A 108,562-nucleotide genomic window follows, 5' to 3' on the forward strand; every position below is an offset into this window, starting at 1 on the left:
CTTTTTATGGTATAATAAGAGCAGTGAAAAAGGAGCAGAAAACATATGGCTGGCAATTCAAAAGATTCAAAAATCCTTGCGTACAAGGACATGATCAACCAACTGAATAAGACGATTTCCACACAGACAGAACTGATCCAGTCTTTACAAAAAACATTGGAAGCAGACCGGCTGGAAAAAGAAAACCTTCGTCAGCAGATTGAATATCTCACGAAGAAACTTTTTGGTACTTCCAGTGAAAAACGGAAAGATATCGATGGCCAGTTGAATCTTTTTGATGAAGCCGAGCAGGAAGCAGACCCAACATGGGAACAGGAACTTCCTGATGACATCACTGTTCCGGAACATAAGAGAAAAGCAAGACGGACACATGCTGATCTCTTTAAAAATGTTCCTTCCTGCGACGAGATCATTTCTCTTCCGGAGGAGGAGCGAAACTGTCCAACCTGCGGAACGCAGATGGAATGTATTGGGAAAGAATTCGTCCGCCATGAATTTCGTTTTACCCCTGCCAAGGGAAAAGTAGTAAATATCTATCGTGAAACCTATAAATGCCCGGAGTGTGCCATATCAGAGGAACATCCGGATGATCAGACATTTGTCAAAGCCCCTGTTCAGGAACCATTGATCCCGGAAAGTTATGCATCGGAATACGTTGTCGGATGGGCAATGCACCAGAAGTACCAGAATGGTCTGCCGTTAAACAGGCGGGAAGAGGACTGGAAGCAACTGGGTGTCCCATTAAGCCGGGCTACGCTTGCTAACTGGATCATTTACTGTGCCGAGAATTATCTCCGTCATGTTTATGATTATTTTCACCGTCAGTTACGGATGCGTAAATATCTGATGGCAGATGAAACCCGGGTTCAGGTACTGAATGAGCCGGAGCGTAATCCTGAAACGGATTCCTGGATGTGGCTCTTCCGCAGTGGAGAAGATGGACTTCCGCCGATCCTGCTCTACCATTACACAGAGACAAGGGCAAAGTTCCATGCAGCATCTTTCCTACAGGGGTTCAGCGGATATCTGGAGACGGATGGATACCAGGGTTATAATAATCTGCCGGACATCAAACGCTGCTCTTGCTGGGCACATGTGAGACGTTACTTCACAGATGCCATACCGAAAGGGAAAGAGTATGATTACAGCCTTCCGGCAGTGCAGGGAGTACAGTTCTGTTCCAAGCTGTTTGATTGTGAGCGGTACTCAAAAGCAAAAAATCACACTGCGGAGCAGAGAAAACAATTTCGTCTTGAAAAGGAGAAGCCAATACTGGAGGCATTCTGGAATTGGCTGGATCAACAGCGCCCAAACAAAGGAACCCGTTTGGCGAAAGCGGTAAACTATGCCCAAAATCGGAAAGACACCCTGATGACTTATCTGGAAGACGGTCATTGCAGTTTGTCCAATAATCTTAGCGAGAATGCAATCAGGCCATTCACTGTCGGCCGGAAGAACTGGCTGTTCAGTGCCAGTCCGAAAGGAGCTGCCTCCAGTGCTATTGTGTATACAATGGTCGAGATGGCAAAAGCGAATGATCTGAATACCTATAAATATCTGACATATCTCTTATCACAGCGGCCAGACGATAAAATGTCAGATGAACAGTTGGAACAGCTTGCCCCATGGAGCGAGACTGCGAAAACGAACTGTCAAAACTAAAATAGAGTAAAACGCTTGCATCTATCATTTTGGTGCAAGCGTAATTCATGAGTAACGTAGCAATATTTTGCGCTTACGAAGAACTTGTACAGCAACTAAAAGCATTGTTAGAGATAACATTGAAATTTGAAGATGTATATAGAACAGAATATGTATTGAATCGCCAGGAAATCAGTGTTTTGACAGAAATAGCACTTATTTATTGGGGGAAAAAAGATTATCAAATGGCGTTGGAAATCTATCACTTTATAGACGACAGATATAGTGATAGCTGTATAAAGCCAGTATTTCATATGTTAGATTGGAATATGAATATAGCGAATTATGCAAGAGCACTGGATGAATTAAAATATTTTAAGGAGGCTATGTGCACATGTCAAAAAGCTGTTCAGCAGATGCTGTATGCAGGCAAGGGTGCATCTTTAGGATATTGCTTGATGATTCAGGCGTGCATTATGGAAGAAGAAGGAAAAGAAGTATGTAAAAAATATTTTAAACAAAACTTGAATCTGCTCAAGCTGTATAAAATGGATGCAGATTACAAGGTAATGAAAAATTATGTAGAGGAAAGAAATTTGTTAAATTAATGATCATTATCATTTGGAGGGAGTGGAGCTGAAGTTGTTGAAAATGGTGGAAATTTGGGTGCAGGAATAGTAATAGTTATATGAGAAAATATTAGGAAGATAAGTAATAATTTTTTGAATGTTTTTTTCATAGAAGATCTCGCTTTCGTTAAGTAAAATAATATATCTATAAAATATATGAAAAAAAATAAAAAGTTTATGATGTTAGATGGTTTTTTTATTTTCATTTAACATCATAAACTTTTTGGGCTTTTAAGTAAAGAAATGTGAAAAACTGAATCCAGGCTTTAAATGAGCCTAGGCTAACAGGCAAAATGAAGGAAGGAGAAAAGTCCAATGCAGAAGAGAATTAATAGCAGTGATTAATTTTGCAAATCGAAAGAGAGGGAGTTATTTATGCAAGAAAGATTGAAAAATGCGTTAACAGCAATCGGCTTCTGTATGTTAGCTTTGGTGATGACTAGTGTATTTGCTACAACAGTAAAAGCAGAAACAAATGCAGAATTAAAAAACAGAGTGTATGAAGAGGTTTTAAACAATCACATCACGAATGAAAGTGACGTAATTAAGGTTGCAATTGAACAATATCAGGAAAAACAGATGAAGACCCGCGCCATTGATGCAAAGCCGGATGATTATTTGTCAATCACACAGGTAGTGGATGAAAATGGCAGCGAGCAGGATATTATTTCAACGGGTTTGTTGATTGTAGACGAGCATCAGCAAAGAGTAGCAATCACTGATATTGTAAGCAATACGGGGCAGCTTAGCCAGTACAGCATTTATGCAACCATGAAAGTATCCGTGACAAATGACCGTCAGGCATTAAAGGTACGAATTAATTGGTTTGAAACAACACTGAACTACGGAACCTCTATGAAAGCAAGTAGTTTAATGCAGACATCCAAATATTCACCAGAGGTGGGATTCCAGTATGATGATATTACAAAAACAATTTCAAATCCTGCTGGAGGAACCCCATATCACTATACTCCAAATAATACGCAGATGATTACATATTCGACTTTAGAGTGTGGACGGTCCTGTCGTTCGTATATTAAAGCTGGAACCTCAAGTTTGAATATTGCTTATTGTGTTATATCTTCAGCCCCGGGAGGCCGCTGGGAGAGAGCTTAAGCAAAACTCGATTATCAGAACAAGCGAACTAATTGAAAATAGACGCTCCCCTTGCGTTATAGATACTGGGGGAGCGTTTTTTAATAGCGGTAGAGAATTTCTATAAGGGATGTTGTTGCTTTTTCTTTGATTTAAATCGAATGCATAAGAAAAATGTAAGAAAATTTTCACCAAACGTCATAGATTTTCAGAAGAATATATGGTAGTATAGGGCTAACAAAAAAAGTATGTGAAAAAAATAACAAAACGGAAAGGAGATGCAGGTGTATGAATAAAAAATTAGCAGGTATTTTTGCAATATGCGCTCTGTTGCTGACTGGATGTCAGGGAGCGAAAGAGAGCAGCAAGGAAATTACGCCGCCGGATACCGGATGGGGAAAAACAGTGGATGAAGTGCTTGCCGACTGGAATTTAGATCGGGATCAGGTGGAAATTTTCTCTGAGACCGAAAGTGCAGCCGCGATCGCAGTAGATACAGAAGCCACTGTTTTCGGCGAGAAAACTTCCAGAGTCATGTTTCAGTTTATCAACCTCGATCAGACCGGAGCGACGGGAAAACCGGTATTGTGCGAAGTAGACATCACCTACCCGGATGATGCCGATATGGATACCGTGAAAAAAGAAATGGAAAAATCCTACGGAAGTTCCAAAGACTCCATTACCCGCTACGAACTGTACCAGTCGCTGGGCGACGATCAGCTCCCGGAATACACTTACAAAAAAGCAGATCAGCTTGCCGTCTGGTCCGGCGAGAGCCTGAAAGATGCGATTCCTTCCGATAAGAGCACCGAATACGAAACCGCCTGGGAAGCATACCAGCCTGGCCTTACCACCGACAACTGGGAGAACTACACCGAACAGGCAAGCATGGCAACCGCCGTATGCGCATCCGGCGCAGAAGCATTTCCAATGTTTGAAAAAAACGGTGTCAGCCTCGAAGCTTATCCGGGACTGGTATATGAGCAGGTGAAAAAGTAATATGAAATGTAACTATTCAGAGCCATGCGAAATGGAAGAAAATCGTGAATCATGCTTGCATGAATGAACGGTTTTCTGGAATTTCATATGGCGAGAAGCAACATCGAGATGCAGCGCAAGCGGAATCGAGATGGGGTTCTGAATAGTTACTATGAAATAAGAAAGTCATAAACTCCCGGCAGTGCCGGGAGTTTTTCCGTGCATAGGGAGAAGGAAAAGAGTGTGTCCCGGAAAAATTCATGATATACTGAAAAGAGAAAATTCAACTTTTGGAAGGTTCCCGGAATGTCTGTTTTGGAAGAGAGGTGATTTCCTTGAAACGTATGAAAAAGAGAAAAATCACTGTGTTAGCTGGAGTGATCCTTTGCGTGATTGCAGGATGTCTGGTAAAAAGAATGACGGCGGTGTATACACAGAAAGAAAATCCCATTGGTCCTGAGCGGGGTACGACAGATGTTTTCCTGACGGCAGCAGATTTCATCTCAGAAAAATCGGATCAGGAACTGCTGCAGGAAATCGAAACCTTTGATACGGACAAAGCCGAGATGATTTATCTTTATATCCCGGAAGACACCGGAGCCGGAATGTCCTTTGCGATCACGCGCGAGGATCATCCGGAGGAGATGGACGAAATTCTCTCGACCATTTACGGAGAAAAAATTTCCTGCCAGAAGCCAAAACAGGTATTCAACATGACAGAGAGGATTTTGTATGATTATAACTGGTATGTTCTGATCTACGATCATGAGATGAATCAGATGGCGCTTGTATTTCTGTATTCCGATGATGTGATTGTATACAATGGTCATGTACTTCAGACAACAGAAACGTATGATGAAAGCATTCGCCCGTGTATTTTAAAACTGAAAGAGGAGAATCAGGAAAAACTGAAAAGCGGAGAGGCAACACAAAGAAGGGTTGCGATTCCATAGAAAAATAGAGAAAAGCGTGCCTGGAGAACAGACACGCTTTTTAACGTCATGCAGAATGAAAAAGTCTGATGAATATTTGGAAGTACGATTTTAATTTGCACAATTCCGCTCACACAGGAACGCCAGCCCTTTCAGCAGAAGGTTCGGGTCATAGATATGAGGATGTAAAACGAGCGGTTCGACGAAGCGTGCCGCGCCGCCGGTGAGGATGAGGGTGGCGGGGGAGCCGAGTTCGGCTTCGATGCGCTGGACCATTCCGTCGAGCATCGCGGCCATGCCGACGATGGTGCCGGAGAGAATGCATTCTTCGGTGTTTCTGCCAATGATGCGTTTCGGGATCTGGAGGTCGAGCCGCGGGAGCTGGGCGGTCCGCTCGGAGAGGGCGCCAAGTCCCATATCGAGTCCCGGTGCGATGGCGCCGCCGCAGAAGACGCTGTTTTCCCGGATGACATTGAAGGTCGTCGCTGTTCCAAGATCCACGGTGATGACCGGCAGCGGATAATGTGCGGCGGCCCAGGCTGCATCAACGAGGCGGTCGCGGCCTACTTTTTCCGGTTCCGGGATGGAAAATGTCATGCCGAGATCACTTTCGGATGTGACGAGCAGCGGTTCTGTGCCGAACAGATTACGGACACATTCCTGCAGAAGCGTCAGAACCGACGGAACAACGCTGGAAATGATGACGCCCCGAAAGTCGGACGGGGAAAGATTCTTGTCTTCAAAAAGCTGCTCGATCGCAGATTCATACTGGCTGGCAGACCAGGTGTGGTTGATGTCAATCCGGGCTGTGAATTCGAGGGAATACGCTTGCTGCGGTGCGATCCGGACGCCGCCGAGCGTAACGGTTGTGTTCCCGATATCAATGGCTAAAATCATAAAAATACCTCGCGATTATTTTAAAAGTAGAGCTCTTTTGTACTTTTATTATAAAGCCTTTTTGCATCAATGGCAAACAGGATTGGTTGTAATCTGTTTTTCTGTCTGCTATACTAAAACTATCATAGGAAAAAAGTTGCTTCGAGGCAGCAGAACGGAGTTACAATGGAAAATCTTGACGGAAAATGTGTTGTACTTGGTGTGACAGGCGGAATTGCCGCCTATAAAATGGCAAATGTGGCGAGCGGTCTTCGGAAAGCCGGAGCAGACGTGCATGTCATCATGACCGAAAACGCGACGCAGTTCATCACCCCGCTGACGTTCGAGACGCTGACCAACAACCGCTGCGTGGTCGATACGTTTGCGCGTGATTTTAAATATGAGGTGACGCATATTTCGCTGGCAAAAGCGGCGGATCTGATTATGATTGCCCCGGCTACCGCCAATGTGATTGCAAAAATGGCACACGGCATTGCAGATGATATGCTGACAACGGTGGTGCTCGCAGCGAAGTGCAAAAAGCTGGTCTCTCCGGCGATGAATACGGCGATGCTGGAAAATCCGATTACGCAGGATAATCTGGCGACGCTGAAAAAATACGGTTTCGGCATCATCGAGCCGACCGTGGGAATGCTGGCGTGCAAGGACGTCGGAAAAGGAAAACTGCCGGACCCGGAGGTGCTGCTCGATTATATCGCGATGGAGCTTGCCCGCGAAAAGACGCTCGCTGGTGTGCGTGTCACCGTGACTGCAGGCCCGACGCAGGAATCCCTCGATCCGGTGCGGTATCTGACGAACCATAGCAGCGGCCGCATGGGATACGCGATTGCGCGGGAGGCGATGCTCCGCGGCGCGCAGGTAACGCTGATTTCCGGCCCGGTTTCATTAGCCCCGGTTCCAGGCGTTGCGATGCGACCGGTGACGACGGCGAAGGACATGCTGGAGGCGGTGCGGGAGACATTGCCGGAGACAGACATTCTGATCAAGGCGGCCGCAGTTGCCGATTACCGGCCTGCGACAGTGGCGGATCAGAAGATCAAAAAGCAAGACGGCGACATGAGTATTCCGCTGGAGCGCACCGATGATATTCTGGGATGGGTGGAAAAGAACCGTCATCCGGGTCTGTTTGTGTGCGGATTTTCGATGGAAACGGAGAATATGGTGGAAAACTCGCGCGCGAAGCTGGAGAAGAAGCATCTCGACATGATCGCGGCGAACAATCTGAAGACGGAGGGCGCCGGCTTCGGTGTGGCGACGAATGTGGTGACGCTGATCACGAAGGACGGCATCAAGGAGCTTCCGCTGATGGGAAAAGACGAAGTGGCTGGCTGCCTGCTGGACGAGATTGCGGCACGGCGGTGATCTTATCGGAATCCGGCATATTTTTTCGTTTCCTGGTTGACGCGGGAAAAATGAATGCGTTATAATAAGCACAGGCGCAGCGGCGCACTTTACTTTTACGAAAACAACGAACGATAGGATAGATAAATGTGGAAACGGAAACAGGGGAAGGCTATGCAGAGCTTTCTTCCGTTTCTGTTTCGTTTTTTTAAGGAGAAATTCGGATATGATATTTGAAACACATGCACATTATGACGATGAGAAATTTGATGAAGACCGCGCAGAGCTGCTTTCCTCGATGCAGGAAAACGGGATCGGGCGTATCATCAATGTCTCGGCAAATCTGGAATCACTGGAAAATACAAGAAAACTGATGGAAGCGTATCCGTTCATCTACGGCGCGTTCGGCCTTCACCCGGATGAGGTGGGCGATCTGAACGAGGACGTGATGGCGCGGATGCGGGAACTCTGCCGCATGGAAAAGGCGGTCGCGGTCGGTGAGATTGGCCTTGACTATTACTGGGACAAGGAGAATCATGAGAAGCAGGAATACTGGTTCCGCCGTCAGATTGCGCTTGCTCGGGAAGAAAAACTTCCGATGATTATTCACAGCAGGGCGGCGGCGGCCGATACGCTCCGCGTCATGAAAGAAGAAAAATCGGAGGAGATCGGCGGCGTCATTCATTGTTTTTCCTACTCTGTGGAGATGGCAGAGGAATACCTGAAAATGGGATTTTATCTTGGCATTGGCGGCGTGGTGACGTTCAAAAATGTAAAGAAGATCAAAGAAGTGGTTCAGATGGCTCCGATGGAGCGCATTCTGCTGGAAACAGACAGTCCGTATCTGGCACCGGTTCCGTACCGGGGAAAACGAAATTCATCTCTGTATCTGCCGTACGTTGTGCAGGAGATCGCAGAACTCAAGGGAATTTCGGAAGAAGAAGTCATTGAGACGACAGAAAAAAATGCGGTCAGACTGTTTCGAGCAGAGGAATAGGAAGCGATACCAGAGGTGTTTCTTCTGTTTTATTTGTTCGGATCAATTCCGTCTGGCCGGACAAATTGAATAGGAGAAAGCGAAAATGGTTGATAAAACAATGATGGGCGACAAATGCGCCGAGCTGGTGCGCGCCGCGATGATCGGTGCGCTCGCAGTGACACTGGGAAACCCGACAGCCGTTTATGCAGCAGAAGAGGAAACGGCCGATCCGGGACAGATTGGAATTGAGATTGCAGGGGAAGCAGCCGTTGGGGCTGCTTCTTTTTGCGTGGAGGAAGATGCGGCGGAGGAGGCACCTGCGGAAGCGGAAGAGGTGACAGAACCGGAAGGTACGCAGAATGATGAGATGGAAGAGGAAAGTGGATCCGAGGGAAAAGAAGATGAGACAGTCCCGGAGGAACCGGAACCGCAGGAGCCTGACGGCGGAGAGAATGCAGGAATGACGGAACCGGGAAAAACGGGCGAGACAGAACCAGAGGGGCCGGAAAATGCAGAACCGGGAGAGGCAGGCGAGACAGAGCCAGAGGAGCCGGAAAATCCAGAACCGGGAGATCAGGGAGACATGCCGGAAACACCGGGAAACAGTGAAATGGATGGATCGTGGCCGGGCGAAGGGGAAGATATTTCCAACGATCCATGGCCGGGGCAGGAAGAAATCGGCGGCGGAGATGGGGAGCAGATGGACCGCCGGAGGAAGAAAACGGATCTGCAGGAAGTGATGATGCAACTGGTGGGGACAAGACGGCAGAAGTCTCTTCGGATTCTGATTTATCACAGTCTGCGGAACCGCCAGCCGCTGAGGCTGAACCCGTCTTTTCGGCAGAGCAGGAAGCTGAGCGTACGCGGGAAAGCTACAGTGAGTGGCAGGCGGCAGAAGCTGAAAAAGTCACGATTTCCCGTATGCCGTGGCTGTTTCATACGGTTGAAAAAACATATGCTATCGCCGATGTGAATTCCTGGCTTCACGTCCGCGAAGGAAAAGGCACAAATCAGAAAATCGTCGGAATCCTGCCGAAGGGAAGCCTCTGTTATATTTTAGCGGATGCGGATTCTGACTGGGTTTATGTGGAATCCGGCGATGTCCGTGGATTTGTCTGCGCGCGGTATCTCCTGCGCGGAGAAGAGGCTGAAAAAGAGGTAAACCGTTGGCAGGAGGAAAGTTTTCCCATGGCGGAAATGTGGGTGAAGCCATGGAATAATAAGGCGTACACCTATACATATGCAACGACGAGAACACTTCTTTCTTCTGACGAAGCGCGCGGCGAGGTCCTGCAGTACGCGAAAAAATTCCTGGGAAATCCGTACGTCTGGGGCGGGACGAGTCTTACAAACGGCTGCGACTGTTCCGGCTTTGCCCAGCAGATTTTTGCTAATTTCGGGTATACCCTTCCGAGAACCTCACGCCAGCAGGCGAAAGCTGGAACACGCATTCCGGTGCAGGAGGCAAAGCCTGGTGACCTGCTGTTTTACCAGCGGGAGAGCGGGTTTATTTACCATGTCATGATTTATCTCGGTGATGGAAAAGTAATCCACGCTGGAAGCGAGGCGACGGGGATTCTGATTTCAGATTTTAACTATGAGAAATCGACAGAATTTGCTGTGCGGGTGATTTCGGAGGAAATACGTGAGAGCAAAGTAGAAACGGGAGATGTGGATAATGGGAGAAAAGAAGGAAACTCTGTGGATAACCAGACAACAGAAAACGGGAATGGTGGAAAACAGAAGGCGGGAGCAGAAAATGTGCAGAATACAAGTGCAGAAAACAGTACCGCAGGTGATCGGTTGGAAAGCGCTTCGGGAAAATATCTCGGCAATTTTAAACTGACCGCTTACTGCAACTGCGCCGTTTGCTGTGGCCGCTGGGCGGGCGGCCCGACCGCATCCGGAAAAATGCCGGTGCAGGGCCGGACCATTGCAACCGGCGTTCTGCCGTTTGGAACGAAGCTGAATATCGGCGGAAAAATTTACACGGTCGAGGACCGCGGCACGCCGTACGGCCACATTGATATCTATATGGAACGCCATGCAGACGCAGAGGAGTTCGGCGTGCGCTACGCGGATGTATATCAGTCAGAAGAAATCTGATAAAATTTGCCGATCACGGCGGCATGTGCATCCGTGCCGTGGCCGATATACGGAGTCCTTGCAATCGGGAGATCCGGTCCGGCCGCCTGGCGGACAAGCTGCGGCATATCCGGCGTCAGCTGGTCGCGTTCCATCTGGGAAAATGTTCCGAGGAGAATACCATTGATCTGTTCAAAGGCATGCATCATTTTCAGCTGGGACAGAAACGTAACCATCTGCGGAACGCCGCCGCCCATGGCTTCGAGGAGCAGGATTTTTCCGCGGAAATCCGGCTGAAAATCCGTTCCGGCGAGCTTCAGAAAACAGCGGATATTTCCGCCGATCATCACACCTTCCATGTGATCGCCCTGCAGAAATGTGCAAGGGAGGTCGAAGAGGCTGGGAGACTGCCCGGAAAAAGCGTTTTGGAACAGAGTGATCTGTTCGGCGCTGTGGTCGTACAGCAGATTTCGAACCTGATACAGCATCGACTCATTTCCAGTCGCAGTCGTGACAGCATTGACAATCGTTGTGAGATCACTGTATCCCCAGAAGCGCTTGCCGGAGGCGGCGATGACAGAAAAATCCAGATACGGCAGAACTTCATTCGCCATATCGCCGCCGGAAACATCAAAAATATCCGTGATTTCTGGGTCACAGTAAAGGTTCATCAATGTATCCGCCCGCTCCGCGCCCGTGCCGGAAAAGCCGGAACCGTTGTCGAAGAGGCAGGGGCTTAAAACAGGATCGAAGCCCAGCTTCCGCAGAATCTGACAGAGACGCGCCAGATCGGCGGAAAAGGAAGGATGCATGGGGTTGGAGCAGGCGGTAATACCAATTTTATGAGACATAAAGATTCCTTTCTCGGAGTAAAACAAGGAAAAATCTGCATTTTCGTGGCACACCGGTACAGCTTTTTCTTTGAATTTGCAAAGCAGATTTAGAGATCGCCGGTGTTTGCAGAATGCCGTTTTGGACAAAAATTATAAAGCTTTGAGGTCATCAATCAGTGTCTGCACTTCCTCTTCCGTCGTTGCCCAGCTGGTGCAGAACCGCGCAATATTTCCGCCGTCCGCGGATTTCCCCATTGGCTCGAAAATATAGCGTTTTTCTAGGGTTTCCTTCTGCGCATCGGTGAGAATCACAAACTGCTGATTCGTAAAACTCTCCACCCAGAATGGAATCCCCTGCGCCGCAAATGCTTTGCGGAGTTTCATGGCAAGTTCATCGGCGCGGCGTGTCGCAGTAAAATAAAGATCATGCCCCAGCAGGCAGTGGAACTGCAGTCCGAGCAGCCATCCCTTTGCGAGAACAGCGCCGTTCTGTTTCATGTAGGCTTTGAACCGCTTTTTCAGCGAGTCAGCTGTAAGCACAACGGCCTCACCAAACAGCGCACCGCATTTCGTTCCGCCGAAATAGAAAACATCTGTGAGAGCAGCGAGATCCTCGAGAGAAACATCATTCTTTTCTGATCCAAGCCCGTATCCAAGCCGTGCCCCGTCCACAAACAGATACATATCATACTTCCGGCAGACCTCGTGAATCTTCGTCAGCTCCTGCAGCGAATACAGCGTTCCCTGCTCAGTCGGAAATGAAAGATATACCATCTTCGGCTCCGTCAGATACTCCGGCTCACCGCCTTCATAATAAGCCGCCGCACACGCCGCAATCTGTTCCGCCGAAATTTTACCATCCGTATTCGGCAGCTCCAGAATCTTATGCCCGGTATTTTCAATCGAAGCCGCCTCATGGCAGTTAATATGTCCAGTATCCGCCGCAATCACACTCTGCACCGGCGAAAGCGCTGCCGCCGTCACAATAAAATTCGCCTGCGTCGCCCCCGGAAAAAAATGAACCGCCGCATCCGCACAACGAATCTTCTCCCGAATCAGCTCCGCAGCCTTCTCACACCATTCATCTTCGCCATATCCGCCATAACTGTTCCCGTTAATCGAAGCCAGTGCCTCCAGAATTTCCGGGTGTGCACCGTGATTGTAGTCATTATTAAATCGTATCATCAGTTTACGTTCTCCTTAATTTGAATTTGAAAAATGCTGTTTCCATTATACGACATCCGAAGGAAAACAGCAATTGGAGAACAAAAAGAGAAAATGCAAAAAATGCAGAAGGAGGATTATCTGCATCGTACAATATTGGAGCAAGATATTTTATCCGTGAAATTTTAAAACCCTTACCGGCAACGGAAAGGTCTTTGCTGGAGGCAAAAGTTCCTGCAGTAAAGAGTAGAACCTCATGTGTTTATGCGGATTTGAGAGACTTAATTTCAGAAATGGAACTGCGAAAAGCAGCATAAACACAGGCAGATATACTGTGGACTACCTGTTATGTGGAGACCTGCCGTATCCGGCATGGAAGAAGCGCGTATCCGCGCAAGATCTAAGAAACAGGCGTATCCGCCGATATTTTGTCTGCCGCCTAAAGCGGTTTGAAGCACGTGACTTTAGTCATGTGAGGTTCAGTTCGTATAAAAACAGTATCGGAAAATAAGAAAAGAACCGACAGAGAAATCTGAGAACTAAACTAAAGATTTCCCCGCCGGTTCTTTTTCTATGCATCTATTTTCATCCATTATATATTTCGCATTGACTTTTTATATACCGATTGGTATAATGATAACAGAAACACACATAAGAAACCTGCAAAATCCAACAAAATTCGTCAAAATTGCCAAAAACTCACGCAATTCGACCATCACACACAAAAGCAGACTTCTTAAATACAAAATCAACAAAAGCATTTTAAACCAAAACAAATGCCAACTCACACGTAACAAACAACCACCCAAACACACCGCGGCCAGGCGAACTCCAGAGAGCGTCCCTTCCGCAACAAAGAGGATTCAAAATGGACAATCGTCAGCTAATCATGAACTCAGCTCTGACCCTCTTCTACGAAAGCGGGTACGACGCCGTCGGTGTTCAGCAGATCGTAGACTCCGCCGGAGTATCCAAACCAACCCTGTACTATTACTTCGGCAGCAAACAAGGCCTCCTCGAAGCCCTGCTAAACGAGCACTTTCAGCCTATGGAACAAAAACTCATCGAAGCCTCCGAAACCGGGAAAAACATCCCCGAAAAACTGTACCGCATCGCGCGTGCCTTCTTCAACGGAGCCTCCGAAGACCCGAAATTCCATATGCTGATGATGGCACTGTTCTATTCCGGAAGAAAAAGCGAAGGCTTCCGCACCGTATACCCCATGATTGACCGGTTCTATCACCTGTGCGTCGACGTCTTCGACAACGCCAGCGCCGAACTCGGCAACATGAACGGCCGTCAGGAACAATTCGCCGTAGGCTTCTCCGGAATCCTGATGCACTACCTGATGATGACAGCAGGAGATCAATCCGATCTTTCCAACCTCGTCGTCCGGGACGAAGAAGTCTACCGTCTGGTACACCAGTTCATGTATGGAATTTACTCATAACCCAAAAACAAGGAGGACAAACAAAATGGCACCATGGTATGAAGAGGCAGAATTTTATCACATCTATCCGATCGGACTGACCGGCGCGCGAGAAAAAATGAATCGGAAGAAACCGTACACCGCTTTTCCACACTGGAACAGTGGCTTCCGCACATCGCAGATCTCGGTTGTACCGCAATCTATATCGGCCCCTTGTTTGAATCAACCACACATGGATACGACACAAAAGATTACAAACAGGTAGACCGCCGCTTAGGCGACAACGCGGACTTTGCCGCATACGTAAAAAAAGCCCACGAACTCGGCATCAAAGTCGTCGTAGACGGTGTCTTCAACCACACCGGCCGCGAATTCTTTGCCTTCCGCGACATTCAGGAAAAAAGAGAACAGTCCCCGTACTGCGGATGGTACAAAGGAATCTGGTTCGGCGGAAACACCTGCTATAACGACGGATTCTCCTACGAAGCATGGAGAAACTGCTTCGAACTCGTCAACCTGAATCTCCAGAACCAGCAGGTCCGCGACTATCTCCTTGATGTCATCGACTTCTGGATCGACGAATTCGACATCGACGGCATCCGTCTCGACTGCGCCGACTGCCTGGATTTCGGCTTCATGGAGCAGATGCGCGCACGCACATCCGCCAAAAAACAGGACTTCTGGCTGATGGGCGAAGTCATCCACGGCGACTATGCGCGCTACATCGGAGACGGCCAGCATCTGCTGCACAGTGTCACAAACTACGAGCTTCACAAAGGACTTTATTCGGGACATAACGATTATAACTACTTCGAAATTGCACATACGATCCGCCGCGAATTTGACGAAAACGGCGGCATTTACAAAGGAAAGAAACTGTACAGCTTCGTTGACAATCACGACGTAGACCGTCTGGCCAGCAAGCTGAACGTAAAAGAAAACATGATTCCAATTTATGCGCTGCTGTACTTCCTGCCGGGCATCCCGTCCATCTATTACGGATCGGAATTCGGCATCGAGGGAAGAAAAGAAGGCGGAAACGACGATCCGCTGCGTCCGGCGCTGAATCTGGAAGAACTGGAGAAAAATCCGCCGGCAGAAAAACTTCCGGCATGGATCAAAACATTATCAGACGTCAGAAAAAAACATCCTGCAGCACGAACGGGAAGATACCGCGAACTCATGCTGACCAACCGCCAGTATGCCTTTGCACGCCTGGATGAGACAGACGCTCTGATCACAGCAGTAAATAATGATGAAAACCAGAGTGCGGGAGTCTGGATTCCTGCATCTTGCGACGGAACATGGAAAAACGCGGTAACCGGAGAAGCCATTTCTCCAGAAAATGGAAAACTTTTTGTTGAAGTACCTCCGTGCGGCTGTGTTCTGATTGAAAAAGAAGCATAAAGGGGATTTTTTCTATGAAGGAAACTGCGAAAACAACGGCAAAAACAACAGCGAAAACCAGAAAAGCGCCAAAAAAACCGGCGGGCTATCAGCCAAGATTTTCTGAACTGGATCAGTACTTATTTGGCCAGGCAACCCATTACGATATTTTCCGGAAAATGGGTGCGCACCTGGACAAAAAAGACGGCAAAGTAGGAGCCTGGTTCACCGTATGGGCTCCGCATGCGGCGGAAGTATCTGTCATCGGCGAATTCAACGGCTGGGATGCCCATGCCAATGTGATGCGGAAAGTCGGCGAGAACGGCGTTTATGAAGTGTTCGTTCCGGGCGTGACCGAGGGAATGATGTATAAATATTACATCCGCACACCGGACGGAAGAGAACTGTACAAAGCAGATCCATACGCATTTACATCCGAAAAACGGCCGGGTACCGCGTCAAAAGTAGCGGAAATCGAAGGCTACCGCTGGGGTGACAGCGAATGGCTGACGAACCGCAAAAAATTTGACGTTCAGAAATCCGCGCTCTCTATCTACGAAGTGCACCCGGGCTCCTGGATGAAACATCCATGGTCCGAATCCAACCCGGACGGATTTTACAATTACGTTCAGTTCGCACATTCGCTTGCCGATTACGTAAAAAAAATGGGCTATACCCACGTAGAGCTGATGGGAATTGCAGAGCATCCGTTTGACGGTTCCTGGGGCTATCAGGTAACGGGCTATTACGCACCGACCTCCCGCTACGGAACACCGAAAGAGTTTAAATATCTTGTTGATTATCTGCATAAAAATAAAATCGGTGTTATTCTGGACTGGGTACCGGCACATTTCCCGAAAGATGCGCACGGCCTTGCTGATTTTGATGGCCAGCCGTTGTATGAGTACGCCGACCCGAGAAAGGGCGAGCACCCGGAGTGGGGAACGAAGATCTTTGATTACGGAAAAAATGAAGTGAAAAACTTTATGCTGGCAAATGCGCTTTATTGGGTAGAAGAGTACCACGTAGACGGTCTCCGTGTCGATGCTGTTGCTTCGATGCTGTATCTCGACTACGGAAAAGAGCCGGGCCAGTGGGTGCCGAACAAGAACGGCGGAAATGAAAATCTCGAAGCCGTCGAGTTCTTCAAACACCTGAATACCCTGGTGCGCGGACGAAACAAAGGTGTCATCATGATTGCCGAGGAGTCCACAACGTGGCCGAAGGTAACGGGAAGCGTAGAGGACGGCGGCCTGCATTTCTCCTACAAATGGAACATGGGATGGATGCATGACTTCCTCGATTACATGAAGCTCGATCCATACTTCCGCAAATACAACCATAACAAGATGACCTTCGGCATGACCTATGCATTTTCCGAGAACTACATTCTGGTGCTCTCGCACGATGAGGTTGTCCACTTGAAATGCTCGATGATCAATAAAATGCCGGGCGATCTGAAGGAAAAATTCCAGAACCTGATGGTAGGCTATGCTTTCATGTTCGGGCACCCGGGCAAAAAACTTCTGTTCATGGGACAGGATTTCGGACAGCTCCGCGAGTGGAGCGAGGAACGCGAGATCGACTGGTTCCTGCTGGCAGATGAGGGGCATCAGCATCTGCAGACCTTCTTTAGTGACCTGCTGAAAATGTACCGCAAGTACCCGGCACTCTACGCGAACGACTGCGGCTACGAAGGCTTCCAGTGGATCAATGCCAACGACGGCGACCGCAGCATTTACAGCTTCGTCCGCTGGTCACCGACAGGCAAGAACAATCTGCTGTTTGTCTGCAACTTCACACCAGTCGAGAGACCGGACTACATGTGCGGCGTACCGCGCAAAAAACAGTACCGCCTGGTACTCGACAGCTCCGACGTCAAATACGGCGGCCCGACCGAAAAACGCCAGGTAGCCTACCGTGCCAAAGAGGGAGAATGCGATGGCCAGCCATATCGGATTGCATATGCACTTCCGGCGTATGGTGTGGCGGTGTTCAGCTTCTAAAATAAGATAGCTACTAATTTTCATTAATATCATGACCGGCAGAGAATGAAAGAGATTTCATAAATCTGTCGGTCATTGTGTTTTGCGTTCGAAGGAAAAGAGGTGCTGATTGAATGAAGAACGAAAGAAAAGAGCCGATACAGATTCCGCACATCCAGACAATCAACGATCACATTTCCTATCTTACACCGACAGAACATCCACTTTCGGCAAATGTTGTGATCATCGAGGGTGATGCATTTTTCTGGGTATATGACGTGGGAAATCATCCTGCGGTTTCAGAAATTCTGCAGGAAAAGTCAGAACAGACAGGAAAAAAAATTCGGGTGATTTTATCCCATTTTCATCCCGACCATATTGGGAATCTGTCGGAGATTTCGTGCGAAGCGGTTTACCAGGGGAAAAATACGTTTCGTTATACAAAAACAGGAACTGTGATAGAAGAAGATACGTGGTTTCAGGACGGTGACGTGCGGTTACATTTATTTCCGATTCCATCGAGTCATGCCAAAGGATCGCTTGCATTGGAAGTGGATGAGACGTGGTGCTTTCTCGGGGATGCGGCATATGCGACGCAGAAAAACGGACAGACCGTTTATAATGCCGAGCGCCTGCTGGCAGAAATCCGAGTTCTGAAAAACGTGCGTGCGCCGTATTTTCTCCTGAGCCACAGCGAACCGTTTCAGCAGAACCAAGAGGATGTGCTGGAATGGATGGAAGCGATTTATGAGAAACGGAAACGAGATGAATCATATATAAAAACACCCCAGCGCGTATGACAGGGAGTCCTTCGAGGCTGAATCAGGTATGCCACTTCGGCAATTCACTTTCTTTCACTGGAACTGATTCAAGATCCATATTTGACCAATATGAGCCGATATCTGAACTTGTGAAGTATTCAAAATTGCCCGTGGAAGATTTCAGCTTTCCGTTCTTGACTCCATTGCAGACATAAACCAGTTCGTAGTTTGTCCCATCCGAAAGGTTAAATCGAAAACTGGTCACATCTGCTCCTGTGATTTCCTCGACTTGTTTGTCTGTCAATGATAAGTTTTCAAACATATGATACAAGTCTGTTATATCAGTTTTTGCAACGACTATTTTCTTTTCTGCTGATACCGGTGCTCCCGCATAGTGGTACATTTCGATATTTTCAACATCTCCAACTTCAAAAGGAAAGTCGATATGGACCGTTTCTTTGCTACAGCCGACCAGTACCATCATTAAAATCAGAAAGGATATCAAATTTGTCGCTTTTTTCATATCATTGCACTCCTCGTCATGTTTTTGACAGGTCAAGAGTTCAAAAATCCTCTTGCAAGCGAGCTTGCATTAGCTTTTTGAGCCTGGTATCATGATGATTTGAGTATATCATAGTTTAACCGAATCAAACAAGTCCCCTGCTTCCATTGCGCGAAGCAATAAGCAGGGGGTTGGGACTTACTTGATTCGGTTAAAAAAACAAGGGAGATGAAAAAATGAATGAAATTATAGCTTTACAGAAATATGAAAACGAAGCACAACTTGCAAAAGAGCTGATTCGAGGCTTTTGGCTGGCTCATGGTGATTATGTTATAACCGACGAAGAGGCCGCGGAGAATCTTGCTGCCTGGACAGACAAAGGGCATGTGTTTTATTTTATCTTAAAAGAAGAGATCCCCATTGGATTTGTGCATCTCGGAAGCCGCGGGGCGGAAGTTGACTGGATCGAAGATCTTTTCGTACTTCCGGAATACCAGGGAAATGGATACGGAAGTCATGCGATTGCGCTGGTCGAAGCGAGATAAAAAAGTATTCTGAATCTGTCTATCTTGAGGTAGCTGCGCGAAATTTTGGAGCGATGAAACTCTATCATAGATTGGGATATCATTGCCTGAACACTGTGACGTTACGCAAAGATTTTCAACCGGAGAATTTTGAAGTGATTCGCAGCGAAGAGCTTTTGGGGTATCCGTTGGAAGTTAAGAAGTATATTAAGTAGAATCTCACGCCGATTTGCGCAGCAAATCCAGACCTCCCCACCGCCCGCCTCAATGTCAGCCCGGAAGTGCACCTGTGTCGTCTGGGACTGTGCCCCAGGGCACAGTCCCAGGCGGCGCAGGTGCACTTCCGGGTGTCCGTTTTTTAAACAACCGCAACCCCCGCCATCCCCAGTACCGCCGCAATCGCAAACAGCACCAGCAGATGCACCGGATAAAACGCATAAAACGGATACTTCAGATTCAATCCTCGTTTTCCGTTATAAAAATGCACCGGGATCATCGCCAGAAAACAGGTGATTTCATTCAGGCTCAGCAGCGTAAGTACGGCGCAGCCAATTCCAATACAATACATCTTATTGTTACGCAGGTTATACATCAGAACAATCGTCAGAATTCCCATCGCACTGTAATCGGTTTTCAGCAGTGTAGCAACAGTGCATGCCGCTACGATCACCAGCAGTTTTCCAATGGAAACTTTCCAGTTGGCTCCCCGCCAGTTTGTACCGTCCTGATGCGTTTTTTCATCAATCTTCTGCAGGAAAATCATCATCACAAGGCCGATAAACAGAGTGAAAAATACATTCTGATAATTCAGATAAAACGGTTTTCCCGCAAATGCAAGGTCAAACGGAACTTCTGAAACCAGTGCGAAAATACCAAGATTCAGAGCATACTTTTTCACATCATGTGTATGTAGAAATCCCTCAATTAACAGAAAACAGAAAATTGGAAAACTGATTCGTCCGATGGCACGCATAATCATGTCCGCGTAATAAATCACAGCTGTGTTTCCTGTGGAGAGAAATGATGCGCCTCCGTCCGAAGCGTTCACCGCATCCAGAAGACCACGGGAAATCAGGATTCGGTCGAAAAGTACAGCTGCAGTGTGGTCGATCAGCATACAGACCATCGCAATGATTTTCAAGGTACTGCCGGGAATTTTACCGGCGCTTTTTACGGGTTTCGCAGTAGTAGCTGCCATATAAAACATCCTTTCTGGAACGCAAACGAAAGGCAGACTGTGCAAGCCGTCTGCGGATCAGGTTCCTGTAACGACAAACAGCAGAAAATCCTGCTGTTTTGCCAGAGTTGTAATACTATGATTATACGTTCTGAGGAGGTTAATGTCAAAGAAAAAACAGTTCTGAAATAACGCAGAGTATGGTAGAATCTGCCAGTCGGGTAAATGAAAATAGAAAGCGTCTCCGGGCTCATCCCAAAACGAACGGGGCAGCGTACTAATTCGTAAACCAGAATTGGTACGCTGCCCCGTATTTTAAAATACATCCAGGTCTTTTCCGTTCACGACATATCCGTCATACCCTGCATCCCGGATTTCATCCAAGATCGCGGCATCGCGCCATGCCATCTCGGCGGCAAGGTTTTTGTGGTTATCCTGTACATTCATATGGTAAATCCGGTGATACGTAACGAGCAGCTTCGGATTTGCCTTTTTTGCAACACCGGCAAGATCCGTGCTTAACGTATGCACTTCCCGGTGGTATTTCTGCCATTTTGGTTCGCGGCAGGAAATTCCGGCGGCGTATTCCACTTCGTGCAGCAGGATATCACAGCCTTTCGCTTTTTCTGCCACGAGATCCAGCGGAGCGGTATCGCCGGTGATGACGATCGTGCGGTCCGGTGTGGTGAATTTATAGCCGTAGCATTCCAGTGTTCCGTGGCTGACCGGAAAAGCCTCCACCGTAACCAGGTCATCCCGGTAGATAATGCCGGATTCAATTTCTGTTACCTCAACGCGGTAGCCGGATTCGTTTGCTTTTTCGAAACCGTGAATTCGGAAATCAATGTCGGTTTCATAGGCCTGTAAGATATGATCGGTCATGTGCTGTAAGCCCTTTGGCCCGAAAACTTTCAATGGAACCGGGCGCTCCAGCACCCACGGAGTAAAAATCAGATCCGGGTATCCTGCGGTATGGTCTGTGTGAAGGTGCGTACAGAAGGCAACGGTCAGAAGATCCGGCCGCAGGGCATCTACGCCGTTAAAATAGGCGGCTGAGGCCTGGCGGACAACGCCAGGGCCAAAATCTACCAGATAAGCACGGTCACCGACCACGACAGCGGAGGAAGGTCCGTTGGCATTCGGACACGCATTTGGTGTGCCGGTTCCGAGAAGAACAAGTTTTGTCTGCATTCTTTCTCTTTTCCTTTTCTTTTTTGTTTCTGTTTCTGTTTATGATTTTCTGTTACGATTTCTGCTTTTGCCTTATTTCTCTTCTTTTGATTCATTGTTTTGGGTTTCCGGAAGATGCTTAATGGAAATTCCGGTAAATCCGTAGAAAATACTGAAAACCGGGGTCAGGTAAAGCAGGAATAAGTACGGGAAAAATGCCGACCATGCAACACCAAGTGTGCCGGCCATGTATACGCCGTAGCCATGCCATGGAATCATAGGACCAGCCATAGTTCCGGAGTCTTCGAGGCAGCGGGAAAGAATTTCCGGTGCAACCTTGCGCTCTTGAAAGACAGGTGCCATCAGACGGCCGGTCAGAACGTGTGCCATCGGCTGGGAGCAGCTGATGAGGCTGGTCACGTAACCGACAATCATCGTTGCCAGGATCATACTTCCATCGCTATTGATTCTCTTTACAATCGCCTGAAGAATGTGATCCAGTACACCGAGTTTTTCCAGCATGCCGCCCATGCCGACAGCAAAGCAGATAATGGCTACGTACTGGAGCATGCTTCCCATGCCGCCGCGGTTTAAGATGGATTGTAATACCGGTTCTTCGATTGTGGTTGTGTAACCGTTGTAAGCTGTGCGGATGATGCCCTGCAGAGTATCGTGCTGCACAAAATAGGAAACAAATCCGGCAGCGAAGCTGGAAAGACCAAGTGCAGAGATCGCATTTACTTTGCAGAGGAGCAATACAATAATCAGGATGGCAGGGATCATGGTAATCCATCCGAGCTGGAATTCACCGTTTAAAGCATCGATGTAAACGGTAATGCTTCCCTCGGTATAGCTTCCGCTGGTCTGCTGGAAACCGAGAATAGTAAAAAGAATTAAGGTAATTACATACGTTGGAAGGGTGGTCCAGAGCATCGAGCGGATATGATCGCCAAGTTTGGCATCTGCAACGGCCGGAGCAAGGTTTGTGGTATCGGAAAGAGGACTTAATTTGTCACCGAACATGGCACCGCAGATGACAGCACCGGCTACCATGCCAGGATGGATACCCATGGCGTTTCCGATCGCCATCATGGCAACACCTGCGCTTCCGACGGAACCATAGGAAGTACCGGTTACAATACTCAAAATGGAGCAGAACAGCAGCGTCAGAGGCAGCAGCCAGGACGGGTTAATCATTTTTAAGCCCCAGGAAATGATGGTGGCAATGGTGCCACTCTGCAGCCAGGTGCCGATCATGACACCGATGGCCATCAGAAGGCAGAGCGTCGGGACGACCATACGGATGGCATCGTATGCGCCGGCAACAATGTTGGCGTAAGAAATACCGAAAATCTTACAAAACAGATAGATAAAAATCCAGCTTGCAAACAGGCCGATCATAGGACCGCCGGTTTTCAGGCGGATACAGACTGCGACGGATACGATGATCAGCAGCAGCAAAAGCAGTGACTGTGGCAGATTGAGTTTTTTTTCTTTCGTTCCACTCATAAAAAAATCCCCCATTCATAGGTAAAATGATTTGCCCATTCAACGCGTTAAAGTAGAAAAGACATGTAATATATTATAATGGTGAAATGCAGAAAAAGCAAGGGAAATTCTCTTGATTTTTTGTTCTATGGTTGCTATAATAAGCGTGAGTGTGGGGCGGAGGATAAACTTCGGCCCTTTTGCAGCTAACTATAAACGGAATCAACAAGATAAAGAGGTTAAATCAATGACAAGAATAGACATTATTTCAGGTTTCCTGGGCGCAGGAAAAACAACCCTGATCAAAAAACTCCTCGGAGACGCACTGAAAGGCCAGCAGGTTGTCCTGATCGAGAACGAATTCGGTGAAATCGGAATCGACGGAGGCTTCTTAAAAGATGCCGGTATCGAAATCCGTGAAATGAACTCCGGCTGCATCTGCTGCTCTCTTGTGGGAGACTTCGGCGCAGCATTAAAAGATGTTATCACCAAATATCACCCGGACCGCATCATCATCGAGCCGTCCGGCGTAGGTAAACTCTCCGACGTCATCAAGGCTGTAGACGGTGTAGAAAAAGAAGCAGGCGTAGCCCTGAATTCCGCAACAACCGTAGTCGACGTTATGAAATGCAAAATGTATCTCAGAAACTTCGGCGAATTCTTCGAGAATCAGGTAAAGAGCGCAGGAACCATCATCCTGAGCCGTACCGATAAAGCCGATACGGAAAAAGTAGAGGCAGCAGTAAAGATGCTCCGCGAACTGAATCCGGAAGCACACATTATTACCACACCGGTTGAAGTACTGGGTGGTAAGAAAGTACTCGATACGATGGAAGGTGCCATCATCAACCTTGCGCAGGTAGAAGAGGAAGAGCATCATCACCATCATCATGACCACGACGAGTGCTGCTGCGGCCATGACCACGATGAGGAGCATGAGCACCATCATCACGATCATGATGAGGACGAACATGAACATCATCACCACGACCATGACGGCGAGTGCTGCTGCGGCCACGATCACGACGAGGAGCATGAGCATCATCACCACGACCATGATGACGAGTGCTGTTGCGGCCATGATCACGACCATGAGCATCATCATCACCACGATGACGAGTGCGGCTGCGGTCATGATCATCATCACCATCATCACGCAGACGAAGTTTTCACAAGCTGGGGTCAGGAGACTGTGAAGACCTTCACCAAAGAGCAGATTGAAGGCATCTTAAAGAAACTTTCCGAGGATACCGCTTATGGTATGGTTCTTCGGGCCAAAGGTATGGTAGCAGGCGCCGATGGACAGTGGATCTATTTCGATATGGTTCCGGAAGAGTACGAAGTACGTGACGGAGCACCGGAATTCACCGGAAGAATCTGTGTCATCGGTTCCAAATTAGCAGAAGATAAGCTGGCAGAGCTGTTCGGACTGTAAAAATACAAAGTAGCTGCGAAAATTACGGTCCGCAGGGTACCTGTGAACTGTAGTGAAGCTGCCGCATCAGAAACAAAATCCGATGTGGCAGCTTTTTTCTTGATTTAGAGACAAAGCAAAAGGCACGTCCGGAATCTCAGCCGCAAAAGCAAGTGCAGAAAGATTCCGGGAGTACGTCAAAGACAACGGAGGTACAAAATGTACGAAGAAGACGAAGTAGAAATTCCGATTTATCTCATAACAGGATTTCTGGAGAGTGGAAAAACCTCTTTTATCAATTTTACCGTAGCACAGGACTATTTCCAGATCGACGGACCGACCCTTCTGATCACAACCGAAGAAGGTGAAGTAGAGTACGACGAAAAAGAACTGCTCAAACACAACACCGTCCTGGAAATCGTAGAAGGACCAGAGCAGTTTACCCTGGATTACCTGAAAAAACTGAACCGCAAATACCGCCCGGAGCGAATCATTCTCGAATACAACCCGCTCTGGAGCGTAAAAAAACTCGAAGAAATGGAACTGCCGCGCGGTTGGGGCATCGTACAGGAGATCGTGACCGTCGACGCAAGCTGCTTCCAGATCTATATGCAGAACATGAAATCCGTCTTCATGGAGATGGCAAAAAATGCCGATATGGTCATGTTCAACCGCTGCCGTCCGGAAGATCCGCTTCCATCCTTCCGCCGCAGCATCAAAGTAGTCAACCAGGCGTGCGACGTTCTGTTTGAGAATGAAGAAGGCGAAATTGACAACATTTTTGAGGATCAGATGCCGTTTGATACCGATGCCGATGTGATCGAGATTGATGACGCCGATTACGGAATCTGGTATGTCGATATGGGCGACAACCCGGAGCGCTACGAGGGCAAAACCGTTCATTTCCGAGGCATGGTATTAAAGAGCAAAGACGTCGGAGCTGATTTCTTTGTCCCGGGTCGTATGGCAATGACCTGCTGTGCAGACGATACTTCCTTTATCGGTTACGTCTGCAAATGCGCAAGCGCCAAATCTCTCGTGATGGGTTCCTGGGTTGACGTGATTGCAACGGTAAAATGGGGCTATATGAAGGTTTACGATGGCGAAGGCCCGGTTCTGTATGCAAAAGAAATCAAACCGGCCAAGAAACCGGAGAGCGAACTGGTATACTTTAACTAAACATTGCCGAAGCATTTCAGCGAATAAAAGAGCAGGAAAAAGGCTGCTCTTTTGTTCGTGTTCTTTCTTTATGACAGATGGAAAAACAATATATCATTTTTCGGTGCGGCGAAGCAGCTATTCGGTTATGCGCAAGTAGCGAAGTGGATGGAGAATATCCGTTTTGACCGTGATGTGAACAAAAACTGCGCCGGAAAATGGTCTGATGACAGGAGAATTTATGTATATTATAGTAGGTCTGGGAAATCCAACGCGCCAGTACGAAGGGACGAAGCACAATGTCGGATTTGATACCATCGATTATCTGATCGATGAATATCAGATCCCTTCCTCCGGTACAGGCCACAAGGCTCTGTTCGGAAAAGGCATGATCGCAGGTCAGAAGGTTATCGTTGCAAAGCCGATGACGTATATGAATCTGAGCGGTGAGTCTGTGCGGGAGCTGGTGAACTATTACAAAGTGGATCCGGAGAGCGAGCTGATCGTGGTTTACGATGATATCAGCCTGGCGCCGGGACAGATCCGTATCCGCAAAAAAGGAAGCGCGGGCGGCCACAATGGCATCAAAAACATCATCGCTAATCTTGGCACCGACCGCTTTATGCGTGTGAAGGTCGGCGTCGGTGAGAAACCGAAAAACTGGGATCTGGCGGACTACGTGTTAAGTCCGTTTACGAAAGACGAACGTCCCCTTGTAAATCTGGCGATCGAGCATGCGGCAAAAGCAATTGAGCAGATGCTGAACGGGGATGTGGACGCAGCTATGAATGAGTATAACCGCAAATCTGCAAACCCGGCAGAGTAAGGAAAATGAAAGCGTTATTAGAACCGATCAAAGAAATTGCCCGTTTTGACGAGCTGTTCCGTGATCTGAAAAAAGGAACCGCAGGTGTGACGGTGATCTCGGGCTGTCTGGAAAGCCAGAAAGCCCACATGATTGCAGGTCTCTCCGAGGATGCCCCGGTGCGGCTTCTGATCGCGGAAAATGAATTAAAAGCAAAAGAATTATATGAGGATTACCGGCTGTACGATGCGGAGACGCTGTATTATCCGGCGAAGGACCTGATTTTCTATCAGGCAGACATTCACGGAAATCTGCTGATCCGGCAGCGGCTTCAGGTGATCCAGGCACTTCTTGAGCGGAAGGAAGTTACCATCATCACCAGTGTAGGGGGATGTATGGACTTTCTTCTGCCTCTTGGCGTGTTCGAAAAACATTGCATCCATCTGCGCAATGACAGCGAACTCGATCTGGATAAAATAAGAAAAGAGCTGGTGCGGCTCGGCTATGAGAGTACCTTTCAGGTGGAGTCGACCGGTCAGTTTTCCGTCCGCGGCGGCATTCTCGATATTTATCCGCTGACGGAACAGAACCCGATCCGGATTGAGCTCTGGGGCGATGAGATAGATTCCATCCGAAGCTTCGATGCGGAGAGCCAGCGGTCGATTGAAAACCTCGAGGAAATCACAATCTATCCGGCATCGGAGCTGATTTTAACAGAGGATACGATTGCGCGCGGCGTAAAAGCTATAAAAAAAGAGGCGAAAGCGCAAAGCACAAAATTCCGCGACAAAATGATGACAGAGGAAGCGGCAAGGATCCGCCGTGCAGCAGAGGAAATCTGCGACCGGATCGGAGAAGGCGAAATTCTGCAGGGAGCGGAGCAGTATCTTCATTATTTTTATCCGGAGACCGTCTCGTTTCTTGAGTATCTGCCGGAGAACAGCCGCATTTTCCTCGATGAGCCGAACCGCATCATCGAGTGTGCCGATGCGCTGGAAGCAGAATTTCAGGAGAGCGTGAGCCACCGTCTCGAAAAGGGATACCTCCTGCCGGGACAGGCGAAGCTGATGTGCAGTACGGCGGAGCTTGTGGCAAAACTGAACCGCCGCGGCTGTGTTGCCGTATCGCTGATGGAGCCGCAGAAGGGCGAGTGGAACATCCGCGATGAGTTCAGTGTGACGGTGAAATCGGTCAATTCGTATAACAATCAGTTCCCGCTTCTGGTAAAAGATCTGAAATCCTGGAAAAAAGCGGGTTACCGTATTGTACTGGCGAGTCCGTCGCGGACGAGGGCGCAGCATCTGGCGGAGGACCTGCAGAATGAGGAGATTCCGGCCTTCTACAGCGAGAATGAGGAGCGTGTTCTGAAACCGGGCGAGGTCATGCTGATCCACGGCGCGGCCCGCAGAGGCTTTGAATATCCGATGCAGAAATTTGTGCTGATCACAGAGACGGATATTTTTGGAAAAGAGAAGAAGAAAAACCGGAAGAAATCGGAGTATTCCGGTCAGAAAATCCAGAATTTTGCGGATCTATCGATCGGTGACTATGTCGTGCACGAGAGCCACGGTCTTGGTATTTACCGCGGTATCGAAAAAATTGAGATGGACCGCGTAACGCGTGATTACATGAAAATCGAGTATGCGGGCGGATCGAACCTCTATGTGCTGGCCACCCAGCTCGATACGCTGCAGAAGTATGCGTCCGGCGAAGCTGCAAAGGTGCCGAAGCTGAATAAAATCGGCGGTCAGGAATGGAATAAGACGAAAACACGGGTTCGCCATGCGGTAAAAAATATCGCACAGGATCTCGTGAAGCTGTATGCCGAGCGGCAGGCGTCATCCGGCTATCAGTTCGGAAAGGATACGATCTGGCAGAAGGAATTTGAGGAACTGTTTCCGTTTGAGGAGACGGACGATCAGCTTGCGGCGATCGAGGCGACAAAGGCGGACATGGAGAGCAAAAAGATCATGGACCGCCTGATCTGCGGCGATGTCGGATACGGCAAAACCGAGGTTGCAATCCGTGCAGCGTTCAAGGCAGTACAGGAGAGCAAACAGGTCGTCTACCTCGTTCCGACCACCATTCTGGCACAGCAGCATTACAATACGTTCGTTGAGCGCATGAAGGACTTTCCGGTGCGCGTTGATCTTCTGTGCCGGTTCCGCACGCCGGCAGAGCAGAAAAAAACGCTGGAGGATCTGAAAAAAGGACTCGTGGATATTGTCATCGGAACACACCGCGTTCTGTCGAAGGACGTAAAGTTCAAAGATCTTGGCCTTCTGATTGTCGATGAGGAGCAGCGGTTCGGCGTGACGCATAAAGAAAAAATCAAACAGCTGCAAAAAAATGTGGATGTTCTGACACTGACGGCGACGCCGATTCCACGTACCATGCACATGAGCCTGATCGGCATCCGGGATATGAGTGTGCTCGAGGAAGCACCGCAGGATCGACAGCCGATCCAGACCTTTGTCTGTGAATACAATGAAGAAATGGTTCGCGAGGCGATTAACCGTGAACTTGCGCGGGGCGGGCAGGTTTACTATGTCTATAACCGTGTCCAGTCGATTGCGGATATGGCGAACACGATCCAGAAGCTCGTGCCGGATGCAAATGTAGGCTTTGCGCACGGACAGATGAAAGAGCGTGAGCTGGAAAAGATCATGTACGGCTTTATCAACGGAGAGATCGATGTGCTCGTGTCAACAACGATCATTGAGACAGGACTCGATATTTCGAATGTCAATACCATGATTATCCATGATTCCGACCAGATGGGACTGTCACAGCTCTATCAGCTCCGCGGCCGCGTCGGACGGTCGAATCGGACTTCCTACGCATTTCTGATGTACCGCAGAAACAAGATGTTGAAGGAAGTGGCGGAGAAGCGTCTCCATGCGATCCGTGAATTTACGGAGATGGGAAGCGGCTTTAAAATTGCAATGCGTGATCTTGAGATCCGAGGCGCCGGAAATCTGCTGGGCGCAGAGCAGTCGGGCCATATGGAATCGGTTGGATACGATCTCTATTGTAAAATGCTCGCAGAGGCGGTTAAAGAGGCGAAGGGCATCGCACCGGCAGAAGCGTTCGAGACAACGATTGATCTGAATGTCAGTGCCTATATTCCGGACAGCTACATCAGCAACGAGTCTCTGAAGCTTGACACCTATAAGCGAATTGCGGCGATTGAAAATAAGGAAGAGTATGAGGACATGACGGAGGAGCTGACCGACCGCTTCGGGGAACCGCCGAAAAATGTACAGAATCTTCTGGCTGTTGCAGAACTGAAAGCGCTGGCGCACTGTGCGTATGTGACGGAGCTGAAACAGATGGGCGATTCGGTACGAGTCACCTTACAGCAGCATGCAAAAATCGATGTGGCGCGGATTCCGGAGCTGCTGCAGAAATACCGAGACGAACTGAAATTCCAGATGGAGTCGCTGGCGTTTGTCTACACGCCGCGGCGGAGAAATTCAAAGGAAAAGATCGATCTGCTGGAGAAGAGCCATGCACTGGTGGAAGATCTGCTGCAGATCACACAGGAGTGAAATACTCGCATAACCACAAAATCGTGTGAAAAAGGCGTGAACAGGGAAGAAAAAAGTTGCCCTGTATCAACAAAAAGGGTATAATAGGAAAAGCGTTTATAAAAATCGATGCAGGACCGGAAATTCGAACGTGTAAAAAGAAAAACTCTTTTTGAGCATACATTTCGCCCTGCATGAGGAGGAAGTAATGAAAAATTTAAAAGCAAAAGCAGTCTGCGTTATGCTGAGTGCTTCGATGGCAGCGATGGGACTGACTGGCTGCGGTTCCGACAATGTGGACGGAACAAAAACGGCAGTTACTGTAAATGACGAGTCGATTACACTCGGACAGGCAAATTTCATGCTGAGATATCAGCAGGCAACCATGTACAATTATTATTCCAAGATGTACTCTATGTACGGAATGCAGATGCCGTCTGAGATGTACGACAAGGAAGGCGACGATGGAAAGACTACCGGGGAAACGTTCAAGGAGCAGTCTCTTGATACGATCGAAAAAGAGCTTCTGATGCGGCAGCACGCAGAGGAATACGGAATTTCCCTGACAGACGAGGAAAAACAGCAGGCGAAAGAGGCTGCACAGGCATTCGCAGATAAGAACGGTGACGATGTGATGAAAAAGCTGCACGCAACCGTTGAGGACATCCAGGATGCACTGGAGCTGTATGTTATTCAAACCAAAATTTATGATCCGATCATCGCAGATGTAGATACCGAGGTATCCGATGAAGAGGCAAAGCAGACCTCCATCAGCTACATCACGGTATCCACAGCAGGAACCGAGAAGGATGACGATGGAAAAACGATTGATTTGACGGACGAGGAAAAAGCGGCAAAGAAAGAAATCGCACAGAGATTCCTGGATCTCTTAAAAGAGTCTGAGGATCCTGCAGCCGCATCGTTTACCGATCTGCGCAAGGAGCTGAACGATCAGTTAAATGCGGAGAATACCGCAGATTCCACCGATTCTGCCGACAGCTCCGATGAGAGCAGCTCTTCTTCCGATGCTTCCGACACAAGCGCATCCGACGCTTCAAGCGCGAGCACATCGAGCAGTTCCGCCAGCGATTCCTCCTCTGAGGTTTCTTATCTGACCTCTTCCGAGACATCCTTTGGAACCGGATCGGAGAAAGACGATGACGATACCTGTTCTCTTGGAGATAAAGTAGCGGAAGAAGCAGCAAAGCTGAAGGATGGCGAGTATTATGACGGTGTCATCGAAGGCGACGATGCATATTATGTGATCCGTGTAGATAAAGCATTCGACGAGGATAAAACCGAGTCCAGAAGACAGACTATCATTTCCAACCGCAAATCGGATAAGTACAACGATACACTGGATGGATGGGTAAAGGAGAGCGATATCAAGGTCGCATCCAACTGGAAAAAACTTGAAGTAACGGACGCAGATCTGTATACGATGACAGTTGACAGCGCTTCTACAGATTCCACAGATGGAACCACAACCGACAGTACAACAACGGACAGTACCGCAACGGACAGTACAACGTCTGACAGCACGACATCAGGCAGTACCGAAACGACATCGACAAGCAGCACAGGCACTGCTTCAACGTCTTCAAGCACTGCGGAATAAAAGCATACGATACAGGACAAACGGCAGCCGGATCCGGGAGAGGGGTCCGGCTGCTGTTTGTGTCTGAAAATATTTTTGAACAAAAAAAAGAAAATAATAGGGAATTTGTAGAGTAAATTGACAATAGTAAGAAGTTCATTTAAAATGAAATTACAACCAGAGTGTATCTCGCAAATTGCGGAAATAATTTTTCAGACACGCTCTAATGTTCAGGCGAAAACGATGTACCAGGAAAGAAGGTGGAGAAATGAAGAAGGCAGTAATTTCCGTACTTGTCGGTACAGCAGTATTGGCTTTCGTTGCGTGTGGAAAAAATGCTGCAACGGAAAACAGTTCCGATTCGGGTGTTTCAACGGTATCGGCATCCTCGCAGGTGGAAAATGGACAGAAAGCAACCCGTGTGAACCAGGGAACAAATTTGTCTCCGGGGTCACCGAAGAATATCCCGTCCGGTGGGGGGAACAGCTCGGGCAGGACACATCATTCGGAGACGCATCATTCGGAGACACATCATTCAGACGCGCATCATGATTGAGAATGTCGGGGTTTGCTGAACATTCATGAACAGAAACAGACGAAGGGGTATCCAAAACGGATACCTCTTTTTTTACTTGTCGGGAAAACAATACAATGCTATACTGAACATGAATTTGACGCGAAAAGCGCGGCAGGTTCAGAAAAAACAGCCGGGATTTGTCAGTATACGCGGACATGTGCTGCAGGTAACTCGGGCAGAATGGAGAAAAGAAAATGACAAGAGAAGAATTTGAACAGCTTGCCGGAGCAGGTGTCATTTTATTGGATGGCGCAACCGGATCAAATCTGACAAAAGCGGGAATGCCAAAAGGAGTCAGTACAGAGCTTTGGGTTCTGGAGCACCCTGATATTCTGGCAAATTTACAGAAGGCTTACGTGGAGGCGGGAAGCCAGATTGTCTATGCGCCGACCTTTGGTGCAAACAGATTGAAATTAGCGGATTATGGAAGAGAAAACGAGGTGGAGGAGCTGAACGCACGCCTGGTGGATATCTCGAAAAAAGCGCTTGCCGGAACGGGTGCGCTGATCGCGGGAGATTTTTCCACACCGGGAAAAATGCTGCAGCCAAAAGGCGATCTCTCTTATGAAGAGCTGCTGGAATCCTACACAGAGCAGGTAACAGCGGTAGCAAATGCAGGCGTTGATCTTCTGGTAGCGGAGACGATGCTGAGCGTAGACGAAACGTGTGTCTTTATGGATGCTGCACTTTCTGTCTGCGATCTGCCGATTATGTGTTCTCTGACGCTGGAAGCAGACGGTTCTGCCCTGTTCGGCGGAAACGCTGTGGAAGCAGTTGAGACACTGCAGGAAATGGGAGCATCCGCCGTAGGACTGAACTGCTCGGTCGGACCGGATCAGCTTGAGGCAGTCGTAAATTCCATGAAAAAAGTGGCAAGAGTACCGGTTATCGTAAAACCGAATGCCGGCCTGCCGAAAATCACGCCGACCGGTGAGGCAATCTACAGCATGGATGCGCCGACGTTTGCAAGATATATGAACATTCTGGTAGACGCGGGTGCAGGCATTGTCGGCGGCTGCTGCGGAACAACACCGGAGTATATTCGTCTGGTGAAAGAAATGCTGGATGCGAGAAAGTAAATCAAAGGTTACAATTTGCAGAAAACTGTGAGATGTAATGAATTCCCCTGTTGCGGACAAAATCTGTACAGGGGAATTTTTTTGCGTTACCGGAAACTTCGTTGAATTTTCCGATAAAGTAAAAAGCCCTCCGGGCAGGATTCTTTCTTACAGAGAGCAAGACAAAACAGGTTTCAACGATCTGGTCTGATGGACAGCCCGGGTAGAGAAAAAAGATAGGAAGTCTGGAAAAAAGACATGGAATTGTGGAGAAAAGTCTGGTAGAATACGTGTCGTGTGGAAAACTTTCCGTAAGAAAGGATGATGAAGGATGTATCAGAATTATATTTTTGATTTATATGGAACTCTGGTAGATATACATACGAATGAAAAGAAAGCGTATCTCTGGAAAAAAATGAGCCTGTTCTTCGGCATGAAAGGGGCCGCCTATGAGCCGAAAGAACTCCGGATGGCGTATGAGACAAAAATCAAAGAGCAGGAAGCTGCGCTTAAAATGGAATGCCGCGGCAGCCATGTACCGGAAATCGACATTGCGGATGTGTTCCGGCAGCTGTTTGAGGATCAGGCTGTTTCGGTAACGGAAAAAGAAATTGCAGATCTGGCGAAAATGTTCCGTGCGATTTCGATAGAAGAACTGAAACTGTTCCCCGGCGTGCCGGAAATGCTGCAGCGTTTAAAGACGCAGGAAAGAAGGTTTTTCTGCTGTCCAACGCACAGGCGCTTTTCACCGCGCCGGAAATTTCCCTGCTCGGCCTTACGAAATACTTTGACGGAATCCTGCTCTCATCGGATGCCGGTGTGAAAAAGCCGGATCCGGCGTTTTATGAGATGCTGCTGAAGCAGTATCACCTCGATCCGGCAGAATGCCTGATGACAGGAAATGACGACATCGCTGACTGCCACGGTGCAGCCTCTGCCGGAATCGCAAGCTGTTACGTGGCAACGCGCCAGTCACCGAAAATCAATGGTCCGCTGCCGGAAAACTGTGAGAAGATCGCGGCGATTGCAGAGTTGTTCTGATTAAAGAGCATTCAGCAGCACTCCTGAAAAAATAATGCGAAAAAAGGGGCTGTCGCACTACGTTCATTTTCTTAGTGCAACAGTCCCTTTTGCTTATGTCCGGAAAGGAATCCTTCAGTTTTTCCGCATTCCTTTATCCCATCGGAATTTCCGATAGCAGGCATAAATCAGAACACTGCATACCAGCCATCCCGCCGGATAACCAAGTGCAATCGGAATGATGGAATCAAATATATGAGACATCACAAACAGGTAAATCTGGCGGAACACGACGAAGCTTCCGAGCATTACGATCATTGGTGTTCTGGTGTCTCCTGCGCCACGCAGGACGTTAGAATAAACCTGGTTGACGCAGCAGAGAATGTAGAACGGGGAGAGGAGATACAGGAACAGGGTTCCGTAACGAATCACAGCTGCCTCCTGGTTAAACAGATAGACCATTTGCGGAGCGAAAATCAGCAGAGGAATCATCATCACAATGGTTACAAGCTCAGCAAGCAGGAATGCGGTTGTAGCACCCTTCTTTGCACGGTCAATGTAGCTGGCACCGACGTTCTGTCCGGTGAAGGTGGTCGAAGCAAGACCAACACTCATCATCGGCAGCATCATAAACTGGTCGATTTTCATGCAGGCACTCCAGCCTGCCATAACATCCGAGCCGAATACATTGATATAGGACTGCACGAAAACGTTGGAAACGGAAGTCACCATCTGCTGGATCGCTGCCGGCAGTCCGACGCAGACGATGCGGTACAGCAAAGACCAGTCCATGCAGAGCTTTTTCCAACAGATGCGGTATGGGCCGTCTGTTGTGGTCAGCACATACAGCGTCAGAACCGCCGAAAGGCACTGTGCAATAACGGTTGCAAGCGCCACACCCTCGATTCCCATGCCGAAGGAAACGACAAACAAAAGATCGAGCACGGTATTGACAACAGCGGAAAAAATCAGGAAATACAGCGGATGGCGGGAATCGCCGACAGCGCGGAGAACGCCGGAGCCCATGTTGTAGAACATCAGACCGGCAACACCGCCAAAGTAAATTTTAAGATACGTTGCTGACTCGCGGATGACGTCGTTCGGCGTACTCATCATGCGGAGCATGTACGGTGTAATGAAGATGCCGAGAATAGTAAAGACAATAGAGAGAAAAAATGTCATCACCAGTGTCGTGCTGACGGTGCGGCTGACCTTTTCATCCGCCTTTGCGCCATAATACTGAGAGATAATGACACCGGCACCGGTGGAAAGTCCCATGAAAAAGCCGATCAGAGAATTGATGATCGGACCGACGGAGCCGACGGCGGCGAGTGCTTCCTTGCCGACAAAGTTGCCGACAACGATGCTGTCAACGGTGTTGTAAAGCTGCTGGAAGAGATTTCCGGCCATCAGCGGAAGCGAGAAGAGAAGAAGCTGTTTCCAGATAGAGCCCTGGGTCATATCGCGGGCTTTGCTCTTTTGTACTGTTTTCGTCATAGTAGTCCCCTTTTTTACGTTGATTTTACCTTCTTTTTTATTGTAGCACTTTGAAGTTGTGATGGAAATATCAGTTTTTGACGCGATTTTCGGACTTTATTGATATAAACAGCCGAAAATAAAAGTGAAAAGAATTGTTTCTGAAAAAATTGTCTGGTATAATAAGGAGCAGATGCGTAAATGCAAAAACAACAGATGCTTCAAAGACCGGTGCAAAAACGGAAAGATCAGGGGGATTTTGCGGTGGTTTTTTGGAAACTGCGCGTCACAGAACAGGATAGAAAGAAGGTAACTGAAATATGGGAGATTATTTTGTATGCAGTAAAACAGATCCGGTAGTAGAGACAAAGGCGGGAAAGGTACGTGGCTTCCGCCTGAATACGACATACGCGTTTCATGGAATCCATTACGCCGAGGCGGACCGTTTCCAGATGCCGCAGCCGGTGAAACCGTGGAAAGGAATCAAAAATGCGCTGGCGTACGGCTATGTATGTCCGCTTTTAAAGCAGGACGAGCCGAACATGGAGGTGCTGGTACCGCATCGTTACTGGCCGCAGGACGAGCATTGCCAGAACCTGAATGTCTGGACACAGAGTCTTGATCCGGGTGCGAAAAAGCCGGTCATGGTATGGCTCCACGGCGGCGGCTTCAGCGCCGGCTCTGCGATTGAGCATGTGGCATATGAGGGGGATCACTTAAGCGAGTTCGGTGATGTCGTTGTTGTTTCCGTGAACCATCGGCTGAATATCCTCGGTTATCTCGATCTCTCGCCGTTTGGCGAAAAATACAAAAATTCTGCGAATGCAGGAAACGCAGATATGGTAGCTGCATTGCAGTGGGTACATGACAATATCGCGGCATTCGGCGGAGACCCGGAGAATGTTACGATTTTCGGTCAGTCCGGCGGCGGTATGAAGGTGGCAACGCTGATGAATACGCCGGCAGCAGACGGCCTGTTCCAGAAGGGTATCATCGAGAGCGGTGTTTATGAGGCAAAGGTTTATCAGAAAGAGGACGGAGACGGCACCGCGATTGTGAAGGCTCTGTTAAAAGAACTGAATCTGGACGAGTCCGAGGTGGAGAAGCTTGAGACGATCCCGTATTATGAGCTGTCAAATGCGTACAATAAAGTTGAGGCAGAGGTTGCTGCGAAAGGCTGCTATATCGGACAGGGACCGATGGAGAATGGCTGGTTCCACGGAAATCCGATCAAGTGCGGATTTACGGATCACGCTAAAACGATTCCTGTGCTGGCAGGAACCAACATCGGTGAGTTTGATTTTGGACCGGTTGTGCCGGGAAAACATGAGATGAACCGTGAGGAACAGATTGCGTTCCTGACGAGAAAATATGGCGATGCAACGCCGGAGCTGATTTCTCTTTTTGAAAAAGCATATCCGGACAAAACAATTGTGGATCTGTGGTCTGTGGATACGTTCTTCCGTCCGGAAACGATCGAATTCATTCGTCAGAAATCGGAGTTTACAGAAGCGCCGACTTATTCCTATCAGTTTACCTATGAATTCCCGATCGATGGCGGAAAAGCCGCATGGCATTGTGCCGAGATTCCGTTCGTATTCCATAACATCGACCGCATCGCCGTATGCAATGTCCCGGGCGAAACAGACCGTCTGCAGGAGCGTATGGCCACCGCCTGGATCAACTTTGCCCGCTACGGAAGCCCGGAAACCCCATCCCTCCCGAACTGGCCGGCATGCACCCCAGGGGATGAAGCAACCATGATTTTCGACAGAACCTGTGAAATTCGCCGCAACTTCGATCACGAGCTGGTGAAAAAATTGGTGGAAACCGAGTATAACCCGATGACACCGGTTGTGGAAGACGAGGAAGAGGACGCGTTCTTTATTCATTAATTAATTGACTCATAGCAATCCCAGAAAAAACAGCCAGAATGTTTTGCCTCAGTTAAAAACATTCTGGCATTTTTCAACTTATGCTAAATTGAACTTAAGGCAAGAATATCGTATGATAGAGGTAGAAAGAGAAAGGCGCAGGTGGAATATGGGAGTTTATCTGAATCCGGGAAATGAAAAATTTGCAAAAGCGGTTCAGTCCGAAATTTATGTGGATAAAACAGGGCTGATCGAGTATACCAATCAGGTGATTAATACTGTGCAGAGATATGTCTGTGTCAGCCGTCCGCGGCGCTTTGGAAAATCTATGACGGCGGATATGCTGACGGCTTATTATGGGAAGGAATGCGATTCCAGAGAACTTTTTTCTGGATTGAAAATTTCTCAAAATGCTGTATTTGCACAGCACTTAAATCAATATCCTACGATTTTTTTGAATATGCAGGAATTTCTGAGCCGGAGCAAGGAAATTGGCCAGGTGATTGACCGTGTTCGAAGAATGCTGCTGCGGGAACTGAAAAACAGTTATCCGGACGTGGACTACTTTGACGATACGGATCTGGTAGAATCGCTGCAGGATATTTATGCGGCAACAAAACAGTCGTTTGTCATTATCATTGATGAATGGGACTGTGTTTTCCGGGAATATCAGCAGGATAAAAAAGCACAGGAAGAGTATCTTGATTTCCTGCGGGATTTTCTGAAAGATAAGGTTTACGTAGCACTTGCCTATCTGACGGGTATTCTGCCGATCAAAAAATATGGAACCCATTCTGCACTGAATATGTTTGATGAATTTACAATGCTTGATCCAGGGCCGCTCGCAGAATATGTAGGATTTACGGAGCAGGAAGTAGAAGAACTCTGCGGCCGGTATCAGATGGATCTGGCAGAAATTAAAAACTGGTATGACGGCTATTCGTTCCCGGGAGAAAGTTCGGTTTACAGCCCGCGTTCGGTTGTCAATGCCATGCGATTCCGGAAAATCGGCAATTACTGGAATCAGACAGAAACATTTGAAGCACTACAGTGGTATATTGATCTGAATTTTGACGGCCTGCGGGATGACGTACTGCAGATGATGGCAGGGAAAAAGATTCCGGTGAACACGGGCAGTTTTACGAATGATATGACAACTTTCCGGACAGAGGATGATGTGCTGACACTGCTGATTCATCTTGGATATCTTGGTTATGAGGAACAGAATAAATATGTTTTTATTCCGAATGCCGAGGTACAGTCAGAATATGCCAGTGCGGTAACCGTTTCCCAATGGGGAGATATTTCAAAGGCACTGAAAAATTCCGCAGATCTTCTGCAGGCTGTGTGGGAAAAACAGGAAACACAGGTAGCAGAGGGAATTCGGCTGGCACATTTTGAAACGTCACAGCTTCAGTACAATGATGAAAATGCGTTGAGCTATACGATTTCACTGGCGCTGTATGCAGCACGGAATTTTTACACGGTTTACCGTGAACTGCCTGGGGGAAAAGGGTTTGCGGATCTTGTTTTCGTACCAAGAAAAAGATACCAGGACAAACCGGCGCTGGTTGTAGAACTGAAATGGGACAAAACAGCAGAGGGTGCGCTTGCGCAGATTAAGGACAAAGAATATTGCAGAAGTCTGGAAGAATATCAGGGAAACTTGCTTCTGGTAGGAATTAATTATAATAAAAAGACAAAAGAACATGTTTGCAGAATTGAGGAATATCAGAAGTAAAAGGGAGAGGAGGTATTATGAATATTGAAAATCGTAATATTCGTTTTACTTCAACGGTAATTTGCAGGATCTTTTTGGGGATTTACTTGAAGATTTGCTGGTGGGAGAGAATCAGATTCTTGAGGGAAAGACGACAAGGTGGGAAGATGAGCAGAAAAACAGTCAGATCCTGTCTTTCCCGGACACGGATACATCGGAAGAGCGCGTTATTTTTCTGGGACTGGGAAATCTGGCTCACAAACAGATCGTAAAGGGTATTTTATTTCTGGCAGTAGAAATTGCGTATCTCCTGTTTATGATCGAAGGCGGTATCAACAATCTCTATCATCTCATCACCCTGGGCGGCCGTGCGCAGGAAGAGGTGTGGAACGAGGCCAAGGGTATTTATGAATATACCGGCGGCGATATGACAATTCTGTTCCTGCTCTACGGAGTAGCAACGATTTTTATTACGGTTCTCTTCTTTATGATCTGGCGTGTCAATATGAAGAGTGCTTATGAGGTAGAGTGTCGCGCAAAGGAAGGGAAACATATCAACACCATCAAAGAGGATCTGGAAGCACTCGTTGACAAAAGACTGCACTGGACCCTGCTGACACTTCCGATTCTCGGTATTGTGATTTTCACAATCCTTCCACTGGTCTTTATGATCTGTATGGCTTTCACCAGCTACAGTAAAGTCGGCGACCATCTGACGATTTTCCACTGGGTTGGACTGAAAAATTTCAGTACGGTTCTTGGCATGGGCAACTCGATCGGCAAGACATTCTGGTCTGTTCTTGGATGGACCCTGATCTGGGCTGTGCTCGCTACCTTCCTGAACTATATTCTTGGTATGATTCTTGCGATTGTCATCAATCGTAAAACAACCCGCATCAAGGGATTCTGGAGATTCTGTTTTATGCTTTCCGCTGCAATTCCGCAGTTCGTTTCTCTTCTTCTGATGCGTACGATGTTAAAGGACAACGGCCTGATCAACAACCTCTTGGTTCAGGCCGGTCTGATCAGCAGTCCGCTTCCGTTCCTGACAAATGCGACCTGGGCGAGAGCAACGGTTGTTATCATCAACCTCTGGGTTGGTATTCCGTTTACCATGATGCAGGTTACCGGTATCTTACAGAACATTCCGGGTGAGCTTTACGAGGCAGCCCGTGTTGATGGCGCAGGTCCTGTGACAATTTTCTTTAAGATTACGCTGCCGTATATGCTGTTTGTCACGACTCCGTATCTGATTACGACGTTTACGGGTAATATCAACAACTTCAACGTTATTTATCTGCTGACTGCAGGAGCACCGGTTCCGGTCGGAGCAACCGCCGGAAAGACGGACCTTCTGGTTACCTGGCTGTACAAGCTGACGGTTGACTTACAGTACTTTAACGTTGGTGCGGTTGTCGGTATTCTTACCTTTGTCATTCTGGCTGTGGTTTCACTGATTACGTACCGGAATACTGGTTCTTACAAGAACGAGGAGGGATTCCAATAATGAATAACAAAGAGAAAAAAACACACTCCATGAAAGCGCGTGGAATGATTTCCGATGTGATTGTACATGTGGTTCTGGCACTGCTTGCGATTGTGTGGGTGATTCCGGTTCTGTGGATTGCACTCTTAAGCTTCAGTACACAGAAGGGATCTTATGTTACCAGCTTTTTCCCAAAGGGATATACGCTTCATAACTATGTGCGTCTGTTTACGGATACGCAGGTTTTAGACTTCCCGCAGATGTTTAAGAATACGTTTATCATTGCTGTGTTCAGCTGTCTGATCTCTACGATATTCGTGCTTTCGGTTTCTTACTGTATGTCGAGAATGCGTTTTAAAATCCGTAAGACTTACATGAACATTGCGATGATCTTAGGTCTGTTCCCGGCATTTATGTCGATGGTTGCTGTCTACTATATCTTAAAGGCAGTTGGTCTTTCGGAGGGATCGATGATCCGTGTGGCATTGATTCTGGTGTACTCGGGCGGTTCCGGAGCGGGATTCCTGCTTGCAAAGGGATTTTTTGATACGGTTCCGAAGGCACTGGATGAGGCGGCTTATCTGGATGGAGCAACGAGATTCCAGGTATTTACGAAGGTGACAATTCCACTGAGTAAGCCGATTATTGTGTACACGACTTTGAGTGCATTTCTGGGACCGTGGCTGGACTTTATTTTCGCAAAGGTTATCTGCAGAGCGAATGCAAAGTATTATACGGTTGCACTGGGTCTGTGGAAGATGCTGGAGAAGGAGTATATCGACAGCTGGTATACTTGCTTTGCGGCGGGAGCGGTTTGCATTTCGGTGCCGATTGCGATTTTGTTTGTTGTAATGCAGAGATATTATACAGATGGGCTTTCAGGAGCCGTCAAAGGATGAGTTGTGGAGCAGCCGATGAGGGGTCGGCTGCTCTATTTGTGTGTGGGGGGGGGGAGGGACGGATCTGGCTCCGGCGCCGTGGCACCTGCCGCACAGACGGGCGCGGTGGCATCGGCGGGCGGATGATGACGTGTGGGAGGCGGTGGATTGAGGAACCGAGGCTATTCGACAGGAAATCTGATGATTTCCCGTCTCAGAGCCTCTTGACTTCCGGCCTGGATGGCCGTCCGTCATCCTCACTCCACTGCCTCCCACGCGTGCATCATCCGCATGCCGCCGATGCCAATGCGCCTGTCTGCGCGGCAGGTGCCACGACGCCGGAGCCAGATCCTGGGGTTGGAGGACGGGAGGAGTGGTCTGGATCTGCCCGGAGGCAGATCGGCGTGAGATTGTTGTGTGTGGAAGGGGAGAGTGTGTTGGAGGACGGGGAGAGGGGCTGGATTCGCCTGGAGGGCGAATCGGCGTGAGTTTGTTGACTGGTGCAAAGTTTGGAGATAGAATGAAAAAAATATTTTCGGAGTTTTTTGTGCTTGATTTTATGAGAACAGAAAAGTTTCGGGAAGATATTGTGTGAAATTTGGAGGTTTTTGGGTATGGATAGGATTCGACTGAATGCTTCGGAGTGGATGGATTTCCGGAGTGGAGAAAAGAAGTGTTTTTTGCTGACAAACGGACTGGGAGGTTATTGTTCGCTGACGGTGATGGGGAATGCGGCGAGGAATGATCAGGCGCTGTTAATGGGAGCATTGAAGGCGCCTACGGTGCGGGAGCATCTGATTTCGAATGTCTGGGAGACGTTGGAGGTGGATGGTGAGGAGACGGAGCTGTTTTCACAGGAGTTTGTGAATCGGACGCAGAATGTGGAGGGGTTTCGGTTTCTGGAAGGGTTTGAGATGGGGAGTCTGCCGGTATGGTTTTACCGGGTGAAGGGGGTTGAGATTGAGAAGACGATTGGGATGGTTCAGGGGGAGAATACGGTTCTTGTCCGGTATCGGGTGAGAAGTGGGAAGAAGGGGAGTTTTTCGGTTCGGCCGGTGATGCGGTTTGCGGCGAAGGGGGAGCAGCTGCAGGAGGGGCAGGATTTTGCGGTGGACCGGAAGTGTATTGCGAGCAATGGTGTGATTCTTTCTTATGGGACAAATGGGGAGCTTCAGATGGAGAAGGAGAGGATCTGGAGGGATTTGTTTTTTGAGCAGGATGCGCGGGATGGAAGAGATGGCATCGGAAGTGCTGTCGTGAATCATCGGATTCGGTTTGAGATGACGGGAGACGGCAGGGAGCAGGTCTTTTTTGTTGTGTATAGTCTCGCGGATGATGTGGATAAGTGGGATGAGGAAAGGATTGCGCTGTGGATAGAAGAGGAAGAGAAGCGGCAGGAGATGATTGCGGAAAAGTCCGGGATTTCTGATCCGGTGGGAAAGCGGCTGGCGGTGAGTGCGAGTCAGTATATTACGGAACGTGCATCGACAGGTGGGAAGAGTATTATGGCTGGTTTTCCTTATTTTGCGGACTGGGGGCGGGATACGATGATTTCGCTTCCGGGATGCACGCTGGCACTTGGGGAGTATGAGGCGTGTAAGAGCATTCTTCGGACTTTTATGGCATATACAAAAGAAGGACTGATGCCGAACCTGTTTCCGGAGGGGGATGCGCTTCCGATGTATAATACGGTGGATGCGGCACTTTTGTTTCTGGATGTGGTGTATGAGTATTACCTTGAGACAGGAGATGTGGAGTTTGTACGCGAGGCGTTTCCGGTGATGGAAGATATTGTGTTCTGGTATCAGAAGGGAACGGATTTCCATATTAAAATGGACAGTGACGGGCTGATTATGGCCGGGGGCGGCCTGGAGCAGGTGACGTGGATGGATGTGCGGATTGACAAGGAGCTGCCGACACCGCGTCACGGAAAGCCAGTGGAGATTAATGCATACTGGTATAATGGTCTGAGGATTCTGGAAGAGCTGGCACCGTTTGTCGGAAAGGATGGATCGGTGTATGGGAAGCTTGCGGAGCAGGTGAAGAAGAGTTTTCTCGAAAAGTTCTGGATGGAAGAGGAAGGATATCTGAAGGATGTGCTGAACGGCACGTATGAAGAGAAGCAGTTCCGATGCAATCAGGTCTTTGTGCTGGCGCTTCCGTTTCAGATGGTGAGTCAGAAGCAGGGGCAGCGGATCTTACAGGCGGTCAAAGAAAAGCTGTATACGACAGCAGGACTGCGGTCATTGGAAATGGAGGATCCGGCGTTTCATCCATGGATCGGCGGAAGCCAGCCGGAGCGTGACAGGGCATATCATCAGGGGACAGTCTGGGGATTTCCGCTTGGGGCGTATTTCCGTGCGGTGCTGAACTATTTCCCGAAGGAGGGAAAACAGGAAGTGCGCCGCGGACTGGACCGTCTTGCGAGCTGGATGCAGGAAGGATGTCTGTTTCATCTGGCGGAGATTTATGATGGTGCGGCGCCGGTGATGTCGAAGGGCTGCTATGCGCAGGCGTGGAGTGTCGGAGAGATTCTGCGGGTTTACAAAGAAATGGAGGGAAAGAAGATGAATGCGGTGGTGAAAAGAACGCCGGCGGAGTGGAAAAGCTTTTTTGAATCGGAAGAATTTGTGGAAAACTTTACGTACGAAGGAGATGACCTCGGTGTCTCGGTGAGAAAGAGCAGGGAATGTGATGAAAACTGGCAGATGCCGAAAAAGGATGAGCAGTTTGTGACAGAGTGGAAGCTCTGGGCGCCGACAGCGATGGAGGTTTCGCTGGAGCTGTTTTCCCGCGGCAGCAGCCGTGAGCGCGGGGACCGAAAAATAGCCTCGATTGCGATGACGCGCGGCGAAAAGGGTGTCTGGAGCTGTGCAATGCAGGGAGCCTGGTATGGAACGTATTATACGTATCATATCCTGCACTCGGATGGTGTCTTTGATACGACAGATCCGTACGGCGTGGCTTCCGGTATTGATTCGGAGCGGAGCATGGTGGTGAATCTTGCAGAGACGGACCCGGCAGGCTGGGAGCAGGATGAAAGACCGGAAATCCGGCCGGAGGATCGTTGTGTGTATGAGCTTCATGTGAAAGATTTTTCGAGTGATCCGCATTCCGGTATTTCGGATAAACACCGTGGAAAGTTTCTGGCGTTTACGGAAGAAGGCACGACGCTGAACGGCGACGGGATTCATGCGACGGGGTTCGATTACCTGAAATCGCTTGGCATTTCTCATGTGCATCTGCTTCCTGTTTTCGATTTTGGCAGTGTGCCGGAAGATGATGCGGAAGCGTTCAACTGGGGATATGACCCGGTGCAGTACAATGTGCCGGAGGGATCCTATGCAACCGATCCGTTCCACGGGGAGGTACGTATCCGGGAAATGAAGGAAATGGTTCAGGCGCTGCATAAGGCCGGCATCGGTGTGATTATGGATGTGGTATACAATCATACGTACAATCTCGATTCGCCGCTTCAGAAAACAGTTCCTTATTATTATTACCGTGAATGGGAGGATGGCACGATTTCCAATGGCTCCGACTGTGGAAACGAGACGGCAAGTGAAAGGGAGATGTTCCGCCGCTTTATGGTTCACTCGGTTTGTTACTGGGCGAAGGAATATCATATCGACGGTTTCCGCTTCGATCTGATGGCACTGCATGACACGGAGACCATGAATGCGATCCGCACAGCTCTGAACCGGATGCCGCGCGGCGAGGAGATTCTGGTTTACGGTGAACCGTGGAAAGCAGCGGCAAGCGCAATGCAGGAGGGATATTTTCCGTCGGATAAACAGAATATCGGAAGGCTGATGGATGGCATTTCCATGTTCTGCGACGATACGAGAGATTCGATCAAGGGAAGCGTTTTTATTGCCGCAGAGGGAGGCTATGTCAATGGAAAAGAGCGTCTTTCCGCAGGAATACTTTCTGCGACAGATGGCTGGATGGACGGAAAAGGAGCCTACGAGCCGCGCAATGCGAGCCAGCTGATTCCGTATGTGTCGGCACATGATAATTATACACTGTGGGATAAATTAAAACTGTCCGATCCGAAGCGGAAGGAGGATGCGGAGCCGGATTTTGACAAGATGGATGAGCGGACGCTTTCGATGAACCGTCTGGCGGCGGGCATTGTGATGACCTGCAAGGGAATGCCGTTTTTCCAGGCGGGTGAGGAATTTGCGCGCACGAAGCATGGCGAAGGAAACAGCTTCAAATCGTCGTGGCAGCTCAACAAAATTGACTGGACACGCGCCTTAGAGCAGGAAGAGCTGGTGGACTATTACCGTGGTCTTCTCGCTCTGCGCCGAAAATTTCAGGCATACGGAACGTGCGAGCCGGACTGTAAAAAGACATTTTTCCGTGAAAACCAGATCGCAGGTTACGAACTGGAATACCCGAATGGCCGCGCAGTCTGCGTCTTCTACAATCCATGGGAAAAAGAAGCTTTGCAGAAACTCCCGGAAGGAAACTGGAAACTGCTCTGCGATGGAAAACGCTGTGCAGAGGATGGAGCAGAGATGAAAGAAAGCATGATGCTTCCGGCAAAATCGATGGTTCTGCTGGCGCGGGAGTAAAATTGTAAATTTTGTCCCTTTTTGTCGGAATGCTGTCTGCGGAAACGGGCATCGATCATTCTGCCAGGCGGCGAGCGGGAATCAATTGTTTTTCGTTTAACAGAAAAATGCACTGTGGAATTGTCCGACGACGTTCCACAGTGCATTTTTATGTTTATGTGAGCAATGAGTCAGGATCTGTGCTTACATGAGATCCTGGCGGTATCTAAGAGTTCGGATCATTATTCGTCCACAACTTCCAGTACATCCATCGGGCAGGCTTTCGCGCAGATACCGCAGGCGATACATTTGGAAGCCGGATTTCCCTCGGTTTTTACGATCAGGCCAAATGGACAGGCCTTCGCACAGGCTCCGCATCCCGTACATTTTTTCTTGTTGATCATGTAAACGCCCTTCGGGTTCTGGGTGATGGCGCCTTCCGGACAGGCCTCGGCACATTTACCGCACTGCGGACAGGCGATCGGGCGAACAGCCTTTTTCTCTACGATCTGCAGACATGCCTTGTCCGGATCAAATACCTTATAAAATGCCTCAGAACATGCTCCCACACAGGCAAGACAAGCCATACAGGTACTGCCTTTTTTAACTTTCAGTTTTTTCATTTGTTTTATCCTCCGCTTAAAGTTTGTGTTTTCCTTATTCTACCATTTTTGACATTTTTTCTCAACGATATTTCCGGAATTTGCCATCTTTTTCCTGCTTGCGGTTTTTCTTCCGTTTCGCATGGCTTTGCACAGATACAAAAAATCTTAAGAAAGCAGACGGAAAAAAAGCAGTTTTTCTTCGGAAAATATACAAAAAGAAAAATCGGAAATTTGTTATGATGAAAGAGAAGAATGTACTCTCAAGCATCTCACAAAATCAGAAATGGAAAGATTTTGGGAGTACACAATAAGATCGGGAGGGGGATTTTTCATGATCCGTGAAAGCAATACACTGACATGGCAAGAGACGGCAGAACGAAAAAAGATGATGCGAAGAAGAGAAAGAGCACGGAGACGAAAAAGAAAGGTATGGCGGATCCGCGGGCTGCTATTGCTGTTCGGCTGTCTTCTGTTTTTGGGCGGTGTGCGGCGCTTCCGACAGAATCCGATCCAACGGTATGCGAAAGCAAACGGCATTTCAATGGATCAGTACCCGGAGGAGCTGTTGTCGCTTTACGAGAGAAACAATGAGACGGAGACGTTCGTCGAAGAATATCCGTTGAAAAAAGAGGAGGAGCCGGAGATTGACCTGAGCGACCTGTCATCCGCATCGGAGGTTCCGCTTCTCTTGCAGTGGGATCAGAGATGGGGCTATCACCGATATGCCGGTGAAGTGATGGGATTAAGTGGCTGCGGACCGACAGCACTTTCCATGGTTGCCATTTTCATGACCGGCGATATCACAAAAAATCCGCGCTGGGTCGCCGATTTTGCCTCACAGAACGGCTATGCCGTAGACGGCAGCGGAACCGCCTGGTCTCTGATGCTGGAAGGAGCCCGGCAGATCGGCCTTTCCAGCAAAGAATCCCTGTGGAACGGGAACGGGTGGAAAACAACCTGCAGGCCGGAAACCCCATCATTGCCCTGATGGACCCGGGGAGTTTACCAGCAACGGTCATTTTATCGTTCTTACCGGATTGCAGAATGGCAGACTGAAAATCAACGACCCAAACAGCAGAAAAAATTCCGAAAAAACCTGGGATATCGATCAGGTGCTGGAACAGACAAAAGCGGTATGGGTATATTACAAATAATAAAATAGAAGACATACCCATCAAAGCCTCCGAATACACTGTAAAAACAGCGTCTTCGGAGGCTTTTTGTGAGGGACTATATCGAAGAGCGTGCTGTGGAGACAGCAATTTACATGATTGAGACGAAAGCGACCGTACGGCAGACGGCGAAAAAATTCGGAGTGAGCAAAAGTACCGTGCATAAGGATCTGACATCACGTCTGGTACAAGTGAATCCGGGTCTGGCGGCAGAGGCAAGGAAAATTCTGGATGTGAACAAGTCTGAACGCCACATTCGCGGCGGCATGGCAACGAGAGAAAAATATCTGCATCAGAAGCAGAAGTGAACGAAAGTGAACCAAAGAAGCTCTTTCCTAATTGCCTCAAATAGGGTATGATAGAGAAAGAAAATTACGAAAACAGAGGGAATTTTATGAACGATTATATCCTGGAAGTCTGTGTGGACTCGGCGGAGTCGGCGCTTGCGGCGGCAAAAGGCGGGGCAAGCCGGCTGGAGCTGTGTCAGAATCTGGTGATCGGCGGAACAACGCCGGGTTCGAAGCTGTTTGAGGTGATCCGCAGACAGACAACCATTCCGATTCATGCATTGATCCGCCCGCGGTTCGGGGATTTCTGCTACACCCCATATGAATTAGAAGAAATCCGCGAGGAAGTCGCGATGTACCGCGAACTTGGTGCAGAGGGCGTTGTGGTCGGTGTGCTGAAAGAGGATGGAACGATGAATATGGCGGCAATGGAACAGCTGATGGAGGCAGCCGACGGCATGTCCGTGACGCTGCACCGCGCGTTTGATGTCTGCCGCGATCCCAAAGAAGCGCTTGAGCAGGCGGTATCGCTTGGTATGAACACCATTCTTACCTCCGGTCAGCAGAACAGTGCGGTAAAAGGAGCAGAGCTTCTCGCCGAACTGCAGCGCCAGGCGGCGGGACGCATCCGTATTCAGGCGGGCGGCGGTATCTGCGCGGATGCGATCCGCGAGCTGTATCCGAAAACCGGCGTGACCGCCTACCATATGTCCGGAAAAATCGAACTGGCGAGCCCGATGCAGTACCGGAAAGAAAATGTGAACATGGGACTTCCATCCTTAAGCGAATACACCCTCTACCGCACGGACGTCAAAGCCGTACGCAGCGCGAGAGTGGTACTGGAAGAACTTTAAGAAAATAAAAAAAGAAAAGAAAAGGACATAACATTATTATGAAAGCAAATACCATCAGCGGCCAGCGGCAGTATGCGTTCGTCAGCCAGTTTAACTACATCCGCGAAGCCGGAACGGAAGGCGAAGAAAAAGCAGCCTGCCGGATCGAAAAAGAACTTTCTGAAATCGCAGAAAAATGGGGGCAGGGCGAATTGCAGATCCGCCGCGAGCCGTTCGAGATTGAGACATGGCAGGTTGACGAAGCTGTCTTTACGGTCACAGAGCCATATGAGAAAACATACACCGTCCGCGGCTGCTTCGCGGCAGCCAATACCGCTCCGGAAGGCGTGGAGGCACCATTCCTCTACGTAGAAAACGGCGACCCGGTCAGCCTTTCCCATGCAGAGGGGAAAATCGTCCTGATCAACGGCGGTGCCAATGCAGAAAACTATGAAAAACTGGAAAAAGCAGGAGCCGTCGGATTTCTGATCCTGACCGGAACGCCACTGGACAAAGATGAGGACCGTCTGCCGGACTACCGCACCCTGCGCGGCGTAAAAAATCCGAAACTGCCGTGCGCCGTCATTCATTATCTTGATGCGATGGAACTGGTAGAACGGGGAACGAGCCGTGCACGCCTCGTTTTACAGCAGAAAAAAATCAGGAGAACGTCGAAAAATATCATCCTGCGCATCCCGGGAACCGAGCAGCCAGAGGAAATCCTGACGCTGACGGCTCATTACGATTCCGTTCCGCAGGGACCTGGTGCATACGACAACATGGCGGGCGCAGCGATCATCATGGAGCTGGCACACTACTTCGCCGAAAACCGCCCGAAACGGACACTGGAATGCATCTGGTTCGGCGCGGAGGAGCTGGGTCTCTGCGGAAGCCGGGCGTATGTGAAAGCGCATGAAGCCGAGCTGGCGCAGCACCGCTTCAACATGAACGTCGACCTCGCCGGACAGGCCATCGGCGGAACCGTGCTTGGCGTGGCAGCAACGAAAGAGGCATGCGACGCGATCATGGAGCACTTAAAACAGGCGGACAAAGGCGTATCGCTCATCAACAACATCTGGAGCAGCGATTCCAACACCTTCGCATGGAAGGGCATCCCGGCGATGACGCTGAACCGCGATGGTTTCGGCATGCATACCTGCCACGATACGATCGACTGGATCTCCGCCTGGTCACTGAACCGGAGCGCCGGTGTCCTGGGCGAAATCGCCGAGTATCTGGCGGATGCAGAACCATTTCCATTTGAAAGAGAAATCCCGGCAGACTTTGCGGAGAGATTAAAAGTTTATTTTGGAGAATAAAAAGGAGAGAACATCATGAGCAAAAACCAGTATTAGTCATCATGGCAGCAGGAATGGGAAGCCGTTACGGCGGATTAAAACAGATTGATCCAGTTGACCCGTACGGAAATATGATTATCGACTTTTCCATTTATGATGCAAAACAGGCAGGTTTTGAGAAAGTCATCTTTATCATCAAAAAAGCCATCGACGAGGCATTCCGCGAGGGCATCGGCAAGCGAATTGAGAAATACATGGATGTAGAGTATGTTTACCAGGAACTCGACGTTCTCCCGAAAGGCTACGAAGTGCCGGAAGGCCGCGTCAAACCGTGGGGAACCGGTCATGCGATTCTCTGTGCGGCAGAAGCCATCGACGGCGCACCGTTCGCAGTCATCAATTCCGATGATTATTATGGAAGAACGGCATTCGAGGAGATCTACCGTCAGCTGACAACCGAGCAGGACGGCGCGACCTATCAGTACGCGATGGTTGCCTACGACCTGTACAAAACCCTGACCGACAATGGCCACGTAGCCCGCGGCATCTGCACCGCAGACGACCAGAACCACCTTGTCGGCATTCATGAGCGCACAAGAATCGAAAACCACGGCGGACAGGCCGAATACACCGAGGATGACGGCGCAACCTGGACCGGACTGCCGCAGGGAACCATCGTTTCCATGAACCTCTGGGGCTTCACACCGAGCATTCTGATCGAGCTGAAACGCCGCTTCCTGCCGTTCCTCGAGAATGTATACAAAACCAACCCGTTAAAAGGCGAATACTTCCTGCCGTTCGTTGTCGATGAACTGCTGCAGGAGAAAAAAGCGGAAGTCACCGTACTCCGCTCCTATGATAACTGGTACGGCGTAACGTACAAAGAAGACAAAGAAAATGTCATGGCAGCACTGCAGAAATTAAAAGACGAGGGCCGTTATCCGCAGAAACTGTGGGAAGAATAACAAACGAACGGTACTGGGAAATTTTCTCCATGAGTGCATCTTTCGCAATGAAAAGAAATCCTGTATAATGGATGGAAGGAAATGCAAGGAGAATACCAATGGATACCTTATATATTGTAATACCAGCCTATAATGAGTCGGAAAATATCAAAAGAACGATCGAGGAATGGTGTCCCGTCGTGGAGAAGCATAACGGCGGCGGTGCGTCCCGTCTTGTGATCATCAACGACGGAAGCCGCGACGATACGTATGAAATTGCTTCAGCAGAGTGCGAAACCCACCCGTTGCTCACCGTGCTGACGAAGCCAAACGGCGGCCACGGTTCCACCGTTCTGTACGGCTACCGCTATGCACTTGAAAACGGTGCGGACTATATCTTCCAGACCGATTCCGACGGTCAGACCGATCCGGAGGAGTTCGAAAAGTTCTGGCAGATCCGCGAGGCTACGACGCCATTTTCGGAAACCGCACAAGCCGCGGCGACGGCTTTTCCCGCGCTGTCGTGGAAAAAGTGCTGTGCGCGGTGCTCTGGACCTATTTCCACGTATCCGTGCCGGATGCAAATGCCCCGTTCCGTCTGATGAAAACAGACTACGTGGCCGAGTATCTGCCGCTGATGCCGGAAAACTACAATCTGCCGAACGCACTGCTGACTGCCTTCGGAGCGTATTTTCACCGGAAAATCCGTTTCATCCCGATCAGCTTCAAGCCGCGTCAGGGAGGAACAAATTCCATCAACATCCGTAAAATTGTAAAAATCGGCCGTCAGGCGCTGCACGATTTCTGTGAGATTCAGAAAGCGGCTGCGAAAAAAAGAGGATAAAAAATAATATAAGAGAAGGAACGTATCCCATGTTTCATGAGATACGTTCCTTCTTTTTGTATGCTTATTTTTTATTATGGACCTTATTTTTAATAGAAGCGATGCGATCTTTTCTGATTCATGGAATCCTTTAGTGCCAGAAGTGATTCGATCAGGATCAGAAGCAGGATCACAGCGATCATGACTGCGAGGATCTGATTTGTTCGCTGATGGAACCAGGAGCCGATTCCTGTGTGTGCAGTCTGTGTATTCTCGGTCTGTGCGGCATTTTCAAGAGCTGCAGTTTCCGAAGTAATAATCTGTGCATCCGGGTCTGTTGTTCTGACAGATGGTACAATCTGCGTTGCGGCTGGAAGCTGGCTGGAAGAAGTAACAGCGGATGCGGTAACTTCCGGGTGATGGTGGAAAGATCAACTTCTTCGTCTTCTGTAACAACTGCGCTGGCAATCGGTTCTGCTGCGATCGGTTCGGATGCAGGAACCTGTTCCGGTGCGGTTTTGGATGCAGGAGCTGCGGTTTCCGGAAGAATATTTTCCTGTGCCGGCTGTTCCGAAGCAGATGGCTGTACCACGGTTGGGGTTTCTGCCGGTGCGGATGGCTGTTCCGGAACGGATGGTTCTGGAGCGGCCGGTTCTTCCGGAACTTCCGGTGCAGATGGCTCTTCTGGAAGAGATGGCTCCGGGTCAGTTGCCGGTGTTTCCGGGATTGCGGTACAGTAAACAAGAGAAGTCATCGCCGCCGAAGAATCCGTAATCACAACGGAACCGCCATTGGAAACGGCCTGTCCATTAACATAGAAGGAAATCTGATCCATATCCAGTGTGTAGCCAGGTTCCGTAACCATCGATACGGAGAACGTTCCGTTTACTTCCTCGACCGGTTCGCTGTTCTGATACAGGACATAGGAACCATCATCGGAAAGATATGACATGGTGACCGGCGCATCCATTGTGGAATCCTGAAATGTCAGGGCAGCATCGGTAAAAGCAAGGGCCGCCTGATCGGTGTTCAGATAGAATTCCAGGTCCTGTGCATCGTAATGGGTGAAGTGAATGGTAATTTCACCGGCGTCTGTATTTTCTGCACTTGGAACTGTCTCGGCTGCTGCCGAATACGGAGCGGAAAAAAATAATCCGGCCGCCAGGAGGCCTGCCATTCCGAATCTCAGAATCAAATTTCCTGTGTGTTTTTTCGTTGTCTGTGTGCTGTGTAACATATGACATCCTCCTTTCACCTGATCGGTTTCTAATGTCGGTCTGTTTTATTTTCCTGCGGTAAGTTTCACGTATAAATTGAAAGAAAAATAATTGATAAAATATAAATTTTCTTTCTTTTTAAAGATTATACCATATGTAGAAAGAAATATCATGTAAAAATAAAAAGTTAAAAGAAAATTTGAAAATGCGTCAAAAGTGGAAAAGGTTTGTAATGCATGTCGAAAAATAGAAAAAGAACTGTCACAATTTCTTAAAAAATATTTGCGGAAAAAGAGGGCAGAAAGGGCAGAATGTGAAACAAAAGCAAAATAAAAAGAAGGAAACAAGACACGGAAAAGTATTCCAGGCAGGCCGCATGCAGAAGAAAAAGTGGGAATAAAAACCGATCCAATTCGTCAAAAAAGCGGAAAAGTGGTGAAAAATTGTGGGTTCTATGAAAAAAACGATGGGAAAAGACAGGAATGTTGTCGAAATATTCTAGTTGACAAAAAGATGTAACACTGGTAGAATCGGTTTGTAACAAGTTGTAACAAAAACGTAATAATTGTTCAGGAGGTAAGTATGACATTCAAAAAAAGTTATGTGCCGGGCATCCTGGGGAGCGTGCTCACACTGACTGTCATCATGGCTGCACCCGTAAAAGCAGAGACAAAGGAAGAAACCATTTTAAATAAAACAGACTGGAGCACAATGGCTGCAGCAAACGTAGAAGGATATGTCAACATCCGCAGCGAGGCAAACGCAGATTCCGAGATCGTCGGAGTCTGATGCCGGGCTATGCGGTTACTGTAACAGAAAAAGGAGACGAGTGGAGCAAGATCTCTTCCAATGGTGTAGAAGGCTACATAAAGAATGAATATCTGGTATTTGGGGAAGAGGCAAAAGCACATTACCGCAATATGTGCGGTATCACCGGAGTTGTTCAGGCGGACAGCCTTCGTGTCCGTGAGGCAGCATCCACAGATTCCGCGCAGGTTGGAACACTGACACAGAATGGTGAAGTCAGCATATTCGGCGAAGAGGCTGACTGGTATCAGATCCAGTACAGCGGAAGCAGCGCATACGTTCATGGAGACTATGTGACACTTTCAGAGGAGTTAAAAGGTGCTGTTTCCATGGAGGAATACCAGGCATCACAGGCCTGTGCGGCAAGCAGCGCAGCAGCAGCCTCCACAGCAGGCAGTGCATCGGTAATTTCCGCAGACAGCAATGATGTGGCAATGCTTGCAGCACTGATCGAGTGCGAGGCAGGCGGCGAGAGCTACACAGGAATGGTGGCAGTCGGAGCGGTTGTAGTAAACCGTGTCAACAGCGGTTCCTTCCCGAACAGTGTTTCCGGCGTTATTTATCAGGGTGGACAGTTTACACCGGTTGCGACCGGAACCTTCCAGAGCGTGCTTTCCCGCGGAGCAAGAAGTGACTGTTATGCAGCTGCACAGGCAGCACTTTCCGGCGAGAGCCCGGTTGGCGGATGCCTGTATTTTAACAGCGGCTACGGCAGCGGAATCCAGATCGGATATCAGCATTTTTATTAAAAACAGGCGTGGAACCTTCGCAAGGGGATAGGCGGAGAGAGCATGCATTTCCATAGATTGTGATCGGTTCAAAGTCATGAAAAATGAGATGGAATCGACGGTATAGAAAAAAGAGTAAGTGAACAAGGGGAGACGTTCACTTACTCTTTTTTTACTCTGAAACAAATACTACCGGATAGTCAAAAAGTGCAGACTATCCTTATGGAGTTTTACAGGAAATGTTGTTGGATTTCCAGTTACGGGACATCGTTATTTTCAAAAATTTTCAACAGCTTGGTTTTCTGGTTATCGGCGCGGAAGTCTGCTAATGTCTGACGCAGTGTTGTATGGCGGACGCGGTAGGTATTGGAGAGAAAACAGAAAAAAGTGATTCCCCAAAATACCGGCCAGAGTAACACACATTTATGAAGCTTGGAAAATCGAAGCTTCATCTGAACATGCCCTTCGTGGAACCAGGCACGGACACCGGCGTGCCGGTAAGAGCCGCGGCTTACGATTTTCCGCTCCGTGTCACTGCCAAAGTCGCCGTCTGCGAGAATTTGTTCCAGAAAGGCAGCACAGTCAGCGGCAGAAGAACGGATCTGCGGGTCAATCGAAGCGGAAAGACCGAAATAAAGATGGCAGGATCCGAGAATCAGCTCATAAAGATGAAAAATTTTTGATTCCCGGCACCAGGAGTGGATTTTCTCAAAATCAATCTCAGATGCATACTGCTTCAGATACAAGGTAAAATCGCAGAGCAGACGGCTGCCGAAACCACTGTAGAGATAGTGTTTGAGCATATGGTGCAGCATATAAAATACATTTTCCGTGGGCGGAAGAACAGGATAGGTTTGACCGTAAAGTTCCACGAAAGACGGCTTCAGATGATCCGGGGAGAAGATCTCATCTATCAGCTCGTTGGCACGGGCAAACTGATAGATGCCAACGATACGGTAATGGAGTTCCAGGGTAAAGGAACGGCCGGTTTCCGGAAAGGTAAAGCGGTAGGTAACATGATGATCACTGTCTTCCGGCTCCTCTGTGTATCCATTCGTCTCGAGAATACGACAGGCACGGGAAAAAGCCTCTTTTTCGGGAATATAAAGGTCCAGATCTCCCAATTTTCGGTATTCGGGAACAGGATAATTGGCAGCGAGGCTCATACCCTTTAAGAGGAAACAGGGAATCTTCTCTGCAAGGAGGAGCGAAAAAGTAAGGCGTGTGAAATGTTCCAGCTGATAATAGGAGAGCAGCATCTGTTTTGTCTGCTGTTTTATCCCGGAAAACGATGGCTGCTGTTCAAAATAAGGCACAAGAAAAGGAAGTGAACAATGTTTTTCTGCCAGACGGTACAAAGCAGCGGTATCCACCCCATCGAGTGGGATCGGTTCAGACGAATCGGTGCATAAATTTTTCAGAATCTGTAGATAAACGGTATCAAGCGGCTGCATGAGAGACTCCTTTGAAGATTTTTTGTGAAAAGAGAGATATGGTTCAGTATACCACAAAATGCCGAAATTTGAGCGATAAAATAAAAAAATATTACAGATAACGATAAAAAATAAAATAAAGTTTACAATGAAATAAGTTGAGGCTATAATAAATCTGTCAGTACAGCATTTCATAAACAGCTGTATCAAACACTCAGACAAGTGTAGGGTATAGTCATTTTGAAATGTTCTGGAATGATGGCCTTTCCCAACATCGGGAAGAAAAACGTAAGTGAATGGAGAGAAAGATGACCAGAAAAGGTGAGTTTGTACTCAGGCAACTCGCAGATGAATATATTCTGATTCCTTATGGGACAACGACAGAAAAAATGAATCGGGTACTTACCCTAAGTGAAACTGCGGCTTTTATTTATGAACAGACAGGTGATGCCGCGTCTGAGGAGGAGATTGCCAGACGGCTTGGAGAAGCTTATGATGTGCCGGCGGAGGACGTGCAGGAGGATGTAAACGCCGTGCTGCAGACATTGCAAAATTGTGGGGTTCTGGAGTGTGCCTGAAAAACGAAAAATCATTTTCGTAATCTGCAAAAACGAAGAGGATAGTATATGATAGTATTTTTGGTCGGTGGCGAGAGCAGACTGATGGATGATCTGATTACCAAGATGGAAAAAGAAGGACATAAGACGTATCTGTTAACGGGAAAACGGGACAGAAGAGGAAAATACCGTCGTGTCTTTGAACGCTACGATTTTCCTTATGACAGTGAGAGTGTGCAGGAAATATTCTCGAATGTCAATCCGGATCTCGTGCTTTTTCTCGGCGCCTATGATACAAATTATGACTGGAGTGATGCGAGAAAAGAGTCTGTCCGCTATACGGCGGATCTGACCAATATTCTGTCGGCGTATGCATTTAAGCAGGATGGCCGGTTTATTTATTTGTCGTCTGAAGCAGTTTATGGCCGTTCCTACAGCAGTGATATTCACGAAACGGAACCGGCATCCGCGAAAAGCTTTCAGGCAATGGCGCTTCTGCAGGGAGAAAACATCTGCAGAAGCTACCGTGATACCAGAGGGATGGACACGCGGATTCTTCGTTTTGACCATATGTACGGCATTCCGCGAAAAGGAAAAACAGACAGAAATCCGTGTTTTTGGATGACACTGGAAATGCTGAAGACGAATCAGATCGCAGCCAACAGCAGAACTGTTTTTTCCATGATTTACCAGGATGATGCCGTTGCGTTTGCCTATCGCGCAATGATGGAGGAGAGTCCCAAATATCCACTGTACCATATCACATCCGGTGAAGCGATCACACAGATGGATCTGGCGGAGCTGATCCGGCAGAACGCAGACGGCGTGGAGATCCGTGACGATACAGTCGGTGAAGGTTTCCGTCTTGTGCTGGATGGCAGCCGGTATCAGGAAGAGTTTGACGGAAGGATTTTTGTCCCATATGAGAAGGGCGTGAAAGCCGTTGTCACATATATGCAAAAACACAGCAGCTCATTTCTGCAGCGTGATGATGCGGGGGCGGGTTGGGGAAACCGGGTATGGAGTCTGTTGTGCCGGATTTTCCGTATGCTGGTTCCGTACATCGAAAATCTGATTTGTTTTATCCCATTTTTTATGATCAACAACCGTGTAGTCGGCAGCCAGTATTTTTCAAAGCTGGATGCGTACCTTCTCTATGTGTTGCTGTTTGCCATCGTATATGGTCAGCAGCAGGCGATTTTCTCGGCCCTGCTGGCGACTGTGGGCTACTGTTTCCGCCAGATGTACCATCAGAGCGGACTGGAGGTGCTGATGGACTACAGTACCTACATCTGGATGGCACAGCTTTTTATCCTGGGAATGGTTGTCGGTTATATGCGGGATCAGATTCTCCAGATTAAAAAGGATGATGAAGAGGAGATCGGGTATCTGCGCGGACAGCTTGGCGATATGACGGAGATCAATGACAGCAACGTGCGCATGAAACAGCTTTTTGAGCTGCAGCTTGTCAACCAGAAGGACAGTCTTGGAAAAATCTATGAAATCACATCGTCGCTGGAACGCTACGGCGCCTATGAGGTGCTTTTCTATGCGGCGCAGACGATTTCGAAGCTGATGAATACAGAGGATGTGGCAATTTATACCGTCGCCAACCGCGTCTATGCGCGTCTCTTTTCGTTCACATCACCGACAGCGCGGAAAATGGGAAATTCCATCCGCTATCCTGAGATGGAGGCAATGTATGAAGACCTCAAAGAGCATCGCGTTTACATCAACAAAACGATGGATGAGCGCTATCCGCTGATGGCGCAGGCTATTTATGCAGAAGATGAGATGCAGATCATCCTGATGCTGTGGGGACTTCCGTGGGACCGCATGAATCTTGCGGAATCCAACCGTCTGACGGTCATCAGCTATCTGATCCAGAATGCAGTGGTGCGGGCAAACCGCTATCTGGAAGCGCTGCACGAACACAGGTATCTGGAAAACAGCAAAATTCTCGAAAAAGATGCCTTTACGCAGCTGGTAGCGGCATTTTTCGAGGCGAAGCGAAACGGTCTGACAGAATGCTCACTGGTTCGGATTGTGTGCAGCAGCGAAGATTATAAAAAAGCAGGTGAGATTCTGGAACAGAAGCTGCGTCAGACGGATTATATCGGGATCCTGGATGGCGGGCTGCATGTATTGCTTTCCAATACCGATGAAGAAAATGCGAAAGGTGTGATCTTGCGCTTCGGGGAAGAGGGTCTGAAAAGTATCCTTGTGAACAGGGAGGTGGCAGCGTGATGAGCCATGAAACCCTGACTTTTGTGGTTCTGTGGATCGTCAATGCCCTGATCGCCCTGATCTATCTGCTGATCGGAGCTCTGGTTTATGTCCCGGTGTGTGATTTGAAACAAGAGCAGGGAGAAGAGGTGCAATACGATAACCGGAGAGCCTTTTTGATCCGTTTTATCGTCATGGTGCTCTGCCCGGTCGTCGGTCCGGCGTTTTTTCTGTGCAGTTATCTTCTTTTCAAAACCGTATTCCGTCAGGCAGTCGATCTGGAGGATGTTGTGTTTGGTAAGGAACGTGTGCGGACACATCTGAAGGCGGATGAGGAGCGGGAGCGCAACATAGCACCGCTCGAGGAAGCACTTGCCGTCAGCGATAAACGGAATCTGCGTATGCTGATGCTGAATGTGATCCGCGGCGATCTGCAAAAATCGCTGGAATCGATTACTATGGCACTGAACAGCGAGGATTCCGAGACATCGCATTACGCCGCATCGGTGCTCTGCGATGAATTGAACAAGTTCCGCTCACAGGTACAGAAAATGTATACCGGGATGCAGCAGGAAGGCGAAGAAGAGACGGATTACGAGAAGATGATGCTCGACTATATGAACAGAGTTTTAAGCCAGAAAGTCTTTACAACTCTGGAGCAGACGAAGTACGTCAAGATGCTGGAGGAGGCCACAGAATCGCTGTATCGGAAAAACAGAGAGCGGATCTTCGTAAAACAGTATGAGGGGCTCTGCCTCAGACTTCTGGAACTGAAAAAATTTCCAGAAACTGAAAAATGGTGCCGGCGTCTGGTACAGCAGCATGGAAATACACTGGAGGCGTATACGTGTCAGTTAAAGCTGTATTTTACCATGGGTGAAAGAGAAAAGTTTTTTCAGGTGATGCAGGAACTGAAACAATCGGACGTTATTATCGATAATGAAACGCTGGAGCTGATCCGCATTTTCAGTTAGAGCGTGTTTGAAAAATCATTTCCGCGAAAGGAGGGACGAAGAGATGTCCATGAGATGGCTGACAATTTTACAATTTCTGGAAATTTTTGCTGCCTATGGCATCGTAACCCTGTTTCTTCCATGGCGGATCCTTGGGAAGAGGTTTCATCGGTTTTCCGTTGCAGAACAACTGATCGCGTATTTCTTCGCAGGGAATTTTTATATCATTTATCTCGTTTATCTGCTGCAGTTTCTTCGGATCAGCAGCCGTGTGACGCTGCTCCTCGGAACTGCAGGGCCATTCCTTTTTATCTGGATCTGGAAAAGAAAAAAACAGATCCCGGGAGCAATGGAGAGCCTGCTGGTGCGGATCGAACGATTGCTTGATGGAGAGCGGGGCAAAAAGACATCTCTGGCGCAGCTTCGGAGAACCGTTTACGAGCGGTGTTTTCGGGGAAAACGAAAGCAATGGCTGCATGCGCTGCCGGAAATAGCAGTGCTGCTGGCGGCAATTGCAGCGATCACGTATGTGTACGGACCGAATATGGTGGAAACGTTCGGCTACAAAGCAAGTGATATTCCGGTGCACAATTACTGGATCAATGAGCTTGAGCGGAATAATATCTGGGTTGCGGGCGTGTATCCGTATGGACTCCATATTGTGATTTATTATCTTCATATGGTGTTTGGAATTCCTACCTATGTGTTGCTGCGGATTTTCGGCGTGGTGCAGACATACTTTGTATATCTGGCACTGGTCGCGGCGCTGAAAATGGTGTGCAGGGGAAGGTTTACGCCGTATTTCGGGATACTGTTTTATGTGATGGATATCTTCAACTGGAGTACGTACGCCCGTTTTGAAAGTGCACTGCCGCAGGAGTTCAGTATGATTTTTGTCCTGACCTCTGTCTGTATGGCGATCCGTTTTTTTCAGGAATTTGCAAAAGAACGGAACGGAAACTGCCGCTGGTATCTGGTACAGTTTGCGATTGGATTTTCGCTGACGCTGACCGTTCATTTTTACGGTACGATGGCTGCAGGCCTGTTTTGTATTGGCGTTGCTGTTGGCTTCTGCTTTCGTTTTTTCCGGTGGAACTATTTCAGAAGAATCCTGATTACGGGAATATTAAGCGTCCTTCTCTCAGTCCTGCCGATGGCGGCGGGCGTTGCGATGGGAAAGGGGCTGCAGGGATCGCTGTACTGGGGAATGAACGTCATTACCGGTGATAAAAAGCAGGAGGATGCGGACACAGCAGGTACTTTATCACAGGACGGTGTATCCGACAGTCTGACGGCCGGCGAAAAAGAAAGCAGCGGCAACACAACCAAGAACGGTGAAACCGGTTCTGTGCTCAGCCAGTCCCGGATAGAAGAGCTGCGAAAAGAGGCAGAAGAAAGAATACAAAAGCAGCAGAAACCGCTGGCGGAGAGGCTCAAAGAAAAAGGATCGGCAGTGCGGGAAAGCATCCGTATCAATGTCATGAATGTAAAACCCCATATGGCAGAAATTACGCTGGGAAGTATTGCGGTTTTGCTGCTTCTTGGTATTTTCCTGTTGGTGCTGCGGGAGAACGGTTTTGCGGGAGCTGTTTTGTCTGCGGCTGTTTATCTGCTATGCATGTGTTCTTTGCAGTGTGCATCGCTGCTGCATCTTCCGGCGCTGATGGATGCCAACCGCTGCGGCATTTTCCTGTGCTATGCCATCTGCTTTGCCTGGGCGCTTGGCGTAGATGCAGTGGTGTATCTGGCGATACGCTGGTGGAAGCGAAGATGGCTTGGCGAGATGGCTTCCCTCCTGACACTTGTGACGGCTGTAACAGTCGTTTTATCGCAGGGTCTTATAAGAGAGCCGGTAAAAGTCGGAGCGCTGGAAGATAACGGAGCCATGGTATGCGTTACCAATATCTTGCGGGAAAATAAAGATTTTACATGGACAATCTGTTCAGCGAATGATGAGCTTCGCATGACAGAATTTTATGGATATCACTATGAGACCATTACCTTATTAAATCAATTGAAAGATCTGGGCAGAATCCGGAGATTATAATACCAACGAAATGTGTGTATTTTTTTATTGAAAAAATACCAGTAAGTGTGGATGGGAGTACAGGACATGAGGAGGTAACTGAAGAAGGAGCCAAAGAACCGATACCGGGAGGCTCGGGAATTCTTCCTTATACCAAGGAATCCCGCTGGATCACGATGAGCCATATGTATGAGTGGGCACAGAGGTTCCAAGAGCTTTACCCGAATGAAATGGAAGTTTACTATGAATCCGACAGCTTTATCTGCTATCGCCTTCAGCAGAACGTTAACAGTTCATACAACCTTGCGATTGATTATGGCTACAACAACCCAATGCCAAAATAGAGCAGACAGGAAAAAACAAAGAGACAGACAGGGCTGGAAAAACTGAAATTTCAACAAAAAAGACTTGATGACAGAAGGAGGAAGAAAAAATGGTTTCCCGCAGAACTTTTGCAGCAATCACAATGCTTATGGCAATCATCCTCTTTTTGTTTCAGGGTCTGAATCTGGCAAAGGAAAAACTGAACCACTATGAAAAAAATGCGTATGCGGCAGAGAAAGAAGATCTGGAAGATGGCAGCGGCGCATTTGGAACAGAAGACGCATCCGGCGAGAAAAACATAACAGGAAGCCGGGGAACGATCGTCTATATCGGAGAAGCCGAGGAGCATTCTGTGGGGGCGGTTGTCTGTGAATGGTGCCGGTATATGAAGTACGAAGCAGCAGTTTATCCATCCATGCGCAAATATGAACAGGCAATGGAGAAGAAAGGTGCAAAGCAGCCGGAGATGATTGTAGTGAATTCAGAAAGCATCGACTGGACCGCCTTAAAGGATGTCATAGATTTGCAGGACAGTGTGGATGAGGGGATCCATGTTGTGTTTGCAAATCTCCCGGAGGTGTCTGTGATCCGGAAAAATCAGAAGCTGCGGGAGCTGCTTGGAATTGCAGAAGTAAAAGAGGATTCTACAACCGTAACGGGGTTGGATCTGTATGACAATCTGATGCTCGGCGGAGAAAATATTTACCGGGCAGAAAATAAGGAAGAAGAAAACAGGCAGGATCTTAAGCTTACGTTTCCATGGTTTAAGCTTGGAGATGGAACCAAAACTTATATGAAAGGCTTTCCGGAGGATCAGACGCTGAAAACCCAGGATTATCCGGTTGTGATCTGGCGGAAAAATTTCGGGACAGCCAGTGTATTTGCCGTAAATGGAGATTATATGGGGGATGAAACCGGGCTGGGACTGCTGACGGGAATGGTGTATGAAACCAGAAATTATCTGATTTATCCGGTTGTAAATGCGCAGAATCTTGTTGTGCAGAACTTTCCGTCACTTGCGGAGGAAAATACGGACAAAATGCAGGAGATTTACGGAAACGGAACAAAAGGTGTTAACCGCGATATTGTCTGGCCGTCGATTGCAGCAATCTATAGAAAAAATCATTTCGGTCTTACCTGTATGGTGGCACCAAAACTGGATTATGATGCTCCGGCAGAAGCAGATGGCGAGCTGCTGCATTATTATGCGAAGCTGCTCAACGAAGAAAAAGGCGAGATGGGACTTTCCGGTTTTACAGAATCCGAAACATCCGTAAAGGAAAAATTAGACGAAGATCAGAGCTTCATGCAGAAAAATCTTTCGGATTTTTACTTTTCCTCCTTTTTCAGTGGAAACCTGAGTGAACAGGAGATGGAAACAGCTTTACAGCAGTCTGCTCTTGGGAGTGTCCGCACCGTAGTTAAGAGCAAAGATACGGCTGGCGATCTGGTCAGCTACCTGGATGCACAGACGACACAGCAGAAAATTGTCACGGAAGATACCGGACGTTTTACCTATCGTTCCTGGATGAAAATGAAGAGTATTGAAAGTGCGCTCGGCTATGCCAGTGTAGAGCTGGATTTAAGCAGAGTGATTTATCCGAAAACAGAGGAGGACCGCTGGGAAAAAATCGTCAAAGAATTTGCCTCCAACCTCGGAACCTACTGGCAGCCATTTTCCGGATTTGACGGTACCACGGTTTCCACCTGCGATTCCAGAATCCGCACCTTCCTGAACTTACGCTACGAGGACGAAAGAGAGGGCGACACCATCACCTTAAAGACCACGGGAACAGAGAAAACTGCGTACTATGTGATTCGGACACACAATGAAAGCGTTGAAAAGGTCACGGGCGGAACGGCAGAAAAGCTGGAGGATTCTGCATGGCTGATCCGCGCGGAAAAGAGTGAAGTAACGATTACACTTCGTGCATCCGACCGGCGGTATTACTATGAAGAGGGGGTGAAAAACGAATGAAAGTCTGTATGGTAGCGGAGGGCTGCTATCCCTTTGTGGTAGGCGGTGTTTCCAGCTGGGTACACAGTCTGATCCAGCTTTTCCCAAAAACAGAATTTATCATCCTCGCCATTGCGGCAAACCGTTCCCAGCGCGGAAAGTATGCGTATGAGCTGCCCCAAAATGTCTCCGCCGTCTATGAACTCTATCTGGACGATGTGGACTGGGGCGGAAGTAAAAAACGACATAAACATCGGCTGAAGAAAGAGCAGTATCAGGCACTTCGAAGTCTGCTTCTTGATCAGGATATCGAGTGGAATGTCCTGTTTGATCTGTTCCGGAAAGAAGATGTTTCCCTGAATGCGCTCCTGATGGGAGAGGATTTTCTGAATGCCGTGAAAGAGTGCTACAACCTGAAATACAGCCAGATCGTTTTCTCTGACTTTTTATGGACTATGCGCTCCATCTATCTGCCGCTGTTTCTCACAATGCAGACCGAGCTCCCGAGGCGGATCTTTATCACTGCGTTGCAACCGGCTATGCCGGCGTGCTTGGCGCCATGGCAAAGCATTTCTATGGAAGCCGTCTCCTGATTTCGGAACACGGTATTTACACCCGGGAACGCGAGGAGGAGCTGATTAAAGCGAAGTGGGTTGCGGGAATCTACAAAAATATCTGGATTGACCAGTTCCGGAAAATGTCAAAGCTGGCGTACAACGAGGGAACTCTGATTACCTCCCTGTTTGAGCACGCGCGGGAGCTGCAGGTTGAGCTTGGCTGTCCGGTGGAAAAGACGATGGTCACACCGAATGGAATCCGTGTGGAAAATCTTCAGAATATCCCGGGAAAGACCGAAGAGGATACGGGAATGGTGAACATCGGTGCAGTTCTTCGTGTCACACCCATCAAGGATGTGAAAACGATGATCCAGGCATTTGCCTTTGCAAAAGAGCGCGACAGAAGACTGAAGCTCTGGATCATGGGACCATGGGAGGAGGACCGGGAGTATGCCGAGGAATGCTTCCAGCTCGTATCGGATCTGGAAGTTCCGGACGTGGTATTTACCGGAAGAATCAATATCCGGGATTATCTGGGAAGAATGGATGTGACGATTTTGACCAGCATCAGCGAAGGCCAGCCGCTGACGATTCTGGAGAGCTATGCGGCACACAAGCCGGTTATTGCGACAGATGTCGGAAACTGCTATGGTCTGATCTACGGTGAGAGCGATGATTTCGGCGCAGCCGGAATAGTTACGCATATCATGAATATAGAAGAAATCGCACAGGCAATGCTGGATATGGCGGCCGGTGAGAAAAAACGCCTCGAAATGGGAGAAACCGGATACCGCCGTGTTATGCAGAAATACCGTGTGGAATATATGCAGAAAACATACTGGGAGATTTACCGCGATTTTGCGGAGCAGATGGGCCAGAAATGGCAGGAGGAACCGGTAAAGCTGCCGGAAAAACAGAAATAAAATAAACACCGCAAGGTGGAAAGGGGATAGATGGCATGGCAGGAATCGGCGTTCGCCTGAATCGGATTTTTGAAAAAAATACCATTACGACAAACCTGATTGGATTCTCCTACAGTACCGTTGTAACGATTGCGCCGATGATGGTTGTCATTCTCAATCTGATCTTAATGGAAGAGCTGCTTGAATTTTCCAGTGTCGGCTATGCCACGCGTGAGCTGTTTTCCTGTACGATTCTCTATATCTTTATTTTTGCGTTACTGACGGCATCACCGTTTAATGCGGTGCTGTCCCGTTATATGTCCGACGTGATCTACGAGGAACGGTATCAGGACATCCTGCCGTGCTATCAGATCGGAATGCTTCTGAATATCGGATTGAGCTGTCTGGTCGGCATTCCGTTCTGTCTGTGGGAGCATTTTGTCGGGAAGGTGTCAACGGCGTATGTATTTTGCAGTTTCTGTGGCTATATCAGCCTGGTGCTGGTTTTCTATTCCATGATTTATCTTTCCATCTGTAAGGATTATCAGAGGATTTCACAGTATTTCTTCTTTGGAATGCTGGTTGCATTTGTCCTGGCATTGATTCTGCATTTCCTCATGAAATGGGAAACGACGCGCAGCATGCTATTTTCCCTGACGGTTGGATTTTTTGTGACGGCAACACTGGAAAACGCCCTGATCCGGCGGTATTTTGTCAAAAACAGTAACCGCTACCGGCCGGTGCTGCAGTATTTCAGAAAATACTGGAAACTGATTTTTTCGAATTTTCTGTATATTCTGGGGCTGTATATCCATAACTTTGTGTTCTGGACAACCGATATGCGGATGGAGCTGGTAAAGAGCTTTGTCTGCAATCAGCCATATGACATGGCTTCCTGCCTTGCCATGTTTACCAATCTCTCGGCATCGATTATTTTCATTGCGCGCGTTGAAATGCGTTTCCATGAGAAATACAAGCTGTATTCCGAGGCGGTGATTGGCGGAAAGGGAGACGATATCGAAAATGCAAAAAAGCGTATGTTCCGCCAGCTTTCCAGTGAGTTGATGACGCTTGCACGCCTTCAGTTTATGATTTCCGTTGTGATATATCTGATTTGCGTGATTTTCCTGCCGCAAGAAGGCTTTTCCGGCATGACCATGAAAATTTATCCGTCCCTTGCAGTTGGATATTTTATTCTGTTCCTTATGTATGCGGAAATCATTTTTCTGTATTATTTCGATGACCTGACCGGCGCAATCCTGACGGCGATTGTGTTCTGTCTTGTCACCTGGATCGGCAGCCTGATTGCTACCCATCTGCCGGCCGTCTGGTATGGGGCTGGGGTCATAGCAGGATCGTTTGCAGGATGGAGCGTGGCGTTTGTGAGACTGCGATGGGTGGAAAAAAATATGGATGCGCACGTTTTCTGCCGCGGAAATCTGATCAGGCACGGGAAAGGAAAGCGCCCGTCCGGTCTGGTATTTCAGAGGGCAGAAGAGCAGAAACAGAAGGAAGAGATGAAACGATGAGTACAGCGACAATTATAAAGGTTTGTGTGATCCTGGCAGGGCTTGGGATTATGGCAGTGACGTTTGTGCTGCATGCGAAAAAGAAACTGACGATAAATCTGGCGGTTACCTGGGAGCTGCTTGGCCTTGCGGCAATCTTAAGCGGTGCGGTTCCGAAGTTCTCCGGCTGGAGCAGCCGCTTAAGTCTGGGAAGTCTGGCGGTGCTGCTGCTTACCGGGTTCCTTGTCGTGTGGGGCATGTATCAGATGACAATACAGATTTCTTCTCTGCTGATGAAAAATCAGGAACTGGCAATGCAGGTTTCTTTGCTGAACCAGGAGAATGAGAGAATCATAAAAGAGCTGGAACGTCTGACAGGAAAGCAGGCAAGAGACTTATGAAAAAAATACTGTTTGTAATCAATACGCTTGGCCGTGCAGGAGCAGAAACCGCTTTGCTGGAGCTTCTGAACCATCTGGATACAGAGAAATATGAAATTTCGCTGTATGTACTGCTGGGACAGGGGGAAATGATTTCAAGGGTGCCGCCGGAAGTTCATATAAAAAACAAAAGGATCTGTGAGGATTCCGTACTCTCCGGTGCAGGACGGCGAAAACTGCTGCAGACATCGGTGATGGCATTGTTCCGGCACGGACACACCATGGAAAAAATCAGGTATCTGATGAAGAATCTGCGCGTGATGAAGAAGGCGGGGAAAATTCAGCCGGATAAACTGCTCTGGAGAGTCCTTTCGGACGGGGCAGACCGGCTGGATGAAACCTTTGATCTGGCGGCTGCTTATCTGGAAGGCGGCTCTGCTTATTACGTTGCGGATCACGTGAATGCAAAGAAAAAAGCTGCATTTGTCCATATTGCTTACGGCGATTCCGGATATACACGGGAAATGGACCGCGACTGCTACGAGAAAATGGATGTTATCTATACGGTTTCCGGGGAGACACGCCGCCATTTCCTGGAGTTTTACCCGGAGTATGAAGAAAAAGTGCAGGTTTTTCACAATATCATAGACAGAGAGCGGATCGAGAGAGAGGCTAAAAAGCCGGGTGGCTTTTCGGATTCTTATGACGGTGTCCGTATTTTAACGGTTGGAAGGCTGGCACACCAGAAAGCATATGATATCGCCATTCTGGCAATGAAACAGATCAGAGATGCCGGATACAAGGCGCGGTGGTATGTTGTGGGCGAAGGTCCAGAACGGAAGGCTCTTGAAAAACAGATTGCAGAGCTCAGACTGCAGAAGGACTTTATTCTGCTTGGCATAAAGGAAAATCCGTTTCCCTACTATGCACAGTGTGATCTCTATGTACATGCGACACGGTTTGAGGGGAAAAGCATTGCCATTCAGGAGGCCCAGGCGCTTGGCTGTGCCGTGATTGCGTCAGACTGTGCAGGAAACCGTGAGCAGATAGAGGATGGAGTCGATGGTCTGCTCTGCTTGCTGACCCAGGAGGCATTGCCCGGAAAATAGAAGAACTGATCGATGATACCGAAAAAAAAGAGCGGATTGTGGCGGCAGCAAAACAGAAAGGGAACGGACAGACAGAGGAAATTTGGCGGCTGCTGGATCTGATGAAGTGAGGCGGGAACTATGGAGCAGAAAGAAGTATTACTGATTATTCCGGCATACAACGAAGAAAAAAACATAGGAAAAGTGATGGATCAGCTGGCACAGCCGGAGATCGCGGAGCTGGTAGATGTACTGGTTATGAACGATGCGTCCTCCGATAACACAATCTGGATGGTAAAACAGCGCGGCTATGCGGTAGTAACGCATGTTTTCAATCTCGGTTACGGAAGCGGTCTGCAGCTTGGCTATAAATATGCGATCCGCAGGGGCTACCGGTACGTGATCCAGATGGATGCGGACGGTCAGCATGATGTATGCAACATTCGAAAAATTTATGAAAAACTGAAAGAAAAAGATACAGACGGAAGAACACCGGATATTGTGCTGGGATCCCGTTTTATGGATGGAAGCGCAGAGTTTTCGGTAGGCTTTGCAAAAAAGCTGGCATTCCGCCTGTTCCGGCGTATGCTGCACATCGCGACGGGAAGATGGATTGCAGATCCGACGACAGGACTGCAGGGGCTCAGCCGCAAGGCAGTGCTTTATTATTCAAAATACAATCATTTTGATGACAAATATCCGGATACCAACATGATCACACAGATGATGCTGCTTGATTTTAAAGTGGTTGAAATTCCGGCAGTCATGCATATCCGGACCTCGGGAACAAGCATGCATTCCGGGCTGAAACCCATCTGGTATATGACGCGGATGTTCTACAGCGTACTGGCCGTGATTTTCCGGTGTAAGGTTTTAAAGATGGATGCGGGAGCAGGGCGAAAAGATGTGGAAAGAAAAATGGAACCGTTTTCTGAAAAAGCAGAAAACAGCACAGAGCGAACCGGCGAGTGATCCCGCGTTCTCTCGGGCAGATTTTGCAGAGTGTAAAGGTGCGGTACAGAATCCGGGCTGCGGCTGGTACCATTTGTATACGTTTGATGCGGCAAAAACAGACGAACCCCTGTATCTTGCCTGTAAGGAAGAAGAGCTTGTACTTCTGCGGATTGGGATCGGAGCATTTCGAACCGGCAGGATCCCACAGGAGTCGATGGCGTGGGTGCGGAAAATTCTCGCATTTTTCCGGGACCAAAAGAAGGGAATGATCCTTCGGTTTGCCTATGATCTGGAAGGAAAAGGATTGGAACGCGAGCCGGGCAGCATCAAAACCGTACAGGAACATATGCGGCAGCTTGGCGCGGCAATCCGGGAATTTTCGGAAGATATCTATGTTGTGCAGGGAATCCTGATCGGAAACTGGGGAGAAATGCATGGATCCCGGTATCTGACACCGGACGGGTTCCGGACGCTGGTTCGGACTATGCAAGATGCGCTGGAAGGCGCCTGTCCGCTTGCGGTGCGCAGACCCTCCCAGTGGCGGGAGCTGGCAAGAAACTTTACAGAAGAAGAGAAAAAATATCTGACTCTGTATAACGATGGGATGTTCGGATCGGAAACCGATCTTGGTACATACGGTACTCTGGCGATGGAAACACCGGAGCAGGAGCCGCAGAGCCGTGGGGCGGAACTTGACTGGCAGAGAACGGCAATGCGCGGCCGTTTTTGCGGCGGCGAGGCAGTACAGCGTGCAGCCGGAGAAGAGAATGTTTCGGCAGAGGAAGCAATCAGGGATCTGGAAAAGATGCACATTTCCTATCTGAACAGTACGTATGACCTGCAGCTGCTGGAACAATGGAAAAAAGAAACCATAAACGGTGTATCCGGCTTCGAAGCTGTGGGAAAACGTCTTGGTTACCGGTTTGTAGTGGAAAATGTGGAAATTCTTTCAGAAAAAGAGAATCGCATGTGGAAAATGGGGGAAGATTCTTCCGGTCAGATGAGCTTGATGCGGATTACCCTGGAAAACCACGGATTTGCCGGGCTGACGGAAGAAGCCGACTGTTTCCTGGAGATAGAAGAGGAGAACAAAAAGCCGGAAAAATACAGGATCCATACCGATGCCAGAGCCTGGCACAGTGGAGATACCACCATACTTTGCCGGCAAATCAAACTGCCTGCGGTGGCAGAACCAAAAAAAATGTTTCTGGCATTATACCGCAGGCGGGATGGGCGTCCGCTCCTGTTCGCCAATCAGAATGCGGAAAGCGGGCGTGTGTTTCTGGGCACGTATCAGAGCAACTTTTCCAGCTTCAGTGTTCCGAGCCGGAATCCGTAAGAATCATGGGAAAACGTGTTGGCAGGCTGGATTTCCCGCCAAAGTGACGGATCGGTCATCCGAAAATATACCGTATAGATTCCCTTTTCCAGTTCACGGAACGGAAGTGAAACCGAAAGCTCTGAGGTATTTTTGGGGAGCCAGAATCTGGAATCCCCGGAAAGTGGGAAGGAGAAAATCCTGCCGTCATCGGAAACCAGGGTGATTTTTACGTCAAGTCTGCGGTAGCCGACGGAAAAGCCGACATTTTCAAGTTCTATGTTCAGCCGGGACTGATGCAGGGCAGTGTTGCGAACCACATAGCGGTAACCCATGTGGCGTGCAATGTAGTCGTAGCCGGAGATACCGTCAAAAACCGAAGCTTCATCGTGGTAAACCGAATTTTTCCACTTATCCAGAACTGCCGGATCATGCTCCGAATTCAAATAAGAAACATGCATCAGGGAGAGATCTGAAAGGGCATGGGCAAGGTCATTGAAGGGATTGTCGAGAATCACCTCGCCGCCGTTTGGGACGAAATTGCAGAGCCTGTTCTGAAAGTCCAGCTCATCCTCGCGCATCCAGGCAGAGCGGTAAGCATCCGCAGAGGCAGGCGTATCTCCGTATGTGCCGGTGTCGTTTGCTGTTCCGAGCATTCCGTCATTGAAAAGCCCGAGGCGGGAGGAAAGTGAGCCGTCAAAAGCAGTTTCTGCGGAAGGCAGTTCTGCCGAGTTCAGAATCTTCCGTCGCTGTACCGGTGTGCGGACGGACAGAAAAATCGAAGGATCGATCACGTCTGCCAGATGCTGCATCAGAATGGAGCAGTCTTCATCGGACAGATGGTCGGAGCCATTCATCTCTCCGCAGTTGCCGACAAAAATACCCTGGATCAGAAAAACACTGTCCGTGTAACGGTTCACAATCGCGGCGGTCTGATCCATGTGGCGCAGAATCTGGTCGAGGCTTTGCGGTTCCGAATCTTTCGCTTTGCCGTCCCAGTCGTACAGAAAGCGCAGAATCATCGAATTTCCGTGTTTCTGCCAGGAGGACAAAATCGTGTCAAGCTGTGCAAGTGCCGGATCGGAAAGATCCTGATCGGCAAACCGGCGCAGATTCAGCTCCAGCATTACAAGTCCGGGTGTCTCTTCGGGATTGGAATCCGGGTCGGGAAGATTGGAGAGTGTATCGTTTCCGAGAACATAGCCGTACATCGAATAAAATCCGATATACGGATTGGACAATTCATCTGCGGATTCCGTACACGCTTCCGGTGTATAACTGACATGATAAAAAGCGCAGATGCAAAGAAAAGCAAACAGGATGAGAAACAACAGGAGCAGAAGCGAGAATAAAATACGGGAAAAAGCTCTTTTTTTCATAAAAATCCTTTCTGATCAGGCAGATATAAACCAGAGCGCGTCTGAAAAATCATTTCCGCAATCTGCAAACTTTTTTCAGACACACTCTAATGGCAAAAACATTTTTGATCGCCTGGTTTTCTGTAAAAACGGTGCCGTATCATTCCATCATACCATTTCGAAACAGTAAAAACCAGAAAAACAGCAGAAAAAAGTAATGAGAGTACATAACAAAGAAAAGGAGGACATCATGCGGATTAAAAATCTATTTCGAAACAGCTTTTTCAGTATGTTTTCGCAGTTTGCACTCCTGATTCTTGGATTTTTCAGCCAGCGGGCGATGAATCTGTATATGGGTGCGGAACTTGTCGGCATGAACGGAGTCATTTCCAATGTTATCAACATCCTGTCCGTGACAGAGCTCGGCATTTCGACAGCCATTGTTTATCATCTGTACGGAGCACTTGCAAGGAAGGATGAGCATGAGATTGCATCGCTGATGAACCTGTACCGGAAGGCGTACCGTATTTTTGCGGTGATTGTATTCACGGCAGGAATGCTGCTGCTTCCGCTGATTCATCTGTTTATGAAAAACAACAGCTACTCCCTGACGTATATTCGGATCTTGTACGCTATGTGGCTGATTCGCACGGTACTTTCCTATCTGCTCACCGATCGAAAATCGCTTTTAATTGCAGACCAGAAGGAATACATTGCGAGTATCGCCGGCCTGATTTTAAATGTTGTAAGCTATCTGGCGATTATTCTTCTTGTGACATATCAACAGAATTATCTTCCGGCACTTGGCATTGGGATTGTGACAGAGGTGATGCTGAACATCTGGATTAACTGGTATGTGGAACGGAAATATCCGTTTCTTCATCAGCTGCGGAAAGAAAAAGGTTCCTCTTTCTTTAAGGAGCTGATCTTAAAGGATCTGAAAAACGTGTTTATCTCCAGGGTTTCGGACAAAATGCTGAACTGTACCGATAACCTGATTATTTCCGGGTTCATCGGCGTCGGTACAGTAGGACGGTATGCGAACTACAGCATGATTACGCAGGCGATTATCAATATTCTTACGATTCTGGCCAACACGATTCAGCCGACCATCGGGGATTACTTTACCGAAAAGAATTATCGGCGGAACTATGAAATTCTGCGGCAGCTGACCTTTGTGTTCTTCTGTATTTCTTCCGTCGTGGCAGCCGGACTTTTTTCACTGATTACTCCGTTTATCTGCGATATCTGGCTGAGTCCCGCGTATGAGCTTGGATGGGGAACAGCAGTGCTTTGTATTGTGGTGCTGCTGATCAAAATCATGGGACTGCCGCTCAGTCTTATGATGGGGGTAACAGGACTGTTTGAAAAAGAAAAAAATGCAGGCGCATCAAGTGCGATTCTGAATCTGGTCGTATCGCTTGCTCTTGTAAGACCATATGGCATGACAGGAGTCCTTCTTGGAACCTTACTTTCCTATCTGCTGCAGATCTGCTATCGATACGTTATTTTTTTCCGGGATTTTCTGGAAATGAAAGAGGAAGCCATACGTTATGCGAGGGATCTGGGCGAATACACTGCGGTGATGATCCTGGAAGTTGCAGTGACGCGAAGGATCATACCGCTGATCTATGGAAACGGTGGAATGATACCATTTATCTTCTGTTTTGTCCTCTGTATTCTGGTGCCGCTGGCACTAAATGGTGTGTTCTTTGAAAGAGGCTGGAGACTCCAGAGTATTGTGAAAATGGTGCGGGGAATGAAAAGAAGCGGAAGCAGATGATTTTTTGCGGCAGCCTGTCATTTGCAGGCTTACCGCCCGGAAGAAATTTTGCGAAAAAGTGCCATGATACGCCAGAAAAACGGGCGGATGGGGCGCAGGAACAGCCAGAGAGAGGAAAGCATGCGGTAGACCGGATGAGAGACAGAAAACGATTTCCCGTTGCGCACAACACCGGTCATCTTCCCACGGATCTGATCCGGGCGGAGCGGTCCTTCAATTTCGGTCTGGTTGTCCCCGACCAGATAAAAGCCATCCGAAGTAATGCGGCAGATCCGGTGAAGCACAAGAATGCTCTGTTCACGGCGGTAAAGAATGACATCGCCGCGGCGGAGAAGATGAATCGGATACGCCTCAATGACGGCCTCATCCCGTCCGGGATGAAAAAGCGGATACATGCTGTAGCCCTGCGGCTTCAGCCGGATCGCGGAGCCGTCTTTTAAGAGCTGTTCAATGTCGTAGGTATACATATGGAAACTCCGTTCTGAAAAAAAGATAGATTTATTATAGCATCTCTTTTCCGGAGCGAAAAGACAGAAAGGAACAAAAAATGAGAATCAGAAGACAGGAAGGATATCTGCTGCAGAAAATCGGAAAAACCGTTTATCTTTTGCCCTATGGACAGAAAATTGCAGACCAGAAGCGTGGAATGGAACTGAATGAAACGGCTCTGAGGTTATGGGAGATGCTGGAACAGCCGCAGACGGTGGAAGCACTGACAGACAAGATGGCCGCATATTATGAGATCCCAAAAGAGGAGCAGGGAGAACTGGCGAAGGATATAGAGGCATTTGTACAGGAACTGCTTGTATTTGGCGCTGTGCGCCGGGAACTGGGCTGTCCGAAGGGAAGCTGTGAGGGGCGGCTGCATATTGCGGGAATAAAAATCGAAGTCTATGGAGAAAAAGGATGCATTCCGAAGCAGTTTGATGCATTTCGCATGACAGATGGTGGAAATCCGGAGAAAGCAATCCCGGATCTTATCCTAGAACTGGCAGAACGTCTGCCAGGGAGCCGTCAGAACGGAACCATTCTGATCCGCAACAGGGATCTGACGGTTGCCATCTGGGAGGAGGGCTATGTTTTCCGGTTCGATACACTGAAGAATATTTACGAAATCTGGATGAAAGAAGACGGCAGTTATGCGCGGATTTATTATCGCTGCCCTATCAACGAGGAAGAGCAGGATTCCCTTTTCCTTGCAATCCGCCCGGTATTTCTGTTTCTGGCGCAGCGAAGGGGAATGTTTGCACTGCATTCGGCATCCCTTTTGTATCTTGAAAAAGCCTGGCTGTTTTCCGGTCCGTCGGGGATGGGAAAATCAACCCACACGGCACTCTGGAAAAAATTGTTTGCGACACCGTTTCTGAACGGGGATCTGAACCTGATCGGAAAAGAGGGAGAGAAATTCGTTGTCTATGGCATCCCGTGGTGCGGAACATCAAAAATCTTTACGACGGAGAAAAAAGAGCTGGGTGGAATTGTACTGTTGGAAAAGGCGCCGTCGGAAGAACTGGTTTCTCTGACAGAAGAACAGAAAACGCTCCGCGTGATGCAGCGCATGATTTCCCCACCCTGGACCGCAGAGCTGATGGTAAAAAATTTAAAATTCGCAGAAGCGGTTGCAAAGGAAAAGCCAGTTTACTTCCTGCGATGCACAAAGAATGACACAGCGGCGGAAACGATACAGCGGCAGATCGAGGAGGATGAAAAAAGGCAGAAAGCAGGATCGGACGATTGTATGAAAAATATGAAAAAAAGGATTCCAAAGGAACAGGCGCAGGAGGATGAATCATGAAGGAGCTTCGGCAGAAGATAGGGAAATACCTTCAGGCAGAAATGCTGCAGAAGATGTGGAAGGAATTTCGCTGGATTTTTCAGTACGCCAGAAGGTACTGGAAAGCCATGCTTTTTTATACGGCGCTTGGCATTTTCGGAACCGGTGTTTCACTGGCATCGAGTGTGATCTCAAAGGATCTTGTCGATATCATCACAGGCCACCAGACAGGAAAGCTGATTCAGACCTTTGCGCTGATGATAGGATTTTCCTTTGGAAATACCCTGATTTCCCAGGCGACCAGTTATGCCTCGACGATGATTAACCTGAAAGTAGACCGGGAAATCCAGAATGACATTTTTGAAAAAATTCTGGTGACGGACTGGGAATCCTTAACCACTTATCACACGGGCGATCTGGTTACACGCTGGAGCTCGGACGCATCGAACATTTCCGGCGGTATCCTGAACTGGCTGCCGAATCTTGTGATTTACACGGTAAAATTTATCAGTGCACTGGCAGTTGTTGTTCATTACGATCCGACATTTGCGGTCTTTGCATTGCTCGGAATCCCGTTCAGCGCCCTGCTGTCGCGCCCGCTGCTGCGGCGTATGACAAACAACAATCAGCGGAGCGCACAGATGAGCGCGAAGCTGTACGGCTTCAACCAGGAGGCATTTTCCAACATTCAGACGATTAAGGCATTCGATATGATCCGTTTTTATGTAAATCGTTTGAAAAATCTGCAGCAGGACTATATCAAAATGCGGCTCGATTTCCAGAAAATGTCCATTGCAACATCACTTCTGATGACGCTGATCAGCTACGTTGTTTCCTACAGCTGCTATGGCTGGGGAATTTACCGTGTCTGGAGCGGGGCAATTTCCTATGGAACGATGACCATGTTTCTGTCCCTTTCCGGTACGCTGACTGGTGCGGTCAACTCTTTGGTAAGCCTTGTGCCGTCGGCAATATCGCTCGGCATTTCAGCCGGCCGTCTGATGGATATCGTAGAGATGCCGCAGGAGGATTACAGTGCGGATGGCGAAGTAGAACGGTTTGCGGAGAAATATCAGTCGGGAGGTATCGGACTTAAGATGCAGGATCTTTGCTATACGTATCACACAGGGACGGAAGTGTTTTCGAATGCTTCGATGGAAGCGTGGCCGCATGAGATTATTGCACTGGTTGGCCCATCGGGAGGGGGAAAAACAACCATGCTCCGCCTGATTTTGTCCCTGCTGCGTGCGCAGGAGGGGGAAGCCTGGATTGGTGCAGGAGAGGAACCATTGCAGAGGCTTGCCCTGTCGCCGTCTACGCGAAAGCTGTTTTCCTACGTGCCGCAGGGAAACACGATGTTTTCGGGAACAATAGCGGAAAATATGCGGAATGTGAAGCCGGAAGCTACAGACGAGGAGATCATAGAAGCATTAAAACTGGCATGTGCCTGGGATTTTGTGGAAAAACTGCCAGACGGTATTGAGAGTATGGTGAAAGAACGCGGCGGCGGATTTTCAGAAGGGCAGGCACAGCGGCTTTCGATTGCGCGCGCACTGCTTCGGAAATCACCGATTTTGCTGCTGGATGAAGCAACCTCAGCACTTGATGTGGCGACAGAGCGGAAGGTGCTGAACAATATTATGACGGATACGTATCCGCGAACCTGCATTGTAACGACACATCGGCCTACGGTACTCGGGATCTGTACGAGAGTGTATGCGATTCGGGATAAGAAGTGCGAAGTGGTGGGTGAAACGGAGATCGCGGAGATGGAGAAGGATTTTTAAAGATAAAAAAAGAAAAAGCAATGGGGACGCACCTCATTGCTTTTTCTTTTGATAACTTGCTGAAGATGAATCGGTAATTTTAGCACTAACAACCGCAAGACCTGGCTCTGAACAGTTATCAAAGTTTTTAGAGCAGGTTTGCTTTTTAGCTTACCGAGTAGGTGAAGCCGGTCATCTTCAGATCGTCGATGCTGGTTCCGTGATTTAAATGGATACCAATCGTCAGCGGATTTGATGCTGTGCTGGCAAAGGTAAACGTAGCAGTCTTTCCGGAGCAGGATGCCTGTACAGATGCATCATCCGTTTCCGCCTGATCAACCGTGTCGTTGAACGTAATGTTCAATGTGATCGTTCCGTTAATACCTGACCAGTCTGCCATTGCAAGACCTTTACCGCCATTTGTGCCCCAGCGATCCCACACGCCGTGGTAAGTAACATTCAGAGTTCCTTGGCCGCTTGCCGCATAAACGCCTTCTGCCATTCCGGTGTCGATAGAGACAACAGGTTTTTTATAAGTTTTAGTCATAGGTCAGTAATTTCCTTTCTTGTGAAAATTCTTTTTATTACAAAATTATTATAGAAATAAAATCACACACATGTCAATAGATCTGAGGTAAAAAATTACAATTTTAATTAAAATACATGTTGCTTTATAATCTGTCACGTGAACGAACAGAAAAACAGTTTTTTATTTCTCAAACTGTGATTTTTCCGGAAACAGGATAGAAAATGCATGGTTTAATTCCTGTTTTACTTTTTCATATGGGATTTCAAAGTTGCTGTCGTTGATACAAATACATTTTGACTTCTGCTTCGTAATCGTCTTTACCAGCTCCGGGTTTTCCGGCTGCAGATTAAAGTATCGGCAGAATTTATGAATATTCTTTGGAACAAAATTTCCGCTCAGCTTCTGATATTCCCGCAGAACATACTGGCTGATATCTTCTTTATGACGGAAAGGATGGCAACAGACATGATGCAAAAGCTCTTCTTCGTTTTTCCAGAAGAAACGGTAGGACTCTTTTTTTAGCGGGGATGGTCCGTGTACGGTATAAAATCCGGTAAACCGCGGAAATGCCATTTCCAGAAGATTATATCCGAAATACATCAACGGATAGCCGGGATGAAAATATGCGCCCGGCTGTTTCTTCATATTTTCCCGTTTATCGAAATATTTGGCGAGAACCATCGCATTGTTCAGATAGACATACGGCATAATCTGGTCATCTGCATTTGCAACATCTGGCTGAAGCGCAAGCATGTCAACAGGTCTTTCGTCTCTAAAAAAATCTTCCGGAGAAACTTTTTTTATGAGAAACATATCATCATTGAAATAAACAAAATTTTCTGTCAGCCATTCAATGCGATGAAAATTCCACTCAATCGGATGGGAACTAAAGGTAGGAAGAAATTCCGCAGGAATAAAATCCTCGTGCCGCACAATATGCAGTTTGGGATGCTCTTCCTTTAACCATTTCGGCAGATGCCCATAGGTTATAAAATGAATTTGGTTGACCCATGGTGCAAATGTTTCAACACCACGGAACCAGTATTTCAAAATATCCCAGTCGCGATATCTTGCGGTACTGTTATCCAGAGATTCATCCACAAAGATTCCCTGCTTTCTTAAGGTTTCCTGCCGCTGCATGTCCCAGACAGGATCTGACCCGTCTACCCATGTAATCACAAAATCAATTTTAGGAGTTTTCATTTGCTGTGATCCTTTCGTACAGTGTTATGTGTGGCTTGTTTGTATTATATTAAAAAAATTACAAAAACTGATATTTGTATAATTTTATCACAACATGTACTGGCGTACAATGAAAGAGTGGTGAAAGAAGGTTGACGTTCTGTATATTATGGCGACCTGATGCTGTTTCACCTGGTGATTGGTGCAATGTATCTGGCGAAGGAAGAGATGACATATGAAGGAAAAAATGTTTCTGCGGTCAGAAAGCTGCTGAAACAATATGGGTCAGATCCGTTTGTTCGAAAAACTCTGACGATATGGAATTGCCTGCATTACGTAGTTCAAATCAAATCGGTATTCTGGAAACTATTAAGCTTCACCCTCGTATTATTTTTACGTCTTCACGCATATGGTTTTCTGTCAGCAATCCTCGTTTTCATGTCCGGGCTTGGAATTGACAGTCTGTAGACGATTCCTGACAAATCTTTCTTTTTTCTGAATGTTTTTAACTTTGCTTGTTATTTTTTCATCATTATAGTATGATGAATACAACAGCCAATTTTTTCAGAAAGGGGGAAAAACGCATGGGTATTACAGCTTACCTGCCGGTTTACTGGCTGATCGCACTCGTCGTTTTTTTAGTGATTGAGGCAGCAACACTTGGTCTTGCGACGATCTGGTTTGCAGGTGGGGCGCTTGTTGCTTTGATCGCTGCCATGTGCGGAGCCGGGATTGTGATTCAGATTGTACTGTTTCTTGTTGTATCGCTGGTACTTCTGTTTTTACACGTCCGCTCGCCGTTCGCTTTCTGAATAAGGATACACTGAAGACGAACGTGGACCGTGTGGTTGGCATGGAAGGAGTCGTGACGGAAGAAATCTCCAATCTTGCGGGAACCGGAAAGGTTTCGCTTGGAGGAAACATGTGGACTGCGCGTACAGAGAACGAAGGAGGTACGATTCCCGTGGATGCAGTCGTTACGGTGCTCCGTGTGGAAGGCGTCAAGCTGATTGTAAAGGTCAAAGAAAAAGAAGGAGGAAATGAAACATGAGTGGTGGAGGAGTTGCAGGAATTTTATTGATTTTGCTTCTTGTGGTTGCATTGTTTATCGCAGCATCGTGTGTGAAAATTGTACCGCAGGCCAGTGCTTACGTGGTAGAGAGCCTTGGAAAATACAAGGACACCTGGGCAACAGGTCTTCATTTCAAGGTTCCGTTTATCGAGCGTGTAGCGATTCGCGTGAACCTGAAAGAGCAGGTGGTGGATTTCCCGCCGCAGCCGGTTATCACAAAAGATAATGTTACGATGCAGATTGATACCGTTGTATTTTTCCAGATTACCGATCCGAAGCTGTTTGCATACGGTGTTGTTAATCCGCTGATGGCAATTGAAAACCTGACGGCAACAACGCTTCGAAACATCATCGGAGATCTGGAGCTCGATGAAACGCTGACATCCCGTGAGATCATCAACACGAAGATGCAGGCTGCGCTTGATATCGCGACCGATCCGTGGGGAATTAAAGTAAACCGTGTCGAGCTGAAAAACATTATGCCTCCGGCAGCCATCCAGGAAGCGATGGAGAAACAGATGAAGGCAGAGCGTGAACGCCGTGAAGCAATCCTGATTGCAGAAGGAGAGAAAAAATCGACCATCCTTGTTGCCGAAGGTAAAAAACAGTCGGCCATCCTCGATGCAGAGGCTGAAAAACAGGCGGCTATTCTTCGCGCAGAGGCAGAAAAAGAGAAACGGATCCGTGAGGCAGAAGGCCAGGCAGAGGCAATCCTCAAAGTACAGCAGGCAAATGCCGATGGTATCCGCGCGATCAAAGAAGCCGGTGCAGACGATGCTGTTCTTACCTTAAAGAGCCTCGAGGCACTCGGTGTTCTGGCAAATGGAAAGGCAACAAAGATTGTTGTTCCGTCCGATCTGCAGGGACTGGCAAGTCTGGCCACCACATTCAAAGGTATTGTGGAGGAACAGAAAGTGCCGGCAGGAAAAGAAGTGCAGAAGTAAAATAGAGATAAATCGATAAGAAAAAGAGAATTCTCCCACAGAAAGCGTGATGCCGGATGTGGGAGATTTTTCATGGACAGCGAACAAAAGTCCGCAGTTACAAGAGCCCCCGGTGACAGCGTGATAACGGGAAAAATGGAAAGAGAGTGTTTTTAAAGTGCATAAAAATGCATATTATATGAATAATATAAAGAAAATACGCAAAAATATACATTTTCCTCTTGACAGATGAACAGGCCTGTTTCATAATAGAGACTATTCAAGGAAACCAAGGGGCAAAAAACTTTTTGACCCAACATCACAGTATAGGAAATAATAAAATACACCATATGCAGATATAAGGAGGAACAAGCCATGGATTTAAAAGGACGCGATTTTCTGACATTGAAAGATTTTACACCGGAAGAGATTGCCTATCTGCTGGATCTGTCCGCAGAGCTGAAGGAGAAGAAAAAGAAAGGCATTCCGGTGGATACCCTGCGTGGTAAAAACGTTGCGCTGATTTTTGAGAAAACCAGCACCAGAACCCGCTGTTCCTTCGAGGTAGCTGCACACGATCTCGGTATGGGAACAACGTATCTGGATCCGACCGGTTCCCAGATCGGCAAAAAAGAGAGCATTAAAGATACAGCCCGCGTTCTTGCCGGTATGTATGAGGGAATCGAGTACCGTGGATTCGGCCAGGAGATCGTAGAAGAGCTGGCAAAATATTCCAAAGTCCCGGTATGGAACGGACTGACGAACGAGTACCACCCGACCCAGATGCTCGCCGATATGCTGACAATCCAGGAAGAGTTCGGCCACTTAAAAGGCATCAAACTCGTTTACATGGGCGACGCCCGCTACAATATGGGAAATTCCCTGATGATTGCATCTGCCAAGATGGGAATGGATTTTGTGGCCTGTGCACCGAAGAAATACTTCCCGAACGCAGAGCTTGTGGCTCAGTGTGAGGAGTATGCAAAGGAGAGCGGTGCAACCATCACCCTCACCGAGGATGTAAAAGAGGGAACAAAAGATGCCGATGTTATCTACACCGATGTCTGGGTATCTATGGGTGAGCCGGACAGCGTATGGGAAGAGAGAATCCACGATCTGACTCCGTACCGTGTCACAAAAGAAGCAATGGCAAATGCAAAAGATACCGCCGTATTCCTGCACTGTCTGCCGTCCTTCCACGATCTGAAAACAAAGATTGGAAAAGAGATCCACGACCGCTACGGCCTGAACGAGATGGAAGTAACCGATGAGGTGTTTGAATCTGCGCAGTCGAGAGTATTCGAAGAAGCAGAGAACCGTATGCATACGATCAAAGCAGTTATGGCAGCGACCCTCGGAGCATAAAGTTTTGGGTGGAAAAACCGGAATAGACTGTGTATAATAGAATAACGAAGAAACACGCACAGCAGCGCTGCGGAAAACTCTTCCGCAGCGCTGCTGTTGATTTTTCGAAATGCATAAAGCGTGCTTCTTATAGTTAGAAAGCGACACAGGGAGTGTGAAGATACGATATGCTGGAAAATAAGAGAGCTGAGACGCTGCGCCTTCTGCGGGAATCCGGGAAAAATGTTTCCGGACAGGAGCTGTGTGAACATTTTGGGATTTCCCGCACCGCAGTATGGAAGATGATGAATCAGTTGAAGGAAGAGGGATACGAGATTGAAGCCGTTCAGAATAAGGGATACCGCCTGTTAAACGAGCCGGATCTCGTAACGAAGGATGAGCTGGAAAGCCGCACGCATACGAAATATGTCGGACAGACGGTTTATTATAGCCGCGAGGTGGATTCGACAAACACGTGGGCGAAGCGGTTGGCGGAAGAGGGTGCGCCGAACGGCACCCTGACAACAGCCGAGACGCAGACTGCCGGAAAAGGCCGCCGCGGCAGAGTCTGGAAATCGCCGGAGGGAACCTCTGTTTCGATGTCGATTCTGCTGTACCCGGATCTTGAGCCGGCCAAAGCACCGATGCTGACGATTGTAATGGGACTTGCCGTAGTGCAGGGTGTGCAAAGAGCGCTCGGTGTCGATACGAAAATCAAATGGCCGAACGACGCAGTGCTGAATGGGAAAAAGCTCTGTGGTATCCTGACAGAGATGAGCGCACAGATTGATTATATCAATTATGTTGTCATCGGAACCGGAATCAATGTCAATCAGATGGAATTTCCGGAAGAAATCGCGGAGATTGCGACCTCACTGGCGATAGAAATGGGTCATCCCGTCAACCGGGCGAAAGTGGTCGCAGCAGTGCTGGAGGCATTTGAGGAGGACTATGAAAAATTCCTGGAAGCAGGGGATCTCTCTGAGCTGAAGGAAGCATATGAGGCTGTGCTTGCAAACAAAGATCAGCCGGTGCGTGTACTCGATCCGAAGGAACCGTTCGAGGGCGTTGCACTTGGCATCACGCCGACCGGTGAGCTGCGCGTGCAAAAAGAGGACGGAACGATCGTTGAGGTGCATTCCGGCGAGGTTTCGGTGCGCGGCTTATACAGTTACGTATAGAGAGATCGGAAAAAGGAAGAGAAAGGAAAAATCATGTATTCAGATAATGAAAAAGTAGTGCTCTGCGGAGCAAGTGCATACGAACAGAAATATTATTTTAACCAGGATTTTGCATCCCTGCCACAGTCTGTGCAGGATGAGCTTCATGTTATGTGTGTTATGTTTACGGTGGAAATCGGCGGTATTTTTACCATGTGGTTTGACAGCGACGGAAGTCTGCAGTTTGAGACAGAGGCTGTAGACGCAGATGCGATGTATGACGAGATCGGCGGCGCGCTTCGGATTAAGCAGTATCAGGAAGAAAAAAAGGAGCTGCTGGAATCCCTGGAGCTGTATTACCGTGTCTTCTTCCTCGGTGAGGAGGTGCCGGAGGAGGCGCTGATGGAAGAGGACGGAGAGAAGCCGAATGGAAAATAAGAAACGTACACTGCAAAAGATGCCGCCACTGAGAATCGGAAACGTGGAGATGCCAAACCCACTCGTGCTTGCACCGATGGCGGGGGTGACGGATCTGCCGTTTCGTGTTCTGTGCAAGGAGCAGGGCGCGGGCCTGATCTGTATGGAAATGGTGAGCGCGAAGGCAATTTTATATAAGAATAAAAATACCGAGGATCTGATGACGATCGATCCGGTTGAGCATCCGGTGTCCCTGCAGCTTTTCGGCAGTGATCCGGAGATTTTGGGGCAGATTGCCGCGCAGATCGAAGAAAGGCCGTTTGATATTCTGGATTTTAACATGGGCTGCCCGGTGCCAAAGGTTGTCAATAACGGCGAAGGCTCGGCCCTTATGAAGGATCCGCATCTGGTGAGGGAAATCGTGACAAGCATGGTAAAGGCAGTGAAAAAGCCTGTAACCGTAAAGATCCGAAAGGGCTTTAACGAAGAATCGGCGAATGCTGTGGAAATTGCGAAGATCCTCGAGGACTGCGGAGTGGCTGCAATTGCGGTTCATGGAAGAACGAGAGCGCAGTTTTATTCCGGAAAAGCAGACTGGGATATCATCCGCCGGGTAAAAGAGGCAGTCTCGATTCCGGTTATCGGAAACGGAGATGTGACAGATGCGGCGAGTGCCGAGGCACTGGTGGAGCAGACCGGCTGTGACGGTATCATGATCGGACGCGGCGCGGAAGGAAATCCGTGGATTTTTAAACAGATTCTTCATTATATGGAAACAGGCGAAACGCTTGCAAGGCCGACCCAGCATGAGGTAAAAGAAATGATGCTCCGCCATGCACGGATGCAGGTGGAATATAAGGGCGGCGCGATCGGCATCCGCGAGATGCGCAAGCATGTTGCATGGTATACGGCAGGCTTTCCGCACTCGGCAAAGCTGCGCGCGGCGATCAATCAGGTGGAGAGCCTGCAGGCGCTGGAACAGATGCTGAATGAGTGGGAACGAGGATAAAAAATAAGTCAAAAAAGTACCTATGATATGCCAATATTGATATATCATGGGTGCTTTTTCTGTGCTATACTGATAAACAGAGGTATTAGGACAAAAAACACTAAAGAGGGAGTGTAGTGTATGACTATGAAGGAACTTTTCGCACCGTCCGACATGACGGTGGGAAAGCCGTGGGAAAAGATTGTAGCTTTTACAATCCCTATGCTGATCGGCAACATTGCCCAGCAGCTCTACAACACGGTTGACAGTATTGTGATCGGAAAATATGTCGGGGACAATGCGCTTGCGGCAGTTGGAAGCGCCAGCCCGATCTTAAACCTGCTTCTGGTTCTGTTCGTCGGAATTTCCGTCGGCGCCGGCGTCATGGTGTCGCAGTATTTTGGGGCAAAACAAAGAAAAGAGCTTTCGATGACGATCGGAAACTGCGTCACGCTGACAGCAATTTCTTCCATCATTATTATGATTCTGGGAGCCGTCCTCTCAAGGCCGCTGCTGGAAATGCTGAAAACACCGGATTCCATCATCGACTGGTGTACATCGTATCTGGTGATCCTGATGGTGGGCTGTGCCGGCAGTGCGTACTATAACATTCTATGTGGTATCCTTCGCGGACTCGGCGATTCGATTTCGGCGCTGATTTATCTGCTGGTGGCAACGGTCATCAATATTGTATTGGATATTGTATTCGTTTCCCAGTTCCACATGGCGTTGCCGGAGTTGCATACGCGACCGTGATTGCGCAGGCAATTTCTGCAGTACTCTGCATGTGGCGTCTGATGCGTATGACCGACATTTTTGATTTCAGACCCAAATATCTGAAAATGAAAAAACAGTATTCGATGGAAATTATCCGCCTTGGCCTGCCGTCCGGTATTACCCAGGCGATCTTCTCCATGGCGATGGTTATCGTACAGTCGCTGACCAACAGCTTCGGTGAAATGGTTATCGCCGCGAATGTTATCATCATGCGTGTCGATGGCTTTGCAATGATGCCGAACTTTTCGTTTGGTACCGCGATGACAACGTATGCCGGTCAGAATGTCGGCGCACGCCGTATGGACCGCGTAGAGCAGGGCGCAAAACAGGGAACACTGATTGCTGTCGGAACCTCAACGACCATTACCCTTTTAATTGTTATTTTCGGCCATCATCTGATGGGAATCTTTACGAATACCACAGAGCTCGTAACATTAAGTGCCAATATGATGAAGATCCTTGCGGTCGGCTATATTGCCATGGCAGTAACACAGTCGCTTTCCGGCGTCATGCGTGGAGCAGGCGATACGATGACCCCGATGTGGATTTCGATGGTTGTTACCGTTGTCATCCGTGTGCCGCTGGCATACGGTCTGGCCTTTCTGACCAGAACGCCGGAGCTGCCAAACGGACGATATCAGGTACTCTGGATTTCCATGCTGGTAAGCTGGTGCATGGGTGCGCTTCTGACGCTGATTTTCTATAAAAAAGGAAATTGGAAAAAGAAAGCACTGACAGGAAGCTCATCCGAAAAATAAAGGAAAAATAAGAGAAAGATGCAGGAAGGATTTGTGAAAAAGAAAATCTTTCCTGCGTTTCTTTTTTTCTTGACATTCCGTGGGCAATCCTTTATACTACTTTAATTGTTAGGATAGGCGGAGTCTATCCTTATTTCAACCGGGAATACTGAAAATACAGCGCATTTCCGGAGAGTTTACAGAATAAAATCAGATATGACTGGATACAGAAACGATAGAAAGGGTGTATAAAATGGAACAGAAAAAAACGATTCTTACCTATGCCGGCCTGAAAAAACTGGAGGACGAGCTTCATGACCTCAAAGTAAACAAACGTAGAGAAATTGCCGGTAAAATCAAAGAAGCAAGAGAGCAGGGAGACCTTTCCGAGAACGCCGAGTACGATGCAGCAAAAGATGAGCAGCGTGACATCGAGGCAAGAATTGAAGAGATCGAAAAAATCCTGAAAAACGCAGAGGTTGTTGTTGAGGACGAAGTAGATTCCGATAAGATCAATATCGGATGTAAAGTAGACGTACTGGATCTGGAGTATGACGAGGAAATCGAGTTCCAGATCGTTGGCTCCACCGAAGCAAACAGCCTGGAAGGAAAAATTTCCAACGAGTCTCCGGTAGGAAAAGCTCTGATCGGCGCGCACAAGGATGATATTGTCGATGTAGAAACACCGGCCGGAATTATGCAGTACAAAGTACTTTCTATCCAGAGAAATATCTAATAAAATACAAAGAAAAGGGAGTGAAGAGATTGGCACAGCAGACACAGGAACAGGATATTAACCACTTACTGAAGGTTCGCCGCGAGAAACTTGCAGAGCTGCAGCAGAACGGAAGAGACCCGTTCCAGATTACAAAGTTCGATCAGACACATCATTCGCTTGAGGTGAAAGGTCTTTACGAGGCACATGAGAGTGAGCTGTTAAAAGACCGCCAGGAGCCGAACGTAGAGGGAATGGATGAGGAGCAGGCGAAAGAAGCTCTTAAAAAGGATTACGAAGAGAGAAGAAATATCATGGACGCAAGCCCGATCCATGTGGCAATTGCAGGACGTATGATGTTTAAGAGAGTCATGGGCAAGGCATCTTTCTGCAATATCCAGGATTTACAGGGAAACATCCAGGTATACGTTGCAAGAGATGCGATCGGAACAGAGTCTTACGCTGATTTTAAAAAATCGGATATCGGTGATATCTTCGGAGTGGAAGGATTTGCTTTCAGAACAAGAACAGGTGAGATTTCTATCCATGCAGAGAAAGTGACACTCCTCTCCAAGAGCTTACAGATCCTCCCGGAGAAGTTCCACGGTCTGACAGATGTAGATACCCGTTACCGTCAGAGATATGTAGACCTGATCATGAACACAGAGTCTAAAGATACCTTTATCAAGCGTTCCAAGATTCTCAGTGCGATCCGCAAGTACTTAAGCGGAGAAGGATTCATGGAAGTTGAGACTCCAATGCTTGTACAGAACGCAGGTGGAGCAGCAGCAAGACCGTTCGAGACACATTTCAATGCCTTGAACGAAGATCTGAAGCTTCGTATTTCCCTGGAGCTGTACCTGAAGAGACTGATCGTCGGAGGACTCGAGAAGGTATATGAGATCGGACGTGTATTCCGTAATGAGGGTCTTGATACAAGACATAACCCGGAGTTCACTCTGATGGAGCTTTACCAGGCATTTACAGATTACCACGGCATGATGGATCTGACAGAGAACCTGTATCGTTTTGTCGCACAGGAAGTGCTCGGAACGACACAGATCGTATACAAGGGAATCCCGATGGATCTCGGTAAGCCGTTCGAGCGTATCACAATGGTTGACGCAGTGAAGAAGTACGCAGGCGTTGACTGGAATGAAGTTGAGACTCTGGAGCAGGCAAGAGAACTTGCAAAAGAGCATAATATTGAGTTTGAAGAGAGACATAAAAAAGGTGATATCCTGAATCTCTTCTTTGAGGAGTTTGTAGAGGAGCATCTGCTTCAGCCGACGTTCGTTATGGACCACCCGGTTGAGATCTCGCCGCTGACGAAGAAAAAGCCAGAGAATCCGGAATATGTAGAGCGCTTCGAGTTCTTCATGAATGGATGGGAGATGGCAAATGCTTACTCTGAGCTGAATGACCCGATCGACCAGAGAGAACGTTTTAAAGCCCAGGAAGAACTGCTTGCCCAGGGCGATGATGAAGCCAATACAACAGATGAAGACTTCATGAACGCACTGGAGATCGGTATGCCGCCGACCGGTGGTATTGGATTCGGCATTGACCGTATGTGTATGCTTCTGACAGGAGCTGAGGCAATCAGAGACGTGCTGCTCTTCCCGACAATGAAGTCCTTAGATGGTGTAAATAAGAAAAATGATGTAAATAATACAGCTTCTGAAGCACCTGAAAAAAATGTAAAAACTGAGTCTGAAAAGATTGATTTTTCTAAGGTAAAGGTAGAGCCTTTATTTGAGGAATTTGTTGATTTTGATACATTCAGTAAGTCAGATTTCCGTGCAGTAAAGGTTAAAGAGTGTGTTGCAGTACCGAAGTCAAAGAAACTGTTACAGTTTACGCTTGATGACGGAACAGGCACAGACAGAACCATTTTAAGCGGTATTCACGCTTATTATGAGCCTGAAGAACTGGTTGGAAAGACGCTTATCGCTATCACAAATCTTCCACCGAGAGCGATGATGGGCATTGACTCTTGCGGTATGCTCCTCAGTGCTATCCACGAAGAAGAAGGCGAAGAAAAGCTCCATCTTCTGATGGTTGATGACCATATTCCAGCAGGTGCAAAGCTCTATTAAGATGATGTAAAGATGTACCGTTTTACCGAATAGACGGGACGTACTTCATTTGATAAAAAACTAAAAAAACAGCGATTTACATCAAACTTACATCAATTGATGCAGAAATCGGTGCAAGCAAGAAAAAATCGCATAATTGGCAGAATGAATGGGCAGTCCTGAAATCGGGATTGCCCATTTTTAGAAGAAAGACGAAAAACTCTTGACCTGCACGCAGCGTATACGCTTATACTATCAACATAAATCATAAGGAGGTGCATCGGATGTTATTAAATGAAATTATAAATGAGGTTGGAATGACAAAGCGTGCAGTTAAGTATTATGAAGAAAAAGGATTGCTGTCAGTGGATAAAGATAACAATGGTTATCGTAACTATACTGCACAAGATGTTGAAACTTTAAAAAAGATTTCAGTATATAGAAAACTCGGTATTAGTATTAAAGACATACAGAGCCTTTTGGAAACTGGCGACAAAAGTATTCTTCTTCGTATTTATCAAGAAAAAGTGCAGGAAAAAGTTTTAAAAGACTCAGAACTTGAGCTTTGAAGCAATTTATAGATGATGGTGACGCAGACAAAGCAAATGAGGCACTTGATTATCAAACCGTTGAAAATGCAATTGAGTCTTTGCTACCGGGAAAAGAATGGGGAGATTATTTTAAAAGTCATTTCAAACCATTTCTTAATGTAAGGTTGAAGACTCTGGAACAGAAGCAGGCACTACATAATATATTAGAATATTGCGATGAAACGACATTGAAAGTTCCTTTTATTATGGGAATAGGTGCGAAGATGATAGGTGGGATTGCACAAGAAACCAGAACCGCAGATGAGATGATAGCCTATTATCGTGATATGAGTGAAAGTGAATATGAAAGACTAAAAGAAAAAGTATGGAAAGGTGCTAAAATGAAAAACGGTATAATGAAATACCATCCAGCATTTATTGCACAGAGAAAAATGCAGAAAGAGTTACAAAATAAAGGATATAACGATATATTCATTCCTAATTTAATGGTTCTGTCTCCAACGTATGCAGAATATAAGAAAGCGTTAGATAATGTGAACGATAGAATGTGTAGAGAACTTGGACTGTATTATGATAGCAATTATAACTTAGTTATTAAAAAGATAATTCTAAGTAAAAGTTAAACTACCCTTTGGGAGAGGAGAAATCCTTTTCTCAAAGGGCTTTTTCTATTTATACGGATATTCGCAAACTACAAGATAAAGCCAAAACTTCATATATACTGACAATATCAACAGAAGCCGGAGAGAGGAGCTGATCGTGGTGTAAGATAAAATTCCCATCCTGATAGGTAACTGCATAGATAAAGTTATCTATCAGGATTTTTTGAGTTATAATATCATTTTTTAACAACATGTATTTGACAGATTTCCTCGTAGAAAGTATCATAAATATATGCAACAACTGAATATCGTGGACTGTCCAGCTATATTTTTTTTACTTGAATAGTCTTGTGTACAAGAGCATATAATCAATAAATAAATGTCTAATAAATCTTCTGGTCAACAGGTACAATATTGGTATCATAGACTAGAAGAGAGGTGTATATACTTGTGTGTGGAAGAGTATATTCCGTTAAGAATTGCGGAACTATGCCGGAAGCGAGGATATACAAAATATAGGTTAGCTCAGCTTACAGGAATAACGCAGACGGCTCTGGGAAATATGCTGAATCAGAAGAGTATGCCGACGATGGCTAATCTGGAAAAAATATGTGATGCTTTTGAAATTACAATCGCACAATTTTTTTCAGATGATGAAAGCAGATTGGATCTGACAAAAGAGCAAAAAGAAATACTTGAGATTTGGGATGGCTTGGATGAGAAGGAAAGAGAAATTTTTATGACTTTTATCCGCAGCCTGAAGAAGTAATGGACAGTTCGACAAAGATGCGAGCTGTCTTTTTTATTTGAATCTATATAAAATATGCATTTTATACGCATGAAGAAATTGACAGAAAATTTCGGGGGGGGGGTATAATTACACTGTATACTTATGCCACTTTTGAAAACACAACATCAGATGCTGGTACAACCAAAGTAGACAACAAAAGACGAATTTGACGAGGTGCTGAATGGCTTATACGGTAAAACAATTATTAGAATCGAAACAATTTCCTGATATGAGATTAGTGACATGTAAAGAAAATCTGAATCAGGAAATTAAAGGTATACGAATTATCGAAATAGAAGATATGGAAAGATATCTGACTGGAGGAGAGCTTCTTCTTACAAATATGAAAGTGTATTTCGGAGAAACGGACAGAGAGTTTCGGAAACATTTGAATGAACTGGAGAAGAAACAGGTCAGTGGATTTATTATAAAGCAGCATCCGGACATGGTACAGAAAGTCAATTATTATGATATTTTATTAAAGTTTTGTTCGGAACGTAATATTCCAGTGATAGAAATTTCGGAAGATGAGTATTATTGGGGTATTATAAAATATGTTATTCTGCAGATCTATGATGAAAATATCGCACGGTTGATTTATTTCAAATTGACACACGACAATATTTCTAACATGTTATTGGATGGAGAGGATTTTGAAGATCCAACTAAAAATATTTTGTTTCTATTGTCTTCCATGATTGATAATCCGGTAGCGTTATATTATAGTAACTTAACTTGCTGTGCGTCCACAACGCAGGATCTGTCTGATTTTGTATTTGAGAAAAATGTTGAGAAATATAAACCGGATATTGTTACCAGATTTGAATACAAAAAACAGAGAAAAGAGCATACGCAATATATTACAAAAATACATGTGTTAGGCCGAACAGAAATTTATTTGGTAGTCACGGAAGTGAATATGCCATTAACAATACTGGACTATATGGCATTGGAAAATGCTGTTATTACTTTACAGTATAGTTTTATGGAAACATATGCTAAAAATGAGATAGAAAAAAAATATCAACGAGATATTGAATATAGCTTGCTTAATGGTTTATTAACGGGCGATGAATTGAGTAAAGCTGCAAGAATGCTAAAATTGAAAGATACAGCTCAATATTGTGTGGTAAGTTTTCATACGATTTCAAGCAATAGCGAAGATTATTATACAAAAGAAGAATTAGAAGAAATCGGAGTGATAGAAGGCGAGATTCAGAGATTACTTCCGGACGAACATATTTACCGGAATTTGAATCAGATTGTGTGTATTCATGAAATTAAGCCTGGGGAAACACAAGCAGGGTTCCGGGAAGAAATGGAAAAATTATATCAGACAGTACAGAAGCAGATTTTTCACAGAAATAAGACAACGGATTTTCAGATTGGCATTGGAAGTATTGTTAATGGATATGGAGATTTGAAAAAATCTTTTAATGATTCAAAGAAAGTCATAGACTATATGGATATGCTCAGATATCTCTATGGTGATAAGAATATATCGGTAGCCGATTTTTCTAAGCTCGGTTTTTTCCAGATTTTTGAAAAAATCAAAAATCGTGATGAACTGATGGAATATGTGCCAGAGTCACTTGTGAAATTATATTGGTATGATAAAGAACATGATGGAGAACTGATTGAAACGCTGCAGGCGTATCTGGACTGTGATAAGAGTGCGAATAAAGCAGCTGAAAAACTCTATGTAAATTATCGTACTCTTTCAGGGCGATTGAAAAAAATAAGAGATATTTCTGGCATTGATTTCAAGAATTCTGCTGAGATGCTGGCTGTTAGAAATGGAATCGTTTTATTCAAAATGGCAGAAACACTGTAATTTAAAGAGAAACTATATCTCTACGGTATGGTTTCTTTTTTTGCGAAAAACCGATAACTACAAACTTTTTGTAGCAAAACGTGAAAATATCTTCCTATTCTCTGTATTATTTTTGCAAAAAACAAGTGCTATACTTTAATCAGTACATAAAAGAATACCTTGATTATCTAAGTTGATATGAAGCAGGAATGAAACATGAAAAAGAAGCAGGTTGAGAAAGAACAGAATAATGAGAAACAGCTTCCCAGACAGGAAACGACACTGGGAGAAGATATCTTTCAGCTGTTATTGAAGATTGTTCTTATCATTTTGGCGGTCATCCTTGTTTTTACATTTATGTACGGGATGGCGAGAATCAATGACGTATCTATGAAACCAGCAATAAAAGATGGTGATCTGGTCATGTATTATCGACTGGACAAGCGTTTTGTGTCCGGTGATATTGCAGTATTTAAGAAAGATGGCAGAACAACCACAGGCAGGGTCGTAGCAGTCGCAGGTGATACCGTAGATATAACAAAAGACGGTTTGATGATTAACGGCGCTACGCAGATTTCACAGGATATTTATTTTGACACCACACAGTTTCAAAATGGAGTTGACTTTCCAATCACTGTTGGAGAAGGTCAGATATTTGTACTGGGTGATAACAGACCGGAAGCGTCAGACAGCAGAATCTATGGCTGTATTAATATTAAAGATGTCAAAGGAAAAGCGATTGCGGTTATTCGGACCAGAGGACTCTAATCCCCTCCTCCGTTAATCAAATAAAAACAAATAATATTTTATCTACAAGGGAGGAATCATTATGAGCATGAACAAAATGTTCAAAAAAGTGCTCGCAGTTGTTGCTGCTGGTGCCATGACGATGGGAATGGCAATGCCAACATTTGCGGCACCTGGGGTCAAGACAACAGAGGCTTGGATTACTAAGACCTACAATACTGAGGTCGGAAAGGCTGAGACATTTAGCTTTACTGCAGAGCAGGTTAAAACAGGAACTGGTATCATTACAACAGATGCTGTAGTAACGATGCCGACGATTTCGTTTACAGCTGATGAAACGGGAACAAAATCTAAGAGAGGTCAGATTACATTTCCAACATATCAAGAAGCCGGTAAGTATGAGTATACTGTAAAAGAGTCTGATACAGTAACTCCGGCAGTAACAAATGGTGATCATGAAAAAATGATCATGTCACAGGCTGAATACACGATGGACGTATATGTTACTGATGGAAAAAATGGTCCTGAAATCTCTAACATCGTTGTAAATAAGACTAAGAATGATGCAGGACAGACTGCAACTGGTAAAGTGGACATTAGCAATACAGATGATAATGATTTTAAATTCACTAACACCTATGTACAGGAAGCTGGTACAGGTACAGATCCTACAAATCCAGATCCGACTTATCCGGATAATGGATCTTTGAAGGTATCTAAAGCAGTTATTAATGCAAATGGTACAGCAACAACTCCTGACGATGAGTTCGTTTTCACAGCAACCTTTGCATTCCCGAAAGGAACAGATGCAAACACACTTGGCGGAATCAAAGATGCTAATGGAAAATCTGTTACGCTTGGTGAAGGCGGAACATACACATTCAAGCTGAAAGCAAATGCAAACATGAAATTCACTGGTGTTCCTGTAGGAACAACAATTAGCGTAAAAGAGTCTGCAGCTAAAAACTATAAAGGTAGTGCTGAAATCACTATCAATGGTACTAAGCTGACTCCTGTTGCTGCAACATCATACAACACAGAACTTACAGCGGTAAATAATAATGAAAAATTAGGTCAGAAACAGAATACCGTTGATGTAACCAATACATACAACGATGTACCTGTAACTGGTATCATCATGAACACTCTTCCATACGTTCTGATGATTGCACTTTGCGGTGTAGCACTGATCGCTTTTGTAGGATTCAAACGCAGAAGATTACAGAAATAATAAAATATAGCAACCAGGAAAGGGGATGTGTGCGGCGTTGCTCCGCCGCATCCCTTTTTGCTAATTTTGCGAGCAAATTGGTCAGATGAACCAGCTTTGATAAATATAAAAGAAACAGAAATGGTGAAAGGAACTTGTACATATGCTTCGGATGAAGAAAGTGCTGAAAGGAATTATCAGAGGATTAGACCATATTGTAAATTTTATAGCATTATCACTGATTCTTGCAGCTATGTTTCTCTCCGGTTATATGCTGTGGGATTCCCATCAGGTATATCAGACTGCAGATGCAAAAAATTATGAAGCATATATTCCTACTGAAAAGAGTACGAAATCTTTTGAAGAATTACAGAAAATCAATTCGGATGTGATTGGATGGATACGAGTGAATGACACAAATATCAATTATCCATTGGTGCAGACGGACAATGATGATACTTATATGAATACAGATGCGGAAGGAAACTATTCCTTAAGCGGAGCAATCTTTTTACATTGTGCAAATAAGCCGGATTTTTCGGATTTTGATAATATTATATATGGCCACCATATGGAAAAACACATGATGTTTGGAGATATCGGTGAATTTACAAAAGAACAGTATTTCAACGAACATCCATATGGAAATCTGTTCTTTGACGGAAAAGATCATGGAATCGAATTCTATGCATTGATGCAGGTAGATGCCTATAATGAAACGATTTTCAATGTGTGTCTGGACACACCAGAAGCGAAACAGGAGTATCTGCAGGAAATCGAGAACAATGTTTTATATAAAAGAGATATGAATATAACGGAAGATGATCATCTGGTTTTGCTGACCACCTGTACATCGGATATGACAAATGGAAGAAATATCCTGGTGGGACGCTTAACAGATCAGATATATCCGGAAAAAGAAAAAGCCAAAAACGTAGGTACAGGAATTGATGAACTGAAAAATGCAGTAGGAAAAGTGCCAGTTATTGTATGGTTTATCCTGATTGTCCTTGTACTGATTCTGATAGCAAGACAGATAGAAAAGAAAAGAAACAAGAAGAAAGAAGGAGAGGGAGAAGCATGAGAACAGCACGTTTAACAAAAATAGCCATGGTTATATTCCTGTCCATGATATTCTTTCTGGGTGTTCAAAAACCAGTACTGGCAGCTGGCAAAAACACAACAGTGAAAATACCAGTGGAACAGATATTTGAAGCGAACAATTCTGTAGATGCTGACAAAACAGGCTCTTATGTTTTAATAGCAGATCAGATACAAAATCCAATGCCGGAGGGAAGCAATGGAAGAACATTTACCTGGAATATGAGTGGCAATTCTTCTACAGAGCTGATTATGAATGTCGGACAGGCAGGAGAATATCATTACAAGCTGTACCAGGCAACAGAGAATAAAGAAAATTATACATATGATTCAAAAACCTATGATGTAACGATTGAAGGATTCTTTGATTCCAATAATGAACTGATGGCGGTAACAGTGGTCAAAAATGAAAATGGAGATAAAGTATCGAAGGTTTCATTCAAAAACTCGTATACCGGTCAAACTGGTAAAAATCAAAACCCGGTTCCATCTTCCCCAAGATCAAAGGATATTATTCATAATGGTTCGCCGGTAAAGACAGGTGATGATAGTCCGGTTGCAGGCTATTTGTTCTTATTCTTTGGCTCAGTTATCTGCCTTTGCGGATTACTCATGGAGAAGCAGAAGAACAGGAAGGAAGATGTGAAAAATGAGGCATAAGAATTGGAAAACATATTTGAAAATAGCATGTTCCTGGCTTCTAATCTTTTCTATTTGTTTTATGAATCTGGAAACCGTAAGTGCATCAGAAGATGAAACATCAGTGGTTACAGAGCAGGAAGAAACACAAGATACAGAAGCATTTACAAGTGAGACAGATGCACAACAGACAGAAACCGAGCAAACTTCGGAGCAATTTACATCAGAAACAGAAACTGAGGAACAGATTCCGGATAGCATAGAAGTGGAGAAGCTGGAGAAAGAAATACAGGAAGCAACTTCAAATGGTCAGGTACCGACCACAAAATTGGTGGAATATGTAGATGAATCCGGCAATGCGATTGAAGGAGCACCAGAGACCATTGAGCTTGGAAAAATATCAGATCATTCAGAGTTAAATATTTCTGACAAAGATTATGAATTTAAGAGTGCAAAAGTAAATGATGCAGACTGTTCCTTTATAGGAGTATATAAAGATACGGTTTATTGGAGTTCCGATAATATCAATGCCAATAAGTTTGCAGATGGACAAAAACTGACTATGACTTATGCATTGAAAGAAAAGGAAAAAGAGTCAGAAATATCGAAGACAGAAGACCTGGAGCAAGAAAAAGATACTACAGAAACTAAAGAATCTGAAACAGAAATATCAGAGAAGTCTTCAGAGCAGATTATTGACAATGAAAAATCTACAGAACAGGCAAGTGATGAGCAGCTTCCAGATACGATATCTGTACAGAGTTTGAATATCGCAATGCAGAGAAGTGTTACGAATGGTAATGAACAGACGACTAATCGTGTGGAATATGTTGATGCGAACGGAAAAGCAATTGACGGTGCTCCGACTACGATTGAGCTTGGAAATATCGAAGACCACAAAGAACTTACGATTAGTGGTTCCGGGAAAAACTATGAATTCAAGAGTGCAAGAGTAAATGGGAAAGATTGTGTCTATATCGGAAAATATAATGACACTGTATATTACAGCACTGATGGCGTGATTGCCATCAAATTGGATGATGGTCAGAAACTTACAATGACTTATCAGGAATATTACAATATTAAAGTCAATGAAGAAATCCCAGAAGGTGGAGTTGCTGGTACGATTACGACAAAAGCAGGAACGGTAAAGGTAAATACTGCTGACACGATACGTGTAAATGCTGGAGAAACGTGGAAGTTCACCGTGAAACCAGGAACAGCTAATAAAGTCAGATATAAAATTGGAAGCGTTACAGCAGCAGATGCGTCTACAAGTATTAAACAAGTATCCGGAGATGAATATGAAGCCAATTATGAAGCAAATTTTCAGAAAGACGATACAGTAACGATTTCATATGATAAAAATGGTGTATATCGTGTAATGATTAACACCGAAGACAATAATGGATTTGAATATATCAATATTGAGCATAGTAAAGAGAATGGATGGGACTATTTACCAGAACAACATAAACTTGTATGGACATATACGGAAGATAAAGTGAAGTATGATGGATCTATTGATCTTCCAAAATTCCATATAAAAAGAGGATATAGATTGGTTCATATGGTATTAAATGGAGAAACGGTAGCAGCTGCAGATAGTAACAAAGAAGTTCCGGATGGTGTGGGAGCGAATCAAGGTGTAAAAGGACATGCAGGTAAACTTATTGTAAATGCCCAAATAACTAATGAATATACTAAAAATAAAGGTGACGAAACAGATTGTAGCTTTGAATACAGTTTCAATGTGCAATGTACAGACGGAGGAGGGAGAGATTTTAATTTTAATTTAGCTCCGTATCGAACAGGGAAGCAGGTTTTAACCGTACGTTTAAAAACAGACAACCGTCGAAGTGGTGAAGGTATCGATGTTGTCATGTGGGATCCTGATCAGAATAAGCTGGTTCCAATGAGAGATAATGATACGGTAAATATGGATCCTGTGGGAGATGCATTAGCAGTATCTTTAAACAATAGACAAGTGAGAATCTTTTTTGCAAAGCCAAAACCAGGATATCGATTTGCAGGAGTGGGTGTAGACAGTGCACAGCCGTCAGGTGGAGTTAATACTGATGGCGGAAAATCTAGAGCTGCTGTAGGTGATCTAAATAATATGAATGCTACTTCTCTTGGAAAAAAAGGAGAATTTAAAGTTTATGATGAAATTTGGGAAGCAGCTAAAAATGCAGCAAGTAGTGCAGGGTATGAAAAATTTTTGGCATATGCAGGAGAGAAGACAACACATGATACCGATTGGGAATTGTATGCAGGCTATTTCATGTCTACGAAAGAAAGCGTCTATGTACATTACAATTCTGGTGCCGGCGAAGGTGTGCTTCCGGCAGATGCAGTTGTGAAAAATATTCCGTATAATGAGGAACTTGATATTATAAAAAACAAACCAATGCAGTCTTATGGAGAAAATCCAAACACCCATGAGGGGATAAGAGGTATGGGAAGCACCTTTCGAATAGGGGAGGAATGTCCAGAACCAACCTGTGAGGGATATGAATTCCTTGGCTGGAAGCTACGTCTGACTCCATGGTTTGGAAATCCAACATATAGTGAAAAGTTATATCAGCATAATGAAGTCTTTAACATTTCTGAGGAAAATTATGAATTTGCCGCAAACCGTGACCTTCCAGTGTCTGTATGGACTGGTGAGGTGGGATATCAATTTGTTGCACAGTGGAAAAAAATCGATACGAAAAAGGTAGAAGTGAATCATTGGCTTAAGGTACCGAATAGTACAAAAAAATTGGGAAAGACAACAGAAGGTACGATTTCATTTGCGGAAGATAATGAAACGGTTACTGCATTTGCAAAGCCGGAACCGGCAGGAACATTTCCGGGATACATTTTTGATAAGGAGGATAGTACATTAGAAAAGACCGTTACCAACGATGCGTCTACAGGCACGATTGAATTAAATTTGTATTATAAGCCAACCGTATTGAGAGTCAGAAAAATTGTATCCGGATATAATCTGGAACTGGATAAGGCATTCTCGTTTACGATTCAGGCAAATGCACCGGATGGAAAGGATACAAATGCTGCAACTCTTAGCAGTGACCAGGTTTACATCAAAAAAGGCGATGGAACAGAAGAAAATCTAGCTTTTACAAACAATCAGGCAACTTTTACATTAAAGAAAGGTGAATATGTGGATATCAGCTGTTTGCCGACAGGATGGACATATACCGTTACAGAGACAGAGCCGGGAACAAATTTCAAGGCTTCGTACAGCATAAATGGGGGAACGGTGACAGATGGAGCGGAAGCATTATTTACGATGGCAACTACAGGAAGTGAAGAGATTCAGTTTACCAATACATCGACCATTGCACCGCCAGTAACTGGAAGAGATATTCAGAATAGCAGTTGGATTATGATGCTAATTGTGGCTTTGCTTATTGGCATGAGCGGCGTGGTATTTTTCAGAAAAGTAAAAAGAAAATATCGTTAGGGCAAAGGGAAGGATTGTGCTTGTGAAGTGAAAAACCTGAAAGTATGATTCTTCCTTTTTCAATCAATGAGTTTATGTACGGAACAAAGAAAAGAGAGAGGTGAGCACCTATGCAGCTTACTAATACAACGGATTATGCAATCAGGATTGTCTGTTATTTGGCAATAAAAAAGCGCAGGGTTACAACGGCAAAATTAGCTTCTGAATTAAAGATTCCGGAGAGCTATATTCCAAAAATCACAAAGCAGTTAAAAAAAGAGAAGATTATTTCAGCTTCTGAAGGTACCAGTGGAGGATATGCCCTTGCCAAAAATCCAGAAAAAATTTCTTTATTTGATGTCATATCATGTATGGAATCAACAATGGCAATCAGTCGCTGTCTTGAAAAGGATGGATTTTGCTCCAGAAACTGTACGGATTGCTGTAAAGTACATCAAGTCTTATTGGACTTACAGAACACTTACAATAACCGATTAGAAAATGTGAAAATCTCTGATATTATCAGACCTGGGAAAGATGAATATTTTGGGCGATTTTATATCATTCTGAAAGTTAATTTAGCGGAAAACAGTTATGAATGTATCTATTCTCATAACAGGGGGATTTATGATGATGTAAAAACTGCAGGAACATATGATGATTTTCTGAAAGTATATTGTGAAAAATATGTATGTGAAAAAGATTGTGAAAAACTGCAGGAATTTTTGAAAAGCGATTCGTTGACAGAGCATTTGAAAAAGGGCTGTTCAGAAGAAGATATCGTTTATCAAAGAAGAAGCGAGAAAAACTCAGAGACTTATGTTTGGATGGAAGTAAAAAGATTTGTGGATGAAAATGAGAAAACTGCTGTTATTACATTCCATAATGCAAAAGTTATCCCTAACACAATTGTAAATATGGAACGGGAATTAAGACAAAAAGCACAGGATGAGACAAAACAGTATTGGAAAATGGTTTCGCTTCTGGCTGCAGTGTTGAATCACAATAATCTTATAGAAACAGAATATCAGGATGATATCTGTTTTTATACAAAACAAGTGTATCTTCAACTACAGAAAAACTATCCGGAGTATGGGATTACAGAGGAAGAAATAGAAAATGTCTCTCATCTGGCTCCAATTCATGACATTGGAAAAATCCGTGTGCCGATAGAGATATTGAACAAAAACGGTAAATTAACAGCTGATGAGATGGAAATTGTAAAGCAGCATCCTCTTACAGGGGCAGAGATGACATTGCGGTTTCCACAAGGAACTACGACAGAAAAACTTAATAAGTATAGCTATGAAATATGCAGATATCACCATGAAAGATATGATGGATCTGGTTACCCGGATGGACTAAAAGGTGATGAAATACCACTTTGTGCTCAGGTAGTAGGCCTTGTGGATGCTTATGATGCATTGGTCAGTGTACGCCCCTATAAAAGAAAATTAAAGCATGAAGAAGCCATAAGAATGATTGCCAACGGTGAATGTGGTGTATTTTCAAAAAAACTATTGCAGTGCTTTATAGCAGCGGCAATGCAGAAGGAATGGATAAAAAAGGCAGATAGTTGAGAAAAGGAAAATATGTTTTTAGGAGGAATTTGTGTGAAGAGGAAAAAGAGATGGCTAAGATGGATAGCCTGGACACTTTTATTGGTTTTGTGCATGAATAGCGCAGGAACGACAGTTTTGGCAGTTTCAGTGGAAGAAGAGAATATTCCAAATATAAATAGTACTCAAGAGGGTGAAATGCGCACAGAAGATTTTATTCCGGAGGAAAGTACATCATTGTCGGAAGAGACGTCGAAAGAAGAAAATACTTCGCCATCAGAAGAGACTCCTGGAGAGAAAATCACCCCGCCATTAGAAGAGACTCCTGGAGAGAAAATCACCCCGCCATTAGAAGAGATTCCGGAGGAAGAAATTACTCCATCCCAGGGAGAGCTTTCAGAAGAAGAAAAAGCCTTCGAGGAGCAGATTGCACAAGAGGAATCACCGAAACTTCAGGAGATTTCCGAAGGATTTGATATTGATTTCTATGTCATTATTGATGGAAACAAGGTAAAGCTTCAGCATAATGACATTACCGGCATTGCAACATGGAAAGACGGAAGAACTACCTACTATGGTGTTTCCATTGAGGACCTGCTCCTGATATATGAAGAATTTGGATTTGTGAAAAATGGTGAGAATCAGAATCCGGATGCAAATAATAAGTTTGTATCTGCATACCGGGGAAAAAGCAGGATAGAATACGGAAAAGTTTATACAGACACAGAATCCGGAAAGACATATGTTTCTTACAATTATGGACAGAATAAACAAGGGGAAGCGATAGATGTTTACTACCTTCCAAATGGAAAAGGCGTTGCATTAAATTTAATAGATTCTGTAAAAAAGGACAACTCGTTTTATTCCGTAGAGGTAAAGGGAGAAGGGCAGGATCGGATTCGTTATGCATTAACAGGAACTGTAGTGGAAGAAGCTGTGGCTGATTTTAATCCACAATTGTCGGACCAGACAGACCAGATCGAATGGACCTGTATGGGAACAGATGATAAGGTGATAGATGGTATACGGGAATCAGGGAACCAGACGAGGTTCACAATCGGAAAGATCACACAGTCTTATGTGATCCAGAGAGCGGATCAGACAGCCTTTGACATTCAGTTTTATATATATGCAGACAATGAGGTTCGAAAGCTGCCGGCTGATTCTCTGAAAAAGGTGTATAAATGGAACCGTCAGGGCAGATGCTATTTATCTGTCAGTGATCTTGCTGAGATTTATAGAGAGTTCGGCTTGAATGCAGAGGAAACACAGTCCGGAAATTATTTTCCATATACAGTCCGTGGTGAGAAGACATTAGCACAGGCGACAGTGGTAACTTATAAAGGACAGCAATATGTATCTTATAACCTGGACAAGCAGGAAGCAACTGTACCAACAGACGTTTATTATATGCCAAAAGGAGCATCTGATGGCGAAAAAATTCCGGATAATAATTCAGACCAGATGAAGCAGAATAAGAACAGTTTCTATTCGGTTACAGTGATCAATCCGGATGGAAATCGAACTGTGAGTTACTATAAGAAAGATTCTGCGGTCACAATTTCCGTTGATCCAGGAGATACGAAGGAAAGCGACTGGCTTTGTGCCAGTGAGGATGAAAATAAAACAATCCATCCGGTAAAACAGGGCGATAAACTAACCTTTTCTATTGGGAAGATAGAGCAACCATATACGGTTGCATGCAACACTTTTGCACCAGCAACCTTGAATATTAAATTCTATACTTTTGTAGATAATGAGAGATATAATGTTCTAAACGAAGAAATTCCTGTTATAAAAGATACTACAACAAAGCCGGGAACAGTTTATTATTATATTTCTAATGATGAGTTAAAAAAGCATTTTGAAAAATTTCATTACGATGGTTCTATTCAAAATGGAGCAAAAGAGCGTTTTTATTATTCCAAGAGAGATTACGATACAATCCATAATGCAGGGATATACACGAAAGAAGGTCATGAATGTATTTATATAGGAGAATCCGGAGAGCCGATGGATGTGTATTACCTGCCAGACGGACAGAATAGTCCCATAATGAGTGCAAAGACCTTACTAGAACACGACGATGATAGATATAATGGTTTTTACAGTGTGACAGTACAGGATGACGATGGACAGGTTTACAGCCAAACAGCTTTGCGTGATCTTCCAGCAATTGATTTTGTTGCAAGAAAGTCAACACTTACAAGAACAGTTAGTACAAGGCCGCGTGTAGAAGAACAAACGCAGAATATAAACTGGGAATGCAGAAAGGAAGATGGTACTCTTTCAGAAGTTACATGGAGCAAAAATGAAGCAGAGCATACCATGAGCTTTACTATTCAGCCAGATGATGCAGTACGTCCATATGTGATTGTTCCTGATAATACAGAAAAACCGGCAGCAATAAAAGAAGCAAATATCAGTTTTTATGTATTTATCGATGGACATTATAAGCTGATAAAGAACCTCAATGCTGAGCAGCATTACATAATCAAAGCAAACAGTGGCCGAGCCAGTCGTTATTATTTGCGAGCTAAACCAGATGATACGATTTCTAAAATTTACAGTGAGTTTGGTTTCACTCCGAGCAAGCTGGAGCCCGGCGCAGATCAGAAAGAGAAGATTCTGTTTGGTTATGCGACAGACAGCCGTGTGTTTGTACAGCACCCTTATAAGGACAACGATGGTACATGGTATATTCCTGTCCTGAAAAACGGGAAAGATGTATCTGTCTATTATTTCTCACAGCCAAACCCACTGAATCCAGACAGAATCGAAAATTATTTTGATCGTTTGACAGGACTTTCTTCTCAGGTTGGGCTGGCAGGAAGACATTTCAGTGTAGAGGGAAGTTTTCATCTGATTGAAGTGTTGGATCCACTGAACCTGACCAAAAGAGAGGCGATTAAGAGACAGTATGTAGGCCATGGGGAAGCATATACTGTGGAAGTACCAAAGAGGGCAAGTTTAGAAGGTGAATATTATGGCAAGGAGATTGTCTGGAGTTGTACATCTAATGACAGGGACGAAAATGAGGTTCTTCCGGAACCGTCCGGAGATGATAAGGTAAAATTTGAAATTCCGAATGTTAACTCATCTTATGAGGTGATCGCAGACAAACCGCTGGAGTCTGGGGTAGTCAGGGTTATCTATAATACAACTCGTTATATGAAGAAACTTCCTAAGGAAGCTAAGTTGACCCCTCAGGTTGAGAATAAGACAAGACATACAGATGATTATGAGAATGAAATAGAAGCTGGAAAACATAACGTTAAGTCACCATATCCTCTGGTTTATGATCATGAAGATAATGACAGCAAAGAGTTGGAACAGTATGAATTCGATCATTGGGATTACAGAAACAAAGACGGAAAGTGGCAGGAATGCGGTGCAGGGGATTCTATTTCTGATCTTATAAATAATAATGCAAGACAGCCAATCACCCTCTATGCAGCGTGGCGTAAGGTGAGTAACCAAAATCGAAAACAGGTACAGTTTTATATCTGTAAGTCAGCGATGCCGGAAGATGGTTCGGTAGCATTACCAACCACGAATGTAGACGATTATACAAGTGCGGTTGCCGTGGCAAACTGTAATGTGAAGGCAAGTATATTGCATGATGTTCCAGTTCTTGGAAATAAGAATCCATCTACGTGGGAACAGTATGCGGATGGAAATAAGAGAGTGCAAGAACTTTTGCAGGGAACTAAACCAGATGAGGGATATATTGGAAATGGAGACTATATCTACAAGATAGATAGAATTCCTTCCGATGAAGAGGTATTCCAGACAATTCGTGAAAGCGGACGTATGATTCGTATCGGAGACAGGGAGATTCCGCCATCGAAATTAGATACCGAATTCTTCACCATTTATTGGTATTCTTTCAAAAGTGAAATGTCCGATGGGTGGCATATTGACGGACGTATTGTAGCAAAAAATGGTTACCTGACAGTAAAGAAAGATTTTGTCGGAATGCCGGAAGCAATAGAGGAAGTCAAGAAAGATTATTATATCCAGGTAGATATGGATGAAAAGCTTTTAGATGGAAAACCTCAGCCACCTGCATTTCATGAGCATATGAAACTTGTGCTTCCTTCAGAAGATAGCCAGAAACCGGATGCAGAAGCTCCGCAAGCGGAGGATGCTCCAATAGAAGTTGTAGGTACATGGACAGATGATACACATACAAGCTGTACGTGGATCGTTAAGGCGGACTCATTCTGGAAATACACATTAAAAGAGTACAACTATAAGCCAAAAGATTCGAATGTGAAATTTTCAGGTTGGTACAATGTTCGCAATTCTCATGAACAAGGAGATAATGTAAATTCATGGGAAGCATATCCAGAAAGTGGAATTAAATTCACAGGACGTGGAATTGGACGCGGTGGTGAAACTCTTACTATTGAATTGGAGAATCGTTATCAGAAAGAGGGAATACTCACACTGAACAAATTTGATGAGTCTACCGGACAAGGAATGGAGAAGATCAATTTTGCTGTCAGTAAGAACGGTGTTGAGGAGGAAACGGTAACAACTGATAAATACGGAATCGCACAACTTCACATTCCGTTACAAGATGAAAACAAACAGAACAGAACAGCAACTGAGACGTATTTGTTGCGAGAGACAAACTTACCGACGGGATATGTAGACACAGGAGATATACAGATCACAGTTGAGATTGCCAATGGAGCATTCAAAATCACTGATGCAAAACTGGTGGATAGGGAGGCTAACGAAAATCAGGAGGCTGTTAAGGCACCAGTTGATGGTAAGATAGACGGAAAATCTGTTCTGCTTCAGCGAGGAGATACCAGCCTTAATATCCGAAATTTTGCTAAAACAGGCACTCTGCATATCAAAAAGACATGGGAAAATCCAAATGATGCACTGACGGAAAAACAGGTGAAAATCAGATTGTATCAGAATGGAATTTCTACAGGACAGGAATTCCTGCTGAATGAAGAGAACGGATGGGAACACACAGTCGACAATGTTCCACTATTCCAGGACAGAAATCCGGTGGAATATAAGGTGGAAGAAATTGAGATGGGAAAGACACATTATTCTTTGGAATACGGGGATGGTTTCCTATATTATGAAGTTATTTATCCAGAGATTCAGTATTTCGATTCAAATGGACAACAAATATTCCCGAAGGATGAGAATGAGTTCAAGGATGTTTCCAAGATGGAACTGGAAGTGCAGAATCTGCATTTCAATCTTGCTGAACGAAGTTTCTTAAAGACGGATGATCTTCCAAGAAACCGACTTGCTGGTGCAGGTTTTCTGTTCTACAAAGTACCGTATGATGATGTTACGAAAAAATATGCGGATGATACAGGATATACAGTAGATTATGACAATACACAGAGCAAGGACGATATCGTTCTGAAAAAGGATGGAAAAACGTGTACGACGTATCGTTCCTTAGAAACAGATGAAAATGGAATGCTTCAATTACCGGAGGACTTTGAGAACGGACGATACTGGATGGTAGAATCTGTTACTCCAAACAAAAAGGACAAAGCAGATAAAACCAAAACACAGTATCAGGATAACTTTAATTTATATATGGTCGATGTAGAATCCGATATTTTATTCCTATATGAGAAATCACCGATGACAAATACCTGGAGAGCTGTTTCGGACAGACATATCGTCAATCATCCGCAAAAAGGCGGGGTGACGGTTGAGATTACAAAGGAAGTCACTGGTCCACTTGGAAACCGCAAGAAGCCATTTGATATGGAATTTCTCTATTGGGAAGATGGTCAAAAGCTGCGTAGCAAGACAATTAGAACTTCTTTGAAACATGGAGATAAAGTTACATTAAAAAATGTAGATATATCTTCGGATATCATAATAACAGAAACTGTTGATACATCAAAATACGCTGTTTCGATTTCTAAAAAAGAAGAGAATGATAAGTATTCAAATCCAGTGCAGGCAACATCGAATGGAAATACAGCTGTCATGAAACAGCGGATTGAGGCTGCACGAGGAGACGTGATTGAGTTAAAAATCACAAACGAAAACACACAATTAATACCGGAAACAGGGGTTCGTCTGGAAACAAGCAGGCATGTATGGTTACTATTTGCCATAAGTATTATCATGATTCTGTTTTTCAGAAGAAGACGGAAAATAAGATAAACACTGCTATGGAACAAAACTTGCAAAAATACATCAGACATTTTACATGTTTGTTGCATTGGAATAAAAAAAATAAACCACTATAATAATGGTATGCTCCCCTGGTATGCTCCCCGTCAAGAGGACAATAAAAAATAATAAATTTTTGTATCGTCAGCCATGCTATGGCTGGCGATATTTTAGTTTGCGCGCCATGGGCGCGCTCTAACGGGTGAAAGTCCCGAACACGCCTAGGCGACAAGGAAGTGTATAGCTGAACAGCAAGGGTGTCTATCGTAAGGTAGAA

The 108,562-nt window shown here is 46.4% G+C and carries 84 protein-coding genes and 4 pseudogenes; 73 read left to right on the forward strand and 15 right to left on the reverse strand.

Features of this window, described 5'->3' with window-relative positions; genetic code table 11:
* The first annotated feature begins 45 nt into the window (after positions 1-45).
* The 5 genes from DW965_RS08980 to DW965_RS09000 all read left to right on the forward strand — a co-directional run bounded on the left by DW965_RS08980 (position 46) and on the right by DW965_RS09000 (position 5,296).
* Positions 46-1,662 carry an IS66-like element ISRgn2 family transposase gene (locus DW965_RS08980; protein WP_119198295.1) on the forward strand — a complete coding sequence of 539 codons (1,617 nt, stop codon included), beginning with the start codon at positions 46-48 and terminating at the stop codon, positions 1,660-1,662.
* A gap of 47 nt (positions 1,663-1,709) precedes the next feature.
* A complete protein-coding gene (locus DW965_RS08985) occupies positions 1,710-2,249 on the forward strand; it encodes a hypothetical protein (RefSeq protein WP_117805291.1) in 540 nt (179 codons plus the stop codon).
* A gap of 396 nt (positions 2,250-2,645) precedes the next feature.
* Positions 2,646-3,386: a hypothetical protein gene (locus DW965_RS08990; RefSeq protein ID WP_022461191.1), complete on the forward strand. Its 741-nt coding sequence runs from the start codon at positions 2,646-2,648 to the stop codon at positions 3,384-3,386.
* Positions 3,387-3,653: 267 nt separating this feature from the next.
* Complete coding sequence (locus DW965_RS08995; protein WP_117805290.1) at positions 3,654-4,364, forward strand: hypothetical protein; 711 nt, start codon at positions 3,654-3,656, stop codon at positions 4,362-4,364.
* A 323-nt stretch (positions 4,365-4,687) separates the two neighbouring features.
* Positions 4,688-5,296 (forward strand): hypothetical protein, encoded by a 609-nt coding sequence (locus DW965_RS09000; RefSeq protein WP_147326134.1) that lies wholly within the window; start codon positions 4,688-4,690, stop codon positions 5,294-5,296.
* A gap of 90 nt (positions 5,297-5,386) precedes the next feature.
* Here the strand turns inward: DW965_RS09000 and DW965_RS09005 are convergent, their stop codons facing one another.
* Positions 5,387-6,172 (reverse strand): type III pantothenate kinase, encoded by a 786-nt coding sequence (locus DW965_RS09005; RefSeq protein WP_022461121.1) that lies wholly within the window; start codon positions 6,170-6,172, stop codon positions 5,387-5,389.
* A 165-nt stretch (positions 6,173-6,337) separates the two neighbouring features.
* Here DW965_RS09005 and coaBC point away from each other — a divergent pair, with 165 nt between their 5' ends.
* The 4 genes from coaBC to DW965_RS09020 all read left to right on the forward strand — a co-directional run bounded on the left by coaBC (position 6,338) and on the right by DW965_RS09020 (position 10,598).
* A complete protein-coding gene (gene coaBC / locus DW965_RS09010) occupies positions 6,338-7,534 on the forward strand; it encodes a bifunctional phosphopantothenoylcysteine decarboxylase/phosphopantothenate--cysteine ligase CoaBC (protein WP_117801651.1) in 1,197 nt (398 codons plus the stop codon).
* Between the two features lie 205 nt (positions 7,535-7,739).
* Positions 7,740-8,510, forward strand: a complete 771-nt coding sequence (locus tag DW965_RS09015) for a TatD family hydrolase (protein ID WP_117805289.1) — start codon at positions 7,740-7,742, stop codon at positions 8,508-8,510.
* Between the two features lie 85 nt (positions 8,511-8,595).
* Positions 8,596-9,465 (forward strand): hypothetical protein, encoded by an 870-nt coding sequence (locus DW965_RS19120; RefSeq protein ID WP_158582823.1) that lies wholly within the window; start codon positions 8,596-8,598, stop codon positions 9,463-9,465.
* Positions 9,414-10,598, forward strand: a complete 1,185-nt coding sequence (locus DW965_RS09020) for an NlpC/P60 family protein (protein ID WP_158582825.1) — start codon at positions 9,414-9,416, stop codon at positions 10,596-10,598. The genes DW965_RS19120 and DW965_RS09020 overlap by 52 nt, the downstream gene beginning before the upstream one ends.
* On the opposite strand, the gene DW965_RS09025 is transcribed toward DW965_RS09020, so the two are convergent.
* Positions 10,580-11,428: an LD-carboxypeptidase gene (locus tag DW965_RS09025; protein ID WP_119198297.1), complete on the reverse strand. Its 849-nt coding sequence runs from the start codon at positions 11,426-11,428 to the stop codon at positions 10,580-10,582. The genes DW965_RS09020 and DW965_RS09025 overlap by 19 nt on opposite strands.
* A gap of 132 nt (positions 11,429-11,560) precedes the next feature.
* Positions 11,561-12,595, reverse strand: a complete 1,035-nt coding sequence (locus tag DW965_RS09030; protein ID WP_119198298.1) for a threonine aldolase family protein — start codon at positions 12,593-12,595, stop codon at positions 11,561-11,563.
* Between the two features lie 20 nt (positions 12,596-12,615).
* On the opposite strand from DW965_RS09030, the gene DW965_RS09035 reads away from it, so the two are divergent.
* The 5 genes and pseudogenes from DW965_RS09035 (at position 12,616) to DW965_RS09055 (ending at position 18,174) form a co-directional block, all read left to right on the forward strand.
* Complete coding sequence (locus DW965_RS09035) at positions 12,616-12,891, forward strand: hypothetical protein (protein WP_243036539.1); 276 nt, start codon at positions 12,616-12,618, stop codon at positions 12,889-12,891.
* 551 nt (positions 12,892-13,442) lie between these two features.
* A complete protein-coding gene (locus tag DW965_RS09040; protein ID WP_022461597.1) occupies positions 13,443-14,024 on the forward strand; it encodes a TetR/AcrR family transcriptional regulator in 582 nt (193 codons plus the stop codon).
* A 25-nt stretch (positions 14,025-14,049) separates the two neighbouring features.
* A pseudogene (locus DW965_RS09045) lies at positions 14,050-15,410 on the forward strand (alpha-amylase family glycosyl hydrolase).
* 14 nt (positions 15,411-15,424) lie between these two features.
* Positions 15,425-17,395, forward strand: coding sequence for a 1,4-alpha-glucan branching protein GlgB (gene glgB, locus DW965_RS09050; protein ID WP_119198299.1), 1,971 nt, complete (start codon positions 15,425-15,427; stop codon positions 17,393-17,395).
* A 113-nt stretch (positions 17,396-17,508) separates the two neighbouring features.
* Positions 17,509-18,174: an MBL fold metallo-hydrolase gene (locus tag DW965_RS09055; protein ID WP_243036540.1), complete on the forward strand. Its 666-nt coding sequence runs from the start codon at positions 17,509-17,511 to the stop codon at positions 18,172-18,174.
* 22 nt (positions 18,175-18,196) lie between these two features.
* Here the strand turns inward: DW965_RS09055 and DW965_RS09060 are convergent, their stop codons facing one another.
* A complete protein-coding gene (locus DW965_RS09060; RefSeq protein ID WP_117813422.1) occupies positions 18,197-18,658 on the reverse strand; it encodes a hypothetical protein in 462 nt (153 codons plus the stop codon).
* Positions 18,659-18,873: 215 nt separating this feature from the next.
* Here DW965_RS09060 and DW965_RS09065 point away from each other — a divergent pair, with 215 nt between their 5' ends.
* A complete protein-coding gene (locus tag DW965_RS09065; protein ID WP_119198300.1) occupies positions 18,874-19,182 on the forward strand; it encodes a GNAT family N-acetyltransferase in 309 nt (102 codons plus the stop codon).
* Positions 19,183-19,519: 337 nt separating this feature from the next.
* Here DW965_RS09065 and DW965_RS09070 read toward each other — a convergent pair whose 3' ends face one another.
* The 3 genes from DW965_RS09070 to nhaC form a co-directional block, all read right to left on the reverse strand.
* A complete protein-coding gene (locus tag DW965_RS09070) occupies positions 19,520-20,359 on the reverse strand; it encodes a TraX family protein (RefSeq protein WP_022462626.1) in 840 nt (279 codons plus the stop codon).
* A 294-nt stretch (positions 20,360-20,653) separates the two neighbouring features.
* Positions 20,654-21,529, reverse strand: coding sequence for an MBL fold metallo-hydrolase (locus DW965_RS09075; protein WP_119198301.1), 876 nt, complete (start codon positions 21,527-21,529; stop codon positions 20,654-20,656).
* 72 nt (positions 21,530-21,601) lie between these two features.
* Entirely contained in the window at positions 21,602-23,017 is a 1,416-nt protein-coding gene (gene nhaC, locus DW965_RS09080; RefSeq protein ID WP_117813417.1) for a Na+/H+ antiporter NhaC, read from the reverse strand.
* Positions 23,018-23,243: 226 nt separating this feature from the next.
* Here nhaC and DW965_RS09085 point away from each other — a divergent pair, with 226 nt between their 5' ends.
* The 8 genes and pseudogenes from DW965_RS09085 (at position 23,244) to DW965_RS09120 (ending at position 34,176) form a co-directional block, all read left to right on the forward strand.
* Positions 23,244-24,431 carry a GTP-binding protein gene (locus DW965_RS09085; RefSeq protein ID WP_055225755.1) on the forward strand — a complete coding sequence of 396 codons (1,188 nt, stop codon included), beginning with the start codon at positions 23,244-23,246 and terminating at the stop codon, positions 24,429-24,431.
* 198 nt (positions 24,432-24,629) lie between these two features.
* Positions 24,630-25,589, forward strand: coding sequence for a TIGR03943 family putative permease subunit (locus DW965_RS09090; RefSeq protein ID WP_118666873.1), 960 nt, complete (start codon positions 24,630-24,632; stop codon positions 25,587-25,589).
* Between the two features lie 220 nt (positions 25,590-25,809).
* Complete coding sequence (pth, locus tag DW965_RS09095) at positions 25,810-26,394, forward strand: aminoacyl-tRNA hydrolase (RefSeq protein WP_119198302.1); 585 nt, start codon at positions 25,810-25,812, stop codon at positions 26,392-26,394.
* 5 nt (positions 26,395-26,399) lie between these two features.
* Entirely contained in the window at positions 26,400-29,924 is a 3,525-nt protein-coding gene (mfd, locus tag DW965_RS09100; RefSeq protein ID WP_119198303.1) for a transcription-repair coupling factor, read from the forward strand.
* A gap of 187 nt (positions 29,925-30,111) precedes the next feature.
* Complete coding sequence (locus DW965_RS09105; protein ID WP_119198304.1) at positions 30,112-31,521, forward strand: SurA N-terminal domain-containing protein; 1,410 nt, start codon at positions 30,112-30,114, stop codon at positions 31,519-31,521.
* Positions 31,522-31,768: 247 nt separating this feature from the next.
* Positions 31,769-32,056, forward strand: a complete 288-nt coding sequence (locus tag DW965_RS09110; protein WP_055220917.1) for a hypothetical protein — start codon at positions 31,769-31,771, stop codon at positions 32,054-32,056.
* Positions 32,057-32,271: 215 nt separating this feature from the next.
* On the forward strand, positions 32,272-33,156 hold the full coding sequence (locus DW965_RS09115; RefSeq protein WP_117510893.1) for a homocysteine S-methyltransferase family protein: 885 nt from the start codon (positions 32,272-32,274) through the stop codon (positions 33,154-33,156).
* Positions 33,157-33,466: 310 nt separating this feature from the next.
* Positions 33,467-34,176, forward strand: a pseudogene (locus DW965_RS09120) (HAD family hydrolase).
* A 114-nt stretch (positions 34,177-34,290) separates the two neighbouring features.
* Here DW965_RS09120 and DW965_RS09130 read toward each other — a convergent pair.
* Positions 34,291-35,652 (reverse strand): MATE family efflux transporter, encoded by a 1,362-nt coding sequence (locus tag DW965_RS09130; RefSeq protein ID WP_117805277.1) that lies wholly within the window; start codon positions 35,650-35,652, stop codon positions 34,291-34,293.
* 299 nt (positions 35,653-35,951) lie between these two features.
* Between DW965_RS09130 and DW965_RS09135 the strand changes: the two genes are divergently transcribed.
* The 5 genes from DW965_RS09135 (at position 35,952) to pulA (ending at position 46,169) form a co-directional block, all read left to right on the forward strand.
* Positions 35,952-37,526: a carboxylesterase/lipase family protein gene (locus tag DW965_RS09135; protein WP_119198307.1), complete on the forward strand. Its 1,575-nt coding sequence runs from the start codon at positions 35,952-35,954 to the stop codon at positions 37,524-37,526.
* 148 nt (positions 37,527-37,674) lie between these two features.
* Positions 37,675-39,246, forward strand: a complete 1,572-nt coding sequence (locus DW965_RS09140; RefSeq protein ID WP_117761311.1) for an AAA family ATPase — start codon at positions 37,675-37,677, stop codon at positions 39,244-39,246.
* Between the two features lie 166 nt (positions 39,247-39,412).
* On the forward strand, positions 39,413-40,732 hold the full coding sequence (locus DW965_RS09145) for a carbohydrate ABC transporter permease (RefSeq protein ID WP_243036551.1): 1,320 nt from the start codon (positions 39,413-39,415) through the stop codon (positions 40,730-40,732).
* The gene (locus DW965_RS09150) at positions 40,732-41,610 is read left to right on the forward strand and encodes a sugar ABC transporter permease (protein ID WP_227094136.1); all 879 of its coding nucleotides are present in this window, start codon (positions 40,732-40,734) and stop codon (positions 41,608-41,610) included. Before DW965_RS09145 ends, DW965_RS09150 begins: the two co-directional genes overlap by 1 nt.
* 593 nt (positions 41,611-42,203) lie before the next feature.
* Positions 42,204-46,169 (forward strand): type I pullulanase, encoded by a 3,966-nt coding sequence (gene pulA, locus DW965_RS19125; RefSeq protein WP_158582827.1) that lies wholly within the window; start codon positions 42,204-42,206, stop codon positions 46,167-46,169.
* Between the two features lie 221 nt (positions 46,170-46,390).
* On the opposite strand, the gene DW965_RS09165 is transcribed toward pulA, so the two are convergent.
* Positions 46,391-46,771, reverse strand: a complete 381-nt coding sequence (locus DW965_RS09165) for a 4Fe-4S binding protein (protein ID WP_022463049.1) — start codon at positions 46,769-46,771, stop codon at positions 46,391-46,393.
* A gap of 313 nt (positions 46,772-47,084) precedes the next feature.
* On the opposite strand from DW965_RS09165, the gene DW965_RS09175 reads away from it, so the two are divergent.
* The 7 genes from DW965_RS09175 to DW965_RS21205 all read left to right on the forward strand — a co-directional run bounded on the left by DW965_RS09175 (position 47,085) and on the right by DW965_RS21205 (position 52,131).
* Positions 47,085-47,741 (forward strand): hypothetical protein, encoded by a 657-nt coding sequence (locus DW965_RS09175; RefSeq protein ID WP_119198310.1) that lies wholly within the window; start codon positions 47,085-47,087, stop codon positions 47,739-47,741.
* Between the two features lie 234 nt (positions 47,742-47,975).
* The gene (gene spoIIID / locus DW965_RS09185; RefSeq protein WP_055220903.1) at positions 47,976-48,233 is read left to right on the forward strand and encodes a sporulation transcriptional regulator SpoIIID; all 258 of its coding nucleotides are present in this window, start codon (positions 47,976-47,978) and stop codon (positions 48,231-48,233) included.
* Between the two features lie 86 nt (positions 48,234-48,319).
* Positions 48,320-49,066: a copper homeostasis protein CutC gene (locus tag DW965_RS09190; RefSeq protein ID WP_117813453.1), complete on the forward strand. Its 747-nt coding sequence runs from the start codon at positions 48,320-48,322 to the stop codon at positions 49,064-49,066.
* 38 nt (positions 49,067-49,104) lie between these two features.
* On the forward strand, positions 49,105-50,364 hold the full coding sequence (locus tag DW965_RS09195) for a M20/M25/M40 family metallo-hydrolase (RefSeq protein ID WP_119198312.1): 1,260 nt from the start codon (positions 49,105-49,107) through the stop codon (positions 50,362-50,364).
* Between the two features lie 41 nt (positions 50,365-50,405).
* Complete coding sequence (locus DW965_RS09200; protein ID WP_119198313.1) at positions 50,406-51,308, forward strand: nucleotidyltransferase family protein; 903 nt, start codon at positions 50,406-50,408, stop codon at positions 51,306-51,308.
* Between the two features lie 98 nt (positions 51,309-51,406).
* Positions 51,407-51,889 carry a glycosyltransferase family 2 protein gene (locus DW965_RS09205; RefSeq protein ID WP_330415141.1) on the forward strand — a complete coding sequence of 161 codons (483 nt, stop codon included), beginning with the start codon at positions 51,407-51,409 and terminating at the stop codon, positions 51,887-51,889.
* On the forward strand, positions 51,832-52,131 hold the full coding sequence (locus DW965_RS21205) for a hypothetical protein (RefSeq protein ID WP_330415140.1): 300 nt from the start codon (positions 51,832-51,834) through the stop codon (positions 52,129-52,131). The genes DW965_RS09205 and DW965_RS21205 overlap by 58 nt, the downstream gene beginning before the upstream one ends.
* Positions 52,132-52,309: 178 nt before the next feature.
* Here DW965_RS21205 and DW965_RS09210 read toward each other — a convergent pair whose 3' ends face one another.
* Positions 52,310-53,347, reverse strand: coding sequence for a hypothetical protein (locus DW965_RS09210; RefSeq protein ID WP_117813394.1), 1,038 nt, complete (start codon positions 53,345-53,347; stop codon positions 52,310-52,312).
* A gap of 562 nt (positions 53,348-53,909) precedes the next feature.
* Here DW965_RS09210 and DW965_RS09215 point away from each other — a divergent pair.
* Together DW965_RS09215 and DW965_RS09220 are read left to right on the forward strand one after the other, a co-directional pair.
* Entirely contained in the window at positions 53,910-54,116 is a 207-nt protein-coding gene (locus tag DW965_RS09215) for a hypothetical protein (RefSeq protein WP_117813392.1), read from the forward strand.
* The gene (locus DW965_RS09220) at positions 54,116-54,883 is read left to right on the forward strand and encodes a cell wall hydrolase (protein WP_119198314.1); all 768 of its coding nucleotides are present in this window, start codon (positions 54,116-54,118) and stop codon (positions 54,881-54,883) included. The genes DW965_RS09215 and DW965_RS09220 overlap by 1 nt, the downstream gene beginning before the upstream one ends.
* Positions 54,884-55,119: 236 nt before the next feature.
* Here DW965_RS09220 and DW965_RS09225 read toward each other — a convergent pair whose 3' ends face one another.
* Positions 55,120-56,316 (reverse strand): nucleotidyltransferase domain-containing protein, encoded by a 1,197-nt coding sequence (locus tag DW965_RS09225; RefSeq protein ID WP_158582829.1) that lies wholly within the window; start codon positions 56,314-56,316, stop codon positions 55,120-55,122.
* Between the two features lie 287 nt (positions 56,317-56,603).
* Between DW965_RS09225 and DW965_RS09230 the strand changes: the two genes are divergently transcribed.
* From DW965_RS09230 to DW965_RS09285, 12 genes and pseudogenes are all read left to right on the forward strand, one after another.
* On the forward strand, positions 56,604-56,873 hold the full coding sequence (locus tag DW965_RS09230) for a PqqD family protein (RefSeq protein ID WP_158555018.1): 270 nt from the start codon (positions 56,604-56,606) through the stop codon (positions 56,871-56,873).
* Positions 56,874-56,921: 48 nt separating this feature from the next.
* A complete protein-coding gene (locus DW965_RS09235) occupies positions 56,922-59,099 on the forward strand; it encodes an NAD-dependent epimerase/dehydratase family protein (protein ID WP_119198316.1) in 2,178 nt (725 codons plus the stop codon).
* Positions 59,099-60,052, forward strand: a complete 954-nt coding sequence (locus DW965_RS09240) for a hypothetical protein (RefSeq protein WP_119198317.1) — start codon at positions 59,099-59,101, stop codon at positions 60,050-60,052. The genes DW965_RS09235 and DW965_RS09240 overlap by 1 nt, the downstream gene beginning before the upstream one ends.
* A gap of 43 nt (positions 60,053-60,095) precedes the next feature.
* Positions 60,096-62,078 (forward strand): hypothetical protein, encoded by a 1,983-nt coding sequence (locus DW965_RS09245; RefSeq protein ID WP_119198318.1) that lies wholly within the window; start codon positions 60,096-60,098, stop codon positions 62,076-62,078.
* A 47-nt stretch (positions 62,079-62,125) separates the two neighbouring features.
* Positions 62,126-62,401, forward strand: coding sequence for a hypothetical protein (locus DW965_RS09250; protein WP_147398783.1), 276 nt, complete (start codon positions 62,126-62,128; stop codon positions 62,399-62,401).
* Between the two features lie 89 nt (positions 62,402-62,490).
* Entirely contained in the window at positions 62,491-64,359 is a 1,869-nt protein-coding gene (locus DW965_RS09255) for a DUF2194 domain-containing protein (RefSeq protein WP_119198320.1), read from the forward strand.
* Positions 64,360-64,367: 8 nt separating this feature from the next.
* Positions 64,368-65,818: pseudogene (gene pelF / locus DW965_RS09260) on the forward strand (GT4 family glycosyltransferase PelF).
* 35 nt (positions 65,819-65,853) lie between these two features.
* On the forward strand, positions 65,854-67,326 hold the full coding sequence (gene pelG / locus DW965_RS09265; protein WP_119198321.1) for an exopolysaccharide Pel transporter PelG: 1,473 nt from the start codon (positions 65,854-65,856) through the stop codon (positions 67,324-67,326).
* Entirely contained in the window at positions 67,323-67,706 is a 384-nt protein-coding gene (locus DW965_RS09270; protein WP_117510144.1) for a DUF2304 domain-containing protein, read from the forward strand. Before pelG ends, DW965_RS09270 begins: the two co-directional genes overlap by 4 nt.
* Positions 67,703-68,794 carry a glycosyltransferase gene (locus DW965_RS09275; protein WP_243036541.1) on the forward strand — a complete coding sequence of 364 codons (1,092 nt, stop codon included), beginning with the start codon at positions 67,703-67,705 and terminating at the stop codon, positions 68,792-68,794. Before DW965_RS09270 ends, DW965_RS09275 begins: the two co-directional genes overlap by 4 nt.
* A 120-nt stretch (positions 68,795-68,914) precedes the next feature.
* Complete coding sequence (locus DW965_RS09280; RefSeq protein ID WP_117510142.1) at positions 68,915-69,745, forward strand: glycosyltransferase family 2 protein; 831 nt, start codon at positions 68,915-68,917, stop codon at positions 69,743-69,745.
* Positions 69,678-71,066: a DUF4874 domain-containing protein gene (locus DW965_RS09285; protein WP_158582831.1), complete on the forward strand. Its 1,389-nt coding sequence runs from the start codon at positions 69,678-69,680 to the stop codon at positions 71,064-71,066. Before DW965_RS09280 ends, DW965_RS09285 begins: the two co-directional genes overlap by 68 nt.
* Here DW965_RS09285 and DW965_RS09290 read toward each other — a convergent pair.
* A complete protein-coding gene (locus DW965_RS09290; RefSeq protein WP_119198323.1) occupies positions 71,021-72,424 on the reverse strand; it encodes a DUF4832 domain-containing protein in 1,404 nt (467 codons plus the stop codon). The two genes, DW965_RS09285 and DW965_RS09290, sit on opposite strands and share 46 nt — an antisense overlap.
* Positions 72,425-72,620: 196 nt before the next feature.
* Here DW965_RS09290 and DW965_RS09295 point away from each other — a divergent pair, with 196 nt between their 5' ends.
* Positions 72,621-74,186: a lipopolysaccharide biosynthesis protein gene (locus DW965_RS09295; protein ID WP_119198324.1), complete on the forward strand. Its 1,566-nt coding sequence runs from the start codon at positions 72,621-72,623 to the stop codon at positions 74,184-74,186.
* Between the two features lie 29 nt (positions 74,187-74,215).
* Here DW965_RS09295 and DW965_RS09300 read toward each other — a convergent pair whose 3' ends face one another.
* Positions 74,216-74,653, reverse strand: a complete 438-nt coding sequence (locus DW965_RS09300; RefSeq protein WP_119198325.1) for a S24/S26 family peptidase — start codon at positions 74,651-74,653, stop codon at positions 74,216-74,218.
* Positions 74,654-74,733: 80 nt separating this feature from the next.
* Between DW965_RS09300 and DW965_RS09305 the strand changes: the two genes are divergently transcribed.
* Together DW965_RS09305 and DW965_RS09310 are read left to right on the forward strand one after the other, a co-directional pair.
* Positions 74,734-75,981 (forward strand): PqqD family protein, encoded by a 1,248-nt coding sequence (locus tag DW965_RS09305; protein WP_119198326.1) that lies wholly within the window; start codon positions 74,734-74,736, stop codon positions 75,979-75,981.
* The gene (locus DW965_RS09310; RefSeq protein WP_119198327.1) at positions 75,978-77,747 is read left to right on the forward strand and encodes a peptidase domain-containing ABC transporter; all 1,770 of its coding nucleotides are present in this window, start codon (positions 75,978-75,980) and stop codon (positions 77,745-77,747) included. The genes DW965_RS09305 and DW965_RS09310 overlap by 4 nt, the downstream gene beginning before the upstream one ends.
* A gap of 145 nt (positions 77,748-77,892) precedes the next feature.
* Here DW965_RS09310 and DW965_RS09315 read toward each other — a convergent pair whose 3' ends face one another.
* Positions 77,893-78,273 (reverse strand): hypothetical protein, encoded by a 381-nt coding sequence (locus tag DW965_RS09315; protein ID WP_118595567.1) that lies wholly within the window; start codon positions 78,271-78,273, stop codon positions 77,893-77,895.
* Positions 78,274-78,435: 162 nt separating this feature from the next.
* Entirely contained in the window at positions 78,436-79,458 is a 1,023-nt protein-coding gene (locus tag DW965_RS09320) for a stealth family protein (RefSeq protein ID WP_117801614.1), read from the reverse strand.
* Positions 79,459-80,021: 563 nt separating this feature from the next.
* Here DW965_RS09320 and DW965_RS21210 point away from each other — a divergent pair.
* From DW965_RS21210 to DW965_RS09430, 21 genes and pseudogenes are all read left to right on the forward strand, one after another.
* Positions 80,022-80,249 carry an NfeD family protein gene (locus tag DW965_RS21210; protein ID WP_330421075.1) on the forward strand — a complete coding sequence of 76 codons (228 nt, stop codon included), beginning with the start codon at positions 80,022-80,024 and terminating at the stop codon, positions 80,247-80,249.
* A 23-nt stretch (positions 80,250-80,272) separates the two neighbouring features.
* Complete coding sequence (locus DW965_RS22530) at positions 80,273-80,488, forward strand: NfeD family protein (RefSeq protein ID WP_442857825.1); 216 nt, start codon at positions 80,273-80,275, stop codon at positions 80,486-80,488.
* Positions 80,485-81,453 (forward strand): SPFH domain-containing protein, encoded by a 969-nt coding sequence (locus tag DW965_RS09335; protein ID WP_117510131.1) that lies wholly within the window; start codon positions 80,485-80,487, stop codon positions 81,451-81,453. Before DW965_RS22530 ends, DW965_RS09335 begins: the two co-directional genes overlap by 4 nt.
* Before the next feature lie 354 nt (positions 81,454-81,807).
* Positions 81,808-82,797, forward strand: a complete 990-nt coding sequence (argF, locus tag DW965_RS09340; RefSeq protein WP_118595568.1) for an ornithine carbamoyltransferase — start codon at positions 81,808-81,810, stop codon at positions 82,795-82,797.
* 167 nt (positions 82,798-82,964) lie between these two features.
* A complete protein-coding gene (locus tag DW965_RS09345) occupies positions 82,965-83,957 on the forward strand; it encodes a biotin--[acetyl-CoA-carboxylase] ligase (RefSeq protein WP_118595569.1) in 993 nt (330 codons plus the stop codon).
* Between the two features lie 33 nt (positions 83,958-83,990).
* The gene (locus tag DW965_RS09350; RefSeq protein ID WP_117510128.1) at positions 83,991-84,374 is read left to right on the forward strand and encodes a DUF6145 family protein; all 384 of its coding nucleotides are present in this window, start codon (positions 83,991-83,993) and stop codon (positions 84,372-84,374) included.
* A complete protein-coding gene (gene dusB / locus DW965_RS09355) occupies positions 84,364-85,362 on the forward strand; it encodes a tRNA dihydrouridine synthase DusB (RefSeq protein WP_243030573.1) in 999 nt (332 codons plus the stop codon). The genes DW965_RS09350 and dusB overlap by 11 nt, the downstream gene beginning before the upstream one ends.
* Positions 85,363-85,482: 120 nt before the next feature.
* Positions 85,483-86,876, forward strand: a pseudogene (locus tag DW965_RS22125) (MATE family efflux transporter).
* 232 nt (positions 86,877-87,108) lie between these two features.
* A complete protein-coding gene (gene greA, locus DW965_RS09365) occupies positions 87,109-87,591 on the forward strand; it encodes a transcription elongation factor GreA (RefSeq protein ID WP_022461080.1) in 483 nt (160 codons plus the stop codon).
* A 29-nt stretch (positions 87,592-87,620) separates the two neighbouring features.
* Positions 87,621-89,669, forward strand: coding sequence for a lysine--tRNA ligase (gene lysS, locus DW965_RS09370; protein WP_119198328.1), 2,049 nt, complete (start codon positions 87,621-87,623; stop codon positions 89,667-89,669).
* A 263-nt stretch (positions 89,670-89,932) separates the two neighbouring features.
* Positions 89,933-90,217, forward strand: coding sequence for a MerR family transcriptional regulator (locus tag DW965_RS19905; protein ID WP_243036542.1), 285 nt, complete (start codon positions 89,933-89,935; stop codon positions 90,215-90,217).
* Positions 90,214-90,822, forward strand: coding sequence for a hypothetical protein (locus DW965_RS09375; RefSeq protein WP_243036544.1), 609 nt, complete (start codon positions 90,214-90,216; stop codon positions 90,820-90,822). The genes DW965_RS19905 and DW965_RS09375 overlap by 4 nt, the downstream gene beginning before the upstream one ends.
* A gap of 358 nt (positions 90,823-91,180) precedes the next feature.
* The gene (locus DW965_RS20405) at positions 91,181-91,570 is read left to right on the forward strand and encodes a helix-turn-helix domain-containing protein (protein WP_004842237.1); all 390 of its coding nucleotides are present in this window, start codon (positions 91,181-91,183) and stop codon (positions 91,568-91,570) included.
* Positions 91,571-91,772: 202 nt separating this feature from the next.
* Entirely contained in the window at positions 91,773-93,425 is a 1,653-nt protein-coding gene (locus DW965_RS09390) for a PucR family transcriptional regulator (protein WP_119198329.1), read from the forward strand.
* A 195-nt stretch (positions 93,426-93,620) separates the two neighbouring features.
* Positions 93,621-94,172 (forward strand): signal peptidase I, encoded by a 552-nt coding sequence (gene lepB, locus DW965_RS09395; RefSeq protein WP_055169112.1) that lies wholly within the window; start codon positions 93,621-93,623, stop codon positions 94,170-94,172.
* 61 nt (positions 94,173-94,233) lie between these two features.
* Complete coding sequence (locus DW965_RS09400) at positions 94,234-95,382, forward strand: DUF7601 domain-containing protein (RefSeq protein ID WP_119198330.1); 1,149 nt, start codon at positions 94,234-94,236, stop codon at positions 95,380-95,382.
* A gap of 142 nt (positions 95,383-95,524) precedes the next feature.
* Positions 95,525-96,445 carry a class B sortase gene (srtB, locus tag DW965_RS09405; RefSeq protein WP_119198331.1) on the forward strand — a complete coding sequence of 307 codons (921 nt, stop codon included), beginning with the start codon at positions 95,525-95,527 and terminating at the stop codon, positions 96,443-96,445.
* Positions 96,442-97,122 carry an FctA domain-containing protein gene (locus tag DW965_RS09410; RefSeq protein ID WP_119198332.1) on the forward strand — a complete coding sequence of 227 codons (681 nt, stop codon included), beginning with the start codon at positions 96,442-96,444 and terminating at the stop codon, positions 97,120-97,122. Before srtB ends, DW965_RS09410 begins: the two co-directional genes overlap by 4 nt.
* A complete protein-coding gene (locus tag DW965_RS19920; protein WP_243036546.1) occupies positions 97,112-100,573 on the forward strand; it encodes a DUF7601 domain-containing protein in 3,462 nt (1,153 codons plus the stop codon). The genes DW965_RS09410 and DW965_RS19920 overlap by 11 nt, the downstream gene beginning before the upstream one ends.
* 110 nt (positions 100,574-100,683) lie before the next feature.
* A complete protein-coding gene (locus DW965_RS09425; protein ID WP_119198333.1) occupies positions 100,684-102,132 on the forward strand; it encodes an Rrf2 family transcriptional regulator in 1,449 nt (482 codons plus the stop codon).
* Between the two features lie 33 nt (positions 102,133-102,165).
* Positions 102,166-108,276 carry a Cna B-type domain-containing protein gene (locus DW965_RS09430; protein ID WP_243036547.1) on the forward strand — a complete coding sequence of 2,037 codons (6,111 nt, stop codon included), beginning with the start codon at positions 102,166-102,168 and terminating at the stop codon, positions 108,274-108,276.
* Positions 108,277-108,562 lie beyond the last annotated feature (286 nt).

The organism is Blautia sp. AM47-4 (assembly GCF_003479865.1).
Taxonomy (GTDB): Bacteria; Bacillota; Clostridia; order Lachnospirales; family Lachnospiraceae; genus Fusicatenibacter; species Fusicatenibacter saccharivorans.

Bases quoted from the DNA above. Each gene is read 5' to 3' on its own strand.
- DW965_RS09070 (WP_022462626.1), bottom strand. From the start codon at position 20,359: ATGGCAGCTACTACTGCGAAACCCGTAAAAAGCGCCGGTAAAATTCCC.
- DW965_RS09115 (WP_117510893.1), top strand. From the start codon at position 32,272: ATGACAAGAGAAGAATTTGAACAGCTTGCCGGAGCAGGTGTCATTTTA.
- DW965_RS09230 (WP_158555018.1), top strand. From the start codon at position 56,604: ATGACCAGAAAAGGTGAGTTTGTACTCAGGCAACTCGCAGATGAATAT.
- DW965_RS09320 (WP_117801614.1), bottom strand. From the start codon at position 79,458: ATGAAAACTCCTAAAATTGATTTTGTGATTACATGGGTAGACGGGTCA.
- DW965_RS09300 (WP_119198325.1), bottom strand. From the start codon at position 74,653: ATGTATACCTACGACATTGAACAGCTCTTAAAAGACGGCTCCGCGATC.
- DW965_RS09020 (WP_158582825.1), top strand. From the start codon at position 9,414: ATGCCGTGGCTGTTTCATACGGTTGAAAAAACATATGCTATCGCCGAT.
- pulA (WP_158582827.1), top strand. From the start codon at position 42,204: ATGGATAGGATTCGACTGAATGCTTCGGAGTGGATGGATTTCCGGAGT.
- DW965_RS08980 (WP_119198295.1), top strand. From the start codon at position 46: ATGGCTGGCAATTCAAAAGATTCAAAAATCCTTGCGTACAAGGACATG.
- DW965_RS09195 (WP_119198312.1), top strand. From the start codon at position 49,105: ATGAAAGCAAATACCATCAGCGGCCAGCGGCAGTATGCGTTCGTCAGC.
- lepB (WP_055169112.1), top strand. From the start codon at position 93,621: ATGAAAAAGAAGCAGGTTGAGAAAGAACAGAATAATGAGAAACAGCTT.
- DW965_RS09150 (WP_227094136.1), top strand. From the start codon at position 40,732: ATGAATAACAAAGAGAAAAAAACACACTCCATGAAAGCGCGTGGAATG.
- DW965_RS09220 (WP_119198314.1), top strand. From the start codon at position 54,116: ATGCCGGGCTATGCGGTTACTGTAACAGAAAAAGGAGACGAGTGGAGC.
- greA (WP_022461080.1), top strand. From the start codon at position 87,109: ATGGAACAGAAAAAAACGATTCTTACCTATGCCGGCCTGAAAAAACTG.
- DW965_RS09240 (WP_119198317.1), top strand. From the start codon at position 59,099: ATGAGCCATGAAACCCTGACTTTTGTGGTTCTGTGGATCGTCAATGCC.
- DW965_RS09215 (WP_117813392.1), top strand. From the start codon at position 53,910: ATGACATTCAAAAAAAGTTATGTGCCGGGCATCCTGGGGAGCGTGCTC.
- DW965_RS09200 (WP_119198313.1), top strand. From the start codon at position 50,406: ATGGCAGCAGGAATGGGAAGCCGTTACGGCGGATTAAAACAGATTGAT.
- DW965_RS09315 (WP_118595567.1), bottom strand. From the start codon at position 78,273: ATGACTAAAACTTATAAAAAACCTGTTGTCTCTATCGACACCGGAATG.
- DW965_RS09005 (WP_022461121.1), bottom strand. From the start codon at position 6,172: ATGATTTTAGCCATTGATATCGGGAACACAACCGTTACGCTCGGCGGC.
- DW965_RS09275 (WP_243036541.1), top strand. From the start codon at position 67,703: ATGAAAAAAATACTGTTTGTAATCAATACGCTTGGCCGTGCAGGAGCA.
- DW965_RS09285 (WP_158582831.1), top strand. From the start codon at position 69,678: ATGTGGAAAGAAAAATGGAACCGTTTTCTGAAAAAGCAGAAAACAGCA.
- srtB (WP_119198331.1), top strand. From the start codon at position 95,525: ATGCTTCGGATGAAGAAAGTGCTGAAAGGAATTATCAGAGGATTAGAC.
- DW965_RS09140 (WP_117761311.1), top strand. From the start codon at position 37,675: ATGGGAGTTTATCTGAATCCGGGAAATGAAAAATTTGCAAAAGCGGTT.
- DW965_RS09090 (WP_118666873.1), top strand. From the start codon at position 24,630: ATGTACGAAGAAGACGAAGTAGAAATTCCGATTTATCTCATAACAGGA.
- DW965_RS09305 (WP_119198326.1), top strand. From the start codon at position 74,734: ATGAGAATCAGAAGACAGGAAGGATATCTGCTGCAGAAAATCGGAAAA.
- mfd (WP_119198303.1), top strand. From the start codon at position 26,400: ATGAAAGCGTTATTAGAACCGATCAAAGAAATTGCCCGTTTTGACGAG.
- DW965_RS19120 (WP_158582823.1), top strand. From the start codon at position 8,596: ATGGTTGATAAAACAATGATGGGCGACAAATGCGCCGAGCTGGTGCGC.
- DW965_RS09065 (WP_119198300.1), top strand. From the start codon at position 18,874: ATGAATGAAATTATAGCTTTACAGAAATATGAAAACGAAGCACAACTT.
- DW965_RS09310 (WP_119198327.1), top strand. From the start codon at position 75,978: ATGAAGGAGCTTCGGCAGAAGATAGGGAAATACCTTCAGGCAGAAATG.
- pth (WP_119198302.1), top strand. From the start codon at position 25,810: ATGTATATTATAGTAGGTCTGGGAAATCCAACGCGCCAGTACGAAGGG.
- DW965_RS08995 (WP_117805290.1), top strand. From the start codon at position 3,654: ATGAATAAAAAATTAGCAGGTATTTTTGCAATATGCGCTCTGTTGCTG.
- DW965_RS09165 (WP_022463049.1), bottom strand. From the start codon at position 46,771: ATGAAAAAACTGAAAGTTAAAAAAGGCAGTACCTGTATGGCTTGTCTT.
- DW965_RS09350 (WP_117510128.1), top strand. From the start codon at position 83,991: ATGTATTCAGATAATGAAAAAGTAGTGCTCTGCGGAGCAAGTGCATAC.
- DW965_RS09175 (WP_119198310.1), top strand. From the start codon at position 47,085: ATGATCCGTGAAAGCAATACACTGACATGGCAAGAGACGGCAGAACGA.
- DW965_RS09210 (WP_117813394.1), bottom strand. From the start codon at position 53,347: ATGTTACACAGCACACAGACAACGAAAAAACACACAGGAAATTTGATT.
- DW965_RS09135 (WP_119198307.1), top strand. From the start codon at position 35,952: ATGGGAGATTATTTTGTATGCAGTAAAACAGATCCGGTAGTAGAGACA.
- DW965_RS09255 (WP_119198320.1), top strand. From the start codon at position 62,491: ATGGTTTCCCGCAGAACTTTTGCAGCAATCACAATGCTTATGGCAATC.
- DW965_RS09060 (WP_117813422.1), bottom strand. From the start codon at position 18,658: ATGAAAAAAGCGACAAATTTGATATCCTTTCTGATTTTAATGATGGTA.
- DW965_RS09085 (WP_055225755.1), top strand. From the start codon at position 23,244: ATGACAAGAATAGACATTATTTCAGGTTTCCTGGGCGCAGGAAAAACA.
- argF (WP_118595568.1), top strand. From the start codon at position 81,808: ATGGATTTAAAAGGACGCGATTTTCTGACATTGAAAGATTTTACACCG.
- DW965_RS08990 (WP_022461191.1), top strand. From the start codon at position 2,646: ATGCAAGAAAGATTGAAAAATGCGTTAACAGCAATCGGCTTCTGTATG.
- DW965_RS09235 (WP_119198316.1), top strand. From the start codon at position 56,922: ATGATAGTATTTTTGGTCGGTGGCGAGAGCAGACTGATGGATGATCTG.
- DW965_RS09025 (WP_119198297.1), bottom strand. From the start codon at position 11,428: ATGTCTCATAAAATTGGTATTACCGCCTGCTCCAACCCCATGCATCCT.
- DW965_RS09280 (WP_117510142.1), top strand. From the start codon at position 68,915: ATGGAGCAGAAAGAAGTATTACTGATTATTCCGGCATACAACGAAGAA.
- DW965_RS21210 (WP_330421075.1), top strand. From the start codon at position 80,022: ATGGGTATTACAGCTTACCTGCCGGTTTACTGGCTGATCGCACTCGTC.
- DW965_RS09290 (WP_119198323.1), bottom strand. From the start codon at position 72,424: ATGAAAAAAAGAGCTTTTTCCCGTATTTTATTCTCGCTTCTGCTCCTG.
- DW965_RS08985 (WP_117805291.1), top strand. From the start codon at position 1,710: ATGAGTAACGTAGCAATATTTTGCGCTTACGAAGAACTTGTACAGCAA.
- DW965_RS09390 (WP_119198329.1), top strand. From the start codon at position 91,773: ATGGCTTATACGGTAAAACAATTATTAGAATCGAAACAATTTCCTGAT.
- DW965_RS09245 (WP_119198318.1), top strand. From the start codon at position 60,096: ATGTCCATGAGATGGCTGACAATTTTACAATTTCTGGAAATTTTTGCT.
- glgB (WP_119198299.1), top strand. From the start codon at position 15,425: ATGAAGGAAACTGCGAAAACAACGGCAAAAACAACAGCGAAAACCAGA.
- DW965_RS09410 (WP_119198332.1), top strand. From the start codon at position 96,442: ATGAGAACAGCACGTTTAACAAAAATAGCCATGGTTATATTCCTGTCC.
- DW965_RS09345 (WP_118595569.1), top strand. From the start codon at position 82,965: ATGCTGGAAAATAAGAGAGCTGAGACGCTGCGCCTTCTGCGGGAATCC.
- DW965_RS09335 (WP_117510131.1), top strand. From the start codon at position 80,485: ATGAGTGGTGGAGGAGTTGCAGGAATTTTATTGATTTTGCTTCTTGTG.
- DW965_RS09110 (WP_055220917.1), top strand. From the start codon at position 31,769: ATGAAGAAGGCAGTAATTTCCGTACTTGTCGGTACAGCAGTATTGGCT.
- DW965_RS20405 (WP_004842237.1), top strand. From the start codon at position 91,181: ATGTCTAATAAATCTTCTGGTCAACAGGTACAATATTGGTATCATAGA.
- DW965_RS09295 (WP_119198324.1), top strand. From the start codon at position 72,621: ATGAGAGTACATAACAAAGAAAAGGAGGACATCATGCGGATTAAAAAT.
- DW965_RS09425 (WP_119198333.1), top strand. From the start codon at position 100,684: ATGCAGCTTACTAATACAACGGATTATGCAATCAGGATTGTCTGTTAT.
- DW965_RS09400 (WP_119198330.1), top strand. From the start codon at position 94,234: ATGAGCATGAACAAAATGTTCAAAAAAGTGCTCGCAGTTGTTGCTGCT.
- DW965_RS09225 (WP_158582829.1), bottom strand. From the start codon at position 56,316: ATGCAGCCGCTTGATACCGTTTATCTACAGATTCTGAAAAATTTATGC.
- DW965_RS09105 (WP_119198304.1), top strand. From the start codon at position 30,112: ATGAAAAATTTAAAAGCAAAAGCAGTCTGCGTTATGCTGAGTGCTTCG.
- dusB (WP_243030573.1), top strand. From the start codon at position 84,364: ATGGAAAATAAGAAACGTACACTGCAAAAGATGCCGCCACTGAGAATC.
- DW965_RS09055 (WP_243036540.1), top strand. From the start codon at position 17,509: ATGAAGAACGAAAGAAAAGAGCCGATACAGATTCCGCACATCCAGACA.
- DW965_RS09040 (WP_022461597.1), top strand. From the start codon at position 13,443: ATGGACAATCGTCAGCTAATCATGAACTCAGCTCTGACCCTCTTCTAC.
- DW965_RS09270 (WP_117510144.1), top strand. From the start codon at position 67,323: ATGAGTACAGCGACAATTATAAAGGTTTGTGTGATCCTGGCAGGGCTT.
- DW965_RS09205 (WP_330415141.1), top strand. From the start codon at position 51,407: ATGGATACCTTATATATTGTAATACCAGCCTATAATGAGTCGGAAAAT.
- pelG (WP_119198321.1), top strand. From the start codon at position 65,854: ATGGCAGGAATCGGCGTTCGCCTGAATCGGATTTTTGAAAAAAATACC.
- DW965_RS09075 (WP_119198301.1), bottom strand. From the start codon at position 21,529: ATGCAGACAAAACTTGTTCTTCTCGGAACCGGCACACCAAATGCGTGT.
- DW965_RS09015 (WP_117805289.1), top strand. From the start codon at position 7,740: ATGATATTTGAAACACATGCACATTATGACGATGAGAAATTTGATGAA.
- DW965_RS09130 (WP_117805277.1), bottom strand. From the start codon at position 35,652: ATGACGAAAACAGTACAAAAGAGCAAAGCCCGCGATATGACCCAGGGC.
- DW965_RS09030 (WP_119198298.1), bottom strand. From the start codon at position 12,595: ATGATACGATTTAATAATGACTACAATCACGGTGCACACCCGGAAATT.
- nhaC (WP_117813417.1), bottom strand. From the start codon at position 23,017: ATGAGTGGAACGAAAGAAAAAAAACTCAATCTGCCACAGTCACTGCTT.
- DW965_RS09190 (WP_117813453.1), top strand. From the start codon at position 48,320: ATGAACGATTATATCCTGGAAGTCTGTGTGGACTCGGCGGAGTCGGCG.
- DW965_RS19920 (WP_243036546.1), top strand. From the start codon at position 97,112: ATGAGGCATAAGAATTGGAAAACATATTTGAAAATAGCATGTTCCTGG.
- DW965_RS09000 (WP_147326134.1), top strand. From the start codon at position 4,688: ATGAAAAAGAGAAAAATCACTGTGTTAGCTGGAGTGATCCTTTGCGTG.
- coaBC (WP_117801651.1), top strand. From the start codon at position 6,338: ATGGAAAATCTTGACGGAAAATGTGTTGTACTTGGTGTGACAGGCGGA.
- DW965_RS19905 (WP_243036542.1), top strand. From the start codon at position 89,933: ATGTTATTAAATGAAATTATAAATGAGGTTGGAATGACAAAGCGTGCA.